Origin of the sequence: Pseudomonas sp. W2I6 (assembly GCF_030815935.1) — a bacterium.
In the GTDB taxonomy this organism is placed as follows: Bacteria; Pseudomonadota; Gammaproteobacteria; order Pseudomonadales; family Pseudomonadaceae; genus Aquipseudomonas.
This window is the reverse complement of the sequence record NZ_JAUSXJ010000001.1, coordinates 5779227-5894569: the sequence shown is the minus strand read 5'-3', so window position 1 is coordinate 5894569 and position 115343 is coordinate 5779227. Positions and strand designations below refer to the sequence as shown.

The window sequence follows — 115343 nt, the reverse complement described above, 5'->3', positions numbered from 1 at the left end:
CGAATGGGCGCCGTTGTGCGTTTAGTATCCAGCTGGCTAACCAGGCCGGACAACGCCCCATCCGAGCCTGACAGGTCGAGCCTGCTGCAGCGCCCCTCGGACAGGTGGCGGGAGAACGGTATCAATCGAAGATGACCGTTTTGAAGCGGAGGCGATTATAGCCGCCTGCGCCTGACTTCTAAAGCCTTTCTGTCGGCGGCATGAAGATCGCTCATGGGGTTGATAGGCAATGGCTCATAGAGCTTGGGCCCGGCCTCTGCCATGATGTTGCCCATCATTTCGCAACACGCTTTGGAGTGAATATGAACTTCCACACTCGCAAATGGGTAAAACCCGAAGACCTCAACCCCAACGGCACCCTGTTCGGTGGCAGCCTGCTGCGCTGGATCGACGAAGAAGCGGCCATCTACGCGATTGTCCAGTTGGGCAACCAGCGGGTGGTGACCAAGTACATCTCCGAAATCAACTTCGTCAGCGCCTCGCGCCAGGGCGACATCATCGAACTGGGCATCACCGCCACCGAGTTCGGTCGCACCTCCATCACCCTGACCTGTGAAGTGCGCAACAAGATCACGCGCAAGAGCATTCTGACGGTGGAAAAAATGGTCTTCGTGAACCTGGGTGAAGACGGGTTGCCAGCGCCCCACGGCCGTACCGAGATCAAGTACGTGAAGGATCAGTTCCAGTCGGAAGGCCTCGGCGAGTAATCCTGCGCAGGGCCAGTGAACGCTCTTGATCAACCATAGGTCGTACCTGAACATCGCCCCCCCGTTCAGGTATCACCATGGCCACGCAAGAAGACGGCAAGACCCCCAATCTGTCGCAGGAAGAGCAGCACGACGTCGACAAGAATCAGCCGCCTCGCGCGGCGGTTCTGCATGAAATCATCCGCACTCAAGGCGATCAGGAACTGGAGCGCAACGTCGCCGCGTTGTGGTGGTCGGCGCTGGCCGCCGGCCTGACCATGGGCCTGTCACTGATGGGCATGGGCTTGCTCAACTCGCGCCTGCCGGATGGCGAAGAGTTCAAGGTGATCGCCAGTTTTGGTTACTGCGCCGGCTTTCTTGCCGTGATCCTCGCCCGTCAGCAGTTATTCACCGAAAACACCCTGACCGCGGTGTTGCCGGTGATGAGCAAACCCACGCTGAAGAATTTCGCACGCCTGCTGCGTTTATGGGCCGTGGTGCTGGTGGGCAACCTGTGCGGCACCTTGCTGGTGGCGTATGTGATGCTGCACTTGCCGATCTTTGACACCAAGACCGACCTGGCCTTCCTGGAAATCGGGCGCAAGGTCATGGAAAACGACGCCTACCAGATGTTCGCCAAGGGCATCGTGTCGGGCTGGATGATCGCCACCATGGTGTGGATGATCCCCTCCATGGAAAGCGCCAAAATCTGGATCATCATCCTGATCACCTACCTGATGGCACTGGGAGACTTCACCCACATCGTGGTGGGCTCGGCGGAAGTGTCGTACCTGGTATTCGCCGGCGAGCTGCCGTGGAAAGACTTCTGGCTGGTGTTCGCCGGGCCGACGCTGGCGGGCAATATCATCGGCGGCAGCTTTATCTTTGCGCTGATCAGCCATGCGCAGATTCGCAGCGAAAGTAGCTTGCCGGGCAAGGTTGCCGACCCGCGTCACCCTCATCAGATCAACAAGGAACCGTAAGCCGATTCGTCATAAATGAATGGCAAAGTCGCGGCGCGGCTTTTCATTCATCAAGAAGGATCTTTATGCGGGCTTCCCCTCTTTTCCCATGGCGCAGGCTATTGGGGCTGCTGCTGGTATCAGGTGTGTTGGGTTCTGCGCAGGCCACGGATGATGGTGCAGACCACTCCGTGACCGTCGAGAAAATGGCTCAGTCATTCGTGATCAACGCCGACGGCAGTTATGTGCAGGACTACGAGTCAGTGGTGCGCATCAACGAAGAGCGTGGCATTCGGTCCCAGGCGCAGCAGCCGGTGAGCTACAACCGTTCCCTGGATACGCTTGAGATTGTCGAGGCGTTCACCCACAAGCCTGACGGGCGCAAAGTGCCGGTGAGTGCCGAGCAGATCAAGGAGCAGCAGGAGCGGGCTTCCGCCGACGCACCGATGTTCCAGGACTCCCGGGTCAAGGTGGTGATATTCCCCGAGGTGGCGGTGGGTGATCGCTTGATCCTGCGTTTTCAACGAGTGCGCAAGACCCCGTTGTTCCCCGGCGAATTTATTGACTTCGCAACGCCAAGCCGTAATCCGATGGAGCAGTTCAGCCTGACCTACGATCTGCCGGTGGATAAGCCGCTGTACGTCGATGCCAAAGGCTTCAGTGCATCTACGCCGGCGGCGGCGCCCGGGCGCAAGGTGTATCGCTGGGATTACGTGCCGGCTGAAAAGTCCCGTCCCGAGCAAGGCGCGGTGGCGTACGTGGATTACGGCCAGCGTCTGGCGGTCTCGACGTTCCCCAGCTATCAGGCATTGGCCAAAGCCTACGATGCCCGGGCCACCGTCGAAGTGACCCCGGCGATCAGCACGCTGGCCAAGCAACTCACGGTCGACTTGCCAACACCTCGGGCCAAGGCTTTGGTATTGAGTAACTGGGTACGCCGGAACATCCGGTATGTGGCGGTGTACATCGATGCCGGCGGGGTGGTTCCCCACGCTGCGCAGTCGGTGCTGGACAACCGCTATGGTGACTGCAAGGACCATGTGGCCCTGCTTGAAGCGTTGCTCAAGGCCGTCGCCATTGAAAGCTCCCCGGCGCTGATCAGCTACGGCAGTGCCTACACCTTGCCCAAGGTTGCGGCGGTCAGCCCGATCAACCACGCAATCACCTATATCCCTGGCCTGGACCTGTACCTGGATTCAACCGCGACTGGCACGGCCGCCGGTTACCTGCCCAACCTCGACCTGGATAAACCGGTGTTGTTGACGCGTACCGGCGAGATCGGCCGCACGCCGGCGACTCAGCCGGGCAAAGAGTTCAGTGAGCTGGTATTCAAGGTGGACGCCAGTGGCGCTGCAGACTTCACCCAGGCTAAGCGCCTGGACGGTTGGCGCGCGGAGTTTGCCCGGACCTCGATTAAGTCGATGAAACCGGCGGACCGTGACTTGATGATCCAGAAAATCCTGCACGGTTATGGCCAGGCAGGCAGCGGCACGCTGCAAACCGACCCCTTGGACAGCGACGCCCCAAGCTTCAATGCCGTGATGGTGGGGCGCACGGACAACCTGGTGAATGTGCCGGGCCCGATAGGTGTGCCGGCGCTGAGTAGCCTGGGCGGAGGGATTGCCCAGAACGTATCTGCCCTTGCTGTGGAAAAAGAGCGGGCGCAGGCCTTCATCTGCATTTCTGGAGAGAGCACTGAGACGGCCCGGTTCGAGTTTCCCAAGGCCCTCAATATTCTGGCGGTGCCCAAGGCGGTTTCGTTCAAGGGCGTTGGCTTCGAGTACAGCGCCACCTATTCCCGGGAGGGCAACACCGTACTGATTTCACGCACGGCCAGGTTTGCCCACCCGGAAGCGGTTTGCAGCGCCGAGCTCTTCGCGCAGATGAAGCCGGTGATCCAGGCTATGGTCAATGACCTGAAAAGCCAGATCATCGTGCAAACGCTTTGACTGTGAGCTTCAGTGGTGAGCCTCGGGAACAGGCTCATCCTTGGTCACATGCTTGACCAGCTTGCCGATGCTCAAGCCCTGCAACAGGATCGAAGACAGCACCACGATGTAGGTGATGCTCAGCAGCAAGTCACGCTCCGGGCCCAGTGGCAGGGCCAGGGCCAGTGCCACGGAAACCCCGCCGCGCAAGCCGCCCCATGTGAGGATGCGGATGGTGCCGCGGGGCACCGTGCGCCAGCGGCGCAGCAGCAGGATCGCCGGGGCCACCGTCAGCAGGCGTGACAACAGGATTGCCACCGCCAGCAAACTGGCGGCCAACACGTGCAGCCAGTTGAACGGCAACAGCAGCAGTTCCATGCCGATCAGCGCAAACAGCAGGGCGTTGAGCATGTCATCGAGCAGTTCCCAGAAACCGTCCAGGTAGCGCCGGGTCATGTCGTTCATCGCCAGCTTGCGGCCGAGGTTGCCGATGATCAGGCCCGCCACCACCATCGCAATGGGTGCCGAGACGTGCAGTTCAGTGGCCATCGCCGAGCCGCCGATCACCAGGGCCAGGGTCAGCATCACTTCGATCTGATACTGCTCGATGCTCTTGATCATCAGGTACACGATGTAGCCGATCAGCCCGCCAAACACCACGCCGCCAATCGCCTCATGGGCAAACAGCATGGCCGTGGCGCCGACCGTAGGCGTCTCGCCCAGTTGCGCGATGCCCAGCAACACGGTGAACACCACCACCGCCGTGCCGTCGTTGAACAGCGATTCGCCGACGATGGTGGTTTTCAGCGGTTTCGATGCATTGGCGGTCCGCAGCACACCGAGCACGGCAATCGGGTCGGTGGGGGAAATCAGTGCGCCGAACAGCAGGCAGTACAGGAAACTCACGTGCCAGCCGAACAGGGCAAAGATGTAGAAGGCCAGGCTGCCGATCACCACCGTGGCAATCAATACGCCGAAGGTGGCAAGCAGGCCGATGGGCCAGCGGTAGCTGCGCAGGTCGCTCAGGTTGACGTGCAAGGCGCCGGCGAACAGCAGGAACGAGAGCATCCAGTTCATCAGCAGGTCGCCGAAGTCGATCTGGCCGATCAACTGCTGGATGCGCTCTTCAAGGCCGGGGTAGCCGATAAAGCTCAAGCCTTGCAGCAGCAGGGAAAACATCAGTGCCGTGACCATCACACCGATGGTGGGCGGCAGGCCGATGAAGCGGTAGTTCACATACGTGAGCAGGGTGGTGAGGCAAATAAACGCAGCGACAAGTTCAAGCATCCGGGGTCCTTGGATGGAGGAGTGAGTAGAGATCATATGTGGGAGCTGTCGAGCCCCAGCGAGGCTGCGATGGCATCACCTGGGTGAGGCTGCAAGACCGCAGCGCCTGTATCGCAGCCTCGCTAAAGCTCGACAGCTCCCACACAGAACACATTTATCAGTTGGCTACGTTGACCGCAGCACGGCGGCGACGTTGCAGGTCGATGAACAAAAGTGCCGCCACCACCATCCCGCCGATCCATGCACCGAGCGGCATGCAAGGATCTCCTTCGGTAATCGTGACGCTCTGATCAGGCATACGCAGGCCGACGCCCGGATCGGCGAAGATCGGGCAGCAGCAAAAATTTATTGGTCCAGGTCTTTGCGCAACTGAGTGCGGCGTGGTCGGCTTTAGTATAAACAGGTGCTGAAATATGGCGAATCAATTCCGCTTTTTATGACTGGGGAGTCACCGTGATTGCAACAGCTTTGGTACTGGTAGCGGCGTTGTTGCATGCGACGTGGAACACCTTGATCAAATTCAGCGGCGAGCGCCTGTTGGTCATCGCGTGCATGGACACGGTGGCGTTGCTGTTTGTGGTGCTGGCGGTGGGGTTTGTATCGTTTCCGCCACTGGAAATCTGGCCGTGGATCATCGCCTCGGCGTTGTTTGAATTGCTCTACCGCTACCTGCTGATCCAGGCCTATCGCGTGGGTGACCTGGGCCTGGTGTACCCATTGATGCGCGGCTTGTCGCCTTTGGTGGTGTTGGCGCTGACGCTGGTGTTTGCCGGTGAGGTGCTCAGTACCCAGCAGATTCTCGGCATTCTGCTGATTCCGTTCGGCATGCTGTGCCTGTTATGGCAGGGCGGCGGTGGCGACCGGTTGCCCTGGTCGATGCTGCCGGTGGTGGCGTTGATCGGCCTGTGTATCGGTTGCTACACCTTCCTCGATGGCCAGGCATTGCGCCGTTGGTCACACCCGCTGGACTACCTGGTGTGGCTGACGCTGATAAGCGCATGGCCGTTTCCTTTGCTGGCGATGGTGCGCAAACGGGCGGCGTTCGGGCTGTTCTGGCGCACGCAGTGGCGACTGGGGCTGAGTGTCGGGTTGTGCGTGTTGTTGAGCTACGCTCTGGTGCTTTGGGCCATGCAGTTGGGCTCGATTGCCGAAGCCGCTGCGCTGCGGGAAGTCAGCGTGATCCTGGTGGTGCTGTTCGGCATGCGTTACCTGAAAGAACCTTTCGGCCGCCCACGGCTCATAGCCTGTGGGTTGGTGCTGATCGGCATGTTCGTGATGAAGCTCTAACCGTCGGATAAAACTAAAAAAGGAATGGGTTATGACAGTCGCTTTCTGGTGTGTGTTGATCGCAATCTTTCTGCCGTACCTGTGCACGGGCGTGGCCAAGTTCAGCGGCGGCAAGTTCGGGCCCCGGCAGAACCATGACCCGCGGGCGTTCCTCGACACCCTCGAGGGGTTTGCCAAGCGCGCCCACAGTGCGCAACTCAACAGCTTCGAAGTGACCCCGGCCTTTGCGGCCGCGGTGATCATTGCCCATCTGGCTGGCGTTGCGTCGCTGGTGACGATCAACGTCCTGGCGGTGCTGTTCATCACCAGCCGGTTGCTCTACATCATCTGCTACCTGGCGGACTGGGCGATGCTGCGGTCGGTGGTGTGGGCGGTGGGGATGGCGTTGATTGCGAGCTTTTTCTTCGTCTCGATCTGAAGCCTGACACTGTTCTAGTGTGGGAGCGGGCTTGCTCGCGAATGCGGTGGATCAGTCGATACATCCGGTGACTGACACACCGCATTCGCGAGCAAGCCCGCTCCCACACAAGCCCGCTCCCACACAAGCCCGCTCCCACACAAGCCCGCTCCCACATAGACCTTGGTGTTCTTCAGGTGCCTGTCGGCACATCCGGCACTTTTGGCAACGCTGCGCCTTTGGGCCACAGCATCCAGATCTGGCCCTGCTGCTTCATGTTGCCCGCCAACTCGCCGGCGGCATCACCGGTGCCCCAGAACAGGTCGGCCCGCACTTCGCCGGTAATTGCACCGCCGGTGTCCTGCGCGGCCACCGGGCGGGCAATCGGCGCACCATCCGGTCGGGTAGTCGACAGCCACAACAGGCTGCCCAGCGGAATTACCTTGCGGTCCACCGCGACGCTATAACCCGCAGTCAGTGGCACGTTCAGCGAGCCACGGGGGCCTTCGTTGCTGTCGGGGCGTGCACTGAAGAATACGTAGCTGGGGTTGCTTGCCAGCAATTCAGGAATGCGCTGCGGATGCGCCTTGGCCCAGGCCGCGATGGCGCCCATGGTCACGTCTTCTTTTTTCAGCTCGCCTTGCTCCACCAGCCAGCGGCCGATGGGGCGGTACGGGTAGCCATTCTGGTCGCCGTAACCGACACGCAATTGGCGGCCATCGGCCAGTTGGATGCGGCCCGAACCCTGGATCTGCAGGAATTGCAGGTCCATCGGATTGGTCAGCCAGGCGATGGGCTTGGCGGTGGAGCCTTGGTGGTTGATGGTGCTGGCGTCGTCATAGGGTTTGAGTACCCGGCCTTCCAGGCGACCGCGCAGGCGCTTGCCCTTGAGCTCCGGGTAGATGCTTTCCAGGTTGACGATGATCAGGTCATCCGGCACGCCGAACACCGGTACATGGGCGGTTGCGGTTTCGGTGAGGCTGCCGGGGTAAACCGGTTCGTAGTAGCCTGTGATCAGGCCGTTGGGGCTGTTGTCTGCCGAGCGCAGGCCGTAGACGTCGAGGTTGGCCTTGAGGAAGTCACGAATCGCCACTGCGGTCGACGGCACGGTGGCCGATGCCGCGCACGTCGCGCCCCATACCGGGTCAGCCTTGAGGCGTTGACAGGCACTGCGCCAGGATTCGAAGCCGGCTTGCAGGTCGCTGTCCGACACGGCCGGCAGGTTTTCCCAGGTGGCGCCGACGTAGGTAGCAATGGCGTGGGGCTTGGCTTTTTCGTCCTTGCCGGTGTCGCAACCGGCCAGCAGCGCGATCATTGGCAGGGCCCACACGAGGCGGCGCCAAGGCTTAAAACGGGTATTCATACACAAAATTCCTGAAGCGATTGCTCGTATCGGCTGGCGTTCGAGCAACCCTTATTATTAATGGGGGTATTGGTCTTTGCGGGCGGGGCGAGGATACTGGCCGCCGTTTCCCGTGACCTTGAGCCATCATGACTTTTAAAAGACTGACCGTTGTATTGCTGGCCTGCCTGACACTGTCCGCCTGCGGCGGGGTTGATCCGAATTCGCCCCTTGGCCAGCGCAAGGCCATTTTCAAGCAGATGCTCAAGACTGGCGAAGACCTGGGCGGCATGTTGCGTGGGCGCATTCCGTTCGACGGCGGCAAATTTGCCGAAGGCGCGGTCAAGCTTGATGCGTTGTCCCACGAACCGTGGAAACATTTCCCGAGCGTGCGTGAAGAAGACCACACCAGCGCCAAGGACGACGTGTGGCAGCAGCAGGCACGCTTCCAGGAAATGGCTCGAAACCTTGAAACGGCCACCGGTGAATTGGTGATCGCCAGCCAGGTCCAGCCCTACAAGGCCAGCAACCTCGGGCCGGCGGTGCAGAAAGTCGAAGATGCCTGCACCGCGTGCCATAAACAGTTCCGCGATCACTGAGGCCGTCTTACTTGTCCAGTTCGTCCAGGGCTTCCTGCAAGTCCTTGCGTGACTGGGCCAGCTTGTCCTTGCGCTTGTTGATCTTCTCGGAATCACCCTTCTTCATGGCCTTGTCGAGGTCAGCCTGACGGCGGCTGACTTCGTGCTTGGCGTCGAGCACCTTGTTTTCCCGCTCCTTTTTCAAGGAGGCATCGGTGCAGTTGGCGGTGACTTCACTCAAGGCTTTTTCCAGGCCGGCTTGTTGCTCACTGTTGCCGTGGGCCTTGGCTTGTTCGATCTGGGTGCTGATGGACTCGCGCTTGGCGGCGCAGCCTGTGAGTGGCGCAGCTTCCTCGGCTGCCAGCAATGGCGCGGACATAAGGGTAGCGACGGTCAACAGGGCAAAAGGTGCAAGAAATTTCATAAAGGCTCCAAGGCAAACAAGGTCGCAATCAGGTGGGCAGGATGAATTCTGCCGGCACCGGTTAATGCCGTCGGGCAGAGGTCAAAAACCATCTATCCCGGCAGCCCGTAATGTTTCACTCAAGGCCAGTACCTGCGGGTCGCGAAAAAAAGCGCTCAGTTGCGCCGCGCGACCCGGGCCTATGCCGTCTTCGGCCAGCCAGGCTTGAGTGTCTCTGGCGGCCAGGGTTTGCCAGCCGCCTTGTAGATTGTTGCGGGCCGTGGGCGGTACTCCCAGGGCCATCAGCCATTGCGCGAACGGTCGCTGCCGGGCGCTGCGCAAGCTGTCGAGTAAACGCGCACTGCTGCGTTCGCCGAAGCCATCAATGTTAGCAAGCTCTGCCTCATCCAGGGTTAACCAATCGAGCAGGCCGTCGATCAGGCCGGCCTGGATCAAGGTGTTCCAGGTTTCGCGGCCGATGTGTGGCAGGGCCAGGCCCTGGGCGCCGCTCAGCCAGGTCAGGCGCGCGAGCAGCTGTTCTTCGCAACCCGGGGCCAGTTGCCAGCAACTCAAGGGGTGGAAGTCCCTGGCCTGCGGGACCTGCAGCTCGGCCCGTGGCTGGCTGCGCAGGATGACGCGGTCAAGGCGTGGGATGACGTGCCCGGCGAGGCTGATGGAGACCTGGTCGCCAGTACGGATATCCAGTTCCCGCCAGCGTTTCAGCGAACCGACACTGACCCGGCTGATCTTCCGGTCATCGAGCAGTACCGGTTCCAACTCCAGGATGGAGGTGATGCGCCCGGTGCGGCCAATCTTGAAGTGCACCTTGCGCACATGGGCCAGTGCCTTGGCCACCGGGTACTTCCAGGCAACCGCCCAGTAGGGCGCGCTGACCCGCCAGCGCTCGGCCGGGGCCCGCTGGCCTTGATGCAATACCACGCCGTCGCTGGCGAAGGGCAGCGGGTGGCTGTACCAATAGCTGCGCCAGTGCGCCGCTTCGGTAATGTCCTTGATCGGGTGGCTGTAGCGCCCGCTGTCGGTGAAGCCCCACTGCGCCAGCTGGCTCAGCCGCTCGGAAAAGTCATCGGGGCCCTGGGGCCAGGCCCAGACAAACAGACCGATATTGGCGGCCTCGGCGTCGCTCAACTGCCGGCGATTCATCAGCCCGGCCACTTTGCCGCGGGCGCCGAGGCCACCTTTGGCAGCTTGCACATGGTCATTCAGTCGCCAATAGAGTTCGCCCTGCAACAACAGGTCAACGGGCTCGGGCAGTTGCTGCACGATCCCCGGAATCCGGCGGGCGGAGGCTGACCAATCCTGGCCCAGCCGGCCATCGCCGCGACTGATGACCCGGCTCAACCGGCCCTTGCGGTAAACCAGCGTGACGGCGACGCCATCGACCTTGGGCTGGATCCACACGTCCTGGCGAGTCCCCAGCCAGGTTTGCACGGCGTTATCGTCCAGCAGTTTTTCCAGACCGGTGTGGGGCGTCGGGTGGGCGATCGTGCCCCGCGCGCTGCCCAGCGGGTCGTCCGTGACTGGGGCGGAGGGGGTGAAACACCTGCGCCATTGGGCAAGGCGCTGGCTGGCCTGGTCATACAGCTCATCGCTGATCAATGACTGGCCGAGCCGGTGGTAGCTGTCATCCCACAAGCGGATTTGTTGCGCCAGGGTGCTGATCTGGGCACGGGCGTGATCGGCCTCCCAGTCGGGGCACTCCTGCGACCACGCAGTGAGCGGCGAGAAGCTGAGTAAAAGGAAAAACAGCCAGCGCATAAGTGACGTCATCATGAGCATCCTTGCTCTGAAAAGGGCGCCCAGCCTAAGCCATCCCCGCGGGCATAAAAAAGCCCCGCAACCGCGAGGCTTTTTACCCGATGTTTCTGCTCGCTTGAACAGAACGCCGGGGCTTTGTGTACACCGTAGGACGATTACAGGCCGGCGGCAGTACGCAGGTCGTTGGCACGGTCGGTCTTTTCCCAGGTGAACGTAGTAAACGTGTCGTTGCCGACAGTCTTCTGCTCAGGGGTACGACCGAAGTGGCCGTAGGCCGCAGTTTCCTGGTACATCGGGTGCAGCAGGTCGAGCATGGTGGTGATTGCGTAAGGGCGCAGGTCGAAGATCTCACGCACCAGCTTGACGATCTTGTCGTCGCTGATCTTGCCGGTACCGAAGGTGTTCAGCGAGATCGACGTAGGCTGGGCCACACCGATTGCGTAGGACACCTGAATCTCGCAACGCTCGGCCAGGCCGGCGGCCACGATGTTCTTGGCCACGTAACGACCGGCGTAGGCCGCCGAACGGTCAACCTTGGATGGATCCTTGCCGGAGAACGCGCCACCGCCGTGACGGGCCATGCCGCCGTAGCTGTCGACGATGATCTTGCGACCGGTCAAGCCGCAGTCGCCCACCGGGCCACCGATGATGAACTGGCCGGTCGGGTTGATGTGGAACTGGGTGTCCTTGGTCAGCAGTTCGGCAGGCAGCACGTGCTTGACGATCAGCTCCATGACGCCTTCGCGCAGGTCGGCGTAGGAAACGTCCGGGTTGTGCTGGGTCGACAGTACCACCGCGTCGATGGCGACGACTTTGCCGCCTTCATAACGGCAGGTCACCTGGGACTTGGCGTCCGGGCGCAGCCATGGCAATGCACCGGATTTACGGGCTTCGGCCTGGCGCTTCACCAACTGGTGGGAGAAGGTGATCGGTGCCGGCATCAGCACGTCGGTTTCGTTGCTGGCATAGCCGAACATCAGGCCCTGGTCGCCGGCGCCCTGATCTTCAGGCTTGGCACGGTCTACACCCTGGTTGATGTCAGGGGACTGCTTGCCGATGATGTTCATCACGCCGCAGGTCGCACCGTCGAAGCCGACGTCGGAGCTGTTGTAGCCGATGTCGATGATCACATCACGCACGATCTGCTCCAGGTCTACCCAGGCAGAGGTGGTGACTTCGCCGGCGATGATCGCCACGCCCGTTTTCACCAGAGTCTCGCACGCCACTCGGGCGAACTTGTCTTCAGCGATGATGGCGTCCAGCACCGCGTCAGAGATCTGGTCGGCGATTTTGTCCGGATGCCCTTCAGACACGGACTCGGAGGTGAAAAGGGAGTATTCGCTCATCTCGATGTTTTCCTGATATTTACCGATGGTGAGTGTCGCCAGCCGGCCGCTGAAAATGGCGGACCTGAATCTGGAAACCATTACGTAAACCTACATAGAGGCTTTCCCCGGGAACGAGTCCCGCAGCGGTGGCCCAACGGGCCAGATCGTCCTGTTCAAAACCCAGCCAGAGATCACCGCAGGCTTCCCTGGCCCAACTCTGGTTGTGGCTGCATAAATCCGTGACCAACAGGCTGCCGCCTGGTTGCAGCAAATTCGCCATCTGCCTGAGGGCGTCTGCCGGGGCGGCGAAATGGTGCAGGACCATGTTCAGCACCACGCAATCGGCCCGCAGGCTGGTGTCATTCAGGGCGTCCGCCAACTGCAGGTGGACATTGCCCAGCGCTTCGCGCTCACACAATTGGCGGGCCAGCTCCAGCATCGCCGGGCTGTTGTCCAGCGCCGTGACCTGATGAAAGCGCCGCGCCAGCTCCGGCAGGAAGCCGCCATCACCCGGGCCCACTTCGACCGCCGTAGCCTCATCACTGAAGCTCAGCTTGTCCAAAAGTGCCAGCACGCTTTCGCGGTATTGCGCCAAGCCGGCGATCAGATCCTGCTGGGCGCGAAACTTCTCGGCTACCCGTGAGAAAAAGTCCTGGCTGGCGGCAGCACGTTGCCCGTGCACCTGGCTGATGCGCGACTGCACGTCAGCCGGCAGCGCCAGGCTGTCTATTTCTTCGAGCAGAGCGGCGTGCAGCTTGCCGCCCAGTTGCTCGGTGTGGGGCAGGGCGCGACGGTAAAAAATCGCATTGCCCTCGCGGCGGGTCGCCACCAGGTCGGCCTGGGCCAGTACCTTCAAGTGGTGGCTCATGCCGGATTGGCCGATGGCGAAGATCTGCGCCAGCTCCAGCACCCCGAACGAATCGTTGGTCAGCGCGCGCAACACATTCAGGCGCAACGGATCGCCACCGGCCTTGCACAGGGCCGCCAGCTCGTCGCTGTCGTCGGGTCGAATGGAAGGTGCGCTCAGGTTCATAAGGCCAGCAGTCTAGTGACGGTGGGAAAACCCCGCAAGGGCAATATCAAAAAGTTTTGATATTGGTCGATAATCGGTGGTTATAAGCAGCCGCTATAACCCATGGACGAAGCGGGGGGCGGTTTCTCCAGTCAATCCGCAGGAAAAACACCCCCAAGTGACTATCTGTGATTGCCCCGAGGGCCGTGGCTGAGGGAAAATGCCGATCCTTTTTTCCGTTTCTTTTATTCAACCTCCAGGAGATCAGCGATGCCCAGCCGTCGTGAGCGTGCCAACGCCATTCGTGCCCTCAGCATGGATGCCGTGCAAAAAGCCAACAGCGGCCATCCCGGTGCCCCGATGGGCATGGCGGATATCGCCGAGGTACTTTGGCGTGACTACCTGAAACACAACCCGAGCAACCCGTCGTTCGCCGACCGTGACCGGTTCATCCTGTCCAACGGCCACGGCTCGATGCTGATCTACTCGTTGCTGCACCTGACCGGCTACGACGTCACCATCGACGACCTGAAAAACTTCCGCCAGATCCACAGCCGCACCCCGGGCCACCCGGAATACGGCTACACCCCTGGCGTTGAGACCACCACCGGTCCACTGGGCCAGGGCCTGGCCAACGCCGTGGGTTTTGCCCTGGCTGAAAAAGTGCTGGCTGCGCAGTTCAACCGCCCGAACCACAACATTGTCGACCACCACACCTACGTGTTCCTCGGTGATGGCTGCATGATGGAAGGCATTTCCCACGAAGTCGCCTCCCTGGCCGGTACCCTGGGCCTGGGCAAGCTGATCGCCTTCTACGATGACAACGGCATCTCCATCGACGGCGAAGTCGAAGGCTGGTTCACCGACGACACGCCTAAGCGTTTCGAAGCCTACAACTGGCAGGTGATCCGCAACGTCGACGGCCACGATCCTGAAGAGATCAAGACCGCCATCGACACCGCCCGCAAGAGCGAGCAGCCGACCCTGATCTGCTGCAAGACCACCATCGGCTTCGGTTCGCCGAACAAGCAAGGCAAGGAAGACTGCCACGGCGCCCCACTGGGTGACGCGGAAATCGCCCTGACCCGCGCTGCGCTGAAGTGGAACCACGGCCCGTTCGAAATCCCGGCTGACATCTACGCCGAGTGGAACGCCAAGGAAGCCGGCCTGGCGGTCGAAGCCGAGTGGGACCAGCGTTTCGCGGCCTACTCCGCCGAATTCCCTGAGTTGGCCAACGAACTGGTTCGCCGCCTGGCCGGTGACCTGCCTGCCGACTTCGCTGAAAAGGCCTCGGCCTACATTGCCGAAGTGGCGGCCAAGGGCGAAACCATCGCCAGCCGTAAAGCCAGCCAGAACACCCTGAACGCGTTCGGCCCGCTGCTGCCTGAGTTCCTCGGCGGTTCGGCTGACCTGGCCGGTTCCAACCTGACCCTGTGGAAAGGTTGCAAAGGTGTCTCGGCGGAAGACGCCAGCGGCAACTACATGTACTACGGCGTGCGCGAGTTCGGCATGAGCGCCATCATGAACGGCGTCGCCCTGCACGGCGGCCTGGTGCCTTACGGCGCGACCTTCCTGATGTTCATGGAATACGCGCGCAACGCCGTACGCATGGCGTCGTTGATGAAGAAGCGTGTGATCTTCGTCTACACCCACGACTCCATCGGCCTGGGCGAAGACGGCCCGACGCACCAGCCGGTCGAGCAATTGACCAGCCTGCGCACCACGCCGAACCTGGACACCTGGCGCCCATCGGACGCAGTCGAGTCGGCTGTGGCCTGGAAGCACGCGATCGAGCGCAAGGACGGCCCTTCGGCGCTGATCTTCTCCCGTCAGAACCTGCAGCACCAAACCCGCGACGCGGCGCAGATCGAAGGCATCAGCCGTGGTGGCTACGTGCTGAAAGACTGCATCGGCGAGCCGGAGCTGATCCTGATCTCCACCGGTTCCGAAGTGGGCCTGGCGGTTCAGGCTTACGACAAGCTGACTGCCGCCGGTCGCAACGTGCGTGTGGTTTCCATGCCGTGCACCAGCGTCTTCGAAGCCCAGGACGCCGACTACAAGCAATCGGTGTTGCCGTTGCAGGTCAGCGCACGTATCGCCATCGAAGCGGCTCACGCCGACTACTGGTACAAGTACGTGGGCCTGGAAGGTCGCGTGATCGGCATGACCACCTACGGTGAGTCGGCGCCGGCGCCAGCGTTGTTCGAAGAGTTCGGTTTCACCCTGGAAAACATCCTGGGTCAGGCTGAAGAGCTGCTGGAAGACTAAAGCGCGTCCCCTTGTAGGAGCGAGCTTGTTGTGGCGAGGGAGCTTGCTCCCGCTGGGCTGCGAAGCGGCCCCAAGCCGTGCGATCGAGATGTGTCAGGTACACCTCGTCAGCCGGTCTGGGAGTGCTTCGCACTCCAGCGGGAGCAAGCTCCCTCGCCACACAAGCGAGTTCCTGCAAAGGTTTGTGTCGCCCACAATGCGAGAACCCCATGCCTCAACCGCGTCCCTACAAAGTTGCACTCAACGGCTACGGCCGGATTGGTCGTTGCGTCTTGCGTGCTCTGTTCGAGCGAGGGCCGGCGGCCGGGTTTGAAATTGTCGCGATCAACGATCTGGCGGACATGGCCAGCATCGAATACCTGACACGCTTTGACTCCACCCACGGCCGGTTCCCCGGCGAAGTGCGGGTCGAGGACGATTGTCTGCATATTAATGGCAACTGCGTGAAGGTCCTGCGCAGTGCCACCCCTGAGGGCATCGACTGGGCGGCGCTGGACGTCGACCTGGTGCTGGAATGCTCCGGTGCCTATCACACCCGTGCCGACGGCCAGCGGTTTCTCGACGCCGGCGCACCACGGGTCCTGTTTTCCCAGCCGATGGCCAGCGAGGCGGATGTCGACGCCACCATCGTCTACGGCGTGAACCAGGATTGCCTGACCGGTGCCGAATTGCTGGTGTCCAACGCCTCCTGCACCACCAACTGCGGCGTGCCGCTGTTGCGCCTGCTGGACCAGGCGATTGGCCTGGAATACGTGTCGATCACCACCATTCACTCGGCAATGAACGATCAGCCGGTGATTGACGCTTACCACCATGAAGACCTGCGCCGTACGCGTTCGGCGTTTCAGTCGGTGATTCCGGTGTCCACCGGCCTGGCGCGCGGTATCGAGCGACTGTTGCCGGAACTTGCCGGGCGAATCCAGGCCAAAGCCGTACGGGTACCGACGGTGAATGTGTCTTGCCTGGACATCACCATGCAAACCGTCAGCGACACCGATGCCGGCGAAGTCAACCGGATCCTGCGCGACGCCGCCACCAGCGGCCCGCTCAAAGGCCTGTTGGCCTACACCGAGTTGCCGCACGCCAGCTGTGATTTCAACCACGACCCGCATTCGGCCATCGTCGATGCCAGCCAGACCCGCGTTTCCGGCCCACGGCTGGTGAACATCCTGGCTTGGTTCGACAACGAATGGGGTTTTGCCAACCGAATGCTGGACGTTGCAGAACACTATCTGCAAACAGCCTCTCCACAACTTTAGCTCTCAGGAATTGCCCCCCATGACCGTGTTGAAGATGACCGACCTCGATCTGCAAGGTAAGCGCGTACTGATCCGCGAAGACCTCAACGTCCCAGTCAAGGACGGTGTTGTCACCAGCGATGCGCGAATCCTGGCCTCGCTGCCGACCATCAAGCTGGCCCTGGAAAAAGGCGCGGCCGTGATGGTCTGCTCCCACTTGGGTCGTCCGACCGAAGGTGAATTCTCGGCAGAAAACAGCCTCAAGCCTGTAGCTGAATATTTGAGCAAGGCCCTGGGCCGCGACGTGCCGTTGGTAGCCGACTACCTGAACGGTGTGGACGTGAAGGCTGGCGACATCGTGCTGTTCGAAAACGTGCGCTTCAACAAGGGCGAGAAAAAGAACAGCGACGAACTGGCCCAGCAATACGCTGCCCTGTGCGACGTGTTCGTGATGGACGCCTTCGGCACCGCGCACCGTGCCGAGGGTTCGACCCACGGCGTGGCCAAGTTTGCCAAAGTTGCCGCAGCTGGCCCGTTGCTGGCGGCTGAACTGGACGCACTGGGCAAGGCCCTCGGCGCTCCGGCCCAACCGATGGCGGCCATCGTTGCCGGCTCCAAGGTGTCCACCAAGCTCGACGTGCTGAACAGCCTGAGCCAGATCTGCAACCAGCTGATCGTCGGCGGCGGCATTGCCAACACCTTCCTGGCGGCTGCCGGTCACCCGGTGGGCAAATCGCTGTACGAGCCGGACCTGCTGGAAACCGCCCGCGCCATTGCCGCCAAGGTCAGCGTGCCGCTGCCGGTAGACGTGGTGGTGGCCAAGGAATTCGCTGAAAGCGCCGAAGCCACCGTCAAGCTGATCGCTGACGTTGCCGCTGACGACATGATCCTGGACATCGGCCCGCAAACGGCAGCCAACTTCGCTGAACTGCTGAAGTCGTCCAAGACCATCCTGTGGAACGGCCCGGTCGGCGTGTTCGAGTTCGACCAGTTCGGCAACGGCACCAAAGTGCTGGCCCATGCCATCGCTGAAAGCTCGGCATTTTCCATCGCTGGCGGTGGCGACACCCTGGCGGCCATCGATAAATATGGCGTTGCTGACCAGATCTCCTACATTTCTACGGGGGGTGGGGCGTTCCTCGAATTCGTTGAAGGCAAGGTACTGCCGGCTGTCGAAGTGCTGGAAAGCCGGGCCAAGGGATAAGGCACTTGCTGAGGAAAAGGAGCATTCCGATGATCAGGTCGTTGGCACTGGTGATTGCAGCGGGCCTGCTGGCCGGCTGCGGCAGCACGCCGAAAGCGGCGCCCGAGTCTGAAAAGGCCGGGGCGGCGCGGCAAAAGAGTTGCTACCAGGCTGACTGGCAAGCCGAAACCATGCCGGTGATCAACAAGCGCATCGGGCCGGACGGGTTGGAGAAATACGACTCTGCGCCCAACGGTCAGGAACAGGGTTGCCCTTGACGGGTCTGATTCACTAACCGACAGCAGCGGTGGCCGCAGGTCGCCGCTTGAGGATTGGCAATGAAAGGCGTTTTCGCCCTGGCGGCACTGGCGTTATTGGCCGGATGCACCAACCTGAACATGTTCGACAAGAAGGCAGAGCCGGCAGACAAGTGGACCACCTGGACGTGTGACAGCCAGGCGCAAGTCAACTGGCGGTTTGCCGACCAGGCCCGCACCCAGGTGGATGTGCGCCTCGGCGGCTCGGACCAGGTGTATCGCCTCAAGCAGGACGTGGCGGCCTCGGGCGTGCTGTACAGCGACGGCCAGTTGGCGTTTCACACAAAAGGTGAGGAAGGCCTGGTTTACTGGGTTGCCACCGATGATTTGATCGGGCGCGGCTGTAAAGCGCAATAACACGCCGCGATCACCTGTAGGAGCCGGCTTGCCGGCGATAGCGTCAGCCGCCATCGCCGGCAAGCCGGCTCCTACAGACAGGTTTAACGATTAAGCAGGGCAGGCTTTGAAAGCCTGACCTTCAATAACTTGAATAGCAGCCGCCGCTACGGCAGGCTTGCACGATTAACGACCCTCGACCGGGAGAGAGACTCACAATGGCACTTATCAGCATGCGCCAGATGTTGGACCACGCAGCCGAATTCGGCTATGGCGTTCCAGCCTTCAACGTCAACAACCTTGAGCAGATGCGCGCCATTATGGAAGCCGCTGACAAGACTGACTCTCCAGTGATCGTCCAGGCTTCGGCCGGCGCGCGCAAATACGCCGGTGCCCCGTTCCTGCGTCACCTGATCCTCGCCGCGATCGAAGAATTCCCGCACATCCCGGTGTGCATGCACCAGGACCACGGCACCAGCCCTGACGTGTGCCAGCGCTCCATCCAGCTGGGCTTCAGCTCGGTAATGATGGACGGTTCCCTGGGCGAAGACGGCAAGACCCCGACCGACTACGAATACAACGTACGCGTCACCCAACAAACCGTGGCCATGGCTCACGCCTGTGGCGTTTCGGTTGAAGGCGAGCTGGGCTGCCTGGGTTCCCTCGAAACCGGCATGGCCGGTGAAGAAGACGGTATCGGCGCCGAAGGCGTACTGGATCACAGCCAAATGCTGACCGATCCGGAAGAAGCCGCCGACTTCGTGAAAAAGACCCAAGTTGACGCCCTGGCCATCGCCATCGGCACCAGCCACGGCGCCTACAAATTCACCAAGCCACCTACCGGCGACGTGTTGGCCATCGACCGCATCAAGGAAATCCACAAGCGCATCCCGAACACCCACCTGGTGATGCACGGTTCTTCCTCGGTACCGCAAGAGTGGCTGGCGATCATCAACCAGTACGGCGGCGACATCAAAGAAACCTACGGCGTGCCGGTTGAAGAAATCGTCGAAGGCATCAAGTACGGCGTGCGCAAGGTCAACATCGACACCGACCTGCGCCTGGCCTCCACCGGTGCGATGCGTCGCCTGATGGCCACCAACCCCAGCGAGTTTGACCCGCGTAAGTTCTTCGGCGCGACTGTGACAGCGATGCGTGATGTGTGTATTGCTCGTTATGAGGCGTTTGGTACTGCGGGTAATGCTTCGAAGATCAAGCCGATCTCGTTGGAAGCGATGTACCAGCGGTATTTGAAAGGTGAGTTGAACGCTAAAGTTAATTGAGCTCGAAATTTCAAAGAAAAAACCCGCAGAAATGCGGGTTTTTTTAAGCCGAAGTTGCTTAACGTGCTAGCCGGCTATGGTTATAGGTGCGCTCCAGGCCGAATATGTGCTGGGATCGCTCTTAACCACGTAACTTTGGGCTTGGATTATATACCATTTGCCCGGTGCAATACTCAGATCGGAAGCCCATTGTCCAGTGGGTCCGGCAACGCCAGTTCCCACTACAGTGGCAGTGCCAGCGTCAGTAATAGCAACATTAACGCTGTGATTAGGCTCTGCAGATCCGAAAATCCTGGGGGTTGCCCCAAGTCCTGAAGCACCATTCGAAGGGGATGTGATGACCGGTGTCTGTGCCATATAAAATCTCCGTATATTTAGTTGAAATCACTAGGTTTTAATTAAAAAAAAGCGCCGCAATCAGCACTCCATGGCGCTTGTATTTAATAATAAGAACAATATAAGTTCGCGTAACCTGTGAGAAATTACAGTCTTTTATATTGTTTTCTTCTGGCTATGGTTTCAAAAAGATATATAACGAAATTTAGTTGGGCACCAAGTTAAACTAAGGCTCATGCGTCAATAAGAAAGCCCGCAGCAATGCCAGCTAATGTGGCTGAAATTTGATCAGGCGGCTGCGGGGGTGTCGAAGCCGCGGAACGATAAAGGGGACAGATTTATTTAAACGATAAAGGGGACAGATTTATTTAAATCACCATGGCGTACCACGTCCGCGATTGGTGATACGCAACCCTGTAATTTTCTCAATCTCATCTACAAAAACTGAATTGCCCGTCAACTGCCCTCGTTGTAATGCGTTCCTGATCAACTGAATTTCAGATGTTGGAATGCCTTGCTCAATAAGGGTGGCGTAGCTTGCTCGCTTTTCCTCAGGCGCTAGACCTGAAGTTTCAAAACAAGGGATCTCATCCAGCCAGTCAGCCGTAGCCGTCGTGTTGAAACGTGTATTGAAGCTGGACCACGGATAGTCGCTTGGATGGGATAAAGGGGACAGATTTATTTAAATCACCAAGGCCTACCCCGCCCGCGATTGGTGATACGCAACCCTGTAATTTTCTCAATCTCATCTACAAAAACTGAATTGCCCGTCAACTGCCCTCGTTGTAATGCGTTCCTGATCAACTGAATTTCAGATGTTGGAATGCCTTGCTCAATAAGGGCGACGTAGCGTGCTCGCTTTTCCTCAAGCGCTAGGCCTGACGTTTCAAAACAAGGGATCTCATCCAGCCAGTCAGCCGTGGTCGTCGTGTTGAAACGTGTATTGAAGCTGGACCACGGATAGTCGCTTGGATGAGCAACCATCTTGGCACGGATTGGATTGAGTTCGATGTATCGGGTGCACGCAAGTAGATAGGTATCGTTCTGAACAATGCTTGAACGGTATCGACTTTCCCAAAGCGTGCCCGTACGACCTTCCAGTCGGTTGCGGTAACGCGTCGTACGTGCTGCTAAGACCTTCATTAGCTTGGCTAATGCCATAGGGTCATCGCCCGGATCCAGCAAGAGGTGTACATGATTGGTCATAAGGCAAAAGGCGTACACCTTTACTGCCAGCGATCGTTTCAGTTCCCGCAAGTTCGTGAGGTAGTGTTCGAAATCTGATGCATCAGCAAAGACGACCTGCTTGTTATGACCACGTTGAACGACATGGTGTGGGTAATTAGGCAGTACCAGCCGTGCCATTCTGGGCATGTTGACCTCCTACTTCCATGTAGAGAGATAAAAGTGTAGCACTCGGAAAAACAGGGTTCGGCTTCACGTGTGTGGTGTGATGTGACGGGGGAATTCTCCTTCAAGGCTCCTTGGTGAACTGATAGGGCACGGGCCGAGTGGTAGGAGAGTGTCAGATAGTTCGACAAATAAATCTGTCCCCTTAAGAAAAAAGCGCCCGCAGGATGCGGGCTTTTTTGTGGCCGAAATTTGATCAGGCGGCTGCGGGGGTGTCGAAGCCGCGGTATTCGATGACGCGGAATACGTCGCTTACGTCCTGCACCAGGATGCGGGCGGTGTTGGCTACGTGGTTCAGGTCACGCTCCGCAAAATCGGGCAGGCTGGAGCAGGCCATTAAGTTGAGGTGTTCGAGGGCGGCGTTGAGGCGTTCACGCAGGCAGGCGTGCAGGTCCGTGAGTGGTGCATCGCTGTCGATCAGGAGTACCGGGTATTCGGTGGCTGTTTCGGTGCAGGGGGTGAAACGGCGGGGTGGGAGTTGTGGCTTCATGGCAAATCCTTAACTCAAAAGAAAATTGGCCACCGTTTGCTGCGAAACAAATAGGGTGGCAGCTGTACGCGGGTTCGCAGACCGAGGAGTTAAGACCCGGCAGACCCGAAGGTCTCCCACGTACAACCGCCATAAAAAGCCGAGCATTGGCAGGACTGCCTATGTCGTATTTTGACGGGTACGGTATTAACTCTGTAGGGCTGCGAAACCCTGTCGCCGTTCAATGCCGGCGACGGGGCGAACTATAAGCGGCGCTCCGATTCACCGCAACGGCCCTGTAGGACACAGAACCCCTGTGGGAGCCGGCGGTGCGACGATTCGACTTGCCCGCGATGGCGGTGTGCCAGTCGAAGAATAAGTTGGCTGATACACCGCCATCGCGGGCAAGTCGAATCGTCGCACCGCCAGCTCCCACAGGGATAAGTGTTGTTTAAGTGATTGTGTTAATCACCGAATGATCCTTGGGTCCATAGGACAGTGCCTACGAGATGTGAGGAGACTTAGTTCTCCACCAGCACCTTCGGATTCGAGTTACCCCACACCGTATACAGATCCGCCAGCAACGCACCGTTGATGTCTTCAACCTCCGCCTGGCTGGTCTCCACCGCGCCCTGCTTGCCGAACAACACCACTTCATCGCCGCTCTTCACGGTCGGCACGTCGGTGACATCGACCATCAGGGTGTTCATCGACACCTTGCCCACCACCGGCACCCGGTGCCCGTTGATCAGCACGATGCCTTTGTTGGTAAACGCCCGGCGATAGCCGTCGGAATAACCCACGGTGATGTTCGCCAGTTTCGAATCCCGCGCCAGGGTGTAGGTGCGGTCGTAGCCTACGGTGTTGCCTTTCGGGTAGCTGTTGACCGACGCCACGTGGGATTTGAACTGCATCACCCGCTTGTATTCGGTGAACGACGGCACGGTATCGCCAAACAGCAGGCCGCCCGGACGAACCATGTCCAGCCGCGACTCGGGTACTTCCAGGGTGGCGAAGGAGTTGGCGGCGTGCAGGGTGATTTTGCTGCGGTCGAGCTGGGCGACGCTGATCAGCCAGTTGGCTTGTTCGTTGAACGCCTTGAGCCCGGTGCGCACGTCGGCGGCATCTTCAACGGCGAAGTGGGTCATGATCGCCGTCACCTGCAGGTTTGGCACCTTGGTAATGGCTACGGCGTCGCGGCGGCCCTGGGCGGTGGTCATTTCCACACCGTTGCGGCTCATGCCGCTGGAGTTCAGGCCCAGGTGCACGACCAGTGGGCGGCCGTGGTTTTCGGCGATCAGGCTGGCGCGCACGGCGAAGTCCAGATTGCCCACCAGCTCTTCGACGTTATACGGCAACGCAGCTTCCAGCTCGCTCAGGGCGGCGGTGCGTACGCGGATCAGTTGGCCCTTGAAGCCGCTTTCACGGACCACGCGGGCTTCTTCGTTGCTGGCGATGCCGACGCAGGGCACGCCCAGTTTGATCACCGAGGGCATCAGTAAACCGATGCCGTGACCGTAGGCATCCGCCTTGAGCACGGCGCAGATTTTCGACTTGTCAGCGAGGCTGGCTTGCAGGGTGCGGATATTGTTTTCGAAGGCGACCTTGTTGATTTCGACCCAGGCGTTGCTGTCCTGGATATTGACCTGGGCCACCCCGTCGGCCATCGAGAGGGGCGGGGCGGCGAAGGCCGGGTTTTGCAGCAGTGCCATGCCCATAGAGAGGGCGAGCAGGGTGCGGGAAAAGGGCATTGGGCAGTCTCCATGACTTTCTTGTAGGGGGTAGTGCGCGTGCGCGGCGCCATACTCGGATTGTCCTACAAGAAAGTCGAGACCCTGGGTCGCGGTTCTGTCCTAAAGCGTCGTGGGACCGGTCGCTGAAGCGAATCAGCTTCAGTCGTGGTCAATGTCCAGCTTGGCAAACGTCACGCGGGCGCCTTCCTTGCTGTTGCCGCTGTTGTCCTGCACGTAGGCGCCGGCCTTGAAGTACAGCGGCTGTTTGCCCCACGCAGCGCCGATGCGTTCGTTCCATTGCCCGTTGGCGGCGTCGACGCTCAGCAGGCCGGCCTTGTTCAGGTGGATGACGTAGGTGAAGTCGCGGTCCAGCGGTACGTTCTCGGCGACGATGATCACCCGGCCTTCCGACTCGTCAGGGCGCATGCGCACCTTGGCGACGATGTTGCCGGTCTGGGTTTTTTCCTTGTATTGGTATTCGACCTTGATCAGTGGCTTCTGGCTTTCGTAGGCGTGGATTTGACCGATCACTACCTTGCCGGACGACGGCACCTTGTTGACCGCCAACGTGGCACGCAGGAAATTGTCGGCGTCGCTGTACAGCCAGTTGCGCAGGCGGCCGTCGGCGTAGGTTTCCCGCAGTTCGCTGCGAGGGTAAACGGCGTTCTCGGTACGCGTGCCGGTCACCGGGGTCCAGAATTGCACGCTGCTGCCTTCGGCCTGGAAGTATTGGTCCTTGAACCCGCTGAGCAGTTTCGGCGTGTCGATGGTCGAGGGCGGGGAGCCGACGGGGATGCTCAGGTTCCAGGTGGACAGATCAATCATTGAATACGCCTTTAACGGGGAGAGAAGGCCTTGGCTCGGGAGCCGGCACTTTCTTTATAGGTGGCTCGAAATGGATTGTTAATGGCTTTGTGGCGGATTGTTGGCGCCAATGAAATGTCAAAAAGCCATGTTTCCCATAAACCGCGGGCTGTAGACACTGACCGTTAGTCGGTTGTCTGGGCTTTGGCGCAATGATGGCACCGTCGTGGCTTCTGCTTTATGGGATCCAGGGCTAGAGTGAGCCCTTATTGTTTATCCGGTTTTGTCGCAAAAATGACCGGAATGACTCCGACGAAAGAGAAGCAGCAATGGAATGCGCTCCAATCAAGCCTCGCGATGGTTGTTCAGTGCTTTTGGTGGTCGATGACTATCCCGAAAACCTGATCAGCATGCGTGCGTTATTGCAGCGTGAAGATTGGCATGTGGTGACCGCGGCCTCCGGGGTGGAAGCCCTGGGATTGCTGCTCGAACACGACGTCGACCTGGTGTTGCTGGATGTGATGATGCCCGGCATGGACGGGTTCGAGGTGGCCCGGCTGATGCGCGGCAGCCAACGCACACAAATGACCCCGATCATCTTTCTCAGCGCTCACGCCCAATCGCCGGCGGCGATGCTGGAAGGCTATGCCAGCGGCGCGATCGACTACCTGCTGAAACCCTTCGACCCGAATATCCTCAAGCCCAAGGTCCAGGCCCTGCTGGAGCACCAGCGCAACCGCCGTGCCTTGCAGCGCCTGAGTCACGATCTGGAATCGGCCCGGGCCTTCAATGCCTCTGTGCTCGACAATGCCGCCGAAGGCATCCTGGTGGTGGGCGAAGACGGCGTGATCAGCTACGCCAACCCGGCGATTTCGCGGCTGATCAATGCGCCGGTCGCCGAGATCCAGGGTGCCGAGTTCCTGGGCTTCCTACAGAAGCCCCATGTGCCTGGGTGGTCCGATTCTGCCTTGTATGAAGGCTACAAACGTGGCGAAACCTGGCGCCTGCACGACGCCATCTTGCGCACCGCACCCGGCCAGCAGTTGCCCGTGGCGATGTCGTGCGCCCCGCTGCCGGCCGAGCAGAAAGCCATGGTGGTCACGGTGCTGGACATGTCCGAGGTGCGCCATCTGCATCAGCAACTGGAGTTCCAGGCCGTCACCGACCCGCTGACGGGCCTGCTCAATCGGCGCGGGTTTCACCAGTCGGTGGAGAATGTGCTGTTGCGCAGCGAGCGTAACGAGCAGTCGCTGGTGCTGCTGTACCTGGACCTGGACGGGTTCAAGCGGGTCAACGATTCCCTCGGCCACGACGCCGGAGACCGCGTGCTGCGCTGGGTCTCGGAACAGTTGAAGGCGTGCCTGCGCTCCTACGACATTCTTGGCCGCATGGGCGGGGATGAATTCACCGCGCTGCTGGAGCTGGAATTTCCGGAGCAGGCGGCCAAGATTGCGGAAAAACTGATCGAACGGGTGTCGATCTGTCAGCAGGTCGACGGTCTGGATGTGATGCTGGGCGTCAGTATCGGCATCGCCACTTTCCCGGACTGCGGCTCGGACCTCAACGGCCTGCTGCGCGCGGCGGACGTCGCGATGTACGAGGCCAAGCGCGCCGGGCGTCAGCAATATCGCTACTACGACCAGGAAATGAACGGCCGGGCCCGCTCGCGCCTGATGCTCGAAGACAGCGTACGCAGCGCCATCGACAGCAAGGATTTCACCCTGGTGTACCAGCCGCAGGTGTCGTTGCACGACGGCCATCTGCGGGGCGTCGAAGCGCTGCTGCGCTGGCAGCACCCGAGTGTCGGCGATGTGCCGCCGGGGCTGTTTCTGCCGTTGCTCGAAGAGGCGCGGCTGATCAGCCAGTTGAGCACCTGGATCTACCAGCAGGTGGCCGCCCAGCGGCAGGCATGGGCAGGGGTGTTCAACGATGAGTTGGTCCTGAGCGTGAGCTTGAGCAGCAGCCAGTTCAATATGCCGAACCTGGCCAGCCAGCTGCAGCAGGTGCTGGAGCGACATGGGTTGCAAGGCCGGCAGCTTGAGGTGGAGATCAGTGAAGAAAGCCTGATGCACAATCTGGATGAGTCCACCAAGCAGCTCAAGCTGTTGCGCCGGGCCGGCGTGCGGATTGCCCTGGATGACTTCGGCGCGGGCAACTGCTCCCTGGCCCACCTGCGGGACCTGGAATTCGACACCCTCAAGCTCGACCCGAAGCTGATCGCCCGCCTGCCGGGTTCATCCCGGGACGCGGCGATGGCGCGCAGCATTATCGAATTGTGCCGGCATTTTGATCTGCTGGTGATTGCCGAAGGCGTCGAGACCCAGGAGCAAGTTGAGTGGCTCAAGGCCAACGGCTGCCAGTTCATCCAGGGCCCGCAGGTGGCGCCGCCGTTGATCGCGGATGAAATTGCCGACTGGCGCCTGCGCGCAGCGGCCCGCTGAATTCGCTACACTGGCGGCCATTCAAATACCCGTTGTTGACCCCATGACCGCGCTGAAATACCTCCAGGCCTACCCCCCAGCATTGCAGGAGCAAGTGCGCCAGTTGATTGCCAAGGACCAACTGGGCGACTACCTGACCCAGCGCTACCCCGAGCGGCATGGCGTGCAGAGCGACAAAGCGCTGTACAGCTACGCCCAGGCCCTGAAGCAGGAACACCTGCGCAACGCCCCGGCCATCGACAAGGTGCTGTTCGATAACCGCCTGGACCTGACCCACCGCGCCCTCGGCCTGCACACCACCATCTCTCGGGTGCAGGGTGGCAACCTCAAGTCGAAGAAAGAAATCCGTATCGCCTCGCTGTTCAAGGAAGCCGCGCCGGAATTTCTGCGCATGATCGTCGTACACGAACTGGCGCACTTCAAGGAATCGGACCACAACAAGGCGTTCTACAAACTCTGTGAATACATGTTGCCGGGCTACCATCAGGTGGAATTCGACCTGCGGGTGTACCTGACCTGGCGGGACCTGCAGGGCAAGCCCTGACCTTCAAAGGCGATCGAGCATGGATGTGAGCAAGACCAAAAGCAGCTTCTACCGGCGCCTGTATGTGGCGTACCTGATTGATAGCCAGCTGGCCAGCAGCGTGCCGGCACTGACCGAGGTGACGGGCATGCCCCGGCGTACTGCACAGGACACGATTGCGGCGTTGGCGGACCTGGATATCGTGTGTGAGTTTGAACAGGAAGACGGCGCCCGCAATCATGCCGGGCGCTATCGGATTCGTGATTGGGGCGCGATTGATCGGCGCTGGATCGAGGCGAACCTGGCGAGCATTAAACAGGTGTTGGATTACCCCTGAAGGCTTGTGGTGACCGGGCTGACGCCTTCGCGAGCAAGCCCGCTCCCACATTCGACCGCATTCCAAAGGTGGAACTCGGTCAAATGTGGGAGCGGGCTTGCTCGCGAAGAGGCCCTCATGCCCGGCGCATGCCTATATGTGGAATGTCATCCTCAAGGTATTCCTCACCCGCCACCACAAACCCGTACCGCCCGTAATACCCCTGCAAATGCGCCTGGGCCGACAGATAGATCGGCACGTCGGGCCACTGTTTCTCTGCCTGCCTGAGGGCCTCATCCATCATCTGGTGGCCCAGCCCGGTACCCCGCGCGCTCGGCGCAACGATCACCCGGCCGATCACCACATCACCACCCTGTGATTCAGGATCCAGCAGGCGCAGGTAGGCCTGCAGTTGACCATCATCCCAGGCCATCAGGTGATGGGTATCACCGTCCAGGTCCTGGCCGTCGATGTCCTGGTACACGCATTTCTGCTCGACCACGAAGACCTCCGAGCGCAGGCGCAAAATGGCGTACAGCTGCTCCTTGCCCAGGTCACTGTGGTGTTTGCAGACCCATTCGACTGTCATGGTGTTCTCTCGGCTGATTGTCTGGTCAGGATAGTAAGCGCGCGGGAGGCGAGTGTCTAAATTGCGGTTTTTTTGTGAGTGAGATCAATTTGCCATCATTCTCTGCGTGCGACGCTGCCGTCTTTGTGTAATCTGCAGTACAGGCTCATTGATGAGCTACTGTTAAATCCTCGGGTTGCCCCAGAGGTCAGGCCATAGAATGCCCGCCAAGGACTTGAGCATGCCGCGATTTTCTCGTGCCGTTGCTTTGATCGGTTTGTTGTTGCTGGCCCAGGCGGTGGCGGCAGAACGCTTGCGACTGGTGGCGGATGCCTGGCCGCCGTTCACTGACGCCACCCTGGTCAATGGGGGTTTGGCCACCGACATCGTGACCACCGCCCTGGCCCGTGCCGGCTACGCCAGTGAGTTTGAGCAGGTGCCCTGGGCGCGGGCGCTGATGGGCGTGGGCGATGGGCGTTACGACGTATTGGTGAACGCCTGGTACGACGATGCGCGTACTCAGTTGGGGCAGTTTTCCGGCGAATACCTGCTCAACCGGGTGCTGTTTCTCAAGCGCCGCGACGATCCCATCGACTACCAGAACCTGGAGCAGTTGCACGACTACCCTGTCGCGGTGGTGCGTGGCTATGCCTATTCAGCGGCGTTCGATGCCGATCCGCAATTGCAGAAAGTCCCGGTGCATAACTTCGCCATGGCCGTGCGCATGCTGGCGGCGCAGCGGGTGCGGCTGACGTTGGAGGACGAATTCGTCGCCCGCTACTATCTGGCTCGGGAGTCCGCCACCGTGCGCAACGCGGTGGAGTTTTTGCCGGTGCCGCTGAGTGAAAACAGCCTGCACATACTGGTCAGTCTGAAAAACCCTCAGCATCAGCAGATTGTTGCCGGGTTTGATCGGGAGATTGCCAGGATGAAGGCAGATGGCAGTTATGCGCGGTTGATGAAGCAGCACGGGATGTAGTGAGGCTAATGGCCCCTTCGCGAGCAAGCCCGCTCCCACATTCGACCGCATTCCAAAGGTGGAACTCGGCCGAATGTGGGAGCGGGCTTGCTCGCGAAGAGGGTTCAGGCTTCGCTGGTATCTTTGATCAGGTGAGCCGCCAACGTGCGCAACGGCCCCAGTTGCCGGCAGATCAGCGCCAATTGCGTCTGCACCAGCCGCTGCCCTTCATCAATCTCATCCGGCATCTGCTCCAGGTCCACTGCCAAGGCTTCCTCGGCATCACTCTGAATCGCGATCGGCTGCTTGTTCGCCAGCCCCGTGGCGATCTCGTCGATGCTCGCCGCCAGCGTCTTCCCGGCGCCTTCGATCAAGTGCTCGCGCACTTCCGCCGGCAGTTGGGTTTCCCGGTGGGCGCCCAGCCCCGACAGGTAGCTGAGCAGCGTGTGGGACAGCACCAGGAACCTGAACCCCACGTCCGCTTCCTTACGGAAATGCCCCGGCTCCATCAGCATGTTCGCCAGGGTGGTGGACAGCGCGGCGTCGGCGTTGTGGGCATTGCGCCGGGCGAGGCGGTAAGCCAGGTCGTCGCTTTTGCCCGCGGCGTACTGCTGCATGATCTGGCGCAGGTAGATGCTGTTGCAGGTCAGGGTATTGGCCAGCACCTTGTTCAGGCGCCGGCCCTGCCAGTCCGGCAGGAACAGGAACACCGCCAGTCCGGCGATCAGGCTGCCGAGCAAGGTATCGAACAGCCGTGGCAGGAACAGCCCGTAGCCGTCGCCCACCTGGTTGAAGCAGAACAGCACCATCAGCGTGATCGCGGCGGTCGCCAGGGTGTAGCGCGTGGTGCGGTTGATAAAGAACACCAGGCCGGCGGCAATGGCGAACATCGACTGGATCAGCGGGTTGGGGAACAGGTCGAACAGCGCCCAGGCGATGGTCAGGCCGATGGCCGTGCCGATGATCCGCTGGCCCAGCTTGCGCCGGGTGGCGCCGTAGTTTGGCTGGCACACGAACAGCGTGGTGAGGATGATCCAATAGCCTTGGGACGGGTGAATCAAGTGCACCATCCAGTAGCCGATACTCAGCGCCAGGGGCAGGCGCAGGGCATGGCGGAACAGCAACGAAGTCGGCGTCAACTGCGTGCGCAGGCGTGTCCACATTTCCTTGAGGTTGCGCGGTGCACGGTCCAGCAGGCTGCTGTCGGTGGCATCGGCCAGGCTGTCGGGGTTGGCGGCGTCGCCCAGCAGGCGGTCCAGGGTCGACAGGTTGGCCGCCAGGGCGCGCAGGGAGCGCAGCAGGCCGCGCCAGGCCGGGTTGCTCTGGATGCGCAGGTGTTCCAGGGAGGCGTTGAGGTCGCCCAGGGCTTCGGCGAAGCTGTCGTCATAAACGAACGGCTGGCGCATCTGGATCGATTCGGCCAGGGTCTGGCAGGCCTTGCCTTGCTGGCGCAACAGGCGCTGGCAGCGGAACAGCACGTCGCTGTGGAAGAAGGCTTCGGCGAGGGCGTTGTAAGGGTAGTGCGAGGAGCTGGCGCGCTCGTGGATGTCCTGGGCCAGGAAGTACAGCTTGAGGTAGCGGCTGACCTTGGAGCCCGGGCGACCATTGCCGACCCGGTGCAGGATGATCTCTTTGGCGGCGTTCAGTGCTGCCACCACCCGGCCGTTCTGCTGCGCCAGTTCCAGGCGCCGCGCTTCCACATCCAGTTGGCGGATCGGTTCGAACAGCGACGACTTGAGCTTGAGGTAACGCCCCAGCTCGCGAAACAGTCGCGCCAGGCTCTGCTGCACCGGCTGGTTGGAAAACAACACCTGCCACAACACCGACAGCGCGCCATACCACGCGGCGCCGGCCACCAGCAGCAAGGGTTCATGCCAGAAGTCGGTGACGGCGCCACCGCGCTGGTCCACGCCGATCATGGTGTAGACCGAGAGAATCAGGGTGGCCGAAGCGATCGCCCCATAACGCTCGCCGAGGGCACCGAGCATGGTCAGGCCGAAGCTGGACAGAGCCAGGAAGATCGCGAAGATCCAGGGATAAGGGAAAAGCAGTTCGACGGACAGTGCCGCAGTGCTGAAGCACACCAGTGTCACGGCCAGGGCGTTGAGCCGGCCCTGCCAGTTGTCATCGGTCTCGGCCAGGGCGCTGGCGATAATGCCCAGGAACAGCGGGATCAGCAGCGCCATTTCATTCTGGTACCAGCACAGCGCCATGCTGCCGGTCAGGGCGATGAATACCCGTACGCTGTAACTGAACTTATCCAGTGCCCAAAGGCGCCGCATGGACTGCTTGAAGGAGGTCGATGACATGAAGTCTGGGGTCTTCCGGGACGATGCCGCTAAATTGAGCCAGTAATGACGCCACGGCAAGCGTGGCGATCACATCTGAGAGCAAAATTTATTCCAGTCATTACTTCCAAGCACACCACGAACCAAATGTGGGAGCGGGCTTGCTCGCGAAGGCGGTGTATCAGTCACTGATGTATTAGCTGACACTCCGCCTTCGCGAGCAAGCCCGCTCCCACATTTTTTACCGGGTTCCGTCAGGCAAATTGGGCAGCGGCATATCCGGAAGCCCACGCCCACTGGAAATTGAACCCGCCCAGGTGACCGGTCACATCCAACACTTCGCCGATGAAGTACAAACCGGGGCTTTTCAGGGATTCCATGGTCTTGGACGAAACCTCCCGGGTGTCCACGCCACCCAGGGTGACCTCGGCGGTGCGATAGCCTTCAGTACCCGCCGGCACCAGTTGCCAGCTCCCCAGTTTGCCGGCGATGTCGGCAATCTCGGCGTGGGTGTACTGCTTCATCGGCTTGGAAACGAACCAGGTTTCGGCCAGCAGGTTGGCCATCTTCTTGGTGAAGATCTCACCCAGCAGGGTTTTCAGCTCGCTGTTCGGGCGCTCCACCTGTTGCGCTTGCAGCCAGGTGTGGGCGTCGTGGTCGGGCAGCAGGTTGATTTCCACCGTGTCGCCGGGTTCCCAGTAGGAAGAAATCTGCAGGATCGCCGGCCCGCTCAGGCCGCGGTGGGTAAACAGGATGTTCTCGCGAAAGCTTTGGTCGTTGCAGCTCACCAGGCAATCCACGGACGTACCGGACAGCTCGCCGCACAATTCCTTGAGCTGGTCGGTGATGGTGAACGGCACCAGCCCGGCGCGGGTTGGCAGCAGTTCATGGCCGAACTGCTTGGCCACTTGATAACCAAAGCCGGTGGCCCCCAGGGTCGGGATCGACAGCCCGCCGGTGGCGATCACCAGTGATTCGCAGCGCAACTCACCCAGGGTGGTTTGCAACTGATAGCCGCCATCGACCTTGGCAATCTCCTGCACCGAGGTGTCCAGGTGCATGCTCACGCCGACCTGGATGCACTCATCCAACAGCATCCCGAGGATGTCGCTGGACTTGTTGTCGCAGAACAGCTGGCCGAGTTTTTTCTCGTGGTACGGCACGCCGTGCTTGGCCACCAGCGCGATGAAATCCCACTGGGTGTAGCGGGCCAGGGCGGACTTGCAGAAGTGCGCGTTGTGGGAGAGGAAGTTGGCAGGCTCCGTGTACATATTGGTGAAGTTGCAGCGGCCACCGCCGGACATCAGGATCTTTTTGCCGGCCTTGTTCGCGTGGTCGATCAACATCACCTTGCGCCCACGCCCGGCGGCGGTCAGCGCACACATCAAGCCTGCGGCGCCGGCGCCAATGATCACAACTTCGGTCGAGCGCACAGCCATGTCCTCATACAAATTCTGAATCGGAATACAGTCAAATGTGGGAGCGGGCTTGCTCGCGAATGCGGTGTATCAGTCGACAGATTCGGTGACTGACACTCCGCATTCGCGAGCAAGCCCGCTCCCACATTTTTGATCTCGGTATAGCTTGAGATCTTTACAGGATACGCACGCGCAACGAACGGCCTTTGATCTTGCCTTCATTCAAACGCTGCAGCGCCTGCTTGGCGATCCCGCGTTCAACGGCCACGAACGCCTGGAAATCAAAGATCGCGATCTTGCCGACCTGGGCCCCCGGAATCCCGGCTTCACCGGTCAGTGCGCCGAGGATGTCGCCCGGGCGAACCTTGTCCTTACGGCCGGCGGCAATGCACAGGGTGCTCATCACCGGCAGCAACGGGCCGCCGCTTTGCGGCTTGAGGTTGTCCAACTGGTCCCAGTTCAGCGGCGACTTTTGCAACTGCTCGATGGCCTGGGCGCGGTGGGCTTCAGACGGGGCAACCAGGCTGATAGCGATGCCAGTCTCACCCGCGCGACCGGTACGGCCCACGCGGTGAATGTGGATTTCCGAGTCGCGGGCCAGTTCGACGTTGATCACCATGTCCAGTGCATCAATGTCCAGGCCACGGGCTGCCACGTCGGTGGCGACCAGTACCGACGTACTGCGGTTGGCGAACATCGCCAGTACCTGGTCACGGTCGCGCTGTTCCAGGTCGCCATGCAGGCCAACGGCGGAGATGCCCTTGGCGGTCAGGTGATCCACGGTTTCCTGCACTTGCTGCTTGGTGAAGCAGAAGGCTACGCAAGACGCCGGGCGGAAATGCGCCAGGACCTTGGTCACCGCGTCCATGCGCTCTTCCGGAGAAATCTCGTAGAAGCGCTGCTCGATCTGATCGTCCGAGTGGAACGCTTCGGCCTTGACCTGTTGCGGCGCGCGCATGAATTTCGAGGCCAGCTGCTTGATGCTCACCGGGTAGGTGGCCGAGAACAGCAGGGTCTGGCGGCGGGCCGGGGTCTTGCTGATGATGTCTTCGATGGCGTCGTAGAAGCCCATGTCGAGCATGCGGTCGGCTTCATCGAGGATCAGCGTGTTCAAGCCGTCCAAAACCAGCGAACCCTTGCGCAGGTGCTGCTGGATGCGGCCCGGGGTGCCGACGATGACGTGGGCGCCGTGCTCCAGGGAGGCGATCTGCGGGCCGAGGGACACGCCGCCGCACAGGGTCAGCACCTTGATGTTGTCTTCGGCGCGGGCCAGGCGACGGATTTCCTTGGCCACCTGGTCAGCCAGCTCGCGGGTCGGGCACATGACCAGTGCCTGGCAACCGAAGTAGCGCGGGTTGATCGGGTTCAGCAGGCCGATGCCGAAGGCTGCGGTCTTGCCGCTGCCGGTCTTGGCCTGGGCAATCAGGTCCAGCCCTTTGAGGATCACCGGCAAGCTTTGCGCCTGGATCTGCGTCATCTCGACATAACCCAGCGAGTCGAGGTTAGCCAGCATGGCGGCGGACAGGGGCAAAGTATTAAAAGCGGTGGCGATGGTAGTCACGGGACTGGCTCTGCAAAACAAAATGTCGCGCAGTGTACCAGCCTCGTGGGATTTTCCCTGCAAGTTCTAGACGAGAAGCCTGTTAATGCTCAATGTCGTGCTCACGGCTGACCACGCGTTTGCCGTCTTTTGGCGACAATTGCAGGAAGATCGCCGCCGCCAGCATCGCCATGATGCCCACGGTGACGAAGGTCAACTGGAACGCCCCAAGCACCGTGTCGACCCCGTCGTTGCCCACTTCGGCGGTAAAACCACCCAGCAGCGCACCGGCGCAGGCCACCCCAAGGCTCAGGGACAACTGCGCCACCACCGACAGCAAACTGTTGCCGCTGCTGGCCTGGGCGTCGTCGAGGTCGATCAGGGTCACGGTGTTCATCGCGGTGAATTGCAGCGAGTTGATCGCCCCGAGGATCGCCAGCATGCTCAGCAGCAGCGGGTAGGGCGTGTGTTCGCTGACCAGGCCCATGCTCGCCAGCATGATGCCCAGCGCCAGGGTGTTGCCGGTCAGCACCACGCGGTAGCCCAGGCGCTCGATCAGCGGCCGGGCGATGGACTTGGCAAACATCGCCGCCGCCGCCAGGGGCAGCATGCTCATCCCGGCTTCGGACGGTGAGTAACCGAGCGCCACCTGCAGCAACAGCGGCACCAGGAAAGGCAACGCGCCGCTGCCCAGGCGAGCGAACAGGTTGCCGAGGATGCCCACCGCAAAGGTCCGGGTCTTGAACAGCACCGGCGAGAACAGCGGGTTGTCGATATGCCCGGCGCGCAGCCAATACGCCGCCAGGCACGCGAGGCCGCCGAACAGCAGCAACATCACCCGCAGGTGCGGCAGGTGCAATTCGCCGAGGCCTTCCATGGCGATAGTGATCAGCACCATCGCCGCGCCGAACAGCAGGAAACCCACGCCGTCGAACCGCGTACGTTCGCTGCCGCGCAGGTCGGGGATGAATTTCCAGACGGCGTAGCAGCCGATGATGCCCACCGGCAGGTTGATCAGGAAGATCCAGTGCCAGGTCAGGTATTGCACCATCCAGCCGCCCATGGTCGGGCCGAGCAGTGGGCCGAGCAGCCCGGGAATGGTGATGAAACCCATGATCCGCACCAGCTCCGAGCGCGGGTAGGCGCGCAGCACCACCAGCCTGCCCACCGGCAACATCAACGCACCGCCCAGGCCCTGGATCACCCGGGCGCCCACCAGCATGGTCAGCGTGCTGGAGAGCGCGCAGAGCAACGAGCCAATGCTGAACAGCATGATCGCGCCGAAGAAGATCTTCTTGGTGCCGAAGCGGTCGGCCACCCAGCCCGAGGCGGGAATCAGCAGGGCCACGGTGAGCATGTAGGCAATCACTACGCCTTGCATGCGCAAGGGGTTCTCCGCCAGGTCTCGGGCCATGGCCGGCAACGCGGTGTTGAGAATCGTCCCATCCAGCGATTGCATGAAGAAGGCAATCGCTACCACCCAGGGTAGCCAGCGGGCGGTCTTGGCATCGAGAGGGGCGCGATTCGGCATGAGTTACCTTTTTGTTAGCAGCCTATGTGTCGGCGATTATGCGCCATCGGCAGCTCCTTTTCCCACTGGCGCTTCGTCTATATCTGACAACGCCACGTGTTTGCCCACCAGGAAATCAATCAGCGCGCGGTGCACGGCCAGGGCCGCTTCGCGGGATTCCAGGTCAAGCAAATGGCCAGTGTGCTCGGCGGTGGCGAAGCTGCTGCGGCCTACGTATTTCTTGAACAGTTGGGCTTCGTCTGCCGGGGTGTACTCGTCCAGCACGCCGTTGAGGAAGTGCACCGGGGTTTCGATCCGGGTCAGTTGCGGCAGGTAGTTGCCGTCACCCAGCGCCAGCACCTGATGGATATGGAAGCGTGCCTGGCGATACTCGGTGGTGGCCATGGTCGACAGGTGCCGGTGATTGTTGCGCTTGAGCCGGGGCGACAGGTATTTGCCCACGGTTTCATTCAGCAGATGGCCGACGGCGGATTTGTCATCGGCCTCGATCAGCACGCGCACCCGCTCTACGTATTCGAGCATGGCCTGGTTGAGGTTGGGCGCCAGTGCCATCACCACCGAGCTTTCAATCGACGGCGGGTTGTGGGCGAGGGTCAGCAGCGTGGAAATCCCGCCCCATGAGGCAGACACCAGGTGGTTGACCTCAAAGCGTTCCACCAGAGCGCGCAGGATCTGCACTTCATCGTCCTTGGTCACAAGGTCGAGGTCGGTGTTGTGCGGGCGTGAATAGCCGGAGAACGGCAGGTCGAACATCAGCACATTGAAGTGCTCGGACAGGCACTTGCTGGTGCGTGCAAACGAGCGGGTGGTGGACAGCGCGCCGTTGACCAACAGCACGGTTTTCTTCTCTGGGGTGTTACCAAGCTGCTCTACGTGAACGTTGTAGTGCTTGAACAGCTTTTCAATGACAAAACTTCCATGGTTCATGTCAACGCTCCAGCTTGCCCTATCCCGGGCAAGGTCGTGCATCACTTGCGTGCAAGTGGGTTGAGGACGGCGGGGTGTTGTTTGAGTTTTTTTACCGCGCGGACGTGGCTAGGTGCCACCAACCTTTATAACGAGGTTTTTCGCGAGCGACAACTGGCCGGACGGCCAGGTGTCTGGAGTGGGGTTTTGAGGATGAACCGAATCAAAATGTGGAATGCAATTAAATGTGGGAGCGGGCTTGCTCGCGAATGCGGTGCCTCAGTCACAGATGTAGTGGCTGACACGCCGCATTCGCGAGCAAGCCCGCTCCCACATGGGTTTTGCGTTGCTTATAAGGTCAGGGTCAGGCGTTTTACCAGCGCCCCCGGCAGCAGATTGGATGACGTATTGCGCTGGCTATACGTACTCGCCGACAGCAGCAATTCCCGATCAGCGGTCAGCGCTTCCAGTTGCGAGCCCAGCAGGCTGTACACGCTGTCATCAAAACGCATGGTGCTGACCGGCGCCTTGATCTCGCCGTCTTCGACCCAGAACGTGGCGAAGCGGGTCATGCCGGTCAGGCGTGCGGCGGGCTGGTCGGAGTAGTTCAGGTACCACAGGTTGCTGATGTACAAGCCGGTACCCAGTTGCTTGAGGATATCGGCCTGGGCCAGGTTGCCGGCCGCCATCTGCAGGGCGCTGGGAGATTCATCGCCGCTGGCGCCATTGGTGCTCAAGCCGTATTCGGCAGCACTGCGGGAGTTCACCAATTGGCCTTCAGCCTTGCCGGCATTGATCAGTTTCACATCACTGCGCGGATAGCCGTCACGGGAAAACGCCGAGCTCAGGGAGCCGCTGACCTGTTCGTCCAGGGTCACCAGCGGGCTCAAGGACTGATCACCGCCATACAACCGTTGCAACGGGCTGCCTTTGCTGGCGATGGCCTGGGCGGAAAACCCGCCCCAGGTGAGCATGCTGATGATTTCTTCCATGGCCGCCGGGGCAAGGTAGGCGCGATATTGCCCCGGTGCCAGCGGGTGCAGCGGGCGACCAAGGTATTCCAGTTGCTCACGGGCCTGCTTGAAACGCTGGGCGAAGGCCACGCTGTCCCAATCGTTGCCGGCGTAGCTGGCTTTCACCGCTTCACCGTTGGCGTGGAACAGGCTGAAGTCGAAGTTGAAACTGTTGGCCTGGTGCCAGCCGAAGGCGCCTGATGAGCTGGCGAAACCACGGCTGATAGGGCCGGCGGCGTAGAAGCCGACCATGTCCACACCTTCAGCGGCCAGGCTGATTGCTTCCAGCACCTGGGCCAGGTTCGGCAGCGGTCGGTCCTGCTGGTCCTTGTTTTGCCAGGCGTTGTGGTTGAGCAGTAGGTACGGATCCTGCGGCAACAACGGCAAGGTCTCACGCAGTTGTTGCAGGCCGTCGGCCAGGCGCTGGCGATCCAGTTCAGGCTCGCCCGCCAGGGTGATACCGAGGTCGGCGTGGCGCCCGTCGTTGATCAGCTTCAGGTTCAGGCTGGCCTGTTGCACCTGGCCGGCCTGGCGCACTTTGCCGTGGTTGAAACGCACAAACTCGGAGGACTCGTCGGCGTAGCCGAGGTGGAATTGTTCGTGGTCGGTGATGGCCTGCTTGAGCCAATCCACCAGGGCTTTGAAATTATTCATCAGGCGTCTCCCCCGAACACGTCCACGTTGCTGAACACACAGGCCGGCGACGCATGGCCGACGCGGATCACCTGGTTGGGTTCGCCCTTGCCGCAGTTCGGCGTGCCCAGCACCTTGAAGGTGCTGGCGTCGCCGACGGCGCTGAGGTTGCGCCAGAACTGCGCGGAAATCGCCCGGTAGTTGGGGTTCTTTACCACGCCTTTGAGTTCGCCGTTTTCAATCAACTGGCCCCACTCGCAGCCAAACTGGAATTTGTTGCGTGCATCGTCAATCGACCACGAACGGTTGGTGGACATCAGGATGCCGTTCTCGATGCCGCCAATCAGCTGCGCCATGTTCTGGTCGCCGGCCTCGATATTCAGGTTGGCCATGCGGTCGATCGGCGCGCGGTTCCAGCTGCAGGCGCGGCTGTTGGCCACACCTTGCATGCCGGAGCGGTATTGCGACAACGCACCGCCCAACGGCTTGAGCAGCAAGCCTTCGCGGATCAGGAATTGTTTGCTGGCCTTCGTGCCGTCGTCGTCATGCCCGTAGCTGGCGAGCTGCTCGGGAATGTCCGGGTCGAAGGTCACGTTCAGCAGGTTGGAGCCGTATTGCAGGTGACCGAAATCGCTGGCCTTGACGAAGCTGGTGCCGGCGTAATTGCGCTCGTCGCCCAGGATGCGGTCGAGTTCCAGCGGGTGGCCGATGGATTCGTGGATCTGCAGGATCATCTGGTCGGGCATCAGCAGCAGGTCGCGTGGGCCCTGGGGCGTGTTCGGGGCCAGCAGCAGTTGCAGCGCCTGGTCGGCAATCTGCGGCGCGGCGCCCACCAGGCCGAAGCGGCTGATCACGTCAAAGCCGCCTTGCTGGCCGAAGTTGGTGCCGCCCAGGGTGCGGGTCTGGCTGTCATTGCCGTCGTAGGCCGTGACGTTGACACCCGGGAACACAAACCGCTGGGCCTGGCGCAGTTCGGCGCCGGCGCTGTTGAGGTAGATCTGTTCGACGTGGGTGGTGCCCAGGCTGACTTCCCAGTTCACCAGGCGCTCGTCCTTGGGCACGGCGGCCGATTCGGCGCCGAGCAGTTGGTAGCAGTCGCTCAGGGACGGGAAGGGCTGGTCGAGGCTCGGCGACAGGTAGTCGGCAATGTCGCTGGACACTGGCTGGTCGCGCAGGTCGAGCAGGGCGTGGGGCTTGATGAGCCGGGCTTGCTGTTCGGCGCGCTCAAGGGCGGCTTGCAGGCCGGGCAGGGAGATGTCGTGGGTGGCGGCGTAGGCTTCGACGCCATTGAGGCGCACGGTGAGCATCGCGCCTTCGTCCTGGCTGAGGTGTGGCGGCTCGGCGACGTTCTTGCGTACCGACAGGTACTGGCCGGACTCGCGGACGTAGCGCAGGGAAAAGAATTCGGCGGTAGTGCGCAGGGCACTGAACTGCTTTTTGAGTGTGGCGTGGTGTTCGAACATGGGGCCTTCCTTGTGGGCGGCTCGGCGCGGGCAGGCAAACAGAGTAGGCCTGGGCTGGGAGCTGATCAAGGAAAGTGTAGGCGGGCGGGAGGTCTTGCGGTGTCAGATCGGGCCTCTTCGGGAGCAAGCCCCCTCCCACATTTGATCGGGTTCACACGGTCAAAAATGTGGGAGCGGGCTTGCTCGCGAAGGGAGCACCTCGGTCCATCAGTTACTGCGCTGTAGGACCCACTTCACGCATCGGCTTGCCACGCACCGGCGCATCGCCTGCCACGTAGTAATCCGCAGTGCTGCGCGGCAGTGGCTTGCGGCCACGGATCTTGTCGGCGATTTTCTCGGCGATCATGATCGTCGGCGCGTTCAGGTTGCCGGTGGTGATGATCGGCATGATCGACGCGTCAACTACCCGCAGACCCTGCATGCCATGCACACGGCCTTCGGCGTCAACCACGGCCATCTCGTCGGTGCCCATCTTGCACGAGCAGGACGGGTGGAACGCGGTCTCGGCGTGCTCACGGATAAACTTGTCCAGTTGCTCGTCGGTCTGCACGTCGATGCCCGGGCTGATTTCGCGGCCACGGTATTGATCCAGTGCCGGCTGCTGCATGATTTCACGGGTCAGGCGGATGCCGTCACGGAATTCCTGCCAGTCCTGTTCGGTGGCCATGTAGTTGAAGAGGATGCTCGGGTATTCCCGTGGGTTCTTCGACTTCAACTGCACGCGGCCACGGCTCGGCGAACGCATGGAGCCCATGTGCGCCTGGAAACCGTGCTCTTTCACACCGTTGCTGCCGTTGTAGTTAATCGCCACCGGCAGGAAGTGGTACTGGATGTTCGGCCAATCGAATTCTTCACGGGTACGGATGAAACCGCCCGCTTCGAACTGGTTGCTGGCGCCGATGCCGGTGCCGTTGAACAGCCACTCGGCACCGATGGCCGGCTGGTTGTACCAGAGCAGCGACGGGTACAGCGAGACCGGTTGGGTGCAGGCGTATTGCAGGTACAGCTCAAGGTGATCCTGCAGGTTTTCGCCGACGCCTGGCAGGTCGTGGACCACCGGGATGTCGAGGCCTTCCAGCAGTTTCGCCGGGCCAACACCGGAGCGTTGCAGCAGTTGCGGCGAAGCGATTGCGCCGCTGCACACCAGGACTTCCTTGCGGGCACGGGCTTCAACGCGCTCTTCGGCAGCACCGATCAGGTAACGCACGCCGACGGCACGCTTGCCTTCGAACAGGACTTTGTCGGTCAGGGCGTGGGTGACGATGGTCAGCGTCGAGCGCTTCTTGGCCGTGTCCAGGTAACCGCGAGCGGTACTGGCGCGACGACCGTTTGGCGTCACGGTACGGTCCATCGGGCCGAAGCCTTCCTGCTGGTAGCCGTTCAAGTCTTCGGTGCGTGGGTAACCGGCCTGTACGCCTGCTTCAACCATCGCGTGGAACAGCGGGTTGTTGCCGGCTTTTGGCGTGGTCACGCTGACCGGGCCGTCGCCACCGTGGTAGTCGTTCGGGCCGATGTCGCGGGTTTCGGCTTTACGGAAATACGGCAGGCAGTCCAGGTAGGTCCAGTCTTCCAGGCCCGGCAGTTTCGACCAGTTGTCGTAGTCCATCGCGTTGCCGCGGATGTAGCACATGCCGTTGATCAACGAGGAGCCGCCGAGGCCCTTGCCGCGACCGCATTCCATCCGGCGGCCGTCCATGTGTGGTTCTGGATCAGTTTCGTAGGCCCAGTTGTAGCGGCGGCCTTGCAGCGGGAACGCCAGGGCGGCTGGCATCTGGGTACGGAAATCGAAACGGTAGTCCGGGCCGCCGGCTTCCAGCAGCAGGACGGTGACGCCTTCGTCTTCGGTCAGACGGGTCGCCAGGGTGTTACCGGCAGAGCCGGCACCCACAATGATGTAGTCGTATTCTTGGGACATTGAATGCACCCTCGTGAAAGTTGGTTCAGGCTGCTTTTGTGGCGAGGGAGCTTGCTCCCGTTCGACTGCGCAGCAGTCGCAAAGTCAGCGCTCGAGTTCTGTCTGAAAGAACTGCGGTACCTGGCATGGGGCTGCTTCGCAGCCCGACGGGAGCAAGCCCCCTCGCCACATGGGCCATGCCAGGCTCAATCAGGTTTTAGAACACCGAGGAGTAGTCGCCCAGCTCAACCTGTACCGATTTGATGCGAGTGAAGTTGTTCAGCGAGCTGATCCCGTTTTCACGGCCCACGCCCGACTGCTTGTAGCCGCCCACCGGCATCTTCGCGTCGGACTCGCCCCAGGCGTTGATCCAGCAGATACCGGCTTCCAGCTGATGAATCACGCGGTGGGCGCGGTTCAGGTCCTTGGTCACCAGGCCCGCGGCCAGGCCGAAGTCGGTGTCGTTGGCACGGCGGATCACTTCTTCTTCGGTGTCGTAGGTGAGGATGCTCATCACCGGGCCGAAGATTTCTTCACGCACGATGGTCATTTCGTCGGTGCAGTCAGTGAACACGGTCGGGGCCACGTAGGCACCCTTGGCGAATTCACCGTCGGTCAGACGGTCGCCGCCGCACAGCACGCGGGCGCCTTCTTCTTTACCTTTGGCGATGTAGCCGAGCACGCTTTCCATGTGGGCGAAGCTGACCAGCGGGCCGAAGTTGGTGTTTTCATCTTCCGGGTTGCCGATGCGGATGCGGGCAACGCGCTCGGCTATCTTGGCTTCGAACGCGCCTTTGAGGGCGGTCGGAACGAACACGCGGGTGCCGTTGGTGCAGACCTGGCCCGAGCTGTAGAAGTTGGCCATCATCGCGATGTCGGCGGCGCGGTCGAGGTCGGCGTCGTCGAAAATGATCAGCGGGGATTTGCCGCCCAGTTCCATGGTGACTTCCTTGAGCGAAGAGCTCGAAGCGCTGGCCATGACTTTCTTGCCGGTGTCGGTGCCGCCGGTGAAGGAGACTTTCTCGATGCGCGGGTGTTCGGTCAGCCAGGTGCCGACTTCACGGCCGCTGCCGGTCAGGACGTTGAACACGCCATCCGGAACGCCGGCGGCGGTGTAGATTTCAGCCAGTTTCAGGGTGGTCAGCGAGGTGACTTCGCTTGGCTTGAAGATCATCGCGTTACCGGCCGCCAGGGCAGGTGCGGATTTCCACAGGGCGATCTGGATCGGGTAGTTCCACGCGCCGATACCGGCCACGACGCCCAGCGGCTCGCGACGGGTGTAGACGAAAGAAGTGTCACGCAGCGGGATCTGCTCGCCTTCGATGGCGGGCACCAGGCCTGCGTAGTATTCCAGCACGTCAGCGCCGGTGACGATGTCGACGTATTGGGTTTCGGAATACGGCTTGCCGGTGTCCAGGGTTTCCAGGGCGGCCAGTTCGTCGTTGCGCTCACGCAGGATGTCGACGGCACGACGCAGGATGCGCGAACGCTCCATGGCAGTCATGGCGGCCCAGATTTTCTGGCCCTTTTCGGCGCTGACCACAGCGCGCTCGACGTCTTCTTTGGTAGCGCGTTGCACGTTGGCGAGAACTTCACCGTTAGCCGGGTTGATGGCTTCGAAAGTGGCATCGCTGCCAGCGTCGGAGTAGCCGCCGTCAATGTAGAGTTTTTGCAGTTCGAAACGGGCCATAAAGTCCTCGCAAGTGCATTAGTGGTTGGCGCGGTTCGGGAGTTGAGCGTTTATGTGTGCTCTAACTCACCTGCTTGGCCAATTGGAAATCCATGTATTCGTAAGCGATCCGTTGCGCCTGCTCCGTGTCGAAAGCGTCTCCCGACAGGGCGCCGCGCAACCACAAACCGTCGATCAGGGCCGCCAGGCCTCGGGCTGCGCTGCGTGCCTCGGGCAACGGCAACGCTCGGCGGAACTGGCAACACAGGTTGGAATACAGACGGTGATCGTTGATCCGCTGCAGCCTGTGCAATGACGGGTGGTGCATGCTGGTGGCCCAGAAGGCCAGCCAGGTTTTCATAGCCGGGCCGTTGACTTGGCTGGCGTCGAAGTTGCCTTCGATGATCACCTGAAGATGGGCCCGCGGGCTGTCATCTTTCAGCGCCAACCGGCGCTCGGTGACGTTCTCGATCAGCACGTTCATCAGGTACCGCATCGTGGCGGCGATCAGGCCATTCTTGTCCTGAAAATAGTGACTGATGATGCCATTCGAGACACCGGCCAGACGGGCGATCAGCGCAATGCTGGCATCCCCCATTCCGACCTGATCGACGGCCGTCAATGTGGCTTCGATCAACTGCTGGCGGCGTATGGGTTGCATACCGACCTTGGGCATCGTGCACCTCTCCTTAGGCCTGCCAACGGGCGATAAACGTCCGTCGGCTTGAGGGCCAGTCTATTTTGTTTTGATTGAACGTTCAATCAACAAAGAATAAGATCTGCGACAAATGGTCGCTGCCTACAGGTATTTCCTACGTGCATGTGGCGCCACCTGACATCGGGAAAACCCATGAAACAGCCCGGCACAGCGGTTCGCCGGGGGTTTATGGTTTTTCGGGGTGTCTTTATACACCCGTCCGTCGACTGCCGAAAAATCGATGGCTCGGGTCAAGCGTTGCCTTGTGTTTCTCTGCACTGCCCGGAGCATCTGTGCCATGAGTTCTGCCTCTCTTATAAAGACCCCGCCAGAAAAGGTGCGGGTCAACGGTTGGGTGTTCTACACCTCCACCGCGCTGATTCTGTTGTTGACCGCGATTCTGATCATCGCCCCGCAGGAAGCCGGCAGGATGCTCGGTGTGGCCCAAGCCTGGTTGTCGAAAAGCTTTGGCTGGTACTACATGGTCGTGATCGCCGCCTACCTGGTGTTTGTGGTGGGCCTGGCGTTTTCGTCCTATGGCAAATTGAAACTGGGCAGCAAGGACGACACCCCGGACTTCAGCTACGGCGCCTGGGCCGGCATGCTCTTCTCGTCGGGCATCGGCATCTCGCTGCTGTACTTCGGCGCCTCCGAGCCGCTGGACCACTACTTCAACCCGCCTGAAGGCGCATCGGCCACCGGCGAAGCTGCACGCCAGGCGTTGCAGTTGACGTTCCTGCACTGGGGCCTGCACGGCTGGGCGATCTACGCACTGGTCGGCCTGGCCGTGGCGTACTTTGCCTACCGTCATAACCAGCCGCTGGCCCTGCGCTCGGCGCTGTACCCGCTGGTGGGCGAGCGTTGGGTCAAAGGCGCGGCCGGTCACGCGGTGGACGGCTTCGGCATGTTCGTGACCCTGCTGGGCCTGGTGACGAACCTGGGGATTGGCTCGATGCAAGTGTCGTCCGGGCTGGAAAACCTGTTCGGCATGCAGCACAGCAACACCAACCTGCTGATCGTGATCATCGTGATGAGCACCGTGGCGACCATTGCCGCCGTGTCGGGTGTGGAGAACGGCATTCGCCGCCTGTCCAACCTGAACATCGTGCTGTTCAGCGGCCTGCTGATTTTCGTGCTGCTGTTCGGCCCGACCCTGCACCTGCTCAACGGCTTCGTGCAGAACATCGGCGACTACATGAACGGCATCGTGCTGAAGACCTTCGACCTGTACGTGTACGAAGGCGACGCCGACAAGACCGAACGCTGGATGGGCCTGTGGACCCTGTTCTACTGGGCCTGGTGGATTTCCTGGGCGCCATTTGTGGGCATGTTCATCGCGCGTATTTCCCGTGGTCGCACGGTGCGTGAACTGGTGGCCGGCGTGCTGCTGATCCCGCTGGGCTTCACCCTGGCGTGGCTGTCGATCTTCGGCAACTCGGCCCTGGACCTGGTGGTGAACCATGGCGCGGTGGAGTTGGGCAAGACGGCGCTGGAACAGCCGTCCATGGCGATCTACCAACTGCTTGAGCATTACCCGGCGTCGAAAATCGTCATCGGTGTGTCGATCTTCGTGGGCTTCGTACTGTTCCTGACCCCGGCGGATTCCGGCGCGGTGATGATGGCGAACCTGTCCTGCAAGGGCGGCAACGTTGACGAAGATGCGCCGCATTGGCTGCGGATTTTCTGGTCGGCGGTGATCACCCTGGTGACCATCGGCCTGTTGTTCGCCGGTAACTTCGAAGCCATGCAAACCATGGTGGTGCTGGCGGGCTTGCCGTTCTCGGTGGTGCTGGTGTTCTTCATGTTCGGCCTGCACAAGGCGATGCGCCAGGACGTGGCGATCGAGTTGGAGCAGGCGCAGTTGGCCGAGCGTGGTCGGCGTGGTTTCAGCGAGCGTTTGACTGCCCTGGACCTGCAACCTAGCCAGGGTACCGTGCAACGCTTTATGGACAAGCACGTCACGCCGGCGCTGGAAGAAGCGGCGACTGCGTTGCGTGACCAGGGGCTGGAAGTGCAGACCCTGCTGGGCAAATCCAAGCGCTGCATTGGTGTGCGCATCGAGATGCAAGAGGGCAATCCGTTTGTCTACGAGGTCAGCCTGGATGCTTATTCGTCGGCACCGAACGACTTGCCCGAGGAAGAGCGCACGCGCTACTACCGCGCCGAGGTTTACCTGCACAACGGGCCTCAGGAATACGACCTGATGGGCTTCACCCAGGAGCAGATCACCCGGGACGTGCTCGATCAGTTTGAAAGCCATCGGCAGCTCCTTGGCCGTGTCTATAGCTAAAGGTTGGTGATGATGATCGTTCCTACGCTGCGCGTGGGAACGCATCCTGTGACGCTCCGCGTCACGATTTCAAGAGCGGACGCAGAGCGTCCATTGCGGCATTCCCACGCAGAGCGTGGGAACGATCAAATACTGACACCACCTGAGCAAAATGTGGGAGCGGGCTTGCTCGCGAATGCGCAGTGTCAGTCAGTACATCTGACACTGATACACCGCATTCGCGAGCAAGCCCGCTCTCACATTTATTTTGCGGTGTCTGTTAGCCCAGGTTCTTGCCCAAAAGGGCGTGATAGAGCTCGCTGTCACCCAGAATCCCCACCACCTTGTTGTCGTCCTGCAGCACCAGCTTGTTGCCTGTCTGATATCGAATCTGCAACGCCTCACGCATCCCGATATTCGAATCCACCAGCGTCGGCATCCGGCCCAGGCCCTCCACCGATTGCCCCGGTGCCCAGTTCTGCAGGTTCAGCACCGAACCGTTCTGCCGCGCGCCCTTGATGGTGTTGCCTTCGGCCAGGTCCAGCCACGAGTCACCGCCCGGGTCCAGGCTGATGGAGCCGTTGACGTGGGTGCAGTTATCCACCGTGCGCATCAGGCTGCGGCCACACAGCACATTCAGCGGGTTGGTGTGGGCCACGAAGGTCCGCACATAGTCATCCGCCGGGTTCAGCACGATCTCTTCCGGCACGCTGTACTGGATGATCCGCCCGTCTTTCATGATCGCGATGCGGCTGCCGAGTTTCAGCGCCTCATCCAGGTCATGGCTCACGAATACGATGGTCTTGCTCAGCTTGCGTTGCAGCTCCAGCAACTCATCCTGCAAGCCCTGGCGGATCAGCGGGTCGAGTGCCGAGAAGGGTTCGTCCATCAACAGGATATCGGCGTCCATCGCCAATGCGCGGGCCAGGCCGACACGCTGCTGCATGCCACCGGAAAGCTCGTCGGGCTTCTTGTTGCGCCACTGCGACAGGCCCACCAGTTCCAGCTTGTCGTCCACCAACTTGCGCCGCTCTTTCTCCGGGCGGCCCTGCATCTCCAGGCCGAAGCTGATGTTCTCGCGCACCGTCAGCCAGGGCATCAGGGCGAACTTCTGGAACACCATGGCGATGCGCTGGGTGCGCATCATTTTCAGCTCGGCGGGGGTGCAGGATGCGATGTCGATCTGGCGACCTTCATGCTCCACAAACAGCTTGCCGCGGCTGACGGTGTTCAAGCCGTTGATGCAGCGCAACAAGCTCGACTTGCCCGAACCGGACAGGCCCATCAGCACGCAGATCTCGCCTTTCTCGACATCCAGGCTGGCGTTTTCAACGCCGACAATCTGCCCGGTCTTTTTCAGGATCTCGTTGCGCGTCATGCCCTGGTCCAGCAGCTTGAGCGCCTCGCGTGGGTCTTTGGAGAAGATCACGTCGACATTTTCGAATCGGATAATGCTCATGCATCACCCCCTACTTTGGCGTCGGGTTGTTTGCAGATGCGGTCGAGCATGATGGCCAGCAATACGATCGCCAGGCCGGCTTCAAAGCCCAGGGCGATGTCGGCGGTGTTCAGCGCGTTGACCACCGGTTTGCCGAGGCCGTCGGCGCCCACCAGGGCCGCGATCACCACCATCGACAACGACAGCATGATGCATTGGGTAATGCCGGCGGCGATGCTCGGCATGGCGTGGGGCAGTTCGATCCGCGAGAGCAACTGACGGCGCGAGCAGCCAAAGGCCTTGCCGGCGTCCATCAACTCTTGCGGCACATCACGGATACCCAGGTAAGTCAGACGGATAGGCGCGGCAATCGCAAACACCACCGTGGAAATCAGCCCGGGCACCACACCCAGCCCGAAGAGGGTCAGGGTAGGGATGAGGTAGACGAAGGTCGGTACGGTCTGCATCAGATCGAGCACCGGCCGCATCAGGGTGTAGAACATCGGTTTGTGCGCGGCAACAATGCCCAGCGGCACCCCGATCACCACGCAGACCAGGGTGGCGAACAGCACTTGCGCCAGGGTCTCCATGGTTTCCTGCCAGTACCCCAGGTTGAGGATCAGCAGGAAGGAGGCGATGACAAAAACGGTCAGGCCCCATTTGCGTTGAATGAAGTGAGCGAGCAGCGCAATCAGACCGATCAATGCCAGTGGATTGAACCAGGTCAGCGCGAACGTCACGCCGTGGATCATCGTTTCCAGGGTCGATGCGATTGCGTCGAAGTAGGCGGCCCCGTGTTGGGTCAACCACTCAACGAAGGCAGCGATGTACTGGCCTAGCGGAATTTTATGTTCAGTCAGCATGGTAGTGAATGTCCACATGCGAAGAGGAAAAACATCCCGGGCCAGCGTACCGGCCCGGGGTCAGCGGTTTACTTGGCGAGGTAAGCTTTGACGGCCTCCAGTCCTGGTTTGCCATCGACCGTGGTGACACCGGCGAGCCAGGTGTCGAGCACTTGCGGGTTCTTCTTCAGCCACGCCTTGGCGGCGGCGTCAGGCTTCATTTTGTCGTCCAGGACGTTACCCATCAGGGTGCTTTCCATGTTCAGGGTGAACGACAGGTTTTTCAGCAACTGGCCCACGTTGCTGCATTCCTGGGTGTAGCCCTTGCGGACGTTGGTGTAGATGGTGGCCTGGCCGTAGTTGGGGCCGAATGAATCATCACCCCCGGTCAGGTACTTCATCTTGAAGCGGGTGTTCATCGGGTGCGGTTCCCAGCCGAGGAACACGATGGCCTGGTCGCGCTTGGTGGCGCGTTCCACCTGCGAAAGCATCCCGGCTTCGCTGGATTCGACCACTTTGAAACCGGCGGTTTTCAGGCCGAAAGCGTCCTTGTCGATGAGGGTCTGGATGGTCCGGTTGCCGTCGTTGCCCGGCTCGATCCCGTAGATCTTGCCGCCCAGCTCATCCTTGAATTTGACGATGTCGGCGAAGTCTTTCAGGCCCTTGTTGTACAGCGCTTCCGGTACGGCCAGGGTGTACTTGGCGTTTTCCAGGTTGGCGCGCACGGTTTCCACGGTGCCGGCATCACGGTACTGCTTGATGTCGTTTTCCATGGTCGGCATCCAGTTGCCGAGGAAGATGTCCATGTTCTTGCCGTCGGCCAGGGACTTGTAGGTCACTGGTACTGAAATCATCGTGGTGCGGGGTTTGTAGCCGAGGCCCTTGAGGACTTCGCTGGTGGTGGCCGTGGTGACGGTGATGTCGGTCCAGCCGACATCGGAGAAGTTGACGGTCTGGCATTGCGCCGGTTCTGCAGCGTGAGCCACGACTGGCAGACTCAGCATGGCGGCCAACAACAACGACGGGGAACCTTTCATGGGGGTGGACTCCTGGTGTTTTTCTGGCGGCAATAACACCGCGCTTATAGGTGTTGCGGTTGGGCGTGCGGCACAGCTCTGCCACGCAACTGTGCAAACGAGTCGAGACTGATCATGTACCAGTGAAAATCTGACGCCTACAGGGGGCGTCGTATCCAGTACAGGGATGGTCGTATCCAGTGTCGGTGACGTCGCTTACAGATTTTTTCCACGGCAAAACTGCACTTTTTACCGATCTGCACCGCAAAAAACGGCCAAAACGTCGCCTTCCACAACAGCGGCGCTGATGAGCATGGGTACGTCGGTGTGAGACGCCGTGAGCGCCAACAAAAGCTTGATGATGGCCGCATCTGGGCGGATTGCGACATGAGCGTAGCAGCTCCGTCACCAGGCGTTATGTGCGCCTGGCCTGTGCTCATCGAGGAGTTTCACGGCAATGGCTATCAGCGTTTTCGACCTGTTCAAGATCGGCATTGGGCCTTCGAGTTCTCACACCGTCGGCCCCATGCGCGCCGCGGCGTTGTTCGTTCAAGGATTACGTGAACGTGATGTGTTGGAACAAGTCAGGCGCGTCGAAGTTCAGCTGTATGGCTCCTTATCGGCCACGGGCATCGGTCACGGCAGCGACAACGCGGTGATCATGGGCCTGATGGGCGAGTGGCCGGACGCGATCGATCCGTCACAGATCGGCATCCGCATCGAAACCCTGCGCGAGACCAACACCCTGCTGCTGGACGCACGTTTGCCGGTGCCGTTCATCTGGGCGCGGGACATGCGCCTGATCGACGAAAACCTGCCGTTCCACCCCAATGCCATGACCCTGGTGGTGTTCGATGATAACGGCGAGCTGCACCGCGACACCTACTACTCGGTGGGCGGCGGATTCGTGGTGGATGAAGCCCAGGCCAACAGCGGCGTGGCGGACATGGACCGCACCGAGCTGCCCTATGATTTTTCCAGTGCGGTGGAACTGCTGCAGCTGTGCAAGACCCACAACCTGCGCGTCGCTGAGCTGATGTTGGCGAACGAAAAAACCTGGCGCTCGGAAGAAGAAATCCGCAGCGGCCTGATGAAGCTCTGGCGCGCCATGCAGGATTGCGTGGAGCAAGGCCTAAAGCACGAAGGCATCCTTCCCGGCGGCCTCAATGTAAGGCGCCGTGCAGCCAAGTTGCACCGCAGCTTGCAGGAGCTGGGCAAGCCGAATGTGATCGGCTCGACCTTGAGCGCGATGGAATGGGTCAACCTGTTCGCCCTGGCGGTGAATGAAGAAAACGCCGCCGGCGGGCGCATGGTCACGGCACCGACCAACGGCGCGGCGGGGATCATCCCGGCGGTGCTGCACTACTTCATGAAGTTCAGCGAAGAAGTGACCGAAGCCAACGTGGTCGACTATTTCCTCGGCGCAGCGGCGGTGGGCATCCTGTGTAAGAAGAACGCGTCGATCTCGGGTGCCGAAGTCGGCTGCCAGGGTGAAGTCGGCTCGGCGTGCGCCATGGCGGCGGCGGGTTTGGCGGAGATCCTCGGGGCTACGCCGGAGCAGTTATGCAACGCGGCGGAGATTGGCCTGGAACACAACCTCGGCCTGACCTGCGACCCGGTAGGCGGGCTGGTGCAGGTGCCGTGCATCGAGCGTAATGCGATTGCCGCGGTGAAGGCGATCAACGCGGCGCAGATGGCGCTGCGGGGGGATGGCCAGCACTTCATCTCGCTGGACCGGGTGATCCGCACCATGCGCGATACCGGGGCGGATATGCATGACAAGTACAAGGAAACATCGCGGGGTGGATTGGCGGTGAGTGCGGTGGAGTGTTGATACCGCTTTATGTGGCGAGGGAGCTTGCTGTGGCGAGGGAGCTTGCTCCCGCTGGAGTGCGAAGCGCTCCCAAGATTTAGGGGCTGCTGCGCAGCCCAGCGGGAGCAAGCTCCCTCGCCACAGAAGAGCAACACTGCTCATAAAGTGAACACCGACACCCGCAAGCGCCACCTTTTAGCGCGTCGCAATTAGATAAGTAGCTCCCGAACGATTTCCCCTCATGACCATCGGTCACCCGTGCTTGTGGTGACAGACTTTTCCCACGTCGTTTCTCTCCCTTCCCACAAGTGCTACCGATCTGCTCACACACCTTGCGCCTGCGTTCTCTCACGTCTTTTCTGGGTCATATCCCCCACTCCATGCGCGGGCTTATATAGACACGTCATGAGGTCGTTTTCAGGAGTTATTGAATACGCATTCAACTTTAGGCATGGCATTTGCTCTATCAATACAAAGCCTCTCGCCATAGGAGTTTCCTTAAGGCGATGAGCGCAATAACAAGAGCCTCGCCTGAGGCCATCACCCGCTTTGTGTGAGGAGATACCGCGATGACGTCGTTCAACTCCGGGGCTCAACCCCAGAACCGTGCGCCTCAATCCATCGGCTTTTTGCTGCTGGACAATTTCACGCTGATTTCCCTGGCCTCCGCAGTCGAACCCCTGCGCATGGCCAACCAACTCTCCGGCCGCGAGCTGTATCGCTGGACGACGTTGAGTGTGGACGGAAACCAGGTGTGGGCCAGCGACGGTCTGCAAATCACCCCCGATGCTTCCATGCACAAAGCCCCGGCCCTGGACACCGTGATCGTCTGTGGCGGCGTGGGTATTCAGCGCACCGTGACTCGTGAACATGTGTCGTGGCTGCAAAGCCAGGCGCGCCAGTCCCGTCGCCTTGGCGCGGTGTGCACCGGCAGCTGGGCCCTGGCCTGCGCCGGCCTGCTGGACGGTTTTGATTGCAGCGTGCACTGGGAATGCCTGGCGTCGATGCAGGAAGCCTTTCCCCGCGTGGCCATGAGCACACGCCTGTTCACCCTCGACCGCAACCGCTTCACCAGCTCCGGCGGCACCGCGCCGCTGGACATGATGCTGCACCTGATCAGCCGCGACCACGGCCGTGAGTTGTCGGCGGCGATCTCCGAGATGTTTGTGTACGAGCGCATCCGCAACGAACAGGATCACCAGCGCGTGCCGCTCAAGCACATGCTTGGCACCAACCAGCCGAAGTTGCAGGAAATCGTCGCGCTGATGGAGGCCAATCTGGAAGAGCCGATCGACCTCGATGAACTGGCGGTGTACGTCGCGGTTTCCCGGCGTCAGCTGGAGCGGTTGTTCCAGAAATACCTGCACTGTTCGCCGTCGCGCTACTACCTCAAGTTGCGCCTGATCCGTGCGCGGCAGTTGCTCAAGCAAACGCCGATGTCGATCATCGAAGTGGCGTCGGTGTGCGGGTTTGTCTCCACGCCGCACTTCTCCAAGTGCTACCGCGAATACTTCGGCATTCCGCCGCGGGATGAGCGTGTGGGTTCCAACACCACGCAGCAGGTAGCGATGATGCCGATTCCGCAGGCGCTGGTGTTGTCACCGTTGTCCGGGCCGTTGTCGGCGTTGAGCCAGGCCAGGAATGAGTCGACTTTCGCGAGTGTAAGGCTTTAGACCGAGTCGCCTGCATTCGCGAGCAAGCCCGCTCCCACACTTGACCGCGTTTTTTCAGTAGGAACGCGGTCGAATGTGGGAGCGGGCTTGCTCGCGAATGCGGTATATCAGGCGCCAGAGTTCTGCCGAAACTGCACCAAAGCCGGCAACAACTGCTTGTCGATCGCCTGCCTCACCGCCGGCAAGATCGTCGCGCTGCCGGTGTACATCTGCTCAACCATACCCTTGAGCGCCTTGGCCCGCGCCGCGCTCAAGCCGCGCACCGCACACTCGCAAGCCTGCTCGGCGGTAGCGCCGCTGGACACCTCGAAACCCAACGACCGCAGCTGGCCCAGCAGGTCATCCTGGTCAATCAAATCCGCGTGCATCATGACGTTAATCCTTGTTAGGGGAGCGGGGGATTGAAGTCGATTCTGGTAGGCCATCACCGAGTCGGCAAGGCCTGAATGCATGAATGTCCGGCACACCTATGAACAGGTCGTTTTCGGCTAACTCGCAAGGCAGGGGAGTGTGCACACTGGCATCAAGCAAGCAGCTTGAAGGTTTGGTCACCCTCGGGATGCGCAGCTCACACAAAGCACTCTGCCCCGATCCTGTCACGGCTGGATCGGGGCTTTTTTTGAGCTGAAATTTGAGGTGAAGCTGCTGGCCCCTTCGCGAGCAAGCCCGCTCCCACATTTGACCGCGTTTTTTCAGGAGGAACTCGGTCAAATGTGGGAGCGGGCTTGCTCGCGAAGGGGGCGCCTCGGTCTACCGCTGCAACACCAATATCCGCGACAACAACTCATCCCGATCGATATAGCAGCCCTGGAAATGCCGTGCGCCGGACGCCGGATCAAACGCATTGCGCGCATGCAGGGTCCGGCGATTATCAAAGCACCACAGCTCGCCCGGATTCAGACGTTTGACCAGTCGAAAACGCTCCTCCCGGGTCATCGCAATAAACCGGCGATAGGCGCGATACAGCAACGGCATCTGCTCTGCAGGCGCCTCAAACGGCCCGCGCAGAAAGTTGGCCATGCGAATCTCGGCGACTTCACCCAAGGCATCCAGAGCAATGATCGGCGCCAGCCGGCGATAGTCGCTGTGACGGTCCTTGTTGCGAAACTCCACCGGGATCTCGCACAACGCGCGAAAGGCTTCCGGATCTTCGTCCCGCAGCGCCCGGGCAATCGCAAAACCGTCGACAAAAATACTCTCGCCCCCGTCGGCGTCGTTCACCAGGCAATGCAAGAACTGCAGCCCGGGTTGCAGCTCCCGCGTCGGCAAATCACTGTGCAGCGGCAGGTTGAATGCCGTGTAGGCGTTGCTGTCGGCATCGGCCTTGGACTGCACGTTGAACAGCACGCCGAAGTTGCTCTCGCGGATGAACGAAATGCGCTTGGCGATCAGCGCCAGCGAGCCGGGTTCGGTGGGCACACCGCGCACTTGGGTGAGGCCGCTGTCACGCAAAGCCAGCAGCCATTGCAGCAGGGCTTTCGGGTCTTCCATCAGCGCTGCGTAGTCGAATACGGGCAGCTCGAACGTACGGTCCCACAGCAGGGATTTCGGTTTGGCAGCCCGGCGTTCGGCGCGGGACTCATCGTCGTAGGCGTGCGCCCGCAACCATCCGGGATCGTATTGGCTGCGATGCCCGCCGCTCCATTCCACTGTCAGCAGACCCTGGTCGATACGTGCACTGAGGGCCGTGAGGTGTTCGTCCACATCGACGATTTCCAGCACCTGTTCACGGGTCACGCTGTAGACGCAAACAGGGCACGGGCAGTTGTCCCGCAGCCACTGGTGATGAAACGGGCTGACCCGCCCATCGGCCCATCGCACACTGAGGTGATCGCCGTGCACCTGCACATCGGCCAGGTCACTGATCAGTGGGTAAGTACGGAAGTCGGCAACAGCGGCGGCGGTTTGCATGGCGATTCCTTATTTTTGGGGTGGCAGTCCAATCACGCGGCCGAGCAGGGCGGGCTTCGGCAGGTCGGTTTGTTCGGCGCTGATGCTGGCAAGCTTGCCCAGCACCGCTTCACTGAATGGCGCCGAGTGCGGCCCGGCGAGGTCGACGTGGAGCAGCATCTGTTCGTTGCCCGCCAGCTCCTTTTCGTCGCCCACCAGGTGCAGGCTGTGATAGAGGTGCAGGCGCTTGCGGTCGTGGGCGATGAGTTGGGTGTGTACCTCGACGGCGGCGCCCAGTTTCACTTCGTGCAGGTAGTTGAGGTGCAACTCCAGGGTGAACAGCGAGTGGCCGCTGGCTTCGCGGTTTTCGCTGTCCAGGCCCAGGGTGTCCATCAGCGCATCGGTGGCGTAGCTGAAAATCAGCAGGTAGAACGCATCGCGCAGGTGGCCGTTGTAGTCGACCCACTCGGGGAGGAGTTTGGTGGTGTAGGTGGTGAGTGCGGGCATGGTTCGGTTCCCGGTAGGTACGTGATCGTTCCCACGCTCTGCGTGGGAACGCCTCCTGTGACGCTCTGCGTCACGCGTTGGGACGCAGAGCGTCCTGGGCTGCATTCCCACGCAGAGCGTGGGAACGATCTTTACAGGGCTTATTCGGCGAAGGTCATACCGTGTTTTTCCTTGGTGGTCTTCACCGCCTCCAGCACCGCCAGCAGGCAATCATCACGATAGCGCTCCAGCGCCGAAATGCTGTGTTTGCCCAACTGATCGCTGGTGCCGTCCACCACGTCATCAATCAATTTGTCGGTCAATTCCGGCGCCGGCAGATAGGTCCACGGCAGCTGCAAGGCCGGGCCGAACTGCGCCATGAAGTGCCGCATCCCGGCATCACCGCCCGCCAGCGTATAGGTCAGGAACGTCCCCATGAACGACCAGCGCAAACCGGCGCCAAAGCGAATCGCATCATCGATCTCGCCGGTGGTTGCCACACCATCGTTCACCAGGTGCAACGCCTCACGCCACAGGGCTTCCAGCAGACGGTCAGCGATAAAACCGGGCACTTCCTTACGCACATGCAAAGGGCGCATGCCGAGGGATTCGTACACCTTGATTGCTGCCTGAATCGCTTCCGGCGCAGTGTTTTTGCCGCCTACCACTTCCACCAGCGGCAACAGGTAAACCGGGTTGAACGGATGCCCCACCACGCAACGTTCCGGGTGCGTGGAGCCTTCATAAAACTCGCTCGGCAACAACCCCGAAGTACTCGAACCAATCAACGCGTTCGGCTTGGCCGCCGCGCTGATTTTGCTGTGTAACTCCAGCTTTAATTCCAGGCGTTCCGGGGCGCTTTCCTGGATGAAGTCGGCGTCTTTCACGCACTCTTCAATCGTGGCCACAAAGCGCAGGCGATCTTGCGAGGCACCCGGTGCAAGGCCTTGTTTTTCCAGGGCGCCCCAAGCATTCGCGACACGTTTGCGCAGGGCCGCTTCGGCGCCGGGCGCAGGGTCCCAGGCCACCACGTCCAGGCCGTGAGCCAGTGCGCGGGATACCCAGCCACTGCCGATAACGCCGCTGCCCAGCGCTGCGAAGGTTTTGATTTCAGTGATAAAGCTCATGGCAAATTCCTAAAGAGTTCGGTGATCTCCTGTGGGAGCGGGCTTGCTCGCGAAAGCGGTCTGTCAGTTGATGCATTCGGTGGCTGATCCACCGCATTCGCGAGCAAGCCCGCTCCCACATTTGATTCGGTTCCTGCAGGGCGTCGTGCGGTGTGTCTTAGCCGCGCTTGGTCAGGCCCATCTTCACGCGGCCTTCGGCCGGGGTCATGACCCGCGCACCCAGGCGGCTGAGGATCTCGCTGGCGCGTTCCACCAACTGGCCGTTGGTCGCCAGCACGCCCTTGTCCAGCCACAGGTTGTCTTCCAGGCCGACCCGTACGTTGCCGCCCAGCAGCACTGCTTGCGCCGCCATCGGCATCTGCATGCGACCAATCCCGAAGCCGGCCCACACCGCGTCAGCCGGCAGGTTGTCGACCATGGCTTTCATGGTAGTGGTGTCGGCCGGCGCGCCCCACGGGATGCCCAGGCACAGCTGGAACAACGGGTTGTCGAGCAAGCCTTCCTTGATCATCTGCTTGGCGAACCACAGGTGACCGGTGTCGAAAATCTCCAGCTCGGCTTTAACGCCCAGCTCTTGAATACGTTTGGCGCCAGCCCGCAGCTGGGCCGGGGTGGAGACGTAAATGGTGTCGCCATCGCCGAAGTTCAGGGTGCCGCAATCGAGGGTGCAGATTTCCGGCAGCAGCTCTTCCACGTGGGCCAGGCGGGTCAGTGGGCCCACCAGGTCGGTGTTGGACCCGAATTCCATGGGGTTCTCGCCGCCACCGATTTCCAGGTCGCCACCCATGCCGGCGGTGAGGTTGACGATGATGTCGACGTCCGCCTCGCGGATGCGCTCCATCACTTCGCGGTACAGCGCCACGTCGCGGCTGAACTTGCCGGTCTCGGGGTCACGTACGTGGCAATGCACCACGGTGGCACCGGCCTTGGCTGCTTCCACCGCCGCGGCAGCGATTTGTTTCGGAGTGACCGGCACGTGAGGGCTTCTGGCGGTCGTGTCGCCAGCACCGGTGAGTGCGCAGGTGATGATGACGTCGTGGTTCATGAGGCAGGTTCCTTACAGGCGTGATTTTCAGGCGTAGTCATACCGTTCGCAGCCGGGAGCGGCTGCGAAACGGTGATTCAAGACAGGTTATTTGCTGGTCAATTGCAGGTTGGCTGCGGCGGGTTTGCCGTCGAAGGTGGTCACGCCTTCCAGCCAGCGCTGCTGGTCTTGCGGGTGATCCTTGAGCCATTGCCTGGCCGACTCGAAAGCGTCCTTGTGATCCAGCAGCGGCTGCATCATTCGGCTCTCGTCGGCGGCGGTGAAGGTCAGGTTGCTGAGCAACTTGTGCACGTTGGGGCATTGCTCGGCATAGGTCGGCGAGGTGACGGACCACACGGTGGCCATGCCTTCGTTAGGGCCCAGCGCGTCATCACTGCCGGTGAGGTAAGTCATCGCCACGTTGACGTTCATCGGGTGCGGCGCCCAGCCGAAGAACACCACGGCCTCCTTGCGGCGCACGGCGCGGTCGACGGCGGCGAGCATGCCGGCCTCGCTGGATTCCACCAGTTGGAACTTGCCCAGGCCAAACTGATTCTTGGCGATCATCGCCTTGATCTGGGTGTTGGCGCCCGAGCCCGGTTCAATGCCGTAGATCTTGCCGCCCAGTTCTTTTTCAAACCTGGCGATGTCGGCGAAGGTCTTCAGGCCCTTGTCGGCCAGGTAAGTCGGCACCGCCAGGGTCGCGCGGGCGTCTTCCAGGGACGGCTTGTCGAGCACCTTGACCTGCTTGGCGTCGACAAACGGGGTGATGGTCTGGGTCATCAGCGGGTTCCAGTAGCCCAGGAACATGTCCAGGCGCTGGTCGCGAATACCGGCAAAGATGATTTGCTGGGACGCGCTGGTCTGTTTGGTCTTGTAGCCGAGGCCGTCGAGCAACACTTGAGTCATGGCACTGGTGGCGATTACGTCGGTCCAGTTCACCACGCCCATGCGCACGTTCTGGCAAGAAGCCGCATCGGCTGCCATGACGTTGGTGCTCAAAATGGCGCTGGCGCTGAGTGCGAGCACGCAGCGGCTGATCAGTCGGTTCATGGTGGTTCCCTCGGCAGGTTGTTATTGTGGGTTCCGGCGTCTTTGTGCACCGTGCAGCCAAGTTACGCAGCTTGGTCCCCGACAAAACGCACGGCGGCGACCAGCTCTTGCACTGCAGCGACCTGCCCCCTTGAATGACCGATTGAACTGGCGTATCACAGTGACCACGCTGTCCGTCCTACGAGAGCGCTCCATGTCCCAGGATTTCTACTTTTTGCTGATGCCGGGCTTCTCCGCCATCGGCTTTATTTCCGCGATCGAACCTTTACGTGTCGCCAATCGTTTTCGCGGCGAGCTGTACCGCTGGCACGTCTTGAGCGCCGACGGCGGCGCGGTGCTGGCGAGCAATGGCATGTCGGTCAACGCCGACGCCGCGCTGGAGCCGCTGAAGAAAGGCTCGACCTTACTGGTGGTGGCCGGCTTCGAACCGCTGAAGTTCGCCACGCCCGCACTGGAACACTGGCTGCGTCGCCTTGATCACGACGGCGTGACCCTCGGCGCCATCGACACTGGCGCCTGCGTACTCGCCGAAGCCGGCCTGCTCGACGGCCACCGCTTGACCCTGCACTGGGAAGCCATCGACGCCTTCAAGGAATCTTATCCACAGCTGACGGTGACCCAGGAGCTGTTCGAGATCGACCGCCGGCGCATCACCTCGGCGGGCGGCACCGCGTCCATCGACCTGATGCTCGACCTGATCAGCCAGGCCCACGGGCCCGAGTTGGCGATCCAGGTGTCCGAGCAATTCGTGCTCGGCCGCATCCGCCCGCGCAAAGACCACCAACGCATGCAGATCGCCACGCGCTACGGCATCAACAACAAGAAGTTGGTGCAGGTGATTGGGGAGATGGAACAGCACACGGAACCGCCGTTGAGCACACTGGCGCTGGCGGAGGCGATCAAGGTCACGCGGCGGCAGTTGGAGCGCTTGTTTCGGCTGCACCTGAACGACACGCCGAGCAACTTCTACCTGGGTTTGCGCCTGGAAAAGGCTCGGCAGTTGTTGCGCCAGAGCGACCTGAGCGTGCTGGAGGTGAGCATCGCCTGCGGGTTTGAATCGCCGTCGTATTTCACCCGCAGCTACCGGGCAAGGTTTGCCAAGTGCCCAAGGGAAGATCGGCGCCGGGAAGCGGTATGAACACCGCTCTTGAAAACAACACAGATCAAATGTGGGAGCGGGCTTGCTCGCGAAAGCGGTGGATCAGTCGGTACATGTATTGACTGACACACCGCATTCGCGAGCAAGCCCGCTCCCACAGGAGATTTGTGGTGTGGCTTATTTCTTCAGCAGGGCTGAACACGCGGCCTTGTAAGCCTCATGCTGATACTTGTTCAGCGTCGCCGGCAGGGCAAAGTCATGTTTCTTGTTCTGCGCATTGATGGTCTGCGGCGACAGCAGCGTCACTTCAACGCCCTCCAGCAACTGAAACACACCTTCAATCTTGAACGTAGTCGGGCCACCGGCGAATTCGCCTTTCTTGCTGCGCTTCTTGATGGCGATGCGGCTGATGCCGTTTTCCCGCACAAACGCGCTGACCTGAGTGGCGAAGGCCTTGACGTTGGCCGCCTCATCATCGTCTTCAAGGGCGATTTTCTTGGTGGCCAGGGCGACGTGGCTCAATGCCTGACCGTCGAGCGAGGCGACAGCAATAATGGCTTCGCTGCCTTTGATTTCGATGCCGCAGATTGTCATGAATAGCCTTGGTTCTGAGTAGAGAGTGGAGGGGATTGTCGCTTATTCCTGCCCAATCGACTCCAAAAACTCCGACCGTTCATCACTCATCCGCGCCAGACAATCATTCTGCTGGATCGCATATGCCTTGCTTCCCGCCACTGCCGGGAAGGTATCTACAGCGCAATCCGCATCACGTAACTTTTCCCACTTCTGTTGGGCATCCTTCAGACGAGCGGTAATGTCCGCCAACTGCGTCTTGTTGCTGCCATAGGTCGAACCCATGCGTTCCAGCAAGCTCTGGTAGTTATCCTTGAGCAGTTGTTCGGCGGTGGTTTTGTTGTAGGTGGCGCATTCCAGGGTTTGCTTGTCGTTCTCGATGCCATCGCAGGGCGTGCTGTCGGTGTCTTCAGCAGCGTGTACGCCGGTTGCGATGAGTGCCAAAGCCAGGAAAATCGATTTCATTGCGCCGTCTCATATCAGTTGATGAGCAAATTCTGGCTCAAGCGTAAGACAAAGAACAGACACCCGTCAGAGATGTCATGTTGGCCTTTGTCGCGGATTGACGCTTTCGGCAATTCCCTTGTCGTTTTTGCACCCGGCTCCTTCTGCCCCGGGGCATATGCTGGCCCCAAAGCGCCGGCAGACGATTCGGCGCATGAATCGCCAATAAGGGGACGCCTGATGAGCCCAGCCGAATTGCACGCCGACAGCATCGTTATCGACGGGCTGATCATTGCCAAGTGGAACCGCGACCTGTTCGAAGACATGCGCAAGGGTGGCCTCACCGCTGCCAACTGCACCGTGTCGGTATGGGAAGGGTTCCAGGCCACCATTAACAACATCGTGGCCAGCCAGACCCTGATTCGCGAAAACAGCGACCTGGTGATCCCGGTGAAAACCACCGCCGATATCCGTCGCGCCAAGGAACAGGGCAAGACCGGCATCATCTTCGGCTTCCAGAACGCCCACGCGTTTGAAGACCAGCTCGGCTACGTCGAGATCTTCAAGCAGCTCGGGGTTGGCGTGGTGCAGATGTGCTACAACACCCAGAACCTGGTGGGCACCGGCTGCTATGAGCGCGATGGCGGCCTGTCGGGCTTCGGTCGCGAGGTCGTCGCCGAGATGAACCGCGTCGGCATCATGTGCGACCTGTCACACGTGGGCTCCAAGACCTCCGAAGAAGTCATCCTCGAATCGAAAAAGCCGGTGTGCTACTCCCACTGCCTGCCTTCAGGCCTCAAAGAGCACCCGCGCAACAAGTCCGATGAAGAGCTGAAGTTCATCGCCGACCACGGTGGCTTTGTCGGCGTGACCATGTTCGCGCCGTTCCTGGCCAAGGGCATCGACTCGACCATCGACGACTACGCCGAAGCCATCGAATACACCATGAACATCGTGGGCGAAGACGCCATCGGCATCGGCACCGACTTCACCCAGGGCCATGGCCAGGATTTCTTCGAAATGCTGACCCACGACAAGGGCTACGCCCGCCGCCTGACCAGCTTCGGCAAGATCATCAACCCGCTGGGCATCCGCACCGTGGGCGAGTTCCCGAACCTCACCGAGACCCTGCTCAAGCGCGGCCATCCCGAGCGCGTGGTGCGCAAGATCATGGGCGAAAACTGGGTCAACGTCCTGAAGGACGTCTGGGGCGAATAAGCCACCACTCACGCCTCTTTTCCCCCAACCTTATGCGTCGGGGGCTTACCAAAGCATTTTCCGGAGTTAAGTTTCCATGGCCAAGATCGCCCCTCAATTGCCTATCGAAGTCGACAGCGAAACCGGTGTCTGGACCTCCGACGCCCTGCCGATGCTGTACGTGCCGCGCCATTTCTTCGTCAACAATCACATGGGGATCGAAGAAGTCCTGGGCAGCGAGGCCTACGCCGAGATCCTCTACAAGGCCGGCTACAAATCCGCCTGGCACTGGTGTGAAAAAGAAGCTGAATGCCACGGCCTGGAAGGCGTCGCAGTGTTCGAGCACTACATGAAGCGCCTGTCGCAGCGCGGCTGGGGCCTGTTCAAGATCCAGGACATCGACCTCGACAAAGGCACCGCCAGCGTCAAGCTCGAGCACTCGGCGTTCGTCTACGTGTACGGCAAGGTCGGGCGCAAGGTCGACTACATGTTCACCGGCTGGTTTGCCGGCGCGATGGACCAGATTCTCGAAGCCCGCGGCAGCAAGGTTCGCACCGTTGCGGAACAAGTCTACGGCGGCTCCGAAGAGGGCCACGACGACGGCCTGTTCACCGTCAAGCCGTTGTAAGTCGAGGACCCTGCCATGGCTTTCGAAGCAATGTTTGCGCCGATCCAGATCGGCAAACTGACCATCCGCAACCGCGTGCTCAGTACCGCTCACGCCGAGGTGTATGCCACCGACGGCGGCATGACCACCGACCGCTATGTGAAGTACTACGAAGAGAAAGCCAAGGGCGGGATCGGCCTGGCGATCTGCGGCGGTTCTTCCAGTGTCGCCATCGACAGCCCGCAAGGCTGGTGGAAGTCGGTGAACCTGGCGGATGACCGGATCATCCCGCACTTCCAGAACCTGGCCGACGCCATGCACAAGCATGGCGCCAAGATCATGATCCAGATTACCCACATGGGCCGTCGCTCGCGCTGGGACGGCGAGCATTGGCCCACGCTGCTGTCGCCTTCGGGCATCCGCGAGCCGGTGCACCGCGCCACCTGCAAGACCATCGAGCCTGAAGAAATCTGGCGTGTGATCGGCAACTACGCCACCGCTGCGGCACGGGCCAAGGCCGGTGGCCTGGACGGTGTGGAACTGTCAGCGGTGCACCAGCACATGATCGACCAGTTCTGGAGTCCTCGGGTCAACAAACGTACTGACGAATGGGGCGGCAGCTTCGAAAACCGCATGCGTTTCGGCCTTGAGGTGTTGAAGGCGGTACGCAAGGAAGTCGGCCCGGATTTCTGCGTCGGCATCCGTTTGTGCGGCGACGAATTCCACCCGGACGGCTTGTCCCACGAGGACATGAAACAGATCGCCAAGTACTACGACGACACCGGCATGCTCGACTTCATCGGCGTGGTCGGCTCGGGGTGCGACACCCACAACACCCTGGCCAACGTTATCCCGAACATGAGTTATCCACCGGAGCCGTTCCTGCACCTGGCGGCCGGCATCAAGGAAGTGGTCAAGGCCCCGGTGCTGCACGCGCAGAACATCAAGGACCCGAACCAGGCCACGCGCATCCTGGAAGGCGGCTACGTGGACATGGTCGGCATGACCCGCGCCCACATCGCCGACCCGCACCTGATCGCCAAGATCAAGATGGGCCAGATCGACCAGATCAAACAGTGCGTCGGCGCCAACTACTGCATCGACCGCCAGTACCAGGGCCTGGACGTGCTGTGCATCCAGAACGCCGCCACTTCCCGTGAATACATGGGCGTGCCGCACATCATCGAGAAATCCACCGGGCCAAAACGCAAAGTCGTGGTGGTGGGTGCCGGCCCGGCCGGGATGGAAGCGGCGCGGGTGGCTGCCGAACGTGGCCACGATGTGACGCTGTTCGAGAAGAAAGAATTTATCGGCGGGCAAATCACCACTGCATCGAAAGCCCCGCAGCGTGACCAGATTGCCGGGATCACCCGCTGGTTCCAGTTGGAACTGGCGCGCCTGAACGTCGACCTGCGCCTGGGCGTGGCGGCGGACGCGGCGACCATCCTCGACCTGCGCCCGGACGTGGTGGTGCTGGCGGTGGGCGGTCATCCGTTCCTGGAGCAGAACGAACACTGGGGCGCGGCTGAAGGCCTGGTGGTCAGCAGCTGGGACGTGCTCGACGGCAAGGTTCTACCTGGCAAGAACGTGCTGGTGTACGACACCATCTGCGAGTTCACCGGCATGTCGGTGGCCGACTTCCTCGCGGACAAGGGCAGCCAGGTCGAGATCGTCACCGACGACATCAAGCCGGGCGTGGCCGTGGGCGGTACGTCGTTCCCGACGTACTACCGCAGCATGTACCCCAAGGAAGTGATCATGACCGGCGACATGATGCTGGAAAAGGTCTACCGCGAAGGCGACAAGCTGGTGGCGGTGCTGGAGAACGAATACACCGGGGCCAGGGAAGAGCGGGTGGTGGACCAGGTGGTGGTCGAGAACGGCGTGCGTCCGGACGAAGAGCTCTACTACGGGCTCAAGGCAGGCTCGCGCAACAAGGGCCAGATGGACATCGAGGCCCTGTTCGCGATCAAGCCGCAGCCGTGCCTGAGCGAGCCGGGCGAGGGGTACTTGCTGTTCCGCATTGGTGACTGCGTGGCCCAGCGTAATACCCACGCTGCCATCTATGACGCCCTGCGCCTGTGCAAGGATTTCTGATCCGCCTGATCGTTCCCACGCTCTGCGTGGGAATGCCGCCCTGGACGCTCCGCGTCCGCTCTTAGGTCGTGACGCAGAGCGTCACAGGATGCATCCCCACGCAGAGCGTGGGGACGATCATTGACCCCGAGGTCTTTGGGAGCTTCACCATGTTGAACACCCTTCTTCCCATCCTGCTCTTCGCCGCCCTGGGCCTTGCCGTCCTCGGCGCGCTGCGCCGGGTGAACATGTGGCGCCGCGGCCGGTCCTCCAAGGTCGACTTGCTCGGCGGCCTGTTGGCCATGCCCAAGCGCTACATGGTCGACCTGCACCATGTGGTCGCCCGCGACAAATACATCGCCAACACCCACGTCGCCACCGCCCTGGGCTTTGTGCTCTCGGCGCTGCTGGCGATCCTGGTGCACGGTTTCGGCCTGCATAACCGCATCCTCGGCTACGCCTTGCTGTTGGCTTCGGTGCTGATGTTTGTCGGCGCCACCTTCGTCTACCTGCGCCGTCGCAACCCGCCTGCACGCCTGTCGAAAGGCCCGTGGATGCGCCTGCCGAAAAGCCTGATGGCGTTCTCGGTGAGCTTCTTCCTGGTGACCTTGCCGGTGGCCGGGATTCTGCCGTCGGACTTCGGCGGCTGGCTGCTCGCCGCGCTGCTGAGCCTGGGCGTGTTGTGGGGCGTGTCGGAAATGTTCTTCGGCATGACCTGGGGCGGCCCGATGAAACACGCCTTCGCCGGTGCCCTGCACCTGGCCTGGCACCGCCGCGCCGAACGCTTCGGCGGCGGCCGTTCCACCGGTTTGAAACCCCTGGACCTCGCCGATAAAAGCGCGCCCCTGGGCGTGGAAAAACCGGCGGATTTCACCTGGAACCAACTGCTCGGCTTCGACGCCTGCGTGCAGTGCGGCAAGTGCGAAGCCGCGTGCCCGGCGTTCGCCGCCGGCCAGCCACTGAACCCGAAAAAACTTATCCAGGACATGGTCGTCGGCCTGGCCGGTGGCACCGACGCCAAGTTCGCCGGCAGCCCGTATCCGGGCAAAGCCATCGGCGAACACGCCGGCAACCCGCACCAGCCAATCGTCAATGGTCTGGTGGACGCCGAGACCCTGTGGTCCTGCACCACTTGCCGCGCCTGCGTGGAAGAGTGCCCGATGATGATCGAGCACGTGGACGCCATCGTCGACATGCGCCGCCACCTCACCCTGGAAAAAGGCGCGACCCCGAACAAGGGCGCCGAAGTCCTGGAAAACCTGATCGCCACCGACAACCCGGGCGGTTTCGCACCGGGCGGGCGGATGAACTGGGCGGCGGATTTGAACCTGCCCTTGCTCAGCGACAGGAAAACCGTCGACGTGCTGTTCTGGGTCGGCGACGGTGCCTTCGACATGCGCAACCAGCGCACCCTGCGCTCGTTCGTCAAAGTGCTGAAAGCCGCCAAGGTCGACTTCGCCGTACTGGGCCTTGAAGAGCGCGACAGCGGCGACGTGGCCCGGCGCCTGGGCGATGAAGCCACTTTCCAGCTGCTGGCCGCACGCAATATCCAGACCCTGGCCAAGTACAGCTTCAAGCGCATCGTCACCTGCGACCCCCACAGTTTCCACGTGCTGAAAAACGAATACGGCGCCTTCGATGGCAACTACCTGGTGCAGCACCACAGCACCTACATGGCCGAACTGATCGACGCCGGCGCCCTGAACCTGGGCCAGCACAAAGGCAACAGCGTGACCTATCACGACCCGTGCTACCTGGGCCGCTACAACGGTGAGTACGAGGCACCGCGCCAAGTGCTGCGGGCGCTGGGGATCGAGGTCAAGGAAATGCAGCGCTCCGGTTTCCGCTCGCGCTGCTGCGGTGGCGGTGGGGGGGCGCCGATCACCGATATTCCCGGCAAGCAGCGGATTCCCGACATGCGCATGGAAGACATCCGCGAGACCGGTGCCGAACTGGTGGCCGTGGGTTGTCCACAGTGCACGGCGATGCTGGAAGGCGTGGTCGAACCGCGTCCCTTGATCAAGGACATTGCCGAACTGGTAGCTGACGCGTTGCTTGAAGACGCGGCACCGGCCAAGGCGCCGAAACGCGAACCTGCGGAGGTGCATTGATGAGCGACATTATCCGCCGCGACCCACGGGCCGAATGGATCGCCCGTAACCGCCTGCACCCGCTGCACGCGGCGATGCAGCCGGTGCAACACAGCTGGATGGGGCCCAATGGGGTCATCCGCAAGAACGTGCACGGTGTCGGCTTTATCGGCCCCAACGGCATCAAGCGTATTGACCGCAGCGGCGCCCAGCAGGGCGGCGCGGCCAAGCGTACGGCAGCGGTGGAAGTGCAGTTGCCGCTGCATCAGGTACCGGCGCCCGCTTTCTACATCAACGTGGTGCCGGACATGGTCGGCGGCCGCCTGAGCAGCCACGACCGCGACTTGCTGGGCCTGGCCCGGCAGCTGGCCGGCGACGACGGTGCGGTATTGGCCGTGGTGTTCGGCGAACACAAGGAAAACGCCTTCGCCACCGCCGGTGTGGATCGGCTGCTGGTGTTGGACGGGCATGAATTCGACGGTTATTCACCGGAGCAACGGGTTCACGGGCTGCGGGCTGTGGATAACCAGTTCAACCCGCGCCACTGGTTGCTGCCGGACAGCCGCAGCGGCGGTGGTGAATTGGGGCGACGCTTTGCCGCCAGCCTCAAGGAGCGCCCGGCCACGCGGGTCTGGCAGATCAAGGGCCAGGAATGTATTGGCCGTGCGGGTGCCGGTCAGCAAGACCTGGCCCGGCCACTGCCACGCATGATCCTGGCGGCGGCGGAATGCGCCGAGCCTGTCAGCGATACCCGTCACGAAGTGTTGCCGGTGGAGTTATCCACAAGCCTGGCCCGCAGCTTGCCGCGCATTGAGGATTTGGGCGCGGTGGCCGTGGATCCGGGGGCAATTCCCATGGCCGAAGCCGAGTTCATCTTCTCGGGCGGCAACGGGGTCAAGGACTGGGCACTGTTCCACCAGACCGCCGCTGCGTTGGGCGCCACCGAAGGTGCTTCGCGGGTGGCGGTGGATGACGGCTTCATGGCCCGGGATCGCCAGGTCGGTGCCAGCGGTACCTGGGTCACCGCGCGGGTTTACGTGGCGGTGGGGATTTCCGGGGCGATCCAGCACCTTCAAGGCATTGGTGCCTGCGACAAGGTGGTGGCGATCAACCTCGACCCGGGCTGCGACATGATCAAGCGTGCCGACCTGTCGGTGATCGGCGAAAGCGCCGCGTTACTGCAAGCCTTGATCGTTGCGGTCGAGGCCTACCGCCACGGTGCCAAGCGCGATGCAGCTTAAGGAAATGGCCATGACGACGAATGTAATCAGCCTGGTGTCCATCGGCGCCCACCCGACTTCCGGCCGTCCACGCCGGGCCGAGCAAGACGCGCGCGCAGTGGAACTGGGCCTGCAACTGGCTGGGGATAACCTGCAAGTGCTGCACGCCGGCGACATCGGCGAACCCACCCTGCGCGCTTACCTGGGCATGGGCTTGCCGCAGTTGCACGTGCTTGAACAACCGGCCGGGGCAGACGCCTTGCCGGTGCTCGGCGACTATCTGCGGGACGCGGGCGCCCAGGTGGTGCTCACCGGCAGCCAGGCGGAAACCGGCGAAGGCTCGGGGATGTTGCCGTTCCTGCTGGCCGAGCAACTGGGTTGGCCGCTGATTGTCGGCCTGGCCCAGGTGGAATCCATCGAAGGCGGCGTGGCCCATGTGCTGCAGGCCTTGCCTCGCGGCCAACGGCGGCGGCTGAAGGTGCGCCTGCCGTTTATGGCCACGGTGGATAACGCGGCGCCCAAGCCACGGCAAAGCGCCTACGGCCCGGCGCAACGCGGTGAGCTGACGGCCCATGACGTCGAGGTGTTGGAGGATGAGTTATTCACAGGCGCTGTATTGCAGCCGGCCAAGCCTCGGCCCAAGCGCCTCAAGGTGATCAAGGCCAAAAGCGGTGCCGATCGGATGAAGGCTGCAACGGCCAAGGCCAGCGGCGGCGGTGGGCAGGTGCTCAAGGGCGTGAGTCCGGAGGCGGGCGCTGAAGCCATTCTTAAATTGCTCATAGAAGAAGGTGTAGTGCGCTGATCCACTGTGGGAGCGGGCTTGCTCGCGAAGGCGGTGTATCAGGTAACTCATGTACCGACTGATCCGCCGCTTTCGCGAGCAAGCCCGCTCCCACACTGTTTTGCGGCGATTGTGGCTTTACCCACAATCCCTGTTAACCCACCTGTGGATAACCTGTTCGCGGCTGTCCACACCCCATGCAAATCAAGCCCTCCAGCTCACTGTACGAAAAATAACCAACCTAACTGACGGTTTTTCCTTGGGTTTTTCTGTGGATAAGGAAAATACCCGGCGCAGACTTGCCCCCAAAGTCTGTTGGTGCTTCTGTGGATAAGATGTTCGCTATCCGCTGTAGGCCATATAAAACGTGGCTTACAGTGTGCTGGTTAAAATATGGCCAATATCGCCGTTCCAGCTGAGTTTTGCTCTCAAAGCCGCGATTTTCCTCGGTTTAAGGCGGTTTTCCACAGATGGCCCAAAGTTGCCCCCAAAGTCTGTTGGCGCTTCTGTGGATAAGGTGTTTGCGTTCCTCTGTAGCCCATGCAGGACGTGGCTTTCAGGATTTAGGTCAAAAAATGATCAATGTGGGATAAAACCGGTACCTTTGAATAAGTCACGGATTTTCTTGGTTTTATTTCGACGGGAAAGCGCAGTTGCCCACAATTGCTGTGGGTGGCTTTGTGGATAAGTTGTTGGGCAATGGCTGGAAGTAAGGCGGGCAGCGGTCTGTCACGGTGTTGTATGAATTTTGCACAGTTACAAATCAGTGTGGGAGCCGGGCTTGCCCGCGATGACGGAGTAACAGCCAACAGAGGGGTTGAATGTTAAATCGCTATCGCGGGCAAGCCCGGCTCCCACATTTTGATCGGCGGCGTGTCAGCCGGTTACTCGTGTACGGCGACGCCTTTCAGATACGGCGCTGGCGCCGCCCCCAGGTTGCTCAGCATCCGCTCGCTGTACCAGTCCACAAAGTTGACCACACCAAACTCATAGGTCTTGGAGTACGGACCTGGCTGATACGCGGTGGAGTTGATGCCGCGCTGGTTCTCTTCGGCCAGGCGACGGTCCTGGTCGTTAGTGGCGTCCCACACTTTGCGCATGCGCTCGACGTCGTAGTCCACACCCTCCACGGCGTCCTTGTGCACGATCCACTTGGTGGTGACCATGGTTTCCTGGGCACTGATCGGCCACACGGTGAACACGATGATGTGGTCGCCCATGCAGTGGTTCCACGAGTGTGGCAGGTGCAGGATGCGCATCGAGCCCAGGTCCGGGTTCTTGATGCGGCCCATCAGCTTGTTGCAGCCTTGCTTGCCGTCGAGGGTCATCGACACGGTGCCCTTGAGCAGCGGCATGCGCACGATGCGGTTACGCAGGCCGAAGCTGGCGTGGGCGTAAGGGATCTTTTCGGCATCCCAGGCGGCGGCGGAGGCGGCCACGTGGTCCTTGAAGGCCTGGTCGGCCCGCGGGTCGGTGACGTCGTCCCATTCAAGCAGGGTTTTCAACAGTTCCGGGTGCGACGCGTTGCAGTGGTAGCACTCGCGGTTGTTTTCCAGCACCAGCTTCCAGTTGGCTTTTTCAAACAAGGTGGTCTGGATCGCCACCTTGGTGTTCTCCATGTCGTAGGGTTCCATGTAGTGGCTCAAGGTCGACAGGAAGTCGTCGATGGCCGGCGGGTTCTCCGACAGGCTGATAAAGATGTAGCCACCGGCGGTCTTCACATTCACCGGCTTGAGGCCGTATTGCTTCATGTCGAAGTCGGCGCCCATTTCGGTACCGGCGAACAGCAGGCGGCCGTCCAGTTCATACGTCCACTGGTGGTAATGGCACACCAGCTTGGCGACCTTGCCCTTGTCGCTGGTGCACAAGCGCGAACCGCGGTGGCGACACACGTTATGGAATGCGTGCACCACACCGTCGGCGCCACGGATCACGATGATCGGGTTCTTGCCCACTTGCAGGGTGATGTAGTTGCCCTTGGCGGGGATCTCGCAGGTCATGCCGGCGATCAACCACTCTTTCTGGAAAATTTCCTGCATGTCGATATCGAACAGCCGTTCATCAGAGTAAAACGGCTGCGGCAGCGAAAAGGTCCGCTCGCGTTCTTGCAGCATTTGCGCAGTGGCCTTGCGTGCGGGTTCCAGCGGATCGCCCAAGCTTAAGGTTGCGGTGACGTCCATCGTGTGTGTCCTCATGGCCATTCTGTGTGGCCGGCGAATAGTGGCTAGGTTTTGCAGCAAGGCGTAAAGAAAGCGTCTTTGTTGGGAGCGAGTGTGGGCCCCACAACGGCCAGAACCTTATCCATGAACGACATGGCCCACTCTGTTCCCGACGCGCAACCCCCGTGGTATGGGGGCTGGTCGCGATAAGTATGTGAATGTCGCAGATAGGTAAATGGGTGATTCGCGCGTTACGCAGAATCGCCACCATAAGGCCGATCACACGGCTATGGAGAACAGCATGTCCAACAGCTTCCTGAACCCGGTAACAACCCAGACCTGGGCCAATGGTCGGCACATCGTCCGTTGCGTCAAAGTCATCCAGGAAACCTGGGACGTGCGCACCTTCTGCTTTATGGCCGACCAGCCGATCCTGTTCTTTTTCAAGCCCGGGCAGTTCGTCACCCTGGAGCTGGAAATCGACGGCCAGCCGATCATGCGTTCGTACACTATTTCCAGTTCGCCGTCGGTGCCTTACAGCTTTTCGGTGACCATCAAGCGCGTGCCGGGCGGCAAGGTATCCAACTGGTTGCATGACACGCTGCACGAAGGCCAGGAGCTGGCGGTGCACGGGCCGGTGGGGCTGTTCAATGCCATCGACTTCCCGAGCCCGAAAGTGCTGTACCTCAGTGGTGGTGTCGGTATTACCCCGGTGATGTCCATGGCGCGCTGGTTCTACGACACCAACGCCAACGTCGACATGACGTTTATCCACAGCGCCCGCTCGCCAAAGGACATCATTTACCACCGCGAGCTGGAGCATATGGCGTCGCGGATTGATAACTTCAGCCTGCACCTGATTTGCGAGAAACACGGCCTGGGTGAGCCCTGGGCCGGTTATCGCGGTTACCTGAACCACAAGATGCTCGAACTGATGGTGCCGGATTTCCTGGAGCGGGAAGTCTTCTGCTGCGGCCCGACGCCTTACATGAACGCGGTAAAGCGCCTGCTGGAAGCCGCCGGCTTCGACATGGCGCGTTATCACGAAGAATCCTTCGGCGCGACGCCACCGGAAGCCCGGGCCGACGCGGTGGAGCAAGCCGAACAAGCGGCGGATGCGCCGGAAATCGACCTGGCGGACCTGCATCAGGTGGAATTCATTGCCTCTGGCAAGAGCATCCGCGTGGCACCGGGCGAGACCGTGCACGCAGCGGCGGCCAAGCTTGGCCTGCTGATTCCGAAAGCTTGCGGCATGGGGATCTGTGGGACGTGCAAGGTGCTGAAGCTGGGCGGGGAGGTCGAGATGGACCACAACGGCGGGATCACCGAGGAAGACGAAGCCGAGGGTTACATCCTGTCGTGCTGCAGCGTGCCGAAGGGTGATGTGCGCATCGAGTTCTAATGATCGTTCCCACGCTCCGCGTGGGAATGCCTCCTTGGACGCTCCGCGTCCCGTCCCGCTGTGTGACGCGGAGCGTCACGGGCTGCATTCCCACGCAGAGCTTGGGAACGATCAGGCCCAGCGCTGAATCTCGATCAGGCCGTCCGGTCCTGCATAGTTACGGACGTTGGAATACCGCCAGCTCGGCCAAGTCCACACAACCCCGCTTCACAGGAATCGATCGTTCCCACGCTCCGCGTGGGAATGCCTCCTTGGACGCTCCGCGTCCCGCTGTGTGACGCGGAGCGTCACGGGCTGCATTCCCACGCAGAGCGTGGGAACGATCAGGCCCAGCGCTGAATTTCAATCAGGCCATCCTGTCCTGCATAGTTGCGGGCGCTGGAATACCGCCAGTGCTCGGCCAAGTCCACATAACCACGCTTCACAGGGTTGTGGTGAATGTAATCAAGCTTTTGGCGCATCACCGCTTCGCTGTACACCAACTCGGCGTGTGACCCCTCTTGCCATAGCTGATAAATCCGGTCCGTTTTATGCGCCCGTTTGCTGAAACGCAAACGCTGCAACACTCGCTCCGCTCCTCGTTTCTGCAGGTCGTCAATGATGGTTCGAGCGGTGAAGGATTTGAACTGGCTGACACATTTACCCAGGTCAGGTGCTTGAGCGACGAAGTGCAGATGGTTTTCGAGAACGACGTAGCCGTAGAGATTGAAATGTTCGTGGGTTTGTTGATATCGCCAGCAACTCAATAGGTGGCCGACAAGGTAGTCGCGGGTAAATAGCGGTGTCCATTCCATGACAGTGCATGTCAGGAAGTGTGGTTTTTCAGGTTCGGTAATGGTGTAGCGGCTTCTGCCCATCAATTCGTCCTTGAACCGTGGTGTGGCCTGGACGCAGAGCGTCCGGGGAGGCGTTCCCACGCAGAGCGTGGGAACGATCAGTTAGAGGTTATTGGGCATAGATATGCACGACGAAGTGCTGGCCGGATGCTGTCAGTTCATAGACCTTGTCAGTGATCCGCAATGTCCTCGTCGGTTCGCTGATGGTGTCACCGATTTTCGCGGATTTTCTGAATTCGTCCCAGTCGATGACGGTGGTGCTGATAGTGCCTTCGCCTAGCAAGTTGTTTCCGTAGCGTTGCGCTTCCATGGTATTGCCCTCTGCTGGATTTCCGTTTCCGGCCGATTATTCGGCTGGCGGTTAGTCCCGAAAGGCGGCCTTTTCCTTCCGGGTTCCAAGAGGCTAGTCAATGAAAGCGGGGTTTGTTGCTGTCAGAAATATCAAAAAACAGTCTCGGCCTTTCGCCATTATCTGAGGCGCTGATGCCTACTTCAGGCGCTCATCACTTCCCGAATATCGGCGGCTAATTCTCTTACGCGCTCTTCCTCGGTATCCCACGCACACATGAACCGCGCGCCGCCTTTACCGATGAAGGTGTAGAAGCGCCAGCCCTTGGCCGTCAGCGCGGCAATTGCCGGTTCCGACAGTTGCAGGAACACGCCGTTGGCCTGTACCGGGAACATCAACTCCACACCCGGGATATCCGCCACCAGGCTGCTGAGCAATTGTGCACAGTGGTTGGCGTGGCGGGCGTGTTTGAGCCAGGCGTCGTTTTCCAGCAGGCCCACCCACGGGGCGGAGAGGAAGCGCATCTTTGAGGCAAGCTGCCCGGCCTGCTTGCAGCGGTAGTCGAAGTCTTCGGCCAGCTTGTGGTTGAAGAACAGGATCGCTTCACCCACGGCCATGCCGTTCTTGGTGCCACCAAAGCACAGCACGTCGACCCCGGCTTTCCAGGTCAGGTCGGCCGGCGAGCAGCCGAGGAATGCGCAGGCGTTGGAGAACCTTGCGCCGTCCATGTGCAGGTTCAGCCCCAGTTCCTTGCAGGTGACGCTGATGGCGCGGATTTCTTCCGGGGTGTAGACGCTGCCGACTTCGGTGGCCTGGGTCAGGGTCACGACGCGGGGTTTCGGGTAGTGAATGTCCTGGCGCTTGAGGGCGATCTCGCGGATCGACTCCGGGGTCAGCTTGCCGTTTTCGGTGCGGGCGGTGAGCAGCTTGGAACCGTTGGAGAAAAACTCCGGCGCGCCGCATTCGTCGGTTTCGACGTGGGCGGTTTCCGAGCAGATCACGCTATGGTAGCTCTGGCACAAGGAGGACAGCGCCAGGGAGTTGGCTGCGGTACCGTTGAAGGCGAAGAACACTTCGCAGTCGGTTTCGAACAGTTTGCGGAAACCGTCGGCGGCGCGGTGGGTCCATTCATCATCGCCATAGGCGCGTTGATGGCCCTGGTTGGCGAGTTCCATGGCGGCCCAGGCTTCCGGGCAGATGCCGGAATAGTTGTCGCTGGCGAATTGTTGGCTCTTGTCGGTCATGGCCCAGTCCTGTGGTCGATGTTGGTGCGCACTTTACCCAAGATTGTCGGGCGGGCGCACGCACTGTTAATGCAAAGTCATTGGGGAATTATGCACGGTTCTGAACGCGTTCCTGTAAGCCGCGTCCGCGATGGCGCCCTGGACCTGCTCAAGTGGCTGGCGCTGCTGAGTATGGTGCTGGACCACCTGCGGTATGTCGGTTTGAGCCTGGACGGGCTGTATGTGCCGGGGCGCCTGGCGTTCCCGTGGTTTTGCCTGGCGATCGCGGCGAATCTGCATCGGGTCAAGGACGCGCCGGTGACGGGGCAGTGGCGCTATCTGGGCTGGTTGCTGCTGTTCAGTGTGATCAGTGAGGTGCCGTACCGGATGTTCATCGACGACGCCGACACGCTGAACGTACTGCCGACCCTGGCGCTGGGTTTGCTGGTTGCCCGGGGATGGCAGCAGAAGACGGTTATTGATCGAGGATTGGCGTTGATCGCGCTGGTTTTGGCGGGGTTGTTTTCGGCTCAGTTGATGTTCGGGTTTTTTGGTGTGCTGCTGCCGTTGGCGATGCTGCTGGTGTTTCGCCGGCCGTGGTACTTCAGCGTGCTGCCGGGTGTGGTGTGCCTGGCTGCCAATCAATGGCAGATCCTGCTCAATAGCGGCACGCTGGTGGCGATGCTGGGATTGGCGACATGCCTGATTGCGCCGCTGGCCGGATTGGTCTTGTTGCGACATGCCGGGCAGGTATCGCCACCGGCCATGCGGCGCTGGGCGTATGCGCTTTATCCGGCGCATTTCCTGCTGCTGCTACTCATTCGAAAGATCATCGCCTAACCCCTTGTAGGAGCGAGCTTGCTCGCGAAAAACGTCAACGATTACGAGGGCTGTCTGGATGCGCGCGGCGCCCTCAGGTTTTTCGCGAGCAAGCTCGCTCCTACAAATGCCGGGGGCCATGTCGTAAACGCACCTTTGCGTGGCGTCCATAGGCATTTGACCTCTCTGCGCCAGCCCTACCATCGCATCAAAGGGCCCCTCCGTCGTGCGGCGGCCCCAACAATACGATTGGCGCACCGCCGCCGCTGGGAGAGACGCGATGTTCAGCAAGCAAGACCAGATCCAGGGTTATGACGATGCACTGCTGGCGGCCATGAATGCCGAGGAGCAGCGCCAGGAAGATCATATCGAGCTGATCGCGTCAGAGAACTACACCAGCAAGCGTGTCATGGAAGCCCAGGGCAGCGGCCTCACCAACAAGTACGCCGAAGGTTACCCGGGCAAGCGCTACTACGGCGGCTGCGAGCACGTGGACAAGGTCGAAGTGCTCGCCATCGAGCGTGCCAAGCAGCTGTTCGGTGCCGATTACGCCAACGTGCAGCCGCACTCCGGTTCGTCCGCCAACAGTGCGGTGTACCTGGCGCTGTTGAACGCCGGCGACACCATCCTCGGCATGAGCCTGGCCCACGGCGGCCACCTGACCCACGGCGCCAAAGTGTCGTCCTCGGGCAAGCTGTACAACGCGGTGCAATACGGCATCGACACCAACACCGGGTTGATCGACTACGACGAGGTCGAGCGCCTGGCCGTGGAGCACAAGCCGAAGATGATCGTGGCGGGTTTTTCCGCCTACTCCAAGACCCTGGATTTCCCGCGCTTTCGCCAGATCGCCGACAAGGTCGGTGCGCTGCTGTTCGTCGACATGGCCCACGTCGCCGGCCTGGTGGCCGCCGGTCTGTACCCGAACCCGCTGCCCTACGCCGATGTGGTCACCACCACCACCCACAAGACCCTGCGCGGTCCACGTGGCGGGTTGATCCTGGCCAAGTCCAACGAAGAAATTGAAAAGAAACTCAACTCTGCGGTATTCCCGGGCGCCCAGGGCGGCCCGCTGATGCACGTGATCGCCGGCAAGGCGGTGTGCTTCAAGGAAGCCCAGGAACCAGGTTTCAAGGCCTATCAACAGCAAGTGATCGACAACGCCCAGGCCATGGCCGGCGTGTTTATCAAACGCGGCTACGATGTAGTGTCCGGCGGCACCGATAACCACCTGTTCCTGGTCAGCCTGATCCGTCAGGGCCTCACCGGCAAAGATGCGGACGCCGCCCTCGGTCGCGCTCACATCACCGTCAACAAGAACGCCGTGCCCAACGACCCGCAGTCGCCGTTCGTGACCTCGGGCCTGCGTATCGGCACGCCGGCGGTGACCACACGCGGCTTCAAAGTGACCCAATGCCTGGAGTTGGCCGGCTGGATCTGCGACATCCTCGACAACCTCGGCGACGCCGATGTGGAGGCCAACGTCGCCAAGCATGTGGCCGCCCTGTGCGCTGATTTCCCGGTTTATCGCTGAGCGCGGTTTTGGAGTAATGACTATGCAACGCTACTCGGGCTTCGGCCTCTTCAAGCACTCACTCAGCCACCACGAAAACTGGCAGAAGATGTGGCGCACGCCCACCCCGAAAAAGGTCTACGACGTGGTCATCGTCGGCGGAGGCGGGCATGGTCTGGCGACGGCTTACTACCTGGCCAAGGAGCACGGCATCACCAACGTGGCGGTGGTCGAAAAAGGCTGGCTGGGCGGCGGTAACACCGCGCGCAACACCACCATCGTGCGGTCCAACTACCTGTGGGACGAGTCGGCGCACCTGTACGAACACGCGATGAAACTCTGGGAAGGTTTGTCCCAGGATTTGAACTACAACGTGATGTTCTCCCAGCGTGGCGTCTACAACCTGTGCCACACCCTGCAGGATATCCGTGACTCCGAGCGTCGCGTCAGCGCCAACCGCCTCAACGGTGTGGACGGCGAACTGCTCAACGCCAAACAAGTGGCCGATGAGATTCCGTACCTCGACTGCTCCAAGAACACTCGCTACCCGGTCATGGGCGCCACCGTGCAACGTCGCGGCGGCGTGGCCCGTCACGATGCCGTGGCCTGGGGCTTTGCCCGCGCCGCCGACGCACTGGGCGTGGACTTGATCCAGCAGACCGAAGTCATCGGTTTTCGCAAGGAAAACGGCGTGTGCATCGGCGTGGAAACCAACAAGGGGTTCATCGGCGCCAAGCGCGTCGGTGTGGTGACCGCCGGTAACTCCGGCCACATGGCTTCGCTGGCCGGCTTCCGCCTGCCAATCGAATCCCACCCGCTGCAAGCACTAGTGTCGGAGCCGATCAAACCGATCATCGACAGCGTGATCATGTCCAACGCCGTGCACGGTTACATCAGCCAGTCCGACAAGGGCGACCTGGTGATCGGCGCCGGTATCGACGGCTACAACGGCTATGGCCAGCGCGGCTCGTACCCGGTGATCGAGCACACCATCCAGGCCATCGTCGAGATGTTCCCGGTGCTGTCCCGCGTGCGCATGAACCGCCAGTGGGGCGGCATCGTCGACACCACGCCGGATGCCTGCCCGATCATCTCCAAGACCCCGGTCCCGAACATGTTCTTCAACTGCGGTTGGGGCACCGGTGGTTTTAAAGCGACTCCAGGCTCAGGCAACGTATTTGCCGCAAGCCTCGCCAAGGGTGAAATGCACCCGTTGGCTGCTCCATTCTCCATCGACCGTTTCCACAACGGTGCGCTGATCGACGAACACGGCGCTGCGGCCGTCGCCCACTAACAGGAGAAATTCCCTATGTTGCATATCTTCTGTCCTCACTGTGGCGAACTGCGCTCCGAAGAGGAATTCCACGCCTCCGGCCAAGCGCACATCCCGCGCCCACTGGACCCGAACACCTGCACCGACGAGGAGTGGGGCGACTACATGTTCTTCCGCGACAACCCGCGCGGCCTGCACCACGAACTGTGGATTCACGCCGCCGGTTGCCGCCAGTATTTCAACGCGACCCGCGACACCGTGACCTACGAAATTCTTGAAACCTACAAGATAGGCACCAAGCCGCAATTCACCGCCAAGGCTTCTGGAGAGAAGGTATGAGCCAGATCAATCGCCTGTCCAACGGTGGCCGGATCGACCGCAACAAAGCCCTGAGCTTCACCTTCAACGGCCAGAGCTACAAAGGCTTTGAGGGCGACACATTGGCCGCTGCATTGCTGGCCAACGGCGTCGACATTATCGGTCGCAGCTTCAAGTATTCCCGCCCGCGCGGCATCTTCGCCGCCGGTGCCGAAGAGCCGAACGCGGTGCTGCAGATCGGCGCCACCGAAGCCACGCAAATCCCCAACGTGCGCGCCACGCAACAGGCGCTGTACCAGGGTTTGGTCGCCACCAGCACCAACGGCTGGCCGAGCGTGAACAACGACATGATGGGCATTCTCGGCAAGGTCGGCGGCAAGCTGATGCCGCCGGGTTTCTACTACAAAACCTTCATGTACCCGCAATCGTTCTGGATGACTTACGAGAAGTACATTCGTAAGGCAGCCGGTCTTGGCCGCTCGCCGACCGAGAACGATCCGGACACCTACGACTACATGAACCGTCATTGCGACGTGCTGATTGTGGGCGCGGGCCCTGCCGGCCTGGCGGCTGCGTTGGCCGCCGCCCGCAGTGGCGCCCGGGTGATCATCGCGGACGAGCAGGAAGAGTTCGGCGGCTCCTTGCTGGACTCCCGCGAAAGCCTCGATGGCAAGCCTGCGGCCGAGTGGGTTGCCAGTGTGATTGCTGAACTCAAGGCCCTGCCGGACGTGGTGCTGCTGCCTCGCGCCACCGTCAACGGTTACCACGACCATAACTTCCTGACCATTCACGAACGCCTCACCGACCACCTCGGTGACCGTGCGCCGATCGGCCAGGTGCGTCAGCGCATTCACCGGGTTCGCGCCAAGCGCGTGGTGTTGGCCACCGGTGCGTGCGAGCGTCCGCTGGTGTACGGCAACAACGACGTACCGGGCAACATGCTGGCGGGAGCGGTCTCCACTTACGTGCGTCGCTACGGCGTGGCACCGGGCAAGAAGCTGGTGCTGTCCACCAACAACGATCACGCCTACCGCGTGGCGCTGGACTGGTTCGACGCCGGCCTCAGCGTTGTCGCCGTAGCCGATGCCCGCCACAATCCACGGGGCGCGCTGGTTGAAGAGGCGCGTGCCAAAGGCATTCGCATCCTCACCGGCAGCGCCGTGATCGAGGCCCGTGGCAGCAAGCACGTCACTGGCGCCCGTGTTGCGGCCATCGATGTCAAAGCTCATAAAGTCACCAGCCCCGGCGAGTGGCTGGAGTGCGACCTGGTCGCCAGCTCCGGCGGCTACAGCCCGGTGGTCCACCTGGCCTCGCACCTGGGCGGCAAGCCGACCTGGCGTGAAGACATCCTCGGTTTTGTACCGGGCGAAGCACCGCAGAAACGCGTGTGCGTCGGTGGCATCAATGGCGTCTACGGCCTCGGCGATTCCCTGGCCGACGGTTTTGAAGGTGGCGTGCGCGCCGCCAGCGAAGCCGGGTTTGCGCCGGTGGAAGGGACGCTGCCCAAAGCCTTGAGCCGTCTGGAAGAACCGACCCTGGCGCTGTTCCAGGTACCTCACGAGAAAGCTACCGCACGGGCGCCGAAGCAATTTGTCGACCTGCAGAACGACGTCACCGCAGCCGCCATCGAACTCGCCACCCGCGAGGGTTTCGAGTCGGTGGAGCACGTCAAGCGCTACACCGCACTGGGATTCGGCACTGACCAGGGCAAGCTCGGCAACGTCAACGGCCTGGCCATCGCGGCCCGTTCGCTGAATGTGACCATCCCGCAGATGGGCACTACCATGTTCCGTCCCAACTACACGCCGGTAACCTTCGGCGCGGTAGCAGGCCGGCACTGTGGGCACATCTTCGAGCCGGTGCGCTACACCGCGCTGCAAGCCTGGCACGTGAAAAACGGCGCCGAGTTTGAGGACGTCGGCCAGTGGAAACGCCCATGGTATTTCCCGCGCAACGGTGAAGACCTGCACGCCGCAGTGAAGCGCGAATGCCTGGCCGTGCGTGACAGCGTCGGCCTGCTGGACGCGTCCACCCTCGGCAAGATCGACATCCAGGGCCCGGATGCCCGCGAGTTCCTCAACCGCATCTACAGCAACGCCTGGACCAAGCTCGACGTGGGCAAGGCCCGCTACGGCCTGATGTGCAAGGAAGACGGCATGGTCTTCGACGACGGCGTCACCGCTTGTCTGGCCGACAACCACTTCCTGATGACCACCACCACCGGCGGCGCAGCGCGCGTACTGCAGTGGCTGGAAATCTACCAGCAGACCGAATGGCCAGACCTCAAGGTGTACTTCACCTCGGTCACCGACCACTGGGCAACCATGACCTTGTCCGGCCCCAACAGCCGCAAGCTGTTGAGCGAAGTCACCGACATCGACCTGGACAAGGACGGCTTCCCGTTCATGACCTGGAAAGAAGGCCTGGTGGGCGGCGTGCCGGCGCGAGTGTTCCGGATTTCGTTTACCGGTGAGCTGTCGTACGAAGTCAACGTGCAGGCCGACTACGCCATGGGCGTGCTCGAGAAAATCGTCGAGGCCGGCAAGCAGTACAACCTGACGCCTTATGGCACCGAAACCATGCACGTGCTGCGGGCCGAGAAGGGGTTCATCATCGTCGGCCAGGACACCGACGGCTCGATGACCCCGGACGACCTGAACATGGGCTGGTGTGTAGGCCGTACCAAACCGTTCTCGTGGATTGGCTGGCGCGGGATGAATCGCGAGGATTGCGTGCGTGAAGACCGCAAGCAGCTTGTCGGACTCAAGCCGATCGACCCGAACGTGTGGCTGCCGGAAGGCGCGCAACTGGTGTTCGACGCCAAGCAGACGATCCCGATGAAGATGGTCGGCCACGTCACCTCCAGTTATGCCCATAACTCCCTCGGTTATTCGTTTGCCATGGGCGTGGTGAAGGGCGGCTTGAAGCGCATCGGCGAGCGGGTGTTTGCACCGCTGGCGGATGGCAGCGTGATCGAGGCGGAGATTGTTTCTTCGGTGTTCTTCGACCCTAAAGGCGATCGCCAGAACATCTGACACCTGATCGTTCCCACGCTCCGCGTGGGAATGCATCCCGGGGCGCTCTGCGCCCCAAGAGCGGACGCAGAGCGTCCATGGCGGCATTCCCACGCAGAGCGTGGGAACGATCAAATTCAACACAGGTGCTTTATGACAGCAGCCAATGTTTACCAACAACGCCCCACCTCCGGAGCCAAGGCTGAGTCGTCGCTGCACCATGCCGACCTCGCCAGCCTGGTAGGCAAGGGCCGCAAGAACGCCGGCGTGACCGTGCGTGAAAAGAAACTCCTCGGCCACCTGACCATTCGTGGCGATGGCCATGACGCAGCCTTCGCCGCCGGTGTGCACAAAGCCTTGGGTATCGAATTGCCCGGTGCCCTGCAAGTCATCGTCAAGGGCGAGACCAGCCTGCAATGGCTCGGTCCGGATGAGTGGTTGCTGGTAGTGCCAGGCGGTGAGGAATTCGCCGCCGAGCAAAGTTTGCGTGAGGCGCTGGGTGATTTGCATATCCAGGTCGTCAACGTCAGCGGCGGCCAGCAGATTCTCGAACTCAGCGGCCCGAACGTGCGTGACGTGCTGATGAAATCCACCAGCTACGACGTGCACCCCAACAGCTTCCCGGTGGGCAAGGCGGTGGGCACGGTGTTTGCCAAGTCGCAATTGGTGATTCGCCATACTGCTGAAGACACCTGGGAGCTGGTGATTCGTCGCAGCTTCTCGGATTACTGGTGGCTGTGGTTGCAGGATGCGGCGGCTGAGTATGGTTTAAGCGTCCAGGCCTGATCGTTCCCACGCTCCGCGTGGGAATGCATCCCGGGACGCTCCGCGTCCCAAGAGCGGACGCAGAGCGTCCATTGCGGCGTTCCCACGCAGAGCGTGGGAACGATCAAGGAGTCACGAATAATGAGCCGCGTACCCGATACATGGATTTTGACCGCCGACTGCCCCAGCGTGCTCGGCACGGTGGACGCGGTCACTCGCTACCTGTTCGAGCAGGGCTGCTACGTCACTGAGCACCACTCCTTCGATGACCGGCTCTCGGGCCGGTTCTTCATCCGCGTGGAGTTCCGCCAGCCCGATGGTTTCGACGAACAAGCCTTCCGCGATGGCCTGGCCACCCGTGGCGAAGCCTTCGGCATGATCTTCGAACTGACCGCGCCGAACTACCGGCCGAAAGTGGTGATCATGGTCTCCAAGGCCGATCACTGCCTCAACGATTTGCTCTACCGCCAGCGCATCGGCCAACTGTCGATGGACGTGGTCGCCGTGGTCTCCAACCACCCCGACCTCAAGCCCCTGGCCGACTGGCACCAGATTCCGTATTACCACTTTCCCCTGGACCCCAACGACAAGCCGTCGCAAGAGCGCCAGGTGTGGCAGGTGATCGAGGAATCCGGCGCCGAGCTGGTGATCCTTGCGCGCTACATGCAAGTGCTGTCGCCGGAGCTGTGCCGCAAGCTTGACGGTAAAGCCATCAACATCCACCACTCCCTGCTGCCCGGTTTCAAGGGCGCCAAGCCGTATCACCAGGCTTACAACAAGGGGGTGAAACTGGTGGGCGCCACTGCGCATTACATCAATAACGATTTGGACGAAGGCCCGATCATCGCCCAGGGCGTGGAGGTGGTGGACCACAGTCACTATCCGGAAGATTTGATAGCCAAGGGACGGGACATCGAAGGCCTGACCCTGGCCCGGGCCGTGGGGTATCACATTGAGCGGCGGGTGTTCTTGAACGCCAATCGGACAGTGGTGCTCTGATGGACGCCTTCGCGAGCAAGCCCGCTCCCACATTCGACCGCATTTCAAAGGTAGGACTCGGTCAACTGTGGGAGCGGGCTTGCTCGCGAAGAGGCCATCACTAACAACGCAAAACAGCATCTGTACCCGAGCACTTAAACGCGCTGCCTGCCTGGGCAACGCGGTTCCATAAAAACAACAGCGAGGTGAAAGCATGTCTGGTAATCGTGGTGTCGTGTATCTCGGCAACGGCAAGGTCGAAGTACAGAAAATCGACTATCCCAAAATGCAGGACCCCCGTGGCAGGAAGATTGAGCACGGCGTCATCCTGCGCGTGGTCTCCACCAACATCTGCGGCTCCGACCAACACATGGTGCGCGGCCGCACCACTGCCCAGACCGGCCTGGTCCTGGGCCACGAAATCACCGGCGAGGTGATCGAGAAGGGCAGCGACGTCGAGAACCTGAAGATCGGCGACCTGGTGTCGGTGCCGTTCAACGTCGCATGCGGCCGTTGCCGTTCCTGCAAGGAGCAGCACACCGGCGTGTGCCTGACCGTCAACCCGGCCCGTGCCGGTGGCGCCTACGGCTATGTCGACATGGGCGACTGGACCGGCGGCCAGGCCGAATACGTGCTGGTGCCTTACGCCGACTTCAACCTGTTGAAACTGCCGGACCGCGACAAGGCCATGGAGAAAATCCGCGACCTGACTTGCCTCTCCGACATCCTGCCCACCGGCTACCACGGTGCAGTCACTGCGGGCGTTGGCCCGGGCAGCACGGTCTACATCGCCGGTGCCGGGCCTGTGGGCCTGGCAGCTGCCGCCTCCGCTCGCCTGCTGGGCGCTGCGGTGGTGATCATCGGTGACGTCAACCCGATCCGCCTGGCCCACGCCAAGGCCCAGGGTTTTGAAATTGCCGACCTGTCGAAAGACACCCCGCTGCACGAACAGATCGCTGCGTTGCTGGGCGAGCCGGAAGTGGATTGCGCCGTCGATGCCGTGGGTTTCGAAGCGCGTGGCCATGGTCATGAAGGGGCCAAGGCAGAGGCTCCGGCCACCGTGCTCAACTCGTTGATGGGCGTGGTGCGGGTGGCTGGCAAAATCGGTATTCCGGGCCTGTACGTGACCGAAGACCCGGGTGCCGTGGATGCCGCTGCAAAAATGGGCAGCCTGAGCATTCGTTTCGGCCTGGGCTGGGCCAAGTCCCACAGCTTCCACACCGGGCAAACCCCAGTGATGAAGTACAACCGCCAACTGATGCAGGCGATCATGTGGGACCGTATCAACATTGCCGATATTGTCGGTGTGGAAGTCATCAGCCTGGATGACGCGCCACGCGGGTACGGCGAGTTCGATGCGGGCGTGCCGAAGAAGTTTGTGATTGATCCGCACAAGTTGTTCAGCGCGGCGTAGGCGATAGATAAGGGCGACCCTTGGGTCGCCCTTTTTATATAAGATTTCAGTTTTCTATAAGAAACCCGGTGATGGTGATACCTATCAGCGAGAGGCAGGTAACGAGTGTTGGTATGACCATTCAATACTTGAGGTGCCGTGGTATTTGTTCAACGTCCTCAACCAGTACCATACCCCTGCGTTGAATTATTCCCGGAATGAGAATAACGGTTGCCATAGCGAATACGCGTTGCGGTCTTCCTTCAAAGTGGCTATGACGAAACGTGTGCCTGCATCCGACTATAAAGGTGCTGTATTGCATATAGCGCTCAGCGGCATCGAGCTTTTTGTACATGGCAGAAAAGACGATTGGGAAGCTGAGTAGCAGGAGGGCGCATGAGACCACCGCAAAGTATTCCAAGTGCATTCAATCCTCCACTGCCTGATAGAGAACTTTACCCACCAACTCCCCAGCATTAATCACCGGCTGCCCAGGTAACACCACGGTTGCGGATATGTTGGTTAAGGATGTCGAACTTGGTTTGAACATGAGGATTAAGCGAGAGGCGTTGTTTCAGTAGCGGATAAGGCTGTGGTCGATCATTGATAAATGCGTAAGGTCCCTGCATCGCGTGCACCTCCAAGTGACTGAGGCGCACGACTATAAGAAAGCGCTGCAGGCGAGGTAAGACGCGTGCAGGGACGTTTTTAGTGTTTCGGAAATGGACTACTTAAGTGTCGGCGTATGCCTACTCCTGCAGCCGCCGACCGATCACATCCATCAAATCGCAACCGTCGCGCAGCGGAATGGCGCAGAGCAGGGCGAAGTCCTTGAGGACGATGGTGTCGGTGATGAGGGTGTCGCGAAACGCGAGGTTTTCCAGGACTTGGGTCACCGCGCGGATGCGGTAGGCGGCTGCGTCGTGGAGCACGTCCAGCGGGGTTTGGGTGTCGATGAGCAGGGAAGGGACGGTGCAGTCGTGGCCGGTTAAGGGCATGTAGCGGTTCATGTTTTAAATCCATTCAAGTAGGAGTGGACTGCACACTTATTTCGTCGCCAAACGAAATGGGTGGCAGCTGTACGCAGGTTGGCGAACCGGGAATGGAGACCGGCAGACCCGAAGGTCTCCCGCGCACAGCCGCCATAAAGCGGCTATTGCGGACGCAAAAGAACCTGCAAACAAGCAGAGCGCTTTTGCACCATTCCTCGGGTCGCCAAACCCGTATCGCCATGTGGACGACCGCCGGACTATAAGCTTCCTTGTTTGGCCGAGGCAAGACGCAATGCCGAACACATTTCCCGACACAATGACGATCAACTGTAGGAGCGGGCTTGCCCGCAAAAAACCTGAGGGCGCCGGGCAAAAAAAAGGCGACCCCGGGGGTCGCCTTCTTTGCCTGCGTGGGTCACTCAGCGGATCGCCAAAGCCCCCTGATACACCGTTGGCCCCGTTGGCTGCTTGCTCACCGAGCCGCCCTTGGTTTCCGAGCTGACCATCAGTGTCACCGGCTTGCTGATCGACTCCTGCTGGCGAGGGTTGATGCCGATAATGCCTTTGCCGTCTTCCGGCAGCAGGCCCAGCGACACTGGCGTGCCGTCAGCCGGGACGGCCCACAGTTCCAGGCTTTGGTCCGGAGCCGGTGCCGTGGCGGCAATCGGCTGCACTTCGAGGTAATCCTTGTGGGCCACGATCTGCGTGGCCGGTTGCTGGGTGGTGTTCACCAGCAATGCGGCAGCCTTGACGCTGTCCTGGGTGTAGAGGGCGCCGCCGACGCCTGCCACTATCACCAAACAGGCGCCGACGAACAGGCGTGGGCGGTTCCAGAATGAAGGCTTGTGCTCAATCACTTGGGGGTTGATCGCAGTCATTAGGCTCTTCCTGACATGTTTTGTAGTCTTTCATGGACCCGGTTAACGGCGATCGGTTCCTCATCCGTCGTATTGAGCCTCGGATCAGAGTGATGCCAATTGGCCCTGGTACAGCACCGGCCCGGTGGGTTGTCCGGTCGGCGAGCCGCCCTCAGGCTCAAGGCTCACTGCCAGGGTCAGCGGCGCCGTCAGCAGCGCCTGGTGTTCTTTGCTCAACTGGATTCGGCCGTTACCCGACACCGGCAACAACCCCAGGGAGATGGGTTTGCCGCCTGCCGGGATTGCCCACAGTTCCAACGCGCGGGCCGGCTCCACGGCCGCCAGGGTCAGCGGTTCCACTTGCAGGTGATCCGCGTAGGCCTGGATCTTCAGCGCCGGCTGCTGATCAGCCGCCACCAGCGTGGCGTTGTACTCCACCCCAAGATCGCGCTGGTACAACACACCCACCAATACCGCGATCACCACCCCGCACGCCGCTACCAGCAAGCGCAGGTTCATCCAGAACGGTTTCTTCGGCGGCATATGCAGCACTTGCGGCTCAATGCGCGCCTTGATCCCTTCCCATACGTGGTCCGGCACCGGCCGTTCAGGCAGCGGCCCGGTGAGGCTGGCGAGGGCATCCTGCCAGTGCCCGAGTTCGACGCGCAGCGCCGCGTCATCCCGCAGCAGCGCTTCAAAGCGCCGGCGGGCGGTGGCAGGCATCAGCCCGATGGCGTAGTCAGCCGCCAGGGCGCGGCGCAGGGCGGTGGTCTGGTAGTTCATGATTCAAGGCACCTGCGCAAGCGCTCCATGCCGCGGCGAATCCAGGATTTGACCGAGCCCAGCGGCGCGGCCAGATGTTCGGCCAATTCCGAGCACGACAAGCCCTGGAAGTAAGCCACGGTGATCGATTGACGCTGCATGCCTTCGAGACTGTCGAGGCAGCGGTTCAGGGCGAGGGCTTCACGCTCGCTGTCGAGCTGTTCATGGGCGCTGGGGCTTTCGTCGGCCGTGGCGTCCTCCTGGCCTTCGCTCAAGGGTTGTTCGCGGTGTTTGCGCAACTGGTCGATCGCCAGGTTGCGGGTGATATTGACCATCCAGGTCATGGGCGCCGACAGATGGGCCTCATAGCGTGAGGCGTTGTACCAGATGCGCACGAAGCTTTCCTGCAACACCTCCTCGGCCAGCTCCTTGCGACCCATGAAACGCAAGGCAACACCGTGCAAACGCGGGGAAACGCTGCGATAGAGCGTTTCGAACGCCTGGCGATTACCCAGTGAACACTGGGCCAGCAATTGCCGTAGCTGATCTGCATCGTAGGTCGAAATAGGGCTTCTCCAGGCGCTTGCAACAGAGCGATGGGACGGCGCACGGTAAAGAGGGCAGGCTGAGGTTAGTCCAGCTTGGGCATTCATTCCATCTACCTCCGTGCGGCTCGTGGTGGATATACGCAGCGCAAGGCGCATCGGATGCAGTGGTTTTCTGAACTAATCTGCAGGGAGGGAACAATCCTTCGGCGTACCCAGTCAAACTCCTGCTTTTTGCGCTTACTTTCAGAGGTTGTCTTGATGAAGATTTCACGCGGTTTTGCCCTGTCCTGCCTGTTGACCGTGGCGGCCAGCCCGGTATTTGCGGCAGGTTTCAGCCTCGGCGACGTGGCCAATGCCGTGTCCGGTGCACAAGGTGGCGACAAGGCAGCAGCGGCTGCACCCACTTCACAGACCGCTGGTCTGCTGCAGGCACTGACCTCGCAATTGAACGTGACCCCTGAGCAGGCCGTTGGTGGTACCGGCGCAATGCTGGGCCTGGCCAAGAATAAATTGGGCGGCGGTGATTACTCGCAACTGACCAAAAGCGTACCGGGCCTGGACAAGCTCTCCGGCAGCAACTCCCTGGGCAGCCTCGGCGCCCTGAGCGGCATGCTCGGCCAGAGCGGCGGCAGCAAGACCTCGGGCCTGGATGGCGTGTTGGGTAACGTGAAAAACACCAATGACTTGAACACTGCGTTCAGCGCGCTGGGCATGGACAGCGGGATGGTGGGCCAGTTTGCGCCGGTTATCCTGAAATACCTGGGCGGCCAAGGCGCCAGCGAGTCGGTGCTGGGCAAACTGGCTTCGGCCTGGGGCACTGGCGGCTAAGGCCGCTCCGCGCGCAGTTGGGCGATGCGCGCATCCTTCTCCATCCAGAGCTGGTTGACCCAGTTCTGGACGGTCTGGCGAAACGCCGGATCGTTCTCGTAATCCCCCTGCCACAACGCCGGATCCAGCTCTCGGGTACGGATATCCACGATCACCTTCGGCACCGCACCACTGATCAAGTCCCAGAAGCCCGGAATGTTTTCCTGTGGATAAACCACGGTGACGTCGAGCACCGCATCCAGCTGTTCACCCAACGCCGCGAGCACGAACGCCACGCCACCCGCCTTGGGCTTGAGCAGGCGCTCGAAGGGTGAAGCCTGCTGTTTGCGCTTGGCCGGGGTGAACCGCGTGCCTTCCAGGTAATTCACCACGGTGACCGGCTGGCGCTTGAACAACTCGCAGGCCTCTTTGGTGATTTTCAGGTCCTGGCCTGCCAGTTCCGGGTGCTTGGCCAGGAATGCCTTGCTGTAGCGCTTCATGAACGGGTAATCGAGTGCCCACCAGGCCAGGCCCAGGAAGGGTACCCAGATCAGTTCCTTTTTCAGGAAGAACTTGAAGAACGGCGTGCGCCGGTTGAGGGCCTGGATCAGTGCGGGGATGTCGACCCAGGATTGATGGTTGCTGATCACCAGGTAAGAAGTGTCACCCCGCAGGTCGCCGCCGCCGCGAATGTCCCATTGGGTAGGGATGCACAGGGCGAAGATCAGCTTGTCGATCTCGGCCCAGGTTTCGGCGATCCACATGACGGCCCAGGACGCATAGTCACGAAAGCGACCGGGGGCCACCAGCTTGAGCAGGGCAAACACCATCAGCGGCCCGAACAGCACCAGGGTGTTGAGCAACAGCAGCAATGTGACGAAACAGCCGGTGAGCAGGCGGCGCATAAGTAACTCTTGGAATCATTTTTGGCCCGCCATGATAAGCAGCTTGGGCCTGGAGACCAAATCGCAAATAAGCTTACGAATGTTTCACAGCGGGCTGGGTATGCTCTGTGATCTAACTAAGCAGCGAATTTGCAGTCTAGAATTGGCCCACTTATTTCAAGGAAACCTCCTACGTGAAATCCATCCTTGCCCTGCTAACGCTGGTGGCCTTGCCTGTCATGGCCGCCGAGCCGACCCTTTACGGTCGCTACGAATACATCCAACTGCCGGAAATCGGTGAGACCTTCAAGGCCAAGATGGACACCGGCGCGCTGACCGCCTCGCTGTCGGCCCGGGACATCGAGACCTTCACCCGTGATGGCGACGACTGGGTACGCTTCCGCCTCGGCGGCAAGGACGCCACCAACAAGGTGTACGAGCACAAGGTGTCGCGCATCAGCAAAATCAAGAGCCGCGCCGACGAAGATGACGACAAGGACGAAGCCACCGTGGCCAAGCGCCCGGTGATCGACCTGGAAATGTGCCTGGGCAACGTCAAGCGCACCGTCGAGGTCAACCTCACCGACCGCAGCAGCTTCAACTACCCGCTGCTGATCGGCGCCAAGGCCCTGCGTGAATTCGGCGCTGCGGTAAACCCGGCCCGCCGTTACACTGCGGACAAACCGGACTGCTGACGGAACACCATGGCGCATATCCTGATTGTCGAAGACGAAGCGGCTATCGCTGACACGCTGATTTTCGCCCTGCAAGGCGAGGGCTTCACCACCACCTGGTTGAGCCTCGGCCAGGCGGCGCTGGCCCATCAGCGGCAAACCCCGGCGGACCTGGTCATCCTCGACATCGGCCTGCCGGACATCACCGGCTTCGAAACCTGCAAGCAACTGCGGCGTTTCAGCGAAGTGCCGGTGATGTTCCTCAGCGCCCGGGACGGCGAGATCGACCGCGTGGTGGGTCTTGAGATCGGCGCTGACGACTATGTAGTCAAGCCGTTCAGCCCGCGGGAAGTGGCAGCGCGGGTACGGGCCATTCTCAAGCGCGTGGGCCCCGGTGCTGCTCCGGCGGTGTTCCAGGTGGACCTGGAGCGCATGCAGATCAGTTATCGCGGCCAGCCCCTGAGCCTCACTCGCCATGAATTCCGTCTGCTGCACAGCCTGCTGGAGCAACCCGAGCGCGTGTTCAGCCGCGAGCAACTGCTGGATGCGGTGGGCGTGGCGGCGGACGCAGGCTACGAGCGCAATATCGACAGCCATATCAAAAGCGTTCGCAGCAAATTGCGTACGGTGGCGCCCGAGTCTGAGCCGATCCAGACCCATCGCGGCCTTGGCTACAGCTACAGCCCGGGCAACAGCTGATGCGCCTGGGGATCCGGTTCTTCCTGGTCTATGCGCTGTTTATCGGCCTGACCGGCTACTTCGTACTCAGCACCGTGATGAAGGAAATCCGCCCCGGTGTGCGCCAGTCCACCGAAGAAACCCTGGTGGACACCGCCAACCTGCTGGCGGAAATCCTGCGCAGCGATGTGAAGAACGGCACCCTCGGCCAGAGCCATTGGCCCGAGCTGCTCAAGGCCTACGGCGAACGCCAGCCCGGCGCGAACATCTGGGGCCTGCCGAAAAACCAGGTCAACCACCGCATCTACGTCACCGACGCCAAGGGCATTGTGCTGCTGGACTCCAGCGGCGAGGCCGTAGGCGAGGATTACTCGAAGTGGAATGACGTGTACCTGACCCTGCGCGGCGAATACGGTGCGCGCTCGACCCGCAGCGAACTGGACGACCCTGCCTCATCGGTGATGCACGTCGGCGCGCCGATCCGCGATAACGGGCAGATCATCGGCGTAGTCACGGTGGCCAAGCCCAACAGCTCGTTGCAGCCCTACGTGGACCGCACCGAAAACCGGCTGCTGTGGTACGGCGCCGGGCTGGTGGGCCTGGGCTTGTTGTTTGGCGCGTTGTTGTCGTGGTGGTTGAGTGTCGCGCTGCGCCGGCTCACGGCGTATGCCCAGGCCGTCAGCGAGGGCCGGCGTGCCGAGTTGCCGCACTATCGCGGTGGTGAACTGGAGCAGTTGTCCACCGCCGTGGAACACATGCGCACCCAGCTGGAAGGCAAGGCGTACGTCGAACGTTATGTGCACACCCTGACCCACGAATTGAAAAGCCCGCTGGCGGCGATTCGTGGTGCGGCGGAGCTGTTGCAGGGCGACATGTCCCGTGACCAGCAGCAGCGTTTCGTGAGCAATATCGACAGCGAAAGTGCGCGCTTGCAGCAGTTGATCGAACGCCTGCTGAACCTGGCGCAGGTGGAGCAGCGCCAGGGCCTTGAGGACCAGGCCAGCCTGTCGTTGGCGGCGCTGGTGGACGAAGTGCTCAGGGCTCAATGTGCGCGCATTGAAGGCGCCGGGTTGCAGGTCGAGCAGGCGATTGCCGCGGATCTGCAGGTGTACGGCGAGCCGTTCCTGCTGCGCCAGGCACTGGGTAACCTGCTGGAAAACGCGCTGGATTTCACACCGCCCGGTGGCACGTTGCGGTTCAGCGCCAAGGCCTTGGATGACGGGATCGAATTCACCCTGTTCAACCAGGCCGACGCCATTCCCGAGTACGCGTTGCCGCGCCTCAGCGAGCGCTTCTATTCCCTGCCGCGCCCGGCCAGCGGGCGCAAGAGCACCGGCCTTGGGCTCAATTTTGTCGAAGAGGTGATGAAGCTGCACGGCGGCTCATTGCAGATCGGCAACGTGCCCGGCGGCGTGCAGGTAAAACTGCATCTCCACACAGTCTCCACATTCCCTTCATAAATCCCCCTTAAGCGCCCGCCAGACTCTCCCCCATCAAAACAGGGAGAGCTTCATGAACCGCAATCTGCTTTTCAAATTGGGCGCCATCGCGCTGCTGATCGTGCTGTTGTTGATTCCGTTGCTGATGATCCACGGGGTGATTACCGACCGTCAGCAACTGCGCGACGACGTCTTGCAGGATATCGCCCGCAGTTCCAGCTACAGCCAGCGCCTCAATGGCCCGGTGCTGGTGGTGCCTTATCGCAAGACCGTCCGGGAGTGGAAGCTCAATGAAAAGCTCAACGAACGCTACGAAGAAACCCGCGAGGTGCGTGGTCATCTGTATTTCCTGCCGGAGCAATTTGCCCTCGACGGGCAGGTGCAAACCGAAGTGCGGGCCCGGGGCATTTACCAGGCGCGGTTGTTCCACGCCGACAGCCGTATCAGTGGGCGGTTTGTGTTGCCGGAGCAGTGGGGCATCTCGGAAAACTTTGCCGATTACCGCTTTGACCCGGCGTATCTGGCAGTGGGTATCAGCGACATTCGCGGCATCGAAAATGCGTTGAAGCTGGAGCTGGGCAGCCAGCAACTGGCGTTTTCCCCGGGCACTCAAGTGGCTTGGCTGGGAGAGGGTGTGCACGTGATGCTGCCCGAGCAGGACAGCAGGAATCCGTCACCTTTTGACTTCGCCTTTGACCTGCGCCTGCAAGGCACCGAGCAACTGCAAGTGGTGCCGGTGGGCAAGACCAGCCAGGTCAAGCTCGCGTCCAACTGGCCGCACCCCAGCTTTATCGGCAACTTCCTGCCGACCCAGCGTGAGGTCACCGCGCAAGGCTTCAGCGCCCATTGGCAGACCACATTTTTCTCCACCAATTTGGAAGAAGCACTCAGCAGTTGCCTGGCCGAGCGCGGCTGTGACGACTTCAACAGCCGCAGCTTCGGCGTGAGCTTTATCGACCCGGTGGACCAGTACCTCAAGAGCGATCGGGCGATCAAATATGCGCTGCTGTTCATTGCCCTGACGTTTGCCGGTTTCTTCCTGTTCGAGGTGCTCAAGAGCCTGGCGGTGCACCCGATCCAGTACGCGTTGGTGGGGGTTGCCCTGGCGTTTTTCTATTTGCTGTTGTTGTCATTGTCCGAGCACATCGGGTTTGCCCCGGCGTACCTGATATCGGCGGCGGCCTGTGTGTTGCTGATCGGGTTTTACGTCTGCCATGTGCTGCGCAGTGTCGCCCATGGCCTGGGGTTTTCAGCAGGGTTGGCGGCGTTGTATGGCTTGCTGTACGGGTTGCTGAGTGCCGAGGATTACGCGTTGTTGATGGGTTCGTTGCTGCTGTTCGGGTTGCTGGGCACGGTGATGGTGCTGACCCGCAAGCTGGATTGGTATGGCGTGGGCAAACGCAAGGAGATGGGTGATGAGTAGGTCGTTGGGGTTGCGGGAAGATCAGCAAGAGGGCGCGCAGTTAGTGGTGAGGATCAACGCGCTGTTCCCTTTGGCCCGGGAGCTTTTTGTGGCGAGGGAGCTTGCTCCCGCTGGGCTGCGCAGCGGCCCCAAAAATCCTGGGAGCGCTTCGCACTCCAGCGGGAGCAAGCTCCCTCACCACAAGAGAACCCTTGCAGCAGGTTAGGCCGGTGGCTGGGTCTGGAGCATCGACGGCCGCTGACTCACCTCGGCATACCACGCCGCCAGCTTCGGATGGCTCGACCGCCACTGCATGTCCGGGTGGCGGAAGTCCAGATAAGCCAGTGCACACGCCACGCTGATCGCGGCCACGTCAAACGGCCCGGCCAGTTCGGCGATGGCGTCCTGTTCGAGCATGTCGAGGGCGCGGCGGATCTTGTCGCGCTGGCCTTCCAGCCACAGGTCCCAATGTTTTTCCTCGGGGCGCATGGCGGTTTCATAACGCACCAGTACGGCGGCATCCATGATGCCGTCGGCGGTCGAGGCCAGGGTCAGGCGCCGCCAGCGGGCCGGGCCGTTACGGGGGATCAGTGGAGTCCCGGTGTGTTGGTAGTCGAGGTAATCGAGGATCACCCGGCTGTCGTGCAGCGCATTGCCGTCGGCCAGGCGCAGGGCGGGGATCTTGCCCAGCGCGTTGTCCAGGATTACATCGGCGTCGGGCTTGACCGGCGTCGGCACGCAGGCGTGCAAGGTCACGCGGTCCAGTTGACCGGTCTCGTGCAACAACACCCGTACTTTGCGCACAAACGGCGAGGCAGGGTTGTGGAACAACGTCATGCTGGGGGTGGACATGGGCATTCCTCGGAAAAGGGCAGCGCTAATCTATCTCAACGCTTGAGCAACGCCCAGCTACCTATGGCGGCCGGAATGCCCAGCCCCACCCAGCTCAGCGAATCCCACAAGCCGTCCCCCAGCAATGCCGCAAACAATCCGGCAGCACTCAACAACCCGATGGCCAGCGGAATGCCGAATACCTTCCAGAAACTCGATTGCCTCGGCTTCATGACTTGGCCGCCTTGCGCCGCACCAGCCACAGGTACACGCCACAGCCCAGGACGATGATGGTCAGCACATCCAGCACCGCCCACAGGATCTTCATCGGCATGCCGCCGTAGTCACCGAAGTGCAGCGGCTGGGACATGCCCATGGCGTCCATGTACCACGGCCGTTCGGCGATGGCGGTGACGTGCAGGTTGCTGGCGTCGATCAATACCGGCGTCAGCAGGTGTGAAGTCAGGTGGGTGCTGCCTTTCATGAACACCGCGTAGTGATGCTCGCTGGAGAAACGCGTGCCGGGGAACGCGATAAAGTCCGGCTCCATCCCGGGCGCGGCCTTGGCGGCAATCGTCAGCAGGTCGGTGGCGGGGGCGCGCAGGGTCAGCGGCGGGGCGTTTTTGTAAGGCTCGATCATTGCGCTGAGGCTGTCGGTGCGCCACGCGGCGATGATCAGGTCGGCGCAGGCGCTGATCACGCCGGTCACGCCCACTACCAGCGCCCAGGTCAGGGTGACCACGCCGATCAGGTTGTGCAGGTCGAGCCAGCGCAGGCGCGTGGATTTGTCCTGGCGCACGGTGGCGAATTTCAGCCGGCGCATGAACGGCAGGTACAACACCGTGCCGGAGATGATCGCCAGCACAAACAGAATGCCCATGAACGCCAGCAGCAACTTGCCCGGCAGCCCGGCGAACATATCGACGTGCAGGCGCAGCAGGAACATCGTCAGCCCGCCGTTGGCCGAAGGCGTTTCCACGGCTTCGCCGGTGCGGGCGTCGAGCATGAAGGTGTGGGAGGAGTTGGGTTCGGTGCCGGCGGTGGCGGCCATGATCGCGATCACGCCGTTCTTGTCGTCTTCGTCCCAGGCCAGGTATTGCATGGCTTCGCCGGGGCGATGGGCCTGGGCTTTGGCAACAAGCTGTTCGAGGTTCAGCTGTGGGGTATCGGCGGGCATCTGTGCCAGCTCGGGTTCGTTGCCCAGCAGGTGGTCGATCTCGTGGTGGAAGATCAACGGCAGGCCGGTGAGGGCGAGCAGCAGCAGGAATACGGTGCAGACGAGGCTGGTCCAGGTGTGGATGAAGGACCAGCGGCGGATGGTTTTGCTTTTCATTTTCTAGCCTTCAGACACACCGAAGCCGCCCACGGGGGCGGCCCGGTTGTTAACTCAGCCGATTACCACTGGTAGGTGGCACTGGCGACGACGCTGCGTTGGTCGCCGTAGTAGCAGTAGGAAGCATCGCAGGTGGAAATGTAGTCCTTGTCGAACAGGTTGGTGGCATTCAGTTTCACCGAAGCCCCCTTGAGGCTGTTGTCCAGGCGGCCGAGGTCGTAATGCACGGAGGCATCGAACACGGTGTAGGCATTGGCCTTGCCCAGCCAGGTGTTGCCCTGGTCGCCATAGGTATTGCCGGTGTAGCGGGCACCCGCGCCAATGCCGAAACCGTCGAGCACACCGGCGTGCCAGGTGTAGTCGGTCCACAGTGAGGCTTGCTGGTTTGGCATCAGTTGCAGGCGGTTGCCTTTGTATTGGCCTTTTTGCACTTCGGATTTGGCCAGGGTGTATGCAGCGATGACCTTAAGGTTCTCGGTCACGTCAGAGACGGCTTCCAATTCCAGGCCCTTGACCTTCACTTCGCCGGTCTGGTTGGTGATCGACTGGCCACCGGCGCCGAAGCTGGTAACCAGCACGTTCTTTTGGGTCAGGTCGTACACCGCGGCGCTCAGCAGGGTATTTGAGCCGGGTGGTTGGTACTTGACCCCCAATTCCCATTGCTTGCCTTCGGTGGGTTTGTACGACTCGGTTGGCGAGACGCTGGCGTTACTCGCTGGCTGGAACGATTCGGCGTAGGAGAGATACGGAACGAAGCCCGAATCGAACACATAGCTCAGCGCGGCGTTGCCACTGAAGTTCTTGCTGCGGTCGGTATTGGTTGCATCGTTTTTGTTGAAGTAGGTGGTGCCTTGGTGCACCCAGTCTTCACGCCCGCCGAGGGTCAGGCGCCACTGGTCCAGGGCCATCTGGTCCTGGGCGTAAAGGCCAGTCTGGATGGTTTTCTGGTTGTAGTCGTAATAAGCGGTGGAGCGCGCCGGACGCACCACCGGCTTGGTGTTGACGGGGTTGTAGAGGTTGACTGTGCCGCCGTCACCGAAGATCGACAGGTACGAGGTGTCGGTGCGCTGGTGATCCAGGCCGAGCAACAGCGTGTGGGTGATATCACCGGTGGCGAAGTCAGCCTGGAAATTGTTGTCGACGGCGAACTGGCCGATGTTTTCGTCCACGTTGGTCGACGAGCGGCTGGTATTGCCCTCGGCATCAATGGTCGAGTAACCGTAGGAACCCACGGTCAGTTGCTGGAAAGCCAGCTCCGACTTGGTGTAACGCAGGTTCTGCTTGAACTGCCAGGTATCGTTGAAGCGATGCTCGAAGGCGTAGCCCAGCGCGTAGTAGGTGCGGTCGTAGTACTCGTAGTCCGGGTCGCCGAGGTTCTTGTGATGAGAGATGTCCCCCAACGGCGATTTGATCTTGGTGCCGACAATGGGCAGGAACTGACTGGTGGCGCCGGTATCGTCGCGGGTGAACTGCGACAGGAACGTCAGCTTGGTGTCGGTATCAATATTCCAGGTCAGGCTGGGGGCGATGTTGTAGCGCTTGTTGTCGATGTGATCGACCTGGGTGCCGGCGTCGCGCACCACACCGCTGAGGCCGTAGAGAAACTGGCCTTCATCATCGATCTTGCCGGTGCTGGCGAAGTTGATCTGGCGGTAGTTGTCGCTGCCGTACTGCACCTGGATGGCATTGCTCGACTCGGCACTTGGACGTCGGCTGACCATATCCAGCAGGCCACCCGGTGGCGTCTGGCCGTAGACCGACGAGGCCGGCCCACGCAGCAGCGCAAGGCGGTCGAGGTTCCAGGTTTCGGCTTTCGGGTTGGCATACACGCCGCGTGGCAGCGGCAGGCCGTCGAGGAACTGGGTGGGTTCGAAGCCGCGTACACGCATCCAGTCGTAGCGGGTGTCACTGCCGTAGCTGGCGGACACGATACCGGGCATGTATTTGACGGCGTCATCCAGGTTTTGGACGTTGCGGTCCTGCATTTGCTGGCGAGTGGCGACGGAAATCGAACGCGGGGCTTCGACCAGTGCGGTATCGGTCTTGGTGCCGGCAGCGGTGCGGGTCGCCAGGTAACCGTCAACCGGCCCCCATGCGCTTTCCGCGTCGGCCTGGCCGGTAATGCTGGTCTCCGGCAATGCCACGACCCCATCCGGGATCGCTACCAGGCTGAACGTGCCTGCACTGCTTTGCTCCAGTTGCAGCCCGGTCCCGCGCAACGCTTCACGCAATGCGCCTTGTGCATCGAATTGCCCGTTTACCGGCGCGGAAGTCTTGCCCGCTGCCAACCCCGGGTTCAGCGTCAGCGCCAAACCGGCCTGGCTGGCGATCTGGTTCAAGGTGGTGGCCAGCGACGCTGCCGGCAGATTGTAGGCGCGCACACTGGACGCTTGTTCGGCGGCGAGCAACTGGGTGCTGGCCAGCGGGGCGCTGAGGGCAATGGCCACGGCCAACAGGCTGGGGCGCAACAAGGTGTCTAGCGTGCGGGACATAGGGCGGCTCCTGAATGGAAACATTTCTCAATTGCCTATGTGCCGAGCGAGATGCAAAAAGTGATAGGGCTCGATGAAAATAATTTCTATTAGTGGGTGAGTGCTGTTTTTGAGGGCCTCATCGCAGGCAAGCCAGCTCCCACAGGGGAACGCATTCCACCTGTGGGAGCTGGCTTGCCCGCGATGACAATGGCCTATGCACCACAGGAGCCTACGGCTTGGGCGCCACCGTCACCCACCACGGCGTGTGTTGTTGAATCTGCACCGGCAAGGTCGGCAGCAGCGCGTTCAGTGCCAGGTTGGTGTCGTGCAGCGGGAAGCTGCCGGTGATCCGCAGGTCGGCCACCTGTTTATCCACACCCAGGTAACCGGTGCGGTAGCGGCTCAGCTCGGCAACCACATCGCCGAGCCGCGCGTTGTCCACCACCAGCATGCCGCGCGTCCAGGCGTCGGTGCCGGGGCTGACGGCAAGCATCGGGCCGAGGCTGTCGCGGCGCATCAGCACTTGCTGGCCTTCCTTGAAGATCTGCTCTTGATGCAGCGCTTCAGGCTGTGCGCCGACGGCAGACTGCAACACGCTGAGGCGGGTGCCATCTTCCTCGCGCTTGACGATAAACCGTGTGCCCAGGGCGCGCAGGCTGCCTTCGCGGGTTTCGACAAAAAACGGGCGGGCGTCGTTGTGGCCGGTTTCGACAAGGATCTCGCCTTCCTGCAATACGATCAGCCGACGTTTCTCGTCAAAGCGCACGTCAATGGCGCTGTGGGTGTTGAGGTTGATCACGGTGCCATCCGCCAGCTTCAGGGTGCGCTGTTCACCGGTGGAGGTGCGCTGGTCGGCCAGCCAATAGTTGAGCGGCACGTAGCGCTGGCCGACGAACAATGCCAGGCCGCACACCAGCACCACACTGGCCAGGCCGCTGCCGAGCTTGCGCACGCGGCGGCGAATGCCTTCGCGTGACTGCAGCAATGCCGCACGGGCCGGGCCCGAGGCCACACTGAAACGCTGATCGAGCATGCCCAACTGGCGCCAGGCGCGGGCGTGTTCTTCGTTGCTGGCCAGCCATTTGGCGAATTCTTCCTGCTCCACGGCACTGCCGTCGCCCGAGTCGAGGGACAGTTGCCAGGCAATGGCCGCGTCGAGCACCCGCGCCGACACCGGCTTGGAACTGACCGGGCTCACAGCGGCTCGCCATACAGGGCGATGTAGCACTGGCGGATACCCTGGGCCAGGTATTGCCGCACCCGGGGCACGGAAACCCCCAGGCGCTGGGCGATTTCGGCGTGGCCCATGCCGTCGAGGCGGTTATAGAGGAAGGCCGCGCGGGCCTTGCTCGAGAGTTTGCCCAGCAGGCGGTCGATGGCCTTGAGGTCCTCGAGGATCAGTTGCTGTTCTTCCGGGGACGGGTGCTCGCTTTCCGGGATCAGCATCAGTTCGCTGAGGTAAGCCTGTTCCAGCGCGGCGCGGCGGAAATAATCGAACAGCAGGCCCTTGGCGATGGCCACCAGGAACGCCCGCGGCTCGCGGGGTTCACGCAGTTCTTCACGGCCCAGCAGGCGCATGAAGGTGTCCTGGCTGAGGTCTTCGGCGCGGCTGGGGCAGGCCACGTTGCGTCGCAGCCACGCCAACAGCCAGCGGCGATGGTCGCGGTACAACGCGCCAACAAGCTCACTGTGGGGACTTTGGATTGACGACAAGGCGACACCGATCGGAAAGTTTAAACTAACGAGAATTATTCGCGATTGTGGCAGAGGTGTAAGGCGGGTGCAATTGGCGTTGGTCGGGCGGCGGCGTAATGATATCTATCATGATGATGCCGCTTACTGTGGCGAGGGAGCTTGCTCCCGCTCGGCTGCGCAGCAGTCGTAATCCTGGCAGTGCATTTATTCAGTTGGAAATGGGTTGGCTGATTTGGGGGCGCTTCGCACCCCAGCGGGAGCGAGCTCCCTCGCCACCATTAGAATGAGGGCGCTTGCTTGCGGCGTTTCCATTGGCCCAGGCGCTGTTGTAACGCGTGCGGGCTGTCGATCTGCTGCTGCCGTGCGCGGCTGAACAAAATCAGCATCAGTTCCGCCGTTGCCAGCGCATCCGCACTGGCATGGTGACGCTCGCCCACTTGCAGCTTGAAATGCGTGATCCAGTCATCCAGCCCGGCTTCGCGGATGTTGGCGTCGGGGCACAGCAGCGGGGCTATGTCGGCCACGTCCAGGAACGGGTGGTTCAAGCGATAGCCCAGGCTGTCCTTGAGTGCCCGGCACAGCATGTGTTGATCGAAGGGCGCATGAAACGCCAGCAGCGGGCTGTCGCCGACAAACTCCATGAAGTCCATCAGCGCTTCTGCCGGGTCACTGCCCGCTGCAATGGCGCTGGGCCCCAGGCCATGGATCAGCACGCTGGGGCTGAGCTTGGTCTCGGCCCGGTGCAGGGTGCGCTCGAACAATTGCGAGAAGTCCACTGCGCCGTCCTCGATCACCACGGCGCCAATCGAAAGCACCTGGTCACGATTGAGGTTCAGGCCGCTGGTTTCCAGGTCCACCACCACCCAGCGCTGGGCCCGCAGCGATCCGTCCCCCAGCTCCCCAGGTGTGGGCAATTGTTCGACGCGCCGTTGTTGTGCCGCATCCAGGCCAGGTTTGGGTTTGCGCAACCAGCCAAACCAGTTCACAGCTGATACCGCAACGTCAGGCTGCCTTGCAGGCGTTGGGCCTGGCGCAGGGATTCGCGCAGGATGCGCCGGTCGAGGTGGTTGAGGCTGTCGGGATCGACGCGGTTGGAGTAGGGCAGGTTCTCGCGGGTTTGCAGTTGGTGTTGTTGCATGCGGGTTTGCTGGATGAAGTGATAGGCCTCTTCATAGGCGGCGCCATCAAGGCGTTCGATGACTTCCCTGGCCACCAGTTGGCGCAAGCGCTCCAGGGTGTTGATGGCGCTGATGCCGTTGGCCAATGCCAGCAGACGGGCACCGTCGACAAATGGCGTGAGGCCTTGCACCTTGAGGTCGAGGGTTGCCTTGTCGGCGCCTTTGCGCGTCAACACAAAATCCCGGAAGCGCCCTACCGGCGGGCGCTGGCGCAACGCGTTCTCGGCCAGCATGCGCTGGAACAAACGGTTGTCTGCCACCTGGTCGAGAATGCCCTGGCGCAATTGCTCGCACCCTTGCTCATCGCCCCACACCACCCGCAAATCAAAATAGATGCTCGAACCCAGCAGATTCTCCGGCGTCGCCTCACGGATAAACCCGGCAAAGCGCCGCGCCCATTCCGCCCGGGACAGGCACAGCTCCGGGTTACCGGCCATGATATTGCCCTTGCACAGGCTGAAGCCGCACAGCGCCAGGCTCTGGTTGATCTGTTGTGCCAGCGGCAGCAGGCGCCCGCGAATTTCGGCGGCTTCGGCGGCGTCCCGGGCTTCGAACAGGATGCCGTTGTCCTGGTCGGTATACAGCGTCTGCTCGCGGCGGCCCTCGCTGCCGAAACACAGCCAGCTGAATGGCACGCCCGGGTCACCCTTGTCGGCCAGGGTCAACTCGATGACACGGCACACCGTGTGATCGTTGAGCAAGGTGATGATGTGGGTGATCTGCGTAGACGACGCGCCGTGGGCGAGCATGCGCTCCACCAACTGGCCTATTTCGCCACGGATCGCCACCAGGTTTTCGACCCTGGGTGCATTGCGGATGGTGCGCGCCAGGTGCACCAGGTCAACCCGCTGCAGGGAAAACAGGTCACGCTCGGACACCACGCCACACAGGCGCTGATCCTTGACCAGGCACACGTGGGCGATATGCCGCTCGGTCATCGCAATCGCCGCGTCGAAGGCGCTGTGGTCCGGCGTGAGGAAAAACGGCGCCTGGGTCATATGGCGCTCGATGCCCTGGTTGAAATCACTGGTGCCGTCGGCCACCACCTGGCGCAGGTCCCGCAGGGTGAAAATCCCCAGGGGCGCCTTGTGTTCATCGACGATCACAATGCTGCCCACTTGCTGCTCGTGCATTTGCGTGACCGCTTCACGCAGCGGCGTCAGCGGGCTGCAGGTGACCGGGTGGCGCATGGCCAATTCACCCAGGCGGGTGTTCAGCGAATATTGGGTGCCGAGGGTTTCCACGGCCTTTTGCTGGACTTGCTGGTTGACCTGGTCCAGCAAGCTGCTCACGCCGCGCAAGGCAAAGTCGCGAAACGCGCTGGAAAGGGCGAACAGCTTGATAAAGGCCGACTTGTTCAGTTGCAGGCAGAAGGTGTCTTCGGCGGCTTTGTGCTCGGTACGGGTGGCCCGCTCCCCCAGCAGCGCCGCCAGCGGAAAACATTCACCGGTGGTGATTTCAAAGGTGGTTTCTGTCGAGTCCGGCCGCTCGCCGACTACGCGCCCCTGCTTGACGATATAGAAGTGTTCCACCGGCCCGCCCGAGGGCTTGAGGATGCTCTCGCCGGGGCCGTAGAAGCGCAATTGACACTGCTCTACCAGAAATCCCAGGTGGGCGTTTTCCATTTGGTTGAACGGCGGGAAGCGTTGCAGGAATTGCAGGGTGCCGTGGATGTTCTGCAACACAGCGGTTTTCCCCGCTTGTGTGAAAGCATCAGCTTTACTCATACCTATGACCGCAGTTTTTTTGTCGTTATCGTGCCCCATGGTCGACTCCTGCGCTGCGGGTGCCCATTGGACGTAAGTCTAGGTAGCGATTCGCCCTCACTTACTAGGGAAAAACCTTACATGAATATCGTCCAAACCCCGTAGAACGCCCACTAGGCAAACTTTCCGACGAAGTGCACATTGTTCGCCCTTCCGGCGATGTCTGACTTCTGTGCTGGGAGATTGAATAGAACTGCCGAGAAACGTATGTCCGACCACGATATTTTGAGTGATGCCGAGCGCGAGGCCCTGAGTGCTGTTATGCAGGAGCCGGATTTGCCGCCACAACGGGTTTTGATCGTGGATGACGACAAGGACGCGCGCGAACTGTTGGCAGAAATTCTTGGCCTGGACGGCATTCGTTGCATGACCGCCGACAGCGGCGAGGCTGCATGGGACTTGTTGAGTTCCAGCAGCTCCATCGGCTTGCTGATCACCGACCTGCGCATGACGCCGAGCAACGGGCTGCAATTGATTCGCCAGGTGCGCGAATCCACCCGGGCGGCGCTGCCGATCATCATCATGTCGGGTGACGCCGAAGCGCCGGATGTGATTGATGCGATGCATTTGAGCGTGGTGGACTTTTTGCTCAAGCCGATTGATAGCGTGAAGCTGGCGAAAATGGTGAAGCGGGAGTTGGGGATGGCGTCCTAGACCGTGCCATTGGTCTGATTTCGCGAAGAACTGTCAATTCTGACAGTAGGAATAGCTTGAGAGCGTCTGTTTACTGGTTTGGGGTGTGCTGATCGTCGATCAGCGCCTCATAAAGCCATGAACAGGAGTTCGCTATGAGCACCAAACTTTTTCGAGTTGAAGATGAGGCCTTGCAGGACGCAAGGGTGAGGGCACAATCCGGGGACGCTTTTGTTCTTGTGCTTGCTCCCGGCAAGTTTCGGTTTTTCAGCACCAAGGAAGTCCTCGGGTTCCTGTCATGGACAGCGGTGCTTGGGGCAGGTCAAGAGCGTATTGACCTGGATTATGGGCACGATGTGCCGAACGGCCTTCATGAATTCGAGGCAAGGGGCAGGCGCGTGACTTACCGTGCGCCAGACGGTAAGGATTATTTCGGACCCACTGAAGGGAAGATCTTTCTTGAAGTTGAACGCCCCCCGACCGGTACCGCTTTCACGCACAAGGGTAACTTTTTGAATGTGCGGTTCGAGTCGGATGGTAATACGGTCGTTCTCAATGGCGGTTATAAACTCAGTTCTTCTTAAACCGCTGCAAAAAAGCCCTGATCTCTCGACCAGGGCTTTTTTATTTACAGGCCGTTTTTAGCCTTGAACTCCCGACGCCGACGGTGCAACACCGGCTCGGTATAGCCGTTCGGCTGCTTCGTCCCCTCAATCACCAACTCCACCGCTGCCTGGAACGCGATGTTGCTGTCGAAATCCGGAGCCAGCGGACGATACAGCGCATCCCCGGCGTTCTGACGGTCCACCACCGGCGCCATGCGCTTGAGGCTTTCCATCACCTGGGCTTCATTGACGATGCCGTGGCGCAACCAGTTGGCAATGTGCTGGCTGGAGATACGCAGGGTGGCGCGGTCTTCCATCAGGCCGACGTCGTTGATGTCCGGGACTTTCGAGCAACCCACGCCCTGGTCGATCCAGCGCACCACGTAACCGAGGATGCCCTGGGCGTTGTTGTCCAGCTCGTTGCGGATTTCTTCCTCGGACCAATCGGTATTCTGGGCCAGGGGAATGGTCAGGATATCGTCTACCGAAGCACGTTCGCGCTTGGCCAGTTCGGCCTGGCGGGCGAACACGTCAACCTTGTGGTAGTGCAGCGCGTGCAGCGCAGCCGCCGTCGGCGAAGGAACCCACGCCGTGTTGGCGCCGGCCAGCGGGTGAGCAATCTTCTGCTCCAGCATGGCGGCCATCAGGTCGGGCATCGCCCACATGCCTTTACCGATTTGTGCGCGGCCTTGCAGGCCGGTGCTCAAGCCGATATCCACGTTCCAGTTTTCGTAGGCGCCGATCCACTTCTCGGCCTTCATGGCGGCCTTGCGCACCATCGCGCCCGCTTCCATGGAGGTGTGGATTTCGTCGCCGGTACGGTCGAGGAAGCCGGTGTTGATAAACACCACACGCTCGCTGGCCGCCTTGATGCAAGCCTTGAGGTTGACCGTGGTGCGGCGCTCCTCGTCCATGATCCCGACTTTGAGCGTATTGCGCGGCAGCTTCAGCACATCTTCGATGCGACCGAACAGCTCGTTGGTGAACGCGGCTTCTTCCGGGCCGTGCATTTTCGGTTTAACGATGTACACCGAACCTGTGCGGCTGTTCTTGCGGCGGGTGTTGCCGTTAAGGCTGTGGATCGCCGACAGGCTGGTGAGCAGGCCATCGAGAATGCCTTCCGGCACTTCGTTGCCGTCCTTGTCGAGGATCGCGTCGATGGTCATCAAGTGGCCAACGTTACGCACGAACAGCAGCGAACGACCGTGCAGGGTCACTTCCTTGCCGTCGGCACCGGTGTAGACGCGGTCGGCGTTCATGGTGCGGGTAAAGGTCTTGCCACCCTTGGCGACTTCTTCCGACAGGTCGCCCTTCATCAGGCCGAGCCAGTTGCGGTAGATCACCACCTTGTCATCGGCATCGACGGCGGCGACGGAGTCTTCGCAGTCCATGATGGTGGTCAGGGCGGCTTCCATCAGCACGTCTTTCACGCCGGCGGCGTCGGTCTGGCCGACCGGGGTGCTGGCGTCGACCTGGATTTCGAAGTGCAGGCCGTTGTGCTTCAGCAGGATGGCGGTCGGCTTGGCTGCGTCGCCCTGGTAGCCGATCAACTGGGCATCGCTGCGCAGGCCGCTGTTGCTGCCGCCCTTGAGGCTGACCACGAGCTTGCCGTCGACGATCTTGTAGCCAGTGGAGTCCACGTGGCTGCCGGCAGCCAATGGCGCGGCTTCGTCAAGGAAGGCGCGGGCGAAGGCGATGACTTTGTCGCCACGCACCTTGTTGTAGCCTTTGCCTTTCTCGGCGCCGTCGGCTTCGCTGATGGCATCGGTGCCATAGAGCGCGTCATACAGCGAACCCCAGCGCGCATTCGAGGCGTTGAGGGCGAAACGGGCGTTCATCACCGGCACTACCAACTGCGGGCCGGCCATGTGGGCAATTTCTTCATCGACGTTTTGGGTCGAGGCCTGGAAATCCGCGGCTTCTGGCAGCAGGTATCCGATATCTTGAAGGAAGGCTTTGTAGGCCACGGCGTCGTGTGCCTGGCCGGCGTGTGCCTGGTGCCAGGTGTCGATCCGCACTTGAAAATCGTCGCGTTTGGCGAGTAGGGCTTTGTTCTTCGGCGCCAGGTCGTGGATGACCTTGTCGGCACCGGCCCAGAACTGGTCGGCGGTAATGCCGGTACCAGGAATGGCTTCGTTGTTCACGAAGTCGAACAGGACTTTGGCGACCTGCAGGCCACCGACTTGAACGTGTTCAGTCATTGCTTGCCTCACTCTGCGGAGCTTATGCGCTTTTCAGCTTTTCAATTTACCAATGAAGCCTCTGGCCATGTAAACCGTGAACACGCTGCACCAGTACATGCCGTAGAAGGCGGCTGGGCGGGCTGCGTCGCGGTGCGTGGTTGCCTTGGCAGACATCGACCTAACGTTATGTAGTGCGCGATTGGGCATACTACATGATGAGTTGCGGTTGTGAAAATTAGACTAAATACGTCGTTTAGCGACCCACTTTGGTCGTACGGTCACAGTGGGGTACGGGATGTTCTCAAAAAACTATTGGATTGTTCCATATAAATATAAAAATGGTACACGATTTGTTTTCGTGGCTACCTGAGTCCACCTTGGTAGGTACGAGGGGAACGCCTGGTTCCTACCTGATTTTCATAAGAAGAGGACGACACCATGGACCATCTCGTACTGACTGTCATCGCCCCGGACAAACCCGGTGTGGTCGAACGCATCGCCCAATGCATCGCCGCCCATGGCGGCAACTGGCTGGAAAGCCGCATGGCGCACATGGCCGGGCAGTTTGCCGGGATTTTGCGGGTGAGCGTGCCGGCGGAAAATCGGCTGGACTTGATTGGCGCGCTGGAAGACTTGTCCACCCACGGCATTCGCGTGCTGCTGGGCGAAAGCAGTTCGCTCGCCCCCAGCGAGTCGCAACCCATCGCGATGGAACTGGTCGGTAACGACCGGCCGGGGATTGTTCGCGACATCACCGCGCTGCTCAGCAAGCAGGGCGTCAACCTAGAGCGCTTGATCACCGACGTGCGCCCGGCGCCCATGAGCAGCGACCTGCTGTTCCACGCCGAAGCCTTGCTGGCGGTGCCGTTGACGCTGCCGCTGGAAACCTTGCAGGCGGCGCTGGAAACCCTGGCCGACGACTTGATGGTGGAACTGGAACTACGCAGCGAGGAATAGTTGCCCACAAGGTTATGCATGGAAATCTTGCATGGGCCTGTGGATAACCTGTAGAGACCCGCGTCCGGCCCAGGCGGGCCGTGGCTCTTCGCCAGCTGGCTAAAAAACGAACAGTTTCAAGGGCTTGTGCACAAACGCCGGGGACCAGGCTGTGGATAACCTTGGGGTGAATGCCTGCAAGCCACACCGGCCGTGGCTTGCAGAGGTTTGTACGTTATTTGATCAGTTTTTCCGCACAGTCATCCAGGCGTCGATGCTGTAAACCACCAGGCCGGCCCAGATAAAGCAGAAGGCGATCAGCGTGGCGGGTGCCAGGTGTTCGTTGAACAACAGCACGGCTTCCAGCAGCACCAGGGTGGGCGCCACGTATTGCAGGAAGCCCAGGGCGGTGTAGGGCAAATGCCGTGCGGCGGCGTTGAAACACACCAGCGGGATCAGCGTCACCGGGCCTGCGGCCACCAGCCACCACGCTTCGGAGGTGCTCCAGAATTCCATCTGTGCGCTGTGGGCCGAGGGGTTGAACAGCAACCATGCGATGGCAATCGGCACCAGCATCCAGGTTTCCACCACCAGCCCGGGCAATGCCTTGACCGGCGCCTGCTTGCGGATCAACCCGTAGAAACCAAAGGTCGCCGCCAGGACCAGGGATACCCACGGCAGGCTGCCGACTTGCCATACCTGTTGCGCCACACCTACCGCTGCCAGGCCCACGGCCACCCATTGCAGGCGGCGCAGGCGCTCGCCGAGGATCACCATGCCCAGCAGCACGTTCACCAGCGGGTTGATGTAGTAACCCAGGCTGGCCTCCAGCATGCGGCCACTGTTCACTGACCACACGTAGGTCAGCCAGTTGGCTGCGATCAAGGTGCCGCTCAGGGCCAGGATCGCCAGGCGCCTGGGGTTGTCCCGCAGTTCTCGGAGCCAGCCCGGGTGTTTCCAGACTATCAGCAGCAGACTGCCGAACAGCGCCGACCACAGCACGCGGTTGACGATGATTTCTGCGGCGGGAACGCTGGCGATGGCCTTGAAGTAGATCGGGAACAGGCCCCAGATGACGTAGGCGCTCAGGCCCAATATGTACCCGCGACGGGGGTTGGCGGCTTGCATGCAGAATCCTTGCTTAGGCAGCTAACAAAGCCGCGATTGTAAGGATATTTGTCAGTCAGTGGGATGTGCTTTTCTGTAGGCGCTGGCTTGCCGGCGATGGCTTCACCTCGGTTCCACTGATACACCGAGGCGCTTGCATCGCCGGCAAGCCAGCTCCTACCGGGGATTGTGGTGTGCGTTAGAACAGTTTCAAGGGTTCTTCATTGAGCGCCGACAACTGCTCGCGCAACGCCAGCACCTGGTCGCCCCAGTAACGTTCGCTGCCAAACCAGGGAAAGCTGTGGGGGAACGCCGGGTCGTCCCAGCGCCGTGCAAGCCAGGCGCTGTAGTGCATCAGGCGCAGGGCACGCAGGGGTTCGATCAGGGCCAGTTCGCGCGGGTCGAAGTCGTGGAATTCCTGGTAGCCGTCCATCAATTCCGACAGTTGCCCCAGGCATTCCTGACGATCACCGGCGAGCATCATCCACAGGTCCTGAACGGCGGGGCCCATGCGGCAGTCATCGAGGTCGACGATATGGAACATCTCGTCGCGGCACATCATGTTGCCGGGGTGGCAATCGCCGTGCATGCGGATGTTCTTGTGGGGCGTGGCCTTGTAGACCTCCTCCACACGCTTGAGCAGGTCGCGGGCCACGGACTCGTAGGCTGGCAGCAGGCTGCGAGGAATGAAGTTGCCTTCCAGCAGGGTGTTCAGGGAATCGTGACCGAAATTCTTCACGCCCAGGGCTTCGCGGTGTTCGAAGGGGCGGGTGGAACCGACCGCATGCAGGCGGCCGAGCAATTGGCCGAGGCGATACAACTGGTCGAGGTTGCCCGGCTCCGGTGCGCGTCCGCCACGGCGCGGGAACAGGGTGAAGCGGAAACCCGCGTGCTCGAACAGGCTTTCACCGTTGTGAATCATCGGCGCCACCACCGGCACTTCGCACTCGGCCAGTTCGAAGGTGAAGCTGTGTTCTTCGAGGATCGCTTCGTTGGTCCAGCGTTGCGGCCGATAGAACTTGGCGATCAAGGGCTCGGAGTCTTCGATGCCGACCTGGTAGACACGGTTTTCGTAGCTGTTGAGCGCGAGGATGCGGGCGTCGCTGAGGAAACCGATGCTTTCGACTGCGTCGAGCACCAGGTCAGGGGTCAGTGTTTCAAACGGGTGTGCCATGCGAACTCCTGCGCGCAGCAGGGCGCCGCGTCCGGCCGGGTATGGTAACGCACCGGGGTCGAGATAGGTGGTGACTGTTCTGACGCCTTCGCGAGCAAGTCGAATCGTCGCACCGCCGCTCCCACATTTGACCGAGTTCCACCTTAGGAATGCGGTCAAGTGTGGGAGCGGGCTTGCTCGCGAAGAGGCCTTATCAGGCGCCGACGATCCCGCCATCATCCCGACGAATCGCCATCACCGAGGACCGTGGCTTGCCATTCGGCAGATGCTCCGGCCAGGTCGAACCGCCGGTTTCCCCCGGATGCTGAATCCCCACAAACAGGGTTTTCTGGTCCGGCGAGAAGCTGATCCCGGTCACTTCACAGGCCACCGGCCCCACCATGAACCGCCGAATTTCACCGGTCGACGGGTCGGCACACAGCATCTGGTTATTGCCCATCCCGGCAAAGTCGCCGCCGTTGCTGTAGTCGCCATCGGTGAGGATCCACAACCGCCCGGCCTTGTCGAAGCCCAGGCCGTCCGGGCTGTTGAACATGTTCTGCGGGTTGATGTTGGACGAGCCGCCTTTTGGCGTGCCGGCATGCACCGCCGGGTTGCCGGCCACCACGAACAAATCCCAGCTGAAGTCCGGCGCGCCATGGTCGTTGGCATTGGCCTTCCAGCGCAGGATCTGCCCGTAGACGTTTTTCTCCCGCGGGTTCGGGCCGCCCACCGGCTGGCCGTCTTCGCCGCGCTTGGCGTTGTTGGTCAGGGTGCAATACACCTGGCCGTCGGTGGGGCTGACCACGATCCATTCCGGGCGGTCCATGCGGGTGGCTTTCACCACGCTGGCGGCCAGGCGCGCGTGGATCAGCACTTCGGCCTGGCTGGCAAAACCGCTGTTGGCGTCGATGCCGTTCTTGCCGTAGGTCAGTTCGACCCATTGGCCCTGGCCCTTGGGATGGTCGGCATTGCCGTCGCCCGCGTCGAAAATCGCCACATACAAGGTGCCGTGGTCCAGCAGGTCCTTGTTGGCCTTGGGATTCTTGTGATTGATCTTGTCGCGGCTGATGAACTTGTAGATGAACTCGCCGCGCTCGTCGTCGCCCATGTACACCACGGCGCGGCCGTCGCGGGTTTCCGCCAGGGCAGCGTTTTCGTGCTTGAAGCGGCCGAGGGCGGTGCGTTTGACCGGTGTGGATTGCGGGTCGAACGGGTCGATTTCCACCACCCAGCCATGGCGGTTGAGTTCGTTGGGATTCTTGGCCATGTCGAAGCGCGGGTCGTGGGGGTGCCAGTTGATGTCTTTGCTCGCGGCGACCACGCCATAGCGTTTCTGCCCGGCGTCGAAGGTCTGTTGCGGGTTGCTGCTGCCGAAGCAGTCGGTGAAGTTCTCTTCGCAGGTGAGATACGTGCCCCACGGGGTCTTGCCGTTGGCGCAGTTCTGGAAGGTGCCGAGGACTTTTTTGCCGGTTTTGTCGGCGCTGGTTTTCAGCCAGGCATGGCCCGCCGCAGGGCCGCCGAAGCGGATCGGCGAGTTGCCGTGGATGCGCCGGTTGTAGCGCGAGTCCTGGACGAACTGCCAGGTGTCGCCTTTGCGTCGCACTTCGATCACCGACACCCCTTCGCTGGCCAACGCCTTGCGCACGTCTTCAGCCGACTGCGGCGCGCCGCCGTGGGCGTAGAGGTAGCGGTAGTTGGTGTATTCGTTGTTGATCGCCATCAGCGCGCGGTTGTCGTCACCGGGGAAGGCGAACAGGCTCATGCCGTCGTTGTTGTCGCCGAACTGCTGTTCCTGGGCCTTGGCGGTGCCGTTGCCGCTGGGGTCGAAGGCCGGCGCGTTCTTGTGCAGCGGCTGGCCCCAACTGATCAGTACCGAAGCGCTGTAGCCGGGCGGCAGGGTGATGGTGTCGCTGGTGGCCGAGGCGATGCTGGTGAAACCCAGCAATGGGCTGTTCGACGCGGCGTTGACCGCCAGGGCACTGCGGGTCAGCAGGTTGCCGCCGAGGAACATCGCGGCACCGCACAGGGCGCCGGCACCGATAAAACGCCGGCGGGTGAGGCCGACCATCTGTTCCAGGTCGGTGGCTTGGTTTTCTTCTAATAGGCTCATTTCAGGCTCCCTGCGGGTTTTTGCAGCCACCTTAGGGAGCAGTCGTGACGAAATTGTTGCAGTTTGAAGCGCTACACCGGAGTGCCCAGCAGCACGTTACTGGGGGAGAACTGCACCTTCACTTGCAGGCCTTCGGCGGCATTAATCTGTGCAAGCGCCTCGGGCCGGGCCAGGGCGCAGAGAACCTGGCCGTTGGGCAAGGTGATCCGCACCTCGCTGGGGCCATCTTCGGCATCGAGAATGGCCTCGATTTTTCCTTCCAGGCAATTGTGTCCAGGTGTTGCTGCCTGCGTGACGGCCAGTACTTCAAGCCAGCCGGCCTTGATCAGGGCGACGACTTCGGTGCCGATCTCCAGCTCCAGGCGCAAGGTGCTGTCGTGGGTGATCTGCGCATCCAGGCGCAGCCCGGCTGCCAGCTCCAGGCGAATCAGGTCATTGCGGCCGTGGCTGTCGATGGCGATCACCCGGCCATGCAACTGGTTACGTGCGCTGGTGCGCAGCATCAGGCGGCCCAGCAGGTTGAAGTCGCTGGCGTCTTCGGCGGAGTCCAGCACCTGGGCTTGCAGCACCTGCAGGCGTTGGTAAAGGCGTAATACCCGCTCACCCTCGGCCGTCAACCTGGCGCCGCCACCGCCCTTGCCGCCAACGCTGCGTTCCACCAAGGGCTTTTGCGCCAGGTTGTTCAGCTCGTCGATGGCGTCCCAGGCCGCCTTGTAGCTCAGCCCCGCGCTCTTTGCGGCGCGGGTGATGGAGCCTTGTTCGGCAATATGTTGCAGCAGTGCAATGCGCTGCGGGCGACGGACGATGTGTTGGCTCAAGAGGGTTGGCAGGGACATGGTTACACGCTTCGATGGAATGGGCTGACGTTGCGGGCAGGGCGCCCGCGAGTCAAGTCATGTGCCGGGCTTGGGCGTACGGGCCAGGCAATACACATCCACCTGTCGGGCGCCAGCATCCATCAACAGGCGGGCGAGACTGCTGGCGGTGGCGCCGGTAGTCAGTACGTCGTCGATCAGCGCCAAGTGCCGGCCTTTGACTTGCGCGCCGTCGGCCAGGGCGAAGGCCTGGTGCAGGTTGCGCTTGCGGGTCCTGGCGTCCAGGTCTTGCTGCGCCACGGTTTCACGCGGCCGTGACAGCAGGTGCTCATCCCAGGGGATGTTCAGGTCCTCACTCAGCCAGCGGGCGAGCATCGCCGCCTGGTTGAAGCCCCGCTCCCGCAGGCGTTTGCGGGCCAGGGGCACGGGCAGCAGGCTGTCGGGGCGAGCCAGCGCGGCATCTTCATAGCGGTGTTGCAGGAATTGTCCCAACAGGTGCGCAAGCAGGTGCCCCAGCGGCCAGCGGGCCTGATGCTTGAAACGGCTGATCAGGCTGTCGATGGGGAAGCTGTAGGTCCACGGCGCGACGACCTGCTTGAACGCCGCAGGTTGCTTCAAGCACTGGCCGCACACCAGGCCAGTCGCCGGCAACGGCAGTGCGCACACCTCGCAATGTTCCATCAGCCAGGGCAGCTCGGTTTCGCAGGCGCTGCAGACAGGATCGGCCGTTCCGCTGCTTTCATCGCAGACTAAACAGATTTGGTTGCTTTTTAACCAGATGTAAACCTCGTGTTTGTTCTCAAGTTGACAGTGCATGAATCTTCCTTAAATATGCCGAGCATCCGTGTCGTACCTGTGGGTATTACTCCCACAGGGCTTGCCAAAGCATAATCAAGGAATCGCCCATGAGCGCCAGCATCACTGCCAACCTGCGTCACGATTGGTCTTTAGCCGAAGTCAAAGCGCTGTTCGTACAGCCCTTCAACGACCTGTTGTTCCAGGCGCAGACCGTGCACCGCGCGCATTTCGACGCCAACCGCGTCCAGGTTTCCACGCTGCTGTCGATCAAGACCGGCGCCTGCCCGGAAGATTGCAAATATTGTCCGCAGTCGGGCCACTACAACACCGGCCTGGAAAAAGAGAAGCTGATGGAAGTGCAGAAGGTCCTCGAAGAGGCCGCTCGCGCCAAGGCCATCGGTTCGACCCGCTTCTGCATGGGCGCCGCCTGGAAACATCCATCGGCCAAAGACATGCCCTACGTGCTGGAGATGGTCAAAGGTGTGAAGGCCATGGGCCTGGAAACCTGCATGACACTCGGCCGTCTCGACCAGGACCAGACCGAAGCCCTGGCCCAGGCCGGCCTCGATTACTACAACCACAACCTCGACACGTCGCCGGAGTTCTACGGTTCGATCATCACCACCCGCACCTACGGTGAGCGTCTGCAAACCCTGGCGTACGTGCGTGATTCGGGGATGAAGATCTGCTCCGGCGGCATCCTCGGCATGGGCGAGTCCCTGGACGATCGCGCCAACCTGCTGATCCAGTTGGCCAACCTGCCGGAGCATCCGGAATCGGTGCCGATCAACATGCTGGTGAAAGTTGCCGGCACGCCGCTGGAAAACGCCGACGACATCGACCCGTTCGACTTCATCCGCATGCTGGCGGTGGCGCGCATCCTGATGCCGCAGTCCCATGTGCGGCTGTCGGCTGGGCGTGAGGCGATGAACGAGCAGATGCAGGCCCTGGCATTCTTTGCTGGCGCCAACTCGATTTTCTACGGCGACAAGCTGCTGACCACTGCCAACCCGCAGGCGGACAAGGACATGCAACTGTTCTCGCGCCTGGGCATCTTGCCGGAAGCTCGTGAAGAGCACGCCGATGAAGTGCATCAGGCGGCGATCGAGCAGGCGCTGGTGGAGCAGAAGAGCAGCGAGCAGTTCTATAACGCGGCTGTTTGATAAGTCCACTTTGGAATGCCACCCAAATGTGGGAGCGGGCTTGCTCGCGAAGGCGGTGTGTCAGCCAATACATAAGCTGACTGATCCACTGCTTTCGCGAGCAAGCCCGCTCCCACATTTTTGACTGCGTTCAACCTGATCTACCGAGGTCTGCATGTCTTTCGATCTCGCCGCGCGTCTTGCGGCTCGTCGTGCCGAACACCTGTATCGCCAACGTCCACTGCTGCAGAGCCCGCAAGGCCCTGACGTGGTGGTCGACGGCCAGCCGTTGCTGGCGTTCTGCAACAACGATTACCTGGGCCTGGCCAATCACCCGCAAGTGATTGAAGCCTGGCGCGCGGGCGCGGCTCGCTGGGGCGTGGGTGGCGGCGCTTCGCATCTGGTGATCGGCCACAGCACGCCGCACCATGAACTGGAAGAGGCCCTGGCCGACCTCACTGGTCGCCCGCGGGCGCTGCTGTTCACCACCGGTTACATGGCCAACCTTGGCGCCGTCACCGCGCTGGTGGGGCAGGGCGATACGGTGCTGGAAGACCGCCTTAACCACGCCTCGTTGCTGGATGCCGGTTTGCTCTCGGGTGCGCGCTTCAATCGTT

The 115343-nt window shown here is 61.2% G+C and carries 100 protein-coding genes, 1 pseudogene and 1 riboswitch (2 of these 102 cut by a window edge); of the genes and pseudogenes, 46 read left to right on the top strand and 55 right to left on the bottom strand.

Annotated features, from left to right (window positions below; genetic code table 11):
• Window positions 1-104, bottom strand: a riboswitch (S-adenosyl-L-homocysteine riboswitch); it reaches 2 nt to the left of the window's first position.
• A gap of 198 nt (window positions 105-302) precedes the next feature.
• The 3 genes from QF039_RS27260 to QF039_RS27250 all read left to right on the top strand — a co-directional run bounded on the left by QF039_RS27260 (window position 303) and on the right by QF039_RS27250 (window position 3597).
• Complete coding sequence (locus tag QF039_RS27260) at window positions 303-707, top strand: acyl-CoA thioesterase (RefSeq protein WP_003216852.1); 405 nt, start codon at window positions 303-305, stop codon at window positions 705-707.
• A gap of 77 nt (window positions 708-784) precedes the next feature.
• A complete protein-coding gene (locus QF039_RS27255) occupies window positions 785-1669 on the top strand; it encodes a formate/nitrite transporter family protein (protein ID WP_003216853.1) in 885 nt (294 codons plus the stop codon).
• A gap of 65 nt (window positions 1670-1734) precedes the next feature.
• A complete protein-coding gene (locus QF039_RS27250; protein WP_023659308.1) occupies window positions 1735-3597 on the top strand; it encodes a DUF3857 and transglutaminase domain-containing protein in 1863 nt (620 codons plus the stop codon).
• 9 nt (window positions 3598-3606) lie between these two features.
• On the opposite strand, the gene QF039_RS27245 is transcribed toward QF039_RS27250, so the two are convergent.
• Window positions 3607-4863: a sodium:proton antiporter gene (locus QF039_RS27245; protein ID WP_017476479.1), complete on the bottom strand. Its 1257-nt coding sequence runs from the start codon at window positions 4861-4863 to the stop codon at window positions 3607-3609.
• 453 nt (window positions 4864-5316) lie between these two features.
• Between QF039_RS27245 and QF039_RS27240 the strand changes: the two genes are divergently transcribed.
• Together QF039_RS27240 and QF039_RS27235 are read left to right on the top strand one after the other, a co-directional pair.
• A complete protein-coding gene (locus QF039_RS27240) occupies window positions 5317-6150 on the top strand; it encodes an EamA family transporter (protein WP_063026578.1) in 834 nt (277 codons plus the stop codon).
• A gap of 31 nt (window positions 6151-6181) precedes the next feature.
• Complete coding sequence (locus tag QF039_RS27235; protein WP_003216858.1) at window positions 6182-6568, top strand: MAPEG family protein; 387 nt, start codon at window positions 6182-6184, stop codon at window positions 6566-6568.
• Window positions 6569-6740: 172 nt separating this feature from the next.
• Here the strand turns inward: QF039_RS27235 and QF039_RS27230 are convergent, their stop codons facing one another.
• On the bottom strand, window positions 6741-7910 hold the full coding sequence (locus QF039_RS27230) for a murein transglycosylase A (RefSeq protein ID WP_102370082.1): 1170 nt from the start codon (window positions 7908-7910) through the stop codon (window positions 6741-6743).
• Window positions 7911-8038: 128 nt separating this feature from the next.
• On the opposite strand from QF039_RS27230, the gene QF039_RS27225 reads away from it, so the two are divergent.
• Window positions 8039-8488: a cytochrome c gene (locus QF039_RS27225; RefSeq protein ID WP_008434083.1), complete on the top strand. Its 450-nt coding sequence runs from the start codon at window positions 8039-8041 to the stop codon at window positions 8486-8488.
• 7 nt (window positions 8489-8495) lie between these two features.
• On the opposite strand, the gene QF039_RS27220 is transcribed toward QF039_RS27225, so the two are convergent.
• The 4 genes from QF039_RS27220 to QF039_RS27205 form a co-directional block, all read right to left on the bottom strand.
• Window positions 8496-8891, bottom strand: a complete 396-nt coding sequence (locus QF039_RS27220; RefSeq protein WP_177020228.1) for a DUF1090 domain-containing protein — start codon at window positions 8889-8891, stop codon at window positions 8496-8498.
• Window positions 8892-8972: 81 nt separating this feature from the next.
• Window positions 8973-10658, bottom strand: coding sequence for an NAD-dependent DNA ligase LigB (gene ligB / locus QF039_RS27215; protein ID WP_307523041.1), 1686 nt, complete (start codon window positions 10656-10658; stop codon window positions 8973-8975).
• A gap of 143 nt (window positions 10659-10801) precedes the next feature.
• Window positions 10802-11992: a methionine adenosyltransferase gene (metK, locus tag QF039_RS27210; protein ID WP_003216863.1), complete on the bottom strand. Its 1191-nt coding sequence runs from the start codon at window positions 11990-11992 to the stop codon at window positions 10802-10804.
• 19 nt (window positions 11993-12011) lie between these two features.
• Window positions 12012-13007 (bottom strand): metalloregulator ArsR/SmtB family transcription factor, encoded by a 996-nt coding sequence (locus QF039_RS27205; RefSeq protein ID WP_003216864.1) that lies wholly within the window; start codon window positions 13005-13007, stop codon window positions 12012-12014.
• Window positions 13008-13256: 249 nt separating this feature from the next.
• On the opposite strand from QF039_RS27205, the gene tkt reads away from it, so the two are divergent.
• From tkt to fba, 6 genes are all read left to right on the top strand, one after another.
• Window positions 13257-15254 carry a transketolase gene (tkt, locus tag QF039_RS27200; RefSeq protein WP_102370080.1) on the top strand — a complete coding sequence of 666 codons (1998 nt, stop codon included), beginning with the start codon at window positions 13257-13259 and terminating at the stop codon, window positions 15252-15254.
• A 209-nt stretch (window positions 15255-15463) separates the two neighbouring features.
• The gene (gene epd / locus QF039_RS27195; RefSeq protein ID WP_008434077.1) at window positions 15464-16513 is read left to right on the top strand and encodes an erythrose-4-phosphate dehydrogenase; all 1050 of its coding nucleotides are present in this window, start codon (window positions 15464-15466) and stop codon (window positions 16511-16513) included.
• Window positions 16514-16532: 19 nt separating this feature from the next.
• Entirely contained in the window at window positions 16533-17696 is a 1164-nt protein-coding gene (locus QF039_RS27190) for a phosphoglycerate kinase (RefSeq protein WP_008434075.1), read from the top strand.
• A 29-nt stretch (window positions 17697-17725) separates the two neighbouring features.
• Entirely contained in the window at window positions 17726-17953 is a 228-nt protein-coding gene (locus QF039_RS27185; RefSeq protein ID WP_008434073.1) for a hypothetical protein, read from the top strand.
• 60 nt (window positions 17954-18013) lie between these two features.
• Window positions 18014-18349: an MliC family protein gene (locus tag QF039_RS27180; RefSeq protein WP_003216869.1), complete on the top strand. Its 336-nt coding sequence runs from the start codon at window positions 18014-18016 to the stop codon at window positions 18347-18349.
• A gap of 197 nt (window positions 18350-18546) precedes the next feature.
• Window positions 18547-19611, top strand: a complete 1065-nt coding sequence (gene fba, locus QF039_RS27175) for a class II fructose-bisphosphate aldolase (protein WP_003177554.1) — start codon at window positions 18547-18549, stop codon at window positions 19609-19611.
• A 1023-nt stretch (window positions 19612-20634) separates the two neighbouring features.
• On the opposite strand, the gene QF039_RS27170 is transcribed toward fba, so the two are convergent.
• The 4 genes from QF039_RS27170 to QF039_RS27155 form a co-directional block, all read right to left on the bottom strand.
• Complete coding sequence (locus QF039_RS27170; protein WP_307521623.1) at window positions 20635-21321, bottom strand: transposase; 687 nt, start codon at window positions 21319-21321, stop codon at window positions 20635-20637.
• A gap of 232 nt (window positions 21322-21553) precedes the next feature.
• Window positions 21554-21847, bottom strand: coding sequence for a hypothetical protein (locus tag QF039_RS27165; protein WP_008434070.1), 294 nt, complete (start codon window positions 21845-21847; stop codon window positions 21554-21556).
• 500 nt (window positions 21848-22347) lie between these two features.
• Window positions 22348-23577, bottom strand: a complete 1230-nt coding sequence (alr, locus tag QF039_RS27160) for an alanine racemase (protein ID WP_134327449.1) — start codon at window positions 23575-23577, stop codon at window positions 22348-22350.
• A 141-nt stretch (window positions 23578-23718) separates the two neighbouring features.
• Window positions 23719-24384, bottom strand: a complete 666-nt coding sequence (locus QF039_RS27155; RefSeq protein WP_003216876.1) for a polysaccharide lyase family 7 protein — start codon at window positions 24382-24384, stop codon at window positions 23719-23721.
• A gap of 308 nt (window positions 24385-24692) precedes the next feature.
• Between QF039_RS27155 and QF039_RS27150 the strand changes: the two genes are divergently transcribed.
• The 3 genes from QF039_RS27150 to QF039_RS27140 are packed head-to-tail and all read left to right on the top strand — an operon-like array spanning window position 24693 to window position 27664.
• Complete coding sequence (locus QF039_RS27150) at window positions 24693-26804, top strand: bifunctional diguanylate cyclase/phosphodiesterase (RefSeq protein WP_178911868.1); 2112 nt, start codon at window positions 24693-24695, stop codon at window positions 26802-26804.
• 43 nt (window positions 26805-26847) lie between these two features.
• Entirely contained in the window at window positions 26848-27348 is a 501-nt protein-coding gene (locus QF039_RS27145; RefSeq protein WP_003216881.1) for a M48 family metallopeptidase, read from the top strand.
• A gap of 19 nt (window positions 27349-27367) precedes the next feature.
• On the top strand, window positions 27368-27664 hold the full coding sequence (locus tag QF039_RS27140) for a helix-turn-helix domain-containing protein (RefSeq protein ID WP_003216883.1): 297 nt from the start codon (window positions 27368-27370) through the stop codon (window positions 27662-27664).
• A gap of 115 nt (window positions 27665-27779) precedes the next feature.
• Here the strand turns inward: QF039_RS27140 and QF039_RS27135 are convergent, their stop codons facing one another.
• Entirely contained in the window at window positions 27780-28232 is a 453-nt protein-coding gene (locus QF039_RS27135; protein WP_003216885.1) for a GNAT family N-acetyltransferase, read from the bottom strand.
• A 220-nt stretch (window positions 28233-28452) separates the two neighbouring features.
• Between QF039_RS27135 and QF039_RS27130 the strand changes: the two genes are divergently transcribed.
• Complete coding sequence (locus QF039_RS27130; protein WP_102370074.1) at window positions 28453-29190, top strand: ABC transporter substrate-binding protein; 738 nt, start codon at window positions 28453-28455, stop codon at window positions 29188-29190.
• A 104-nt stretch (window positions 29191-29294) separates the two neighbouring features.
• Here QF039_RS27130 and yccS read toward each other — a convergent pair whose 3' ends face one another.
• The 10 genes from yccS to betI form a co-directional block, all read right to left on the bottom strand.
• On the bottom strand, window positions 29295-31478 hold the full coding sequence (yccS, locus tag QF039_RS27125) for a YccS family putative transporter (protein ID WP_003216889.1): 2184 nt from the start codon (window positions 31476-31478) through the stop codon (window positions 29295-29297).
• A gap of 233 nt (window positions 31479-31711) precedes the next feature.
• A complete protein-coding gene (locus QF039_RS27120; protein ID WP_102604416.1) occupies window positions 31712-32890 on the bottom strand; it encodes an NAD(P)/FAD-dependent oxidoreductase in 1179 nt (392 codons plus the stop codon).
• Window positions 32891-33050: 160 nt separating this feature from the next.
• Window positions 33051-34388: an ATP-dependent RNA helicase DbpA gene (dbpA, locus tag QF039_RS27115; protein ID WP_307523040.1), complete on the bottom strand. Its 1338-nt coding sequence runs from the start codon at window positions 34386-34388 to the stop codon at window positions 33051-33053.
• Window positions 34389-34518: 130 nt separating this feature from the next.
• Window positions 34519-35946 carry a multidrug transporter subunit MdtD gene (gene mdtD, locus QF039_RS27110; RefSeq protein WP_003216894.1) on the bottom strand — a complete coding sequence of 476 codons (1428 nt, stop codon included), beginning with the start codon at window positions 35944-35946 and terminating at the stop codon, window positions 34519-34521.
• Window positions 35947-35982: 36 nt separating this feature from the next.
• Window positions 35983-36873, bottom strand: coding sequence for an alpha/beta fold hydrolase (locus tag QF039_RS27105; RefSeq protein ID WP_307521618.1), 891 nt, complete (start codon window positions 36871-36873; stop codon window positions 35983-35985).
• Window positions 36874-37202: 329 nt separating this feature from the next.
• Entirely contained in the window at window positions 37203-38519 is a 1317-nt protein-coding gene (locus tag QF039_RS27100; protein WP_307521615.1) for a TldD/PmbA family protein, read from the bottom strand.
• The gene (locus QF039_RS27095; protein ID WP_102370072.1) at window positions 38519-39961 is read right to left on the bottom strand and encodes a TldD/PmbA family protein; all 1443 of its coding nucleotides are present in this window, start codon (window positions 39959-39961) and stop codon (window positions 38519-38521) included. Before QF039_RS27095 ends, QF039_RS27100 begins: the two co-directional genes overlap by 1 nt.
• Before the next feature lie 211 nt (window positions 39962-40172).
• Window positions 40173-41876 (bottom strand): choline dehydrogenase, encoded by a 1704-nt coding sequence (gene betA, locus QF039_RS27090; protein ID WP_307521612.1) that lies wholly within the window; start codon window positions 41874-41876, stop codon window positions 40173-40175.
• A 196-nt stretch (window positions 41877-42072) separates the two neighbouring features.
• Entirely contained in the window at window positions 42073-43545 is a 1473-nt protein-coding gene (gene betB / locus QF039_RS27085; RefSeq protein WP_307521609.1) for a betaine-aldehyde dehydrogenase, read from the bottom strand.
• 61 nt (window positions 43546-43606) lie between these two features.
• Window positions 43607-44200, bottom strand: a complete 594-nt coding sequence (gene betI / locus QF039_RS27080; RefSeq protein ID WP_003216902.1) for a transcriptional regulator BetI — start codon at window positions 44198-44200, stop codon at window positions 43607-43609.
• A gap of 376 nt (window positions 44201-44576) precedes the next feature.
• Here betI and QF039_RS27075 point away from each other — a divergent pair, with 376 nt between their 5' ends.
• Complete coding sequence (locus tag QF039_RS27075; protein ID WP_236260840.1) at window positions 44577-46511, top strand: BCCT family transporter; 1935 nt, start codon at window positions 44577-44579, stop codon at window positions 46509-46511.
• A gap of 259 nt (window positions 46512-46770) precedes the next feature.
• Here the strand turns inward: QF039_RS27075 and choV are convergent, their stop codons facing one another.
• From choV to QF039_RS27060, 3 genes are all read right to left on the bottom strand, one after another.
• Window positions 46771-47949, bottom strand: a complete 1179-nt coding sequence (gene choV / locus QF039_RS27070) for a choline ABC transporter ATP-binding protein (RefSeq protein WP_008434041.1) — start codon at window positions 47947-47949, stop codon at window positions 46771-46773.
• Window positions 47946-48791, bottom strand: a complete 846-nt coding sequence (gene choW, locus QF039_RS27065) for a choline ABC transporter permease subunit (protein WP_003216909.1) — start codon at window positions 48789-48791, stop codon at window positions 47946-47948. Before choW ends, choV begins: the two co-directional genes overlap by 4 nt.
• A gap of 68 nt (window positions 48792-48859) precedes the next feature.
• Window positions 48860-49807, bottom strand: a complete 948-nt coding sequence (locus tag QF039_RS27060) for a choline ABC transporter substrate-binding protein (RefSeq protein ID WP_003216912.1) — start codon at window positions 49805-49807, stop codon at window positions 48860-48862.
• Between the two features lie 436 nt (window positions 49808-50243).
• On the opposite strand from QF039_RS27060, the gene QF039_RS27055 reads away from it, so the two are divergent.
• Together QF039_RS27055 and QF039_RS27050 are read left to right on the top strand one after the other, a co-directional pair.
• Window positions 50244-51620, top strand: a complete 1377-nt coding sequence (locus QF039_RS27055; RefSeq protein WP_177066823.1) for an L-serine ammonia-lyase — start codon at window positions 50244-50246, stop codon at window positions 51618-51620.
• A gap of 548 nt (window positions 51621-52168) precedes the next feature.
• Window positions 52169-53272, top strand: coding sequence for a GlxA family transcriptional regulator (locus tag QF039_RS27050; protein WP_003216915.1), 1104 nt, complete (start codon window positions 52169-52171; stop codon window positions 53270-53272).
• A gap of 107 nt (window positions 53273-53379) precedes the next feature.
• On the opposite strand, the gene QF039_RS27045 is transcribed toward QF039_RS27050, so the two are convergent.
• The 6 genes from QF039_RS27045 to QF039_RS27020 form a co-directional block, all read right to left on the bottom strand.
• A complete protein-coding gene (locus tag QF039_RS27045) occupies window positions 53380-53643 on the bottom strand; it encodes a hypothetical protein (RefSeq protein ID WP_003216918.1) in 264 nt (87 codons plus the stop codon).
• Between the two features lie 379 nt (window positions 53644-54022).
• Window positions 54023-55183 (bottom strand): gamma-butyrobetaine dioxygenase, encoded by a 1161-nt coding sequence (locus QF039_RS27040; protein WP_008430627.1) that lies wholly within the window; start codon window positions 55181-55183, stop codon window positions 54023-54025.
• Window positions 55184-55192: 9 nt separating this feature from the next.
• The gene (locus QF039_RS27035) at window positions 55193-55669 is read right to left on the bottom strand and encodes a thioesterase family protein (RefSeq protein ID WP_307521601.1); all 477 of its coding nucleotides are present in this window, start codon (window positions 55667-55669) and stop codon (window positions 55193-55195) included.
• 140 nt (window positions 55670-55809) lie between these two features.
• The gene (locus QF039_RS27030; protein WP_017476440.1) at window positions 55810-56775 is read right to left on the bottom strand and encodes an L-carnitine dehydrogenase; all 966 of its coding nucleotides are present in this window, start codon (window positions 56773-56775) and stop codon (window positions 55810-55812) included.
• Between the two features lie 157 nt (window positions 56776-56932).
• The gene (locus QF039_RS27025) at window positions 56933-57820 is read right to left on the bottom strand and encodes a 3-keto-5-aminohexanoate cleavage protein (RefSeq protein ID WP_307521598.1); all 888 of its coding nucleotides are present in this window, start codon (window positions 57818-57820) and stop codon (window positions 56933-56935) included.
• Window positions 57821-57907: 87 nt separating this feature from the next.
• Complete coding sequence (locus QF039_RS27020) at window positions 57908-58852, bottom strand: choline ABC transporter substrate-binding protein (RefSeq protein ID WP_003216926.1); 945 nt, start codon at window positions 58850-58852, stop codon at window positions 57908-57910.
• A gap of 193 nt (window positions 58853-59045) precedes the next feature.
• On the opposite strand from QF039_RS27020, the gene QF039_RS27015 reads away from it, so the two are divergent.
• On the top strand, window positions 59046-59990 hold the full coding sequence (locus QF039_RS27015; RefSeq protein WP_003216927.1) for a GlxA family transcriptional regulator: 945 nt from the start codon (window positions 59046-59048) through the stop codon (window positions 59988-59990).
• A gap of 138 nt (window positions 59991-60128) precedes the next feature.
• Here QF039_RS27015 and QF039_RS27010 read toward each other — a convergent pair whose 3' ends face one another.
• Together QF039_RS27010 and QF039_RS27005 are read right to left on the bottom strand one after the other, a co-directional pair.
• The gene (locus QF039_RS27010; protein WP_307521595.1) at window positions 60129-60545 is read right to left on the bottom strand and encodes a DUF3010 family protein; all 417 of its coding nucleotides are present in this window, start codon (window positions 60543-60545) and stop codon (window positions 60129-60131) included.
• Window positions 60546-60587: 42 nt separating this feature from the next.
• On the bottom strand, window positions 60588-60989 hold the full coding sequence (locus tag QF039_RS27005) for a lysozyme inhibitor LprI family protein (RefSeq protein ID WP_307521593.1): 402 nt from the start codon (window positions 60987-60989) through the stop codon (window positions 60588-60590).
• Between the two features lie 219 nt (window positions 60990-61208).
• Between QF039_RS27005 and QF039_RS27000 the strand changes: the two genes are divergently transcribed.
• The 6 genes from QF039_RS27000 (at window position 61209) to QF039_RS26975 (ending at window position 68960) form a co-directional block, all read left to right on the top strand.
• Window positions 61209-62186, top strand: a complete 978-nt coding sequence (locus QF039_RS27000; protein ID WP_003216932.1) for a dipeptidase — start codon at window positions 61209-61211, stop codon at window positions 62184-62186.
• 76 nt (window positions 62187-62262) lie between these two features.
• Window positions 62263-62793, top strand: coding sequence for a DUF5943 domain-containing protein (locus tag QF039_RS26995; RefSeq protein ID WP_087694765.1), 531 nt, complete (start codon window positions 62263-62265; stop codon window positions 62791-62793).
• A gap of 15 nt (window positions 62794-62808) precedes the next feature.
• Window positions 62809-64869, top strand: a complete 2061-nt coding sequence (gene dgcA, locus QF039_RS26990) for a dimethylglycine demethylation protein DgcA (protein WP_087694764.1) — start codon at window positions 62809-62811, stop codon at window positions 64867-64869.
• Window positions 64870-65018: 149 nt separating this feature from the next.
• Window positions 65019-66959: a dimethylglycine demethylation protein DgcB gene (gene dgcB / locus QF039_RS26985; protein ID WP_307521589.1), complete on the top strand. Its 1941-nt coding sequence runs from the start codon at window positions 65019-65021 to the stop codon at window positions 66957-66959.
• Window positions 66959-68179, top strand: coding sequence for an electron transfer flavoprotein subunit alpha/FixB family protein (locus QF039_RS26980; RefSeq protein WP_307521587.1), 1221 nt, complete (start codon window positions 66959-66961; stop codon window positions 68177-68179). The genes dgcB and QF039_RS26980 overlap by 1 nt, the downstream gene beginning before the upstream one ends.
• A 10-nt stretch (window positions 68180-68189) precedes the next feature.
• Window positions 68190-68960: an electron transfer flavoprotein subunit beta gene (locus QF039_RS26975; protein ID WP_102370063.1), complete on the top strand. Its 771-nt coding sequence runs from the start codon at window positions 68190-68192 to the stop codon at window positions 68958-68960.
• Window positions 68961-69823: 863 nt separating this feature from the next.
• Here QF039_RS26975 and gbcA read toward each other — a convergent pair.
• The gene (gbcA, locus tag QF039_RS26970) at window positions 69824-71119 is read right to left on the bottom strand and encodes a glycine-betaine demethylase subunit GbcA (protein ID WP_003216945.1); all 1296 of its coding nucleotides are present in this window, start codon (window positions 71117-71119) and stop codon (window positions 69824-69826) included.
• 280 nt (window positions 71120-71399) lie between these two features.
• On the opposite strand from gbcA, the gene gbcB reads away from it, so the two are divergent.
• A complete protein-coding gene (gene gbcB, locus QF039_RS26965; RefSeq protein ID WP_003216947.1) occupies window positions 71400-72500 on the top strand; it encodes a glycine-betaine demethylase subunit GbcB in 1101 nt (366 codons plus the stop codon).
• Between the two features lie 323 nt (window positions 72501-72823).
• Here the strand turns inward: gbcB and QF039_RS26955 are convergent, their stop codons facing one another.
• The 3 genes from QF039_RS26955 to QF039_RS26945 all read right to left on the bottom strand — a co-directional run bounded on the left by QF039_RS26955 (window position 72824) and on the right by QF039_RS26945 (window position 74869).
• Window positions 72824-73357: a hypothetical protein gene (locus QF039_RS26955; RefSeq protein WP_008434329.1), complete on the bottom strand. Its 534-nt coding sequence runs from the start codon at window positions 73355-73357 to the stop codon at window positions 72824-72826.
• Between the two features lie 88 nt (window positions 73358-73445).
• Complete coding sequence (locus QF039_RS26950; RefSeq protein ID WP_003209176.1) at window positions 73446-73646, bottom strand: hypothetical protein; 201 nt, start codon at window positions 73644-73646, stop codon at window positions 73446-73448.
• A 182-nt stretch (window positions 73647-73828) separates the two neighbouring features.
• On the bottom strand, window positions 73829-74869 hold the full coding sequence (locus QF039_RS26945) for a low specificity L-threonine aldolase (RefSeq protein ID WP_010167499.1): 1041 nt from the start codon (window positions 74867-74869) through the stop codon (window positions 73829-73831).
• A 90-nt stretch (window positions 74870-74959) separates the two neighbouring features.
• Here QF039_RS26945 and QF039_RS26940 point away from each other — a divergent pair, with 90 nt between their 5' ends.
• The 9 genes and pseudogenes from QF039_RS26940 to fdhA all read left to right on the top strand — a co-directional run bounded on the left by QF039_RS26940 (window position 74960) and on the right by fdhA (window position 84942).
• Window positions 74960-75688, top strand: coding sequence for a TraX family protein (locus QF039_RS26940; protein WP_307521581.1), 729 nt, complete (start codon window positions 74960-74962; stop codon window positions 75686-75688).
• An 18-nt stretch (window positions 75689-75706) separates the two neighbouring features.
• A pseudogene (locus QF039_RS33855) lies at window positions 75707-75793 on the top strand (outer membrane lipoprotein carrier protein LolA); the annotation flags it as partial.
• Window positions 75794-75947: 154 nt separating this feature from the next.
• Window positions 75948-77201, top strand: coding sequence for a serine hydroxymethyltransferase (gene glyA / locus QF039_RS26935; protein WP_008434333.1), 1254 nt, complete (start codon window positions 75948-75950; stop codon window positions 77199-77201).
• Window positions 77202-77223: 22 nt separating this feature from the next.
• The gene (locus tag QF039_RS26930; protein WP_003209185.1) at window positions 77224-78474 is read left to right on the top strand and encodes a sarcosine oxidase subunit beta; all 1251 of its coding nucleotides are present in this window, start codon (window positions 77224-77226) and stop codon (window positions 78472-78474) included.
• Window positions 78475-78489: 15 nt separating this feature from the next.
• Window positions 78490-78792, top strand: a complete 303-nt coding sequence (locus tag QF039_RS26925) for a sarcosine oxidase subunit delta (RefSeq protein WP_003209187.1) — start codon at window positions 78490-78492, stop codon at window positions 78790-78792.
• Window positions 78789-81806, top strand: coding sequence for a sarcosine oxidase subunit alpha (locus QF039_RS26920; RefSeq protein WP_307521577.1), 3018 nt, complete (start codon window positions 78789-78791; stop codon window positions 81804-81806). The genes QF039_RS26925 and QF039_RS26920 overlap by 4 nt, the downstream gene beginning before the upstream one ends.
• Window positions 81807-81938: 132 nt before the next feature.
• Window positions 81939-82571, top strand: a complete 633-nt coding sequence (locus QF039_RS26915) for a sarcosine oxidase subunit gamma (protein ID WP_008434339.1) — start codon at window positions 81939-81941, stop codon at window positions 82569-82571.
• A gap of 120 nt (window positions 82572-82691) precedes the next feature.
• Complete coding sequence (gene purU, locus QF039_RS26910) at window positions 82692-83549, top strand: formyltetrahydrofolate deformylase (RefSeq protein ID WP_003209192.1); 858 nt, start codon at window positions 82692-82694, stop codon at window positions 83547-83549.
• Between the two features lie 193 nt (window positions 83550-83742).
• Window positions 83743-84942, top strand: coding sequence for a formaldehyde dehydrogenase, glutathione-independent (gene fdhA, locus QF039_RS26905; RefSeq protein WP_003209194.1), 1200 nt, complete (start codon window positions 83743-83745; stop codon window positions 84940-84942).
• A 728-nt stretch (window positions 84943-85670) separates the two neighbouring features.
• On the opposite strand, the gene QF039_RS26900 is transcribed toward fdhA, so the two are convergent.
• The 4 genes from QF039_RS26900 to QF039_RS26885 form a co-directional block, all read right to left on the bottom strand.
• A complete protein-coding gene (locus QF039_RS26900) occupies window positions 85671-85919 on the bottom strand; it encodes a hypothetical protein (protein WP_258342535.1) in 249 nt (82 codons plus the stop codon).
• A 413-nt stretch (window positions 85920-86332) separates the two neighbouring features.
• Window positions 86333-86791, bottom strand: coding sequence for an anti-sigma factor domain-containing protein (locus QF039_RS26895; RefSeq protein ID WP_003209196.1), 459 nt, complete (start codon window positions 86789-86791; stop codon window positions 86333-86335).
• An 84-nt stretch (window positions 86792-86875) separates the two neighbouring features.
• On the bottom strand, window positions 86876-87553 hold the full coding sequence (locus QF039_RS26890) for an anti-sigma factor domain-containing protein (RefSeq protein ID WP_307521574.1): 678 nt from the start codon (window positions 87551-87553) through the stop codon (window positions 86876-86878).
• On the bottom strand, window positions 87550-88185 hold the full coding sequence (locus tag QF039_RS26885) for a sigma-70 family RNA polymerase sigma factor (protein ID WP_307521573.1): 636 nt from the start codon (window positions 88183-88185) through the stop codon (window positions 87550-87552). Before QF039_RS26885 ends, QF039_RS26890 begins: the two co-directional genes overlap by 4 nt.
• 153 nt (window positions 88186-88338) lie before the next feature.
• Here QF039_RS26885 and QF039_RS26880 point away from each other — a divergent pair, with 153 nt between their 5' ends.
• The gene (locus QF039_RS26880; protein WP_003209203.1) at window positions 88339-88908 is read left to right on the top strand and encodes a DUF2780 domain-containing protein; all 570 of its coding nucleotides are present in this window, start codon (window positions 88339-88341) and stop codon (window positions 88906-88908) included.
• Here the strand turns inward: QF039_RS26880 and QF039_RS26875 are convergent.
• Complete coding sequence (locus QF039_RS26875) at window positions 88905-89792, bottom strand: acyltransferase (RefSeq protein WP_003209204.1); 888 nt, start codon at window positions 89790-89792, stop codon at window positions 88905-88907. The two genes, QF039_RS26880 and QF039_RS26875, sit on opposite strands and share 4 nt — an antisense overlap.
• A 173-nt stretch (window positions 89793-89965) precedes the next feature.
• On the opposite strand from QF039_RS26875, the gene QF039_RS26870 reads away from it, so the two are divergent.
• From QF039_RS26870 to creD, 4 genes are read left to right on the top strand one after another with little or no spacing between them, the layout of a single operon-like run.
• Entirely contained in the window at window positions 89966-90466 is a 501-nt protein-coding gene (locus tag QF039_RS26870; protein WP_003209205.1) for an ATP-dependent zinc protease, read from the top strand.
• 9 nt (window positions 90467-90475) lie between these two features.
• Entirely contained in the window at window positions 90476-91144 is a 669-nt protein-coding gene (gene creB, locus QF039_RS26865; RefSeq protein WP_307521569.1) for a two-component system response regulator CreB, read from the top strand.
• Window positions 91144-92583: a two-component system sensor histidine kinase CreC gene (gene creC, locus QF039_RS26860; RefSeq protein WP_307521567.1), complete on the top strand. Its 1440-nt coding sequence runs from the start codon at window positions 91144-91146 to the stop codon at window positions 92581-92583. The genes creB and creC overlap by 1 nt, the downstream gene beginning before the upstream one ends.
• A gap of 52 nt (window positions 92584-92635) precedes the next feature.
• Window positions 92636-93985, top strand: coding sequence for a cell envelope integrity protein CreD (gene creD, locus QF039_RS26855; RefSeq protein WP_307521566.1), 1350 nt, complete (start codon window positions 92636-92638; stop codon window positions 93983-93985).
• A 201-nt stretch (window positions 93986-94186) separates the two neighbouring features.
• Here the strand turns inward: creD and QF039_RS26850 are convergent, their stop codons facing one another.
• The 8 genes from QF039_RS26850 to QF039_RS26815 form a co-directional block, all read right to left on the bottom strand.
• Window positions 94187-94816 carry a glutathione S-transferase gene (locus QF039_RS26850; protein WP_003209214.1) on the bottom strand — a complete coding sequence of 210 codons (630 nt, stop codon included), beginning with the start codon at window positions 94814-94816 and terminating at the stop codon, window positions 94187-94189.
• Between the two features lie 35 nt (window positions 94817-94851).
• Window positions 94852-95028: a hypothetical protein gene (locus QF039_RS26845; RefSeq protein WP_003209216.1), complete on the bottom strand. Its 177-nt coding sequence runs from the start codon at window positions 95026-95028 to the stop codon at window positions 94852-94854.
• Window positions 95025-96128, bottom strand: a complete 1104-nt coding sequence (locus QF039_RS26840; RefSeq protein ID WP_307521563.1) for a PepSY domain-containing protein — start codon at window positions 96126-96128, stop codon at window positions 95025-95027. The genes QF039_RS26845 and QF039_RS26840 overlap by 4 nt, the downstream gene beginning before the upstream one ends.
• 62 nt (window positions 96129-96190) lie before the next feature.
• On the bottom strand, window positions 96191-98620 hold the full coding sequence (locus tag QF039_RS26835) for a TonB-dependent siderophore receptor (RefSeq protein WP_307521561.1): 2430 nt from the start codon (window positions 98618-98620) through the stop codon (window positions 96191-96193).
• A 211-nt stretch (window positions 98621-98831) separates the two neighbouring features.
• Complete coding sequence (locus QF039_RS26830) at window positions 98832-99800, bottom strand: FecR domain-containing protein (RefSeq protein ID WP_307521559.1); 969 nt, start codon at window positions 99798-99800, stop codon at window positions 98832-98834.
• A complete protein-coding gene (locus QF039_RS26825) occupies window positions 99797-100315 on the bottom strand; it encodes an RNA polymerase sigma factor (RefSeq protein ID WP_008434356.1) in 519 nt (172 codons plus the stop codon). The genes QF039_RS26830 and QF039_RS26825 overlap by 4 nt, the downstream gene beginning before the upstream one ends.
• Window positions 100316-100575: 260 nt before the next feature.
• The gene (locus QF039_RS26820; protein ID WP_177027984.1) at window positions 100576-101283 is read right to left on the bottom strand and encodes a PolC-type DNA polymerase III; all 708 of its coding nucleotides are present in this window, start codon (window positions 101281-101283) and stop codon (window positions 100576-100578) included.
• A complete protein-coding gene (locus QF039_RS26815; RefSeq protein WP_307521556.1) occupies window positions 101280-103202 on the bottom strand; it encodes a putative nucleotidyltransferase substrate binding domain-containing protein in 1923 nt (640 codons plus the stop codon). The genes QF039_RS26820 and QF039_RS26815 overlap by 4 nt, the downstream gene beginning before the upstream one ends.
• Before the next feature lie 246 nt (window positions 103203-103448).
• On the opposite strand from QF039_RS26815, the gene QF039_RS26810 reads away from it, so the two are divergent.
• Entirely contained in the window at window positions 103449-103895 is a 447-nt protein-coding gene (locus QF039_RS26810; protein WP_003211086.1) for a response regulator, read from the top strand.
• A gap of 134 nt (window positions 103896-104029) precedes the next feature.
• Window positions 104030-104458, top strand: coding sequence for a hypothetical protein (locus QF039_RS26805; protein ID WP_102604389.1), 429 nt, complete (start codon window positions 104030-104032; stop codon window positions 104456-104458).
• A 44-nt stretch (window positions 104459-104502) separates the two neighbouring features.
• Here QF039_RS26805 and QF039_RS26800 read toward each other — a convergent pair whose 3' ends face one another.
• Window positions 104503-106680, bottom strand: coding sequence for a malate synthase G (locus tag QF039_RS26800; protein ID WP_177008820.1), 2178 nt, complete (start codon window positions 106678-106680; stop codon window positions 104503-104505).
• Window positions 106681-107100: 420 nt separating this feature from the next.
• Here QF039_RS26800 and QF039_RS26795 point away from each other — a divergent pair, with 420 nt between their 5' ends.
• Window positions 107101-107619, top strand: a complete 519-nt coding sequence (locus QF039_RS26795) for a glycine cleavage system protein R (RefSeq protein WP_003211081.1) — start codon at window positions 107101-107103, stop codon at window positions 107617-107619.
• 222 nt (window positions 107620-107841) lie between these two features.
• Here the strand turns inward: QF039_RS26795 and rarD are convergent, their stop codons facing one another.
• The 5 genes from rarD to QF039_RS26770 form a co-directional block, all read right to left on the bottom strand.
• A complete protein-coding gene (gene rarD / locus QF039_RS26790) occupies window positions 107842-108726 on the bottom strand; it encodes an EamA family transporter RarD (protein ID WP_003211079.1) in 885 nt (294 codons plus the stop codon).
• Between the two features lie 178 nt (window positions 108727-108904).
• Window positions 108905-109879 carry a serine/threonine protein kinase gene (locus QF039_RS26785; protein ID WP_003211077.1) on the bottom strand — a complete coding sequence of 325 codons (975 nt, stop codon included), beginning with the start codon at window positions 109877-109879 and terminating at the stop codon, window positions 108905-108907.
• A gap of 193 nt (window positions 109880-110072) precedes the next feature.
• Window positions 110073-111971 carry a PhoX family phosphatase gene (locus QF039_RS26780; protein WP_102604392.1) on the bottom strand — a complete coding sequence of 633 codons (1899 nt, stop codon included), beginning with the start codon at window positions 111969-111971 and terminating at the stop codon, window positions 110073-110075.
• Window positions 111972-112042: 71 nt separating this feature from the next.
• Window positions 112043-112807, bottom strand: a complete 765-nt coding sequence (locus tag QF039_RS26775) for a TOBE domain-containing protein (protein WP_307521548.1) — start codon at window positions 112805-112807, stop codon at window positions 112043-112045.
• 57 nt (window positions 112808-112864) lie between these two features.
• A complete protein-coding gene (locus tag QF039_RS26770) occupies window positions 112865-113602 on the bottom strand; it encodes a ComF family protein (RefSeq protein ID WP_307521546.1) in 738 nt (245 codons plus the stop codon).
• A gap of 89 nt (window positions 113603-113691) precedes the next feature.
• Here QF039_RS26770 and bioB point away from each other — a divergent pair, with 89 nt between their 5' ends.
• Together bioB and bioF are read left to right on the top strand one after the other, a co-directional pair.
• A complete protein-coding gene (gene bioB / locus QF039_RS26765; protein WP_003211072.1) occupies window positions 113692-114747 on the top strand; it encodes a biotin synthase BioB in 1056 nt (351 codons plus the stop codon).
• Window positions 114748-114901: 154 nt separating this feature from the next.
• Window positions 114902-115343 carry the start of an 8-amino-7-oxononanoate synthase gene (gene bioF / locus QF039_RS26760; RefSeq protein ID WP_307521544.1) on the top strand. It continues 737 nt past the right edge of the window, so 442 of the gene's 1179 nt are visible here — the first part of the coding sequence; the start codon lies at window positions 114902-114904; its stop codon lies off the right edge, out of view.

Excerpts from the sequence above, each read along its gene's own strand:
- QF039_RS27260 (WP_003216852.1), top strand. The coding sequence starts at position 303 with ATGAACTTCCACACTCGCAAATGGGTAAAACCCGAAGACCTCAACCCC.
- QF039_RS27255 (WP_003216853.1), top strand. The coding sequence starts at position 785 with ATGGCCACGCAAGAAGACGGCAAGACCCCCAATCTGTCGCAGGAAGAG.
- QF039_RS27250 (WP_023659308.1), top strand. The coding sequence starts at position 1,735 with ATGCGGGCTTCCCCTCTTTTCCCATGGCGCAGGCTATTGGGGCTGCTG.
- QF039_RS27245 (WP_017476479.1), bottom strand. The coding sequence starts at position 4,863 with ATGCTTGAACTTGTCGCTGCGTTTATTTGCCTCACCACCCTGCTCACG.
- QF039_RS27235 (WP_003216858.1), top strand. The coding sequence starts at position 6,182 with ATGACAGTCGCTTTCTGGTGTGTGTTGATCGCAATCTTTCTGCCGTAC.
- QF039_RS27230 (WP_102370082.1), bottom strand. The coding sequence starts at position 7,910 with ATGAATACCCGTTTTAAGCCTTGGCGCCGCCTCGTGTGGGCCCTGCCA.
- QF039_RS27225 (WP_008434083.1), top strand. The coding sequence starts at position 8,039 with ATGACTTTTAAAAGACTGACCGTTGTATTGCTGGCCTGCCTGACACTG.
- QF039_RS27220 (WP_177020228.1), bottom strand. The coding sequence starts at position 8,891 with ATGAAATTTCTTGCACCTTTTGCCCTGTTGACCGTCGCTACCCTTATG.
- ligB (WP_307523041.1), bottom strand. The coding sequence starts at position 10,658 with ATGACGTCACTTATGCGCTGGCTGTTTTTCCTTTTACTCAGCTTCTCG.
- metK (WP_003216863.1), bottom strand. The coding sequence starts at position 11,992 with ATGAGCGAATACTCCCTTTTCACCTCCGAGTCCGTGTCTGAAGGGCAT.
- QF039_RS27205 (WP_003216864.1), bottom strand. The coding sequence starts at position 13,007 with ATGAACCTGAGCGCACCTTCCATTCGACCCGACGACAGCGACGAGCTG.
- tkt (WP_102370080.1), top strand. The coding sequence starts at position 13,257 with ATGCCCAGCCGTCGTGAGCGTGCCAACGCCATTCGTGCCCTCAGCATG.
- epd (WP_008434077.1), top strand. The coding sequence starts at position 15,464 with ATGCCTCAACCGCGTCCCTACAAAGTTGCACTCAACGGCTACGGCCGG.
- QF039_RS27190 (WP_008434075.1), top strand. The coding sequence starts at position 16,533 with ATGACCGTGTTGAAGATGACCGACCTCGATCTGCAAGGTAAGCGCGTA.
- QF039_RS27185 (WP_008434073.1), top strand. The coding sequence starts at position 17,726 with ATGATCAGGTCGTTGGCACTGGTGATTGCAGCGGGCCTGCTGGCCGGC.
- QF039_RS27180 (WP_003216869.1), top strand. The coding sequence starts at position 18,014 with ATGAAAGGCGTTTTCGCCCTGGCGGCACTGGCGTTATTGGCCGGATGC.
- fba (WP_003177554.1), top strand. The coding sequence starts at position 18,547 with ATGGCACTTATCAGCATGCGCCAGATGTTGGACCACGCAGCCGAATTC.
- QF039_RS27170 (WP_307521623.1), bottom strand. The coding sequence starts at position 21,321 with ATGCCCAGAATGGCACGGCTGGTACTGCCTAATTACCCACACCATGTC.
- QF039_RS27165 (WP_008434070.1), bottom strand. The coding sequence starts at position 21,847 with ATGAAGCCACAACTCCCACCCCGCCGTTTCACCCCCTGCACCGAAACA.
- alr (WP_134327449.1), bottom strand. The coding sequence starts at position 23,577 with ATGCCCTTTTCCCGCACCCTGCTCGCCCTCTCTATGGGCATGGCACTG.
- QF039_RS27155 (WP_003216876.1), bottom strand. The coding sequence starts at position 24,384 with ATGATTGATCTGTCCACCTGGAACCTGAGCATCCCCGTCGGCTCCCCG.
- QF039_RS27150 (WP_178911868.1), top strand. The coding sequence starts at position 24,693 with ATGGAATGCGCTCCAATCAAGCCTCGCGATGGTTGTTCAGTGCTTTTG.
- QF039_RS27145 (WP_003216881.1), top strand. The coding sequence starts at position 26,848 with ATGACCGCGCTGAAATACCTCCAGGCCTACCCCCCAGCATTGCAGGAG.
- QF039_RS27140 (WP_003216883.1), top strand. The coding sequence starts at position 27,368 with ATGGATGTGAGCAAGACCAAAAGCAGCTTCTACCGGCGCCTGTATGTG.
- QF039_RS27135 (WP_003216885.1), bottom strand. The coding sequence starts at position 28,232 with ATGACAGTCGAATGGGTCTGCAAACACCACAGTGACCTGGGCAAGGAG.
- QF039_RS27130 (WP_102370074.1), top strand. The coding sequence starts at position 28,453 with ATGCCGCGATTTTCTCGTGCCGTTGCTTTGATCGGTTTGTTGTTGCTG.
- yccS (WP_003216889.1), bottom strand. The coding sequence starts at position 31,478 with ATGTCATCGACCTCCTTCAAGCAGTCCATGCGGCGCCTTTGGGCACTG.
- dbpA (WP_307523040.1), bottom strand. The coding sequence starts at position 34,388 with ATGCTGGCTAACCTCGACTCGCTGGGTTATGTCGAGATGACGCAGATC.
- mdtD (WP_003216894.1), bottom strand. The coding sequence starts at position 35,946 with ATGCCGAATCGCGCCCCTCTCGATGCCAAGACCGCCCGCTGGCTACCC.
- QF039_RS27105 (WP_307521618.1), bottom strand. The coding sequence starts at position 36,873 with ATGAACCATGGAAGTTTTGTCATTGAAAAGCTGTTCAAGCACTACAAC.
- QF039_RS27100 (WP_307521615.1), bottom strand. The coding sequence starts at position 38,519 with ATGAATAATTTCAAAGCCCTGGTGGATTGGCTCAAGCAGGCCATCACC.
- QF039_RS27095 (WP_102370072.1), bottom strand. The coding sequence starts at position 39,961 with ATGTTCGAACACCACGCCACACTCAAAAAGCAGTTCAGTGCCCTGCGC.
- betA (WP_307521612.1), bottom strand. The coding sequence starts at position 41,876 with ATGTCCCAAGAATACGACTACATCATTGTGGGTGCCGGCTCTGCCGGT.
- betB (WP_307521609.1), bottom strand. The coding sequence starts at position 43,545 with ATGGCCCGTTTCGAACTGCAAAAACTCTACATTGACGGCGGCTACTCC.
- betI (WP_003216902.1), bottom strand. The coding sequence starts at position 44,200 with ATGCCCAAGGTCGGTATGCAACCCATACGCCGCCAGCAGTTGATCGAA.
- choV (WP_008434041.1), bottom strand. The coding sequence starts at position 47,949 with ATGAGCATTATCCGATTCGAAAATGTCGACGTGATCTTCTCCAAAGAC.
- choW (WP_003216909.1), bottom strand. The coding sequence starts at position 48,791 with ATGCTGACTGAACATAAAATTCCGCTAGGCCAGTACATCGCTGCCTTC.
- QF039_RS27060 (WP_003216912.1), bottom strand. The coding sequence starts at position 49,807 with ATGAAAGGTTCCCCGTCGTTGTTGTTGGCCGCCATGCTGAGTCTGCCA.
- QF039_RS27055 (WP_177066823.1), top strand. The coding sequence starts at position 50,244 with ATGGCTATCAGCGTTTTCGACCTGTTCAAGATCGGCATTGGGCCTTCG.
- QF039_RS27050 (WP_003216915.1), top strand. The coding sequence starts at position 52,169 with ATGACGTCGTTCAACTCCGGGGCTCAACCCCAGAACCGTGCGCCTCAA.
- QF039_RS27045 (WP_003216918.1), bottom strand. The coding sequence starts at position 53,643 with ATGATGCACGCGGATTTGATTGACCAGGATGACCTGCTGGGCCAGCTG.
- QF039_RS27040 (WP_008430627.1), bottom strand. The coding sequence starts at position 55,183 with ATGCAAACCGCCGCCGCTGTTGCCGACTTCCGTACTTACCCACTGATC.
- QF039_RS27035 (WP_307521601.1), bottom strand. The coding sequence starts at position 55,669 with ATGCCCGCACTCACCACCTACACCACCAAACTCCTCCCCGAGTGGGTC.
- QF039_RS27030 (WP_017476440.1), bottom strand. The coding sequence starts at position 56,775 with ATGAGCTTTATCACTGAAATCAAAACCTTCGCAGCGCTGGGCAGCGGC.
- QF039_RS27025 (WP_307521598.1), bottom strand. The coding sequence starts at position 57,820 with ATGAACCACGACGTCATCATCACCTGCGCACTCACCGGTGCTGGCGAC.
- QF039_RS27020 (WP_003216926.1), bottom strand. The coding sequence starts at position 58,852 with ATGAACCGACTGATCAGCCGCTGCGTGCTCGCACTCAGCGCCAGCGCC.
- QF039_RS27015 (WP_003216927.1), top strand. The coding sequence starts at position 59,046 with ATGTCCCAGGATTTCTACTTTTTGCTGATGCCGGGCTTCTCCGCCATC.
- QF039_RS27010 (WP_307521595.1), bottom strand. The coding sequence starts at position 60,545 with ATGACAATCTGCGGCATCGAAATCAAAGGCAGCGAAGCCATTATTGCT.
- QF039_RS27005 (WP_307521593.1), bottom strand. The coding sequence starts at position 60,989 with ATGAAATCGATTTTCCTGGCTTTGGCACTCATCGCAACCGGCGTACAC.
- QF039_RS27000 (WP_003216932.1), top strand. The coding sequence starts at position 61,209 with ATGAGCCCAGCCGAATTGCACGCCGACAGCATCGTTATCGACGGGCTG.
- QF039_RS26995 (WP_087694765.1), top strand. The coding sequence starts at position 62,263 with ATGGCCAAGATCGCCCCTCAATTGCCTATCGAAGTCGACAGCGAAACC.
- dgcA (WP_087694764.1), top strand. The coding sequence starts at position 62,809 with ATGGCTTTCGAAGCAATGTTTGCGCCGATCCAGATCGGCAAACTGACC.
- dgcB (WP_307521589.1), top strand. The coding sequence starts at position 65,019 with ATGTTGAACACCCTTCTTCCCATCCTGCTCTTCGCCGCCCTGGGCCTT.
- QF039_RS26980 (WP_307521587.1), top strand. The coding sequence starts at position 66,959 with ATGAGCGACATTATCCGCCGCGACCCACGGGCCGAATGGATCGCCCGT.
- QF039_RS26975 (WP_102370063.1), top strand. The coding sequence starts at position 68,190 with ATGACGACGAATGTAATCAGCCTGGTGTCCATCGGCGCCCACCCGACT.
- gbcA (WP_003216945.1), bottom strand. The coding sequence starts at position 71,119 with ATGGACGTCACCGCAACCTTAAGCTTGGGCGATCCGCTGGAACCCGCA.
- gbcB (WP_003216947.1), top strand. The coding sequence starts at position 71,400 with ATGTCCAACAGCTTCCTGAACCCGGTAACAACCCAGACCTGGGCCAAT.
- QF039_RS26955 (WP_008434329.1), bottom strand. The coding sequence starts at position 73,357 with ATGGGCAGAAGCCGCTACACCATTACCGAACCTGAAAAACCACACTTC.
- QF039_RS26950 (WP_003209176.1), bottom strand. The coding sequence starts at position 73,646 with ATGGAAGCGCAACGCTACGGAAACAACTTGCTAGGCGAAGGCACTATC.
- QF039_RS26945 (WP_010167499.1), bottom strand. The coding sequence starts at position 74,869 with ATGACCGACAAGAGCCAACAATTCGCCAGCGACAACTATTCCGGCATC.
- QF039_RS26940 (WP_307521581.1), top strand. The coding sequence starts at position 74,960 with ATGCACGGTTCTGAACGCGTTCCTGTAAGCCGCGTCCGCGATGGCGCC.
- glyA (WP_008434333.1), top strand. The coding sequence starts at position 75,948 with ATGTTCAGCAAGCAAGACCAGATCCAGGGTTATGACGATGCACTGCTG.
- QF039_RS26930 (WP_003209185.1), top strand. The coding sequence starts at position 77,224 with ATGCAACGCTACTCGGGCTTCGGCCTCTTCAAGCACTCACTCAGCCAC.
- QF039_RS26925 (WP_003209187.1), top strand. The coding sequence starts at position 78,490 with ATGTTGCATATCTTCTGTCCTCACTGTGGCGAACTGCGCTCCGAAGAG.
- QF039_RS26920 (WP_307521577.1), top strand. The coding sequence starts at position 78,789 with ATGAGCCAGATCAATCGCCTGTCCAACGGTGGCCGGATCGACCGCAAC.
- QF039_RS26915 (WP_008434339.1), top strand. The coding sequence starts at position 81,939 with ATGACAGCAGCCAATGTTTACCAACAACGCCCCACCTCCGGAGCCAAG.
- purU (WP_003209192.1), top strand. The coding sequence starts at position 82,692 with ATGAGCCGCGTACCCGATACATGGATTTTGACCGCCGACTGCCCCAGC.
- fdhA (WP_003209194.1), top strand. The coding sequence starts at position 83,743 with ATGTCTGGTAATCGTGGTGTCGTGTATCTCGGCAACGGCAAGGTCGAA.
- QF039_RS26900 (WP_258342535.1), bottom strand. The coding sequence starts at position 85,919 with ATGCCCTTAACCGGCCACGACTGCACCGTCCCTTCCCTGCTCATCGAC.
- QF039_RS26895 (WP_003209196.1), bottom strand. The coding sequence starts at position 86,791 with ATGACTGCGATCAACCCCCAAGTGATTGAGCACAAGCCTTCATTCTGG.
- QF039_RS26890 (WP_307521574.1), bottom strand. The coding sequence starts at position 87,553 with ATGAACTACCAGACCACCGCCCTGCGCCGCGCCCTGGCGGCTGACTAC.
- QF039_RS26885 (WP_307521573.1), bottom strand. The coding sequence starts at position 88,185 with ATGAATGCCCAAGCTGGACTAACCTCAGCCTGCCCTCTTTACCGTGCG.
- QF039_RS26880 (WP_003209203.1), top strand. The coding sequence starts at position 88,339 with ATGAAGATTTCACGCGGTTTTGCCCTGTCCTGCCTGTTGACCGTGGCG.
- QF039_RS26875 (WP_003209204.1), bottom strand. The coding sequence starts at position 89,792 with ATGCGCCGCCTGCTCACCGGCTGTTTCGTCACATTGCTGCTGTTGCTC.
- creB (WP_307521569.1), top strand. The coding sequence starts at position 90,476 with ATGGCGCATATCCTGATTGTCGAAGACGAAGCGGCTATCGCTGACACG.
- creC (WP_307521567.1), top strand. The coding sequence starts at position 91,144 with ATGCGCCTGGGGATCCGGTTCTTCCTGGTCTATGCGCTGTTTATCGGC.
- creD (WP_307521566.1), top strand. The coding sequence starts at position 92,636 with ATGAACCGCAATCTGCTTTTCAAATTGGGCGCCATCGCGCTGCTGATC.
- QF039_RS26850 (WP_003209214.1), bottom strand. The coding sequence starts at position 94,816 with ATGTCCACCCCCAGCATGACGTTGTTCCACAACCCTGCCTCGCCGTTT.
- QF039_RS26845 (WP_003209216.1), bottom strand. The coding sequence starts at position 95,028 with ATGAAGCCGAGGCAATCGAGTTTCTGGAAGGTATTCGGCATTCCGCTG.
- QF039_RS26840 (WP_307521563.1), bottom strand. The coding sequence starts at position 96,128 with ATGAAAAGCAAAACCATCCGCCGCTGGTCCTTCATCCACACCTGGACC.
- QF039_RS26835 (WP_307521561.1), bottom strand. The coding sequence starts at position 98,620 with ATGTCCCGCACGCTAGACACCTTGTTGCGCCCCAGCCTGTTGGCCGTG.
- QF039_RS26815 (WP_307521556.1), bottom strand. The coding sequence starts at position 103,202 with ATGAGTAAAGCTGATGCTTTCACACAAGCGGGGAAAACCGCTGTGTTG.
- QF039_RS26810 (WP_003211086.1), top strand. The coding sequence starts at position 103,449 with ATGTCCGACCACGATATTTTGAGTGATGCCGAGCGCGAGGCCCTGAGT.
- QF039_RS26805 (WP_102604389.1), top strand. The coding sequence starts at position 104,030 with ATGAGCACCAAACTTTTTCGAGTTGAAGATGAGGCCTTGCAGGACGCA.
- QF039_RS26800 (WP_177008820.1), bottom strand. The coding sequence starts at position 106,680 with ATGACTGAACACGTTCAAGTCGGTGGCCTGCAGGTCGCCAAAGTCCTG.
- QF039_RS26795 (WP_003211081.1), top strand. The coding sequence starts at position 107,101 with ATGGACCATCTCGTACTGACTGTCATCGCCCCGGACAAACCCGGTGTG.
- rarD (WP_003211079.1), bottom strand. The coding sequence starts at position 108,726 with ATGCAAGCCGCCAACCCCCGTCGCGGGTACATATTGGGCCTGAGCGCC.
- QF039_RS26785 (WP_003211077.1), bottom strand. The coding sequence starts at position 109,879 with ATGGCACACCCGTTTGAAACACTGACCCCTGACCTGGTGCTCGACGCA.
- QF039_RS26780 (WP_102604392.1), bottom strand. The coding sequence starts at position 111,971 with ATGAGCCTATTAGAAGAAAACCAAGCCACCGACCTGGAACAGATGGTC.
- QF039_RS26775 (WP_307521548.1), bottom strand. The coding sequence starts at position 112,807 with ATGTCCCTGCCAACCCTCTTGAGCCAACACATCGTCCGTCGCCCGCAG.
- QF039_RS26770 (WP_307521546.1), bottom strand. The coding sequence starts at position 113,602 with ATGCACTGTCAACTTGAGAACAAACACGAGGTTTACATCTGGTTAAAA.
- bioB (WP_003211072.1), top strand. The coding sequence starts at position 113,692 with ATGAGCGCCAGCATCACTGCCAACCTGCGTCACGATTGGTCTTTAGCC.